The 111618-nt window shown below is 60.3% G+C and carries 113 protein-coding genes, 2 tRNA genes and 2 pseudogenes (1 of these 117 only partly in view); 57 read left to right on the top strand and 60 right to left on the bottom strand.

Features of this window, described 5'->3' with window-relative positions; genetic code table 11:
• Positions 1-81 carry the final stretch of a DMT family transporter gene (locus FJD34_RS23510; RefSeq protein ID WP_090292990.1) on the top strand. 960 nt of this gene lie to the left of the window's left edge, so only the last 81 of its 1041 coding nucleotides appear in the window; its start codon lies beyond the left edge, outside the window; its stop codon occupies positions 79-81.
• A 202-nt stretch (positions 82-283) separates the two neighbouring features.
• On the opposite strand, the gene FJD34_RS23505 is transcribed toward FJD34_RS23510, so the two are convergent.
• A tRNA-Met gene (locus tag FJD34_RS23505) sits at positions 284-360 on the bottom strand.
• 270 nt (positions 361-630) lie between these two features.
• Positions 631-951, bottom strand: coding sequence for a DUF6124 family protein (locus FJD34_RS23495; protein WP_090292992.1), 321 nt, complete (start codon positions 949-951; stop codon positions 631-633).
• Between the two features lie 427 nt (positions 952-1378).
• Here FJD34_RS23495 and FJD34_RS23490 point away from each other — a divergent pair, with 427 nt between their 5' ends.
• Positions 1379-2596 (top strand): MFS transporter, encoded by a 1218-nt coding sequence (locus tag FJD34_RS23490; RefSeq protein ID WP_032857819.1) that lies wholly within the window; start codon positions 1379-1381, stop codon positions 2594-2596.
• Positions 2597-2633: 37 nt separating this feature from the next.
• Here FJD34_RS23490 and FJD34_RS23485 read toward each other — a convergent pair whose 3' ends face one another.
• The gene (locus tag FJD34_RS23485) at positions 2634-3185 is read right to left on the bottom strand and encodes an RNA polymerase sigma factor (RefSeq protein ID WP_032857816.1); all 552 of its coding nucleotides are present in this window, start codon (positions 3183-3185) and stop codon (positions 2634-2636) included.
• 261 nt (positions 3186-3446) lie between these two features.
• On the opposite strand from FJD34_RS23485, the gene sctW reads away from it, so the two are divergent.
• The 11 genes from sctW (at position 3447) to sctU (ending at position 13661) form a co-directional block, all read left to right on the top strand.
• Positions 3447-4538 carry a type III secretion system gatekeeper subunit SctW gene (gene sctW / locus FJD34_RS23480; protein ID WP_065944319.1) on the top strand — a complete coding sequence of 364 codons (1092 nt, stop codon included), beginning with the start codon at positions 3447-3449 and terminating at the stop codon, positions 4536-4538.
• The gene (gene sctV / locus FJD34_RS23475; protein WP_032857813.1) at positions 4535-6631 is read left to right on the top strand and encodes a type III secretion system export apparatus subunit SctV; all 2097 of its coding nucleotides are present in this window, start codon (positions 4535-4537) and stop codon (positions 6629-6631) included. Before sctW ends, sctV begins: the two co-directional genes overlap by 4 nt.
• Before the next feature lie 69 nt (positions 6632-6700).
• The gene (locus FJD34_RS23470) at positions 6701-7606 is read left to right on the top strand and encodes an FHA domain-containing protein (RefSeq protein WP_032857811.1); all 906 of its coding nucleotides are present in this window, start codon (positions 6701-6703) and stop codon (positions 7604-7606) included.
• A complete protein-coding gene (locus tag FJD34_RS23465) occupies positions 7603-8961 on the top strand; it encodes a FliI/YscN family ATPase (RefSeq protein WP_032857809.1) in 1359 nt (452 codons plus the stop codon). The genes FJD34_RS23470 and FJD34_RS23465 overlap by 4 nt, the downstream gene beginning before the upstream one ends.
• Positions 8948-9373, top strand: coding sequence for a type III secretion system stalk subunit SctO (gene sctO / locus FJD34_RS23460; protein ID WP_032857808.1), 426 nt, complete (start codon positions 8948-8950; stop codon positions 9371-9373). The genes FJD34_RS23465 and sctO overlap by 14 nt, the downstream gene beginning before the upstream one ends.
• On the top strand, positions 9370-9828 hold the full coding sequence (locus FJD34_RS23455) for a type III secretion system HrpP C-terminal domain-containing protein (protein ID WP_065944317.1): 459 nt from the start codon (positions 9370-9372) through the stop codon (positions 9826-9828). Before sctO ends, FJD34_RS23455 begins: the two co-directional genes overlap by 4 nt.
• Positions 9825-10847: a FliM/FliN family flagellar motor switch protein gene (locus FJD34_RS23450; RefSeq protein ID WP_065944316.1), complete on the top strand. Its 1023-nt coding sequence runs from the start codon at positions 9825-9827 to the stop codon at positions 10845-10847. The genes FJD34_RS23455 and FJD34_RS23450 overlap by 4 nt, the downstream gene beginning before the upstream one ends.
• Positions 10844-11497, top strand: coding sequence for a type III secretion system export apparatus subunit SctR (gene sctR, locus FJD34_RS23445; protein ID WP_090292994.1), 654 nt, complete (start codon positions 10844-10846; stop codon positions 11495-11497). Before FJD34_RS23450 ends, sctR begins: the two co-directional genes overlap by 4 nt.
• A gap of 7 nt (positions 11498-11504) precedes the next feature.
• Positions 11505-11768, top strand: coding sequence for a type III secretion system export apparatus subunit SctS (gene sctS / locus FJD34_RS23440; protein WP_032857802.1), 264 nt, complete (start codon positions 11505-11507; stop codon positions 11766-11768).
• 10 nt (positions 11769-11778) lie between these two features.
• Positions 11779-12567, top strand: coding sequence for a type III secretion system export apparatus subunit SctT (gene sctT / locus FJD34_RS23435; protein ID WP_065944315.1), 789 nt, complete (start codon positions 11779-11781; stop codon positions 12565-12567).
• Positions 12564-13661, top strand: coding sequence for a type III secretion system export apparatus subunit SctU (gene sctU / locus FJD34_RS23430; protein ID WP_065944314.1), 1098 nt, complete (start codon positions 12564-12566; stop codon positions 13659-13661). The genes sctT and sctU overlap by 4 nt, the downstream gene beginning before the upstream one ends.
• On the opposite strand, the gene FJD34_RS23425 is transcribed toward sctU, so the two are convergent.
• The 19 genes from FJD34_RS23425 to FJD34_RS23335 all read right to left on the bottom strand — a co-directional run bounded on the left by FJD34_RS23425 (position 13658) and on the right by FJD34_RS23335 (position 28155).
• On the bottom strand, positions 13658-14020 hold the full coding sequence (locus tag FJD34_RS23425) for a hypothetical protein (protein ID WP_032857798.1): 363 nt from the start codon (positions 14018-14020) through the stop codon (positions 13658-13660). The two genes, sctU and FJD34_RS23425, sit on opposite strands and share 4 nt — an antisense overlap.
• A 5-nt stretch (positions 14021-14025) precedes the next feature.
• Positions 14026-14229: an HrpT family type III secretion system protein gene (gene hrpT, locus FJD34_RS23420; protein ID WP_083204915.1), complete on the bottom strand. Its 204-nt coding sequence runs from the start codon at positions 14227-14229 to the stop codon at positions 14026-14028.
• Positions 14226-16367 (bottom strand): type III secretion system outer membrane ring subunit SctC, encoded by a 2142-nt coding sequence (sctC, locus tag FJD34_RS23415; RefSeq protein WP_090292995.1) that lies wholly within the window; start codon positions 16365-16367, stop codon positions 14226-14228. The genes hrpT and sctC overlap by 4 nt, the downstream gene beginning before the upstream one ends.
• Before the next feature lie 14 nt (positions 16368-16381).
• Positions 16382-16774, bottom strand: coding sequence for a hypothetical protein (locus FJD34_RS23410; RefSeq protein ID WP_032857795.1), 393 nt, complete (start codon positions 16772-16774; stop codon positions 16382-16384).
• Position 16775: 1 nt separating this feature from the next.
• Entirely contained in the window at positions 16776-16994 is a 219-nt protein-coding gene (locus FJD34_RS23405; protein ID WP_032857794.1) for a hypothetical protein, read from the bottom strand.
• A gap of 96 nt (positions 16995-17090) precedes the next feature.
• Positions 17091-17696, bottom strand: a complete 606-nt coding sequence (gene sctL, locus FJD34_RS23400; protein WP_308426012.1) for a type III secretion system stator protein SctL — start codon at positions 17694-17696, stop codon at positions 17091-17093.
• A complete protein-coding gene (locus tag FJD34_RS23395; protein WP_032857791.1) occupies positions 17686-18264 on the bottom strand; it encodes a hypothetical protein in 579 nt (192 codons plus the stop codon). The genes sctL and FJD34_RS23395 overlap by 11 nt, the downstream gene beginning before the upstream one ends.
• Positions 18236-19045, bottom strand: a complete 810-nt coding sequence (gene sctJ, locus FJD34_RS23390) for a type III secretion system inner membrane ring lipoprotein SctJ (protein ID WP_090292997.1) — start codon at positions 19043-19045, stop codon at positions 18236-18238. Before sctJ ends, FJD34_RS23395 begins: the two co-directional genes overlap by 29 nt.
• Positions 19046-19051: 6 nt before the next feature.
• Positions 19052-19417 (bottom strand): hypothetical protein, encoded by a 366-nt coding sequence (locus FJD34_RS28540; protein ID WP_223232753.1) that lies wholly within the window; start codon positions 19415-19417, stop codon positions 19052-19054.
• A gap of 114 nt (positions 19418-19531) precedes the next feature.
• Positions 19532-19732: a type III secretion protein gene (locus FJD34_RS23380; protein ID WP_139115738.1), complete on the bottom strand. Its 201-nt coding sequence runs from the start codon at positions 19730-19732 to the stop codon at positions 19532-19534.
• 190 nt (positions 19733-19922) lie between these two features.
• Positions 19923-20846: a sigma-54-dependent Fis family transcriptional regulator gene (locus tag FJD34_RS23375; protein WP_032857785.1), complete on the bottom strand. Its 924-nt coding sequence runs from the start codon at positions 20844-20846 to the stop codon at positions 19923-19925.
• 402 nt (positions 20847-21248) lie between these two features.
• A complete protein-coding gene (gene ychF, locus FJD34_RS23370) occupies positions 21249-22349 on the bottom strand; it encodes a redox-regulated ATPase YchF (RefSeq protein ID WP_032857783.1) in 1101 nt (366 codons plus the stop codon).
• 22 nt (positions 22350-22371) lie between these two features.
• Positions 22372-22956, bottom strand: coding sequence for an aminoacyl-tRNA hydrolase (gene pth / locus FJD34_RS23365; protein ID WP_032857782.1), 585 nt, complete (start codon positions 22954-22956; stop codon positions 22372-22374).
• A gap of 168 nt (positions 22957-23124) precedes the next feature.
• Positions 23125-23721, bottom strand: coding sequence for a 50S ribosomal protein L25/general stress protein Ctc (locus FJD34_RS23360; protein ID WP_065944311.1), 597 nt, complete (start codon positions 23719-23721; stop codon positions 23125-23127).
• Between the two features lie 138 nt (positions 23722-23859).
• Positions 23860-24801 carry a ribose-phosphate pyrophosphokinase gene (locus FJD34_RS23355; RefSeq protein ID WP_003208392.1) on the bottom strand — a complete coding sequence of 314 codons (942 nt, stop codon included), beginning with the start codon at positions 24799-24801 and terminating at the stop codon, positions 23860-23862.
• 45 nt (positions 24802-24846) lie between these two features.
• A tRNA-Gln gene (locus FJD34_RS23350) sits at positions 24847-24921 on the bottom strand.
• A gap of 37 nt (positions 24922-24958) precedes the next feature.
• Positions 24959-25807: a 4-(cytidine 5'-diphospho)-2-C-methyl-D-erythritol kinase gene (gene ispE / locus FJD34_RS23345; protein ID WP_032857779.1), complete on the bottom strand. Its 849-nt coding sequence runs from the start codon at positions 25805-25807 to the stop codon at positions 24959-24961.
• A gap of 1 nt (position 25808) precedes the next feature.
• Entirely contained in the window at positions 25809-26426 is a 618-nt protein-coding gene (gene lolB / locus FJD34_RS23340; RefSeq protein ID WP_032857778.1) for a lipoprotein insertase outer membrane protein LolB, read from the bottom strand.
• 4 nt (positions 26427-26430) lie between these two features.
• Entirely contained in the window at positions 26431-28155 is a 1725-nt protein-coding gene (locus FJD34_RS23335) for a tetratricopeptide repeat protein (protein ID WP_090292999.1), read from the bottom strand.
• Between the two features lie 305 nt (positions 28156-28460).
• Here FJD34_RS23335 and hemA point away from each other — a divergent pair, with 305 nt between their 5' ends.
• From hemA to FJD34_RS23305, 6 genes are all read left to right on the top strand, one after another.
• On the top strand, positions 28461-29750 hold the full coding sequence (gene hemA / locus FJD34_RS23330; protein WP_032857774.1) for a glutamyl-tRNA reductase: 1290 nt from the start codon (positions 28461-28463) through the stop codon (positions 29748-29750).
• A complete protein-coding gene (prfA, locus tag FJD34_RS23325) occupies positions 29747-30829 on the top strand; it encodes a peptide chain release factor 1 (RefSeq protein ID WP_029295658.1) in 1083 nt (360 codons plus the stop codon). The genes hemA and prfA overlap by 4 nt, the downstream gene beginning before the upstream one ends.
• Positions 30830-31660: a peptide chain release factor N(5)-glutamine methyltransferase gene (gene prmC / locus FJD34_RS23320; protein WP_032857772.1), complete on the top strand. Its 831-nt coding sequence runs from the start codon at positions 30830-30832 to the stop codon at positions 31658-31660. It abuts the gene before it with no gap.
• Complete coding sequence (locus tag FJD34_RS23315; RefSeq protein WP_090293001.1) at positions 31654-32409, top strand: molybdopterin-synthase adenylyltransferase MoeB; 756 nt, start codon at positions 31654-31656, stop codon at positions 32407-32409. Before prmC ends, FJD34_RS23315 begins: the two co-directional genes overlap by 7 nt.
• Positions 32402-33196 carry a glutamate racemase gene (gene murI / locus FJD34_RS23310; protein WP_065944308.1) on the top strand — a complete coding sequence of 265 codons (795 nt, stop codon included), beginning with the start codon at positions 32402-32404 and terminating at the stop codon, positions 33194-33196. Before FJD34_RS23315 ends, murI begins: the two co-directional genes overlap by 8 nt.
• 112 nt (positions 33197-33308) lie before the next feature.
• On the top strand, positions 33309-33827 hold the full coding sequence (locus FJD34_RS23305) for an acyloxyacyl hydrolase (RefSeq protein ID WP_032857767.1): 519 nt from the start codon (positions 33309-33311) through the stop codon (positions 33825-33827).
• Between the two features lie 74 nt (positions 33828-33901).
• Here the strand turns inward: FJD34_RS23305 and FJD34_RS23300 are convergent, their stop codons facing one another.
• Positions 33902-34207 (bottom strand): YkgJ family cysteine cluster protein, encoded by a 306-nt coding sequence (locus FJD34_RS23300; protein WP_032857765.1) that lies wholly within the window; start codon positions 34205-34207, stop codon positions 33902-33904.
• A gap of 62 nt (positions 34208-34269) precedes the next feature.
• On the opposite strand from FJD34_RS23300, the pseudogene FJD34_RS28535 reads away from it, so the two are divergent.
• Positions 34270-34398 (top strand): annotated as a pseudogene (locus FJD34_RS28535) (outer membrane lipoprotein carrier protein LolA); the annotation flags it as partial.
• Here the strand turns inward: FJD34_RS28535 and FJD34_RS23295 are convergent.
• The 9 genes and pseudogenes from FJD34_RS23295 to FJD34_RS23255 all read right to left on the bottom strand — a co-directional run.
• Positions 34398-34595 (bottom strand): annotated as a pseudogene (locus FJD34_RS23295) (SAM-dependent methyltransferase); the annotation flags it as partial. The pseudogenes FJD34_RS28535 and FJD34_RS23295 sit on opposite strands and share 1 nt — an antisense overlap.
• 24 nt (positions 34596-34619) lie before the next feature.
• Positions 34620-35867 carry an NAD(P)/FAD-dependent oxidoreductase gene (locus FJD34_RS23290; RefSeq protein WP_065944307.1) on the bottom strand — a complete coding sequence of 416 codons (1248 nt, stop codon included), beginning with the start codon at positions 35865-35867 and terminating at the stop codon, positions 34620-34622.
• Complete coding sequence (locus tag FJD34_RS23285; RefSeq protein ID WP_090293002.1) at positions 35864-36646, bottom strand: SDR family NAD(P)-dependent oxidoreductase; 783 nt, start codon at positions 36644-36646, stop codon at positions 35864-35866. Before FJD34_RS23285 ends, FJD34_RS23290 begins: the two co-directional genes overlap by 4 nt.
• Entirely contained in the window at positions 36643-37065 is a 423-nt protein-coding gene (locus FJD34_RS23280; RefSeq protein WP_032857760.1) for a nuclear transport factor 2 family protein, read from the bottom strand. The genes FJD34_RS23285 and FJD34_RS23280 overlap by 4 nt, the downstream gene beginning before the upstream one ends.
• Entirely contained in the window at positions 37058-38500 is a 1443-nt protein-coding gene (phrB, locus tag FJD34_RS23275; RefSeq protein ID WP_090293004.1) for a deoxyribodipyrimidine photo-lyase, read from the bottom strand. Before phrB ends, FJD34_RS23280 begins: the two co-directional genes overlap by 8 nt.
• The gene (locus FJD34_RS23270; RefSeq protein WP_090293005.1) at positions 38501-39427 is read right to left on the bottom strand and encodes a MerR family transcriptional regulator; all 927 of its coding nucleotides are present in this window, start codon (positions 39425-39427) and stop codon (positions 38501-38503) included. It lies immediately after the preceding gene.
• Positions 39428-39430: 3 nt separating this feature from the next.
• Positions 39431-40402 carry a YbgA family protein gene (locus tag FJD34_RS23265; protein WP_065944302.1) on the bottom strand — a complete coding sequence of 324 codons (972 nt, stop codon included), beginning with the start codon at positions 40400-40402 and terminating at the stop codon, positions 39431-39433.
• Between the two features lie 110 nt (positions 40403-40512).
• Positions 40513-40728, bottom strand: coding sequence for a TIGR02450 family Trp-rich protein (locus FJD34_RS23260; protein WP_032857750.1), 216 nt, complete (start codon positions 40726-40728; stop codon positions 40513-40515).
• Positions 40725-41711, bottom strand: a complete 987-nt coding sequence (locus FJD34_RS23255) for an NAD(P)/FAD-dependent oxidoreductase (protein WP_032857748.1) — start codon at positions 41709-41711, stop codon at positions 40725-40727. The genes FJD34_RS23260 and FJD34_RS23255 overlap by 4 nt, the downstream gene beginning before the upstream one ends.
• Before the next feature lie 196 nt (positions 41712-41907).
• On the opposite strand from FJD34_RS23255, the gene FJD34_RS23250 reads away from it, so the two are divergent.
• Complete coding sequence (locus FJD34_RS23250) at positions 41908-42807, top strand: TIGR01777 family oxidoreductase (protein ID WP_090293007.1); 900 nt, start codon at positions 41908-41910, stop codon at positions 42805-42807.
• Positions 42808-42821: 14 nt separating this feature from the next.
• On the top strand, positions 42822-43844 hold the full coding sequence (gene hemH, locus FJD34_RS23245) for a ferrochelatase (protein ID WP_090293008.1): 1023 nt from the start codon (positions 42822-42824) through the stop codon (positions 43842-43844).
• A 133-nt stretch (positions 43845-43977) separates the two neighbouring features.
• Here hemH and FJD34_RS23240 read toward each other — a convergent pair whose 3' ends face one another.
• From FJD34_RS23240 to algW, 3 genes are all read right to left on the bottom strand, one after another.
• Positions 43978-44697, bottom strand: coding sequence for a DUF4198 domain-containing protein (locus tag FJD34_RS23240; protein WP_032857743.1), 720 nt, complete (start codon positions 44695-44697; stop codon positions 43978-43980).
• 12 nt (positions 44698-44709) lie between these two features.
• Positions 44710-46815, bottom strand: a complete 2106-nt coding sequence (locus tag FJD34_RS23235) for a TonB-dependent siderophore receptor (protein ID WP_090293010.1) — start codon at positions 46813-46815, stop codon at positions 44710-44712.
• Between the two features lie 75 nt (positions 46816-46890).
• On the bottom strand, positions 46891-48045 hold the full coding sequence (gene algW / locus FJD34_RS23230; RefSeq protein WP_032857740.1) for a Do family serine endopeptidase AlgW: 1155 nt from the start codon (positions 48043-48045) through the stop codon (positions 46891-46893).
• Positions 48046-48147: 102 nt separating this feature from the next.
• Here algW and FJD34_RS23225 point away from each other — a divergent pair, with 102 nt between their 5' ends.
• The 3 genes from FJD34_RS23225 to cysN all read left to right on the top strand — a co-directional run bounded on the left by FJD34_RS23225 (position 48148) and on the right by cysN (position 51992).
• A complete protein-coding gene (locus tag FJD34_RS23225; RefSeq protein ID WP_032857738.1) occupies positions 48148-48906 on the top strand; it encodes a Nif3-like dinuclear metal center hexameric protein in 759 nt (252 codons plus the stop codon).
• A gap of 260 nt (positions 48907-49166) precedes the next feature.
• Entirely contained in the window at positions 49167-50084 is a 918-nt protein-coding gene (cysD, locus tag FJD34_RS23215; RefSeq protein ID WP_032857736.1) for a sulfate adenylyltransferase subunit CysD, read from the top strand.
• Positions 50085-50093: 9 nt separating this feature from the next.
• A complete protein-coding gene (gene cysN, locus FJD34_RS23210) occupies positions 50094-51992 on the top strand; it encodes a sulfate adenylyltransferase subunit CysN (RefSeq protein ID WP_032857734.1) in 1899 nt (632 codons plus the stop codon).
• An 88-nt stretch (positions 51993-52080) separates the two neighbouring features.
• On the opposite strand, the gene FJD34_RS23205 is transcribed toward cysN, so the two are convergent.
• The 3 genes from FJD34_RS23205 to FJD34_RS23195 are packed head-to-tail and all read right to left on the bottom strand — an operon-like array spanning position 52081 to position 55479.
• On the bottom strand, positions 52081-52980 hold the full coding sequence (locus FJD34_RS23205) for an acyltransferase (protein WP_032857732.1): 900 nt from the start codon (positions 52978-52980) through the stop codon (positions 52081-52083).
• Entirely contained in the window at positions 52981-55080 is a 2100-nt protein-coding gene (gene pta / locus FJD34_RS23200; protein ID WP_090293011.1) for a phosphate acetyltransferase, read from the bottom strand.
• A gap of 60 nt (positions 55081-55140) precedes the next feature.
• Positions 55141-55479: a DUF3565 domain-containing protein gene (locus FJD34_RS23195; RefSeq protein ID WP_082445526.1), complete on the bottom strand. Its 339-nt coding sequence runs from the start codon at positions 55477-55479 to the stop codon at positions 55141-55143.
• Between FJD34_RS23195 and FJD34_RS23190 the strand changes: the two genes are divergently transcribed.
• The 3 genes from FJD34_RS23190 (at position 55448) to FJD34_RS23180 (ending at position 57879) form a co-directional block, all read left to right on the top strand.
• Positions 55448-55933 carry an FKBP-type peptidyl-prolyl cis-trans isomerase gene (locus FJD34_RS23190; RefSeq protein ID WP_003188398.1) on the top strand — a complete coding sequence of 162 codons (486 nt, stop codon included), beginning with the start codon at positions 55448-55450 and terminating at the stop codon, positions 55931-55933. The genes FJD34_RS23195 and FJD34_RS23190 overlap by 32 nt on opposite strands.
• Before the next feature lie 135 nt (positions 55934-56068).
• On the top strand, positions 56069-56551 hold the full coding sequence (locus FJD34_RS23185) for a glutathione peroxidase (protein ID WP_032857725.1): 483 nt from the start codon (positions 56069-56071) through the stop codon (positions 56549-56551).
• A gap of 224 nt (positions 56552-56775) precedes the next feature.
• The gene (locus FJD34_RS23180) at positions 56776-57879 is read left to right on the top strand and encodes an NADH:flavin oxidoreductase (protein ID WP_090293013.1); all 1104 of its coding nucleotides are present in this window, start codon (positions 56776-56778) and stop codon (positions 57877-57879) included.
• A gap of 464 nt (positions 57880-58343) precedes the next feature.
• Here the strand turns inward: FJD34_RS23180 and FJD34_RS23175 are convergent, their stop codons facing one another.
• The 3 genes from FJD34_RS23175 to cysZ form a co-directional block, all read right to left on the bottom strand.
• Positions 58344-59522 carry a glycosyltransferase family 4 protein gene (locus FJD34_RS23175; protein ID WP_032857832.1) on the bottom strand — a complete coding sequence of 393 codons (1179 nt, stop codon included), beginning with the start codon at positions 59520-59522 and terminating at the stop codon, positions 58344-58346.
• Positions 59523-59601: 79 nt separating this feature from the next.
• A complete protein-coding gene (locus tag FJD34_RS23170; protein ID WP_032857720.1) occupies positions 59602-60594 on the bottom strand; it encodes a cytochrome-c peroxidase in 993 nt (330 codons plus the stop codon).
• Between the two features lie 83 nt (positions 60595-60677).
• Positions 60678-61433, bottom strand: a complete 756-nt coding sequence (gene cysZ / locus FJD34_RS23165) for a sulfate transporter CysZ (protein ID WP_032857719.1) — start codon at positions 61431-61433, stop codon at positions 60678-60680.
• 294 nt (positions 61434-61727) lie between these two features.
• On the opposite strand from cysZ, the gene trxB reads away from it, so the two are divergent.
• Positions 61728-62690, top strand: a complete 963-nt coding sequence (gene trxB / locus FJD34_RS23155) for a thioredoxin-disulfide reductase (protein WP_032857717.1) — start codon at positions 61728-61730, stop codon at positions 62688-62690.
• Positions 62691-62875: 185 nt separating this feature from the next.
• Here the strand turns inward: trxB and FJD34_RS23150 are convergent, their stop codons facing one another.
• The 5 genes from FJD34_RS23150 to FJD34_RS23130 form a co-directional block, all read right to left on the bottom strand.
• Entirely contained in the window at positions 62876-63214 is a 339-nt protein-coding gene (locus tag FJD34_RS23150) for a HopJ type III effector protein (protein ID WP_032857715.1), read from the bottom strand.
• Positions 63207-63503, bottom strand: a complete 297-nt coding sequence (locus FJD34_RS23145) for a DUF1244 domain-containing protein (protein WP_032857713.1) — start codon at positions 63501-63503, stop codon at positions 63207-63209. The genes FJD34_RS23150 and FJD34_RS23145 overlap by 8 nt, the downstream gene beginning before the upstream one ends.
• Positions 63504-63526: 23 nt before the next feature.
• Complete coding sequence (gene folX / locus FJD34_RS23140; RefSeq protein ID WP_032857710.1) at positions 63527-63898, bottom strand: dihydroneopterin triphosphate 2'-epimerase; 372 nt, start codon at positions 63896-63898, stop codon at positions 63527-63529.
• Between the two features lie 55 nt (positions 63899-63953).
• The gene (gene folM, locus FJD34_RS23135) at positions 63954-64664 is read right to left on the bottom strand and encodes a dihydromonapterin reductase (protein WP_090293016.1); all 711 of its coding nucleotides are present in this window, start codon (positions 64662-64664) and stop codon (positions 63954-63956) included.
• 61 nt (positions 64665-64725) lie between these two features.
• A complete protein-coding gene (locus tag FJD34_RS23130) occupies positions 64726-65286 on the bottom strand; it encodes an antibiotic biosynthesis monooxygenase (RefSeq protein ID WP_065944292.1) in 561 nt (186 codons plus the stop codon).
• Positions 65287-65500: 214 nt separating this feature from the next.
• Between FJD34_RS23130 and FJD34_RS23125 the strand changes: the two genes are divergently transcribed.
• On the top strand, positions 65501-66460 hold the full coding sequence (locus tag FJD34_RS23125; protein WP_090293018.1) for a MerR family transcriptional regulator: 960 nt from the start codon (positions 65501-65503) through the stop codon (positions 66458-66460).
• 2 nt (positions 66461-66462) lie between these two features.
• Here FJD34_RS23125 and FJD34_RS23120 read toward each other — a convergent pair whose 3' ends face one another.
• Both FJD34_RS23120 and FJD34_RS23115 read right to left on the bottom strand, forming a co-directional pair.
• On the bottom strand, positions 66463-67068 hold the full coding sequence (locus FJD34_RS23120) for a hypothetical protein (protein ID WP_032857702.1): 606 nt from the start codon (positions 67066-67068) through the stop codon (positions 66463-66465).
• A gap of 58 nt (positions 67069-67126) precedes the next feature.
• Positions 67127-67594, bottom strand: a complete 468-nt coding sequence (locus tag FJD34_RS23115; RefSeq protein ID WP_032857699.1) for a PAS domain-containing protein — start codon at positions 67592-67594, stop codon at positions 67127-67129.
• A gap of 128 nt (positions 67595-67722) precedes the next feature.
• On the opposite strand from FJD34_RS23115, the gene FJD34_RS23110 reads away from it, so the two are divergent.
• The 7 genes from FJD34_RS23110 (at position 67723) to FJD34_RS23080 (ending at position 77751) form a co-directional block, all read left to right on the top strand.
• Positions 67723-68178 carry a flavodoxin gene (locus tag FJD34_RS23110; RefSeq protein WP_032857698.1) on the top strand — a complete coding sequence of 152 codons (456 nt, stop codon included), beginning with the start codon at positions 67723-67725 and terminating at the stop codon, positions 68176-68178.
• Positions 68179-68422: 244 nt separating this feature from the next.
• Complete coding sequence (locus tag FJD34_RS23105; RefSeq protein WP_090293019.1) at positions 68423-69205, top strand: class II aldolase/adducin family protein; 783 nt, start codon at positions 68423-68425, stop codon at positions 69203-69205.
• Complete coding sequence (locus tag FJD34_RS23100) at positions 69205-70149, top strand: alpha/beta fold hydrolase (RefSeq protein WP_090293021.1); 945 nt, start codon at positions 69205-69207, stop codon at positions 70147-70149. The genes FJD34_RS23105 and FJD34_RS23100 overlap by 1 nt, the downstream gene beginning before the upstream one ends.
• Positions 70150-70330: 181 nt before the next feature.
• A complete protein-coding gene (locus FJD34_RS23095; protein WP_065944289.1) occupies positions 70331-71242 on the top strand; it encodes an SDR family oxidoreductase in 912 nt (303 codons plus the stop codon).
• 595 nt (positions 71243-71837) lie between these two features.
• Positions 71838-73628 (top strand): DUF1302 domain-containing protein, encoded by a 1791-nt coding sequence (locus FJD34_RS23090; RefSeq protein WP_032857692.1) that lies wholly within the window; start codon positions 71838-71840, stop codon positions 73626-73628.
• Between the two features lie 30 nt (positions 73629-73658).
• Positions 73659-75026 carry a DUF1329 domain-containing protein gene (locus FJD34_RS23085; protein WP_032857690.1) on the top strand — a complete coding sequence of 456 codons (1368 nt, stop codon included), beginning with the start codon at positions 73659-73661 and terminating at the stop codon, positions 75024-75026.
• A gap of 184 nt (positions 75027-75210) precedes the next feature.
• Positions 75211-77751: a LuxR C-terminal-related transcriptional regulator gene (locus tag FJD34_RS23080; protein ID WP_032857687.1), complete on the top strand. Its 2541-nt coding sequence runs from the start codon at positions 75211-75213 to the stop codon at positions 77749-77751.
• Positions 77752-77800: 49 nt separating this feature from the next.
• Here the strand turns inward: FJD34_RS23080 and FJD34_RS23075 are convergent, their stop codons facing one another.
• Entirely contained in the window at positions 77801-78589 is a 789-nt protein-coding gene (locus tag FJD34_RS23075; RefSeq protein ID WP_032857685.1) for an IclR family transcriptional regulator, read from the bottom strand.
• Positions 78590-78753: 164 nt separating this feature from the next.
• Here FJD34_RS23075 and hmgA point away from each other — a divergent pair, with 164 nt between their 5' ends.
• The 4 genes from hmgA (at position 78754) to FJD34_RS23055 (ending at position 83423) form a co-directional block, all read left to right on the top strand.
• Positions 78754-80046 (top strand): homogentisate 1,2-dioxygenase, encoded by a 1293-nt coding sequence (gene hmgA, locus FJD34_RS23070; protein WP_090293022.1) that lies wholly within the window; start codon positions 78754-78756, stop codon positions 80044-80046.
• A 3-nt stretch (positions 80047-80049) separates the two neighbouring features.
• On the top strand, positions 80050-81348 hold the full coding sequence (gene fahA, locus FJD34_RS23065) for a fumarylacetoacetase (RefSeq protein WP_065944284.1): 1299 nt from the start codon (positions 80050-80052) through the stop codon (positions 81346-81348).
• Between the two features lie 12 nt (positions 81349-81360).
• Entirely contained in the window at positions 81361-81996 is a 636-nt protein-coding gene (gene maiA, locus FJD34_RS23060) for a maleylacetoacetate isomerase (protein ID WP_032857679.1), read from the top strand.
• Positions 81997-82064: 68 nt separating this feature from the next.
• Entirely contained in the window at positions 82065-83423 is a 1359-nt protein-coding gene (locus FJD34_RS23055) for an MFS transporter (RefSeq protein WP_032857677.1), read from the top strand.
• A gap of 82 nt (positions 83424-83505) precedes the next feature.
• On the opposite strand, the gene FJD34_RS23050 is transcribed toward FJD34_RS23055, so the two are convergent.
• Positions 83506-84309, bottom strand: coding sequence for a SirB1 family protein (locus FJD34_RS23050; protein WP_090293024.1), 804 nt, complete (start codon positions 84307-84309; stop codon positions 83506-83508).
• A gap of 188 nt (positions 84310-84497) precedes the next feature.
• Between FJD34_RS23050 and FJD34_RS23045 the strand changes: the two genes are divergently transcribed.
• Entirely contained in the window at positions 84498-85517 is a 1020-nt protein-coding gene (locus tag FJD34_RS23045) for a Leu/Phe/Val dehydrogenase (protein ID WP_032857674.1), read from the top strand.
• A gap of 81 nt (positions 85518-85598) precedes the next feature.
• Here FJD34_RS23045 and FJD34_RS23040 read toward each other — a convergent pair whose 3' ends face one another.
• Complete coding sequence (locus tag FJD34_RS23040) at positions 85599-86534, bottom strand: hypothetical protein (protein ID WP_139115737.1); 936 nt, start codon at positions 86532-86534, stop codon at positions 85599-85601.
• A 201-nt stretch (positions 86535-86735) separates the two neighbouring features.
• Positions 86736-86996, bottom strand: a complete 261-nt coding sequence (locus FJD34_RS23035) for a YebG family protein (protein WP_010564043.1) — start codon at positions 86994-86996, stop codon at positions 86736-86738.
• 429 nt (positions 86997-87425) lie between these two features.
• Between FJD34_RS23035 and FJD34_RS23030 the strand changes: the two genes are divergently transcribed.
• The 3 genes from FJD34_RS23030 (at position 87426) to FJD34_RS23020 (ending at position 88691) form a co-directional block, all read left to right on the top strand.
• Positions 87426-87755, top strand: coding sequence for a DUF6124 family protein (locus FJD34_RS23030; protein WP_032857671.1), 330 nt, complete (start codon positions 87426-87428; stop codon positions 87753-87755).
• 138 nt (positions 87756-87893) lie between these two features.
• Positions 87894-88082, top strand: coding sequence for a type II toxin-antitoxin system RelB family antitoxin (gene relB / locus FJD34_RS23025; RefSeq protein WP_032857669.1), 189 nt, complete (start codon positions 87894-87896; stop codon positions 88080-88082).
• A 159-nt stretch (positions 88083-88241) separates the two neighbouring features.
• Complete coding sequence (locus tag FJD34_RS23020; RefSeq protein ID WP_032857668.1) at positions 88242-88691, top strand: phosphate-starvation-inducible protein PsiE; 450 nt, start codon at positions 88242-88244, stop codon at positions 88689-88691.
• Between the two features lies 1 nt (position 88692).
• Here FJD34_RS23020 and FJD34_RS23015 read toward each other — a convergent pair whose 3' ends face one another.
• The 3 genes from FJD34_RS23015 to FJD34_RS23005 form a co-directional block, all read right to left on the bottom strand.
• Entirely contained in the window at positions 88693-89010 is a 318-nt protein-coding gene (locus tag FJD34_RS23015) for a DUF3509 domain-containing protein (protein ID WP_029295538.1), read from the bottom strand.
• A gap of 257 nt (positions 89011-89267) precedes the next feature.
• Complete coding sequence (locus FJD34_RS23010) at positions 89268-90557, bottom strand: serine/threonine transporter (protein WP_032857667.1); 1290 nt, start codon at positions 90555-90557, stop codon at positions 89268-89270.
• A gap of 60 nt (positions 90558-90617) precedes the next feature.
• Positions 90618-91994, bottom strand: a complete 1377-nt coding sequence (locus FJD34_RS23005; RefSeq protein WP_065944281.1) for an L-serine ammonia-lyase — start codon at positions 91992-91994, stop codon at positions 90618-90620.
• 137 nt (positions 91995-92131) lie between these two features.
• Here FJD34_RS23005 and FJD34_RS23000 point away from each other — a divergent pair, with 137 nt between their 5' ends.
• Both FJD34_RS23000 and FJD34_RS22995 read left to right on the top strand, forming a co-directional pair.
• Complete coding sequence (locus FJD34_RS23000; RefSeq protein WP_032857665.1) at positions 92132-93079, top strand: LysR substrate-binding domain-containing protein; 948 nt, start codon at positions 92132-92134, stop codon at positions 93077-93079.
• A 212-nt stretch (positions 93080-93291) separates the two neighbouring features.
• Positions 93292-93699, top strand: coding sequence for an HPF/RaiA family ribosome-associated protein (locus tag FJD34_RS22995; RefSeq protein WP_032857663.1), 408 nt, complete (start codon positions 93292-93294; stop codon positions 93697-93699).
• A gap of 198 nt (positions 93700-93897) precedes the next feature.
• Here FJD34_RS22995 and fecA read toward each other — a convergent pair whose 3' ends face one another.
• The 3 genes from fecA to FJD34_RS22975 form a co-directional block, all read right to left on the bottom strand.
• The gene (fecA, locus tag FJD34_RS22985; RefSeq protein ID WP_090293026.1) at positions 93898-96243 is read right to left on the bottom strand and encodes a TonB-dependent Fe(3+) dicitrate receptor FecA; all 2346 of its coding nucleotides are present in this window, start codon (positions 96241-96243) and stop codon (positions 93898-93900) included.
• Between the two features lie 90 nt (positions 96244-96333).
• Positions 96334-97278 (bottom strand): FecR domain-containing protein, encoded by a 945-nt coding sequence (locus FJD34_RS22980; protein WP_032857660.1) that lies wholly within the window; start codon positions 97276-97278, stop codon positions 96334-96336.
• Positions 97275-97763, bottom strand: coding sequence for a sigma-70 family RNA polymerase sigma factor (locus FJD34_RS22975; protein WP_032857658.1), 489 nt, complete (start codon positions 97761-97763; stop codon positions 97275-97277). Before FJD34_RS22975 ends, FJD34_RS22980 begins: the two co-directional genes overlap by 4 nt.
• A gap of 245 nt (positions 97764-98008) precedes the next feature.
• Between FJD34_RS22975 and FJD34_RS22970 the strand changes: the two genes are divergently transcribed.
• From FJD34_RS22970 to dacB, 8 genes are all read left to right on the top strand, one after another.
• The gene (locus tag FJD34_RS22970; protein ID WP_032857655.1) at positions 98009-98311 is read left to right on the top strand and encodes a DUF3649 domain-containing protein; all 303 of its coding nucleotides are present in this window, start codon (positions 98009-98011) and stop codon (positions 98309-98311) included.
• Complete coding sequence (locus FJD34_RS22965; protein ID WP_090293028.1) at positions 98308-99882, top strand: PepSY-associated TM helix domain-containing protein; 1575 nt, start codon at positions 98308-98310, stop codon at positions 99880-99882. Before FJD34_RS22970 ends, FJD34_RS22965 begins: the two co-directional genes overlap by 4 nt.
• On the top strand, positions 99882-100208 hold the full coding sequence (locus FJD34_RS22960) for a DUF3325 domain-containing protein (RefSeq protein WP_032857652.1): 327 nt from the start codon (positions 99882-99884) through the stop codon (positions 100206-100208). Before FJD34_RS22965 ends, FJD34_RS22960 begins: the two co-directional genes overlap by 1 nt.
• A 6-nt stretch (positions 100209-100214) precedes the next feature.
• The gene (locus FJD34_RS22955) at positions 100215-100793 is read left to right on the top strand and encodes an RNA polymerase sigma factor (RefSeq protein ID WP_032857649.1); all 579 of its coding nucleotides are present in this window, start codon (positions 100215-100217) and stop codon (positions 100791-100793) included.
• Entirely contained in the window at positions 100790-101767 is a 978-nt protein-coding gene (locus tag FJD34_RS22950; protein ID WP_065944276.1) for a FecR family protein, read from the top strand. The genes FJD34_RS22955 and FJD34_RS22950 overlap by 4 nt, the downstream gene beginning before the upstream one ends.
• Before the next feature lie 108 nt (positions 101768-101875).
• Positions 101876-102025 (top strand): type B 50S ribosomal protein L36, encoded by a 150-nt coding sequence (gene ykgO / locus FJD34_RS22945; RefSeq protein WP_020297337.1) that lies wholly within the window; start codon positions 101876-101878, stop codon positions 102023-102025.
• Positions 102026-102135: 110 nt separating this feature from the next.
• Entirely contained in the window at positions 102136-104565 is a 2430-nt protein-coding gene (locus tag FJD34_RS22940; RefSeq protein ID WP_090293033.1) for a TonB-dependent siderophore receptor, read from the top strand.
• A gap of 69 nt (positions 104566-104634) precedes the next feature.
• A complete protein-coding gene (gene dacB / locus FJD34_RS22935; RefSeq protein ID WP_065944274.1) occupies positions 104635-106104 on the top strand; it encodes a D-alanyl-D-alanine carboxypeptidase/D-alanyl-D-alanine endopeptidase in 1470 nt (489 codons plus the stop codon).
• Between the two features lie 477 nt (positions 106105-106581).
• Here dacB and FJD34_RS22925 read toward each other — a convergent pair whose 3' ends face one another.
• A complete protein-coding gene (locus FJD34_RS22925; protein WP_090293036.1) occupies positions 106582-107463 on the bottom strand; it encodes a helix-turn-helix domain-containing protein in 882 nt (293 codons plus the stop codon).
• A 138-nt stretch (positions 107464-107601) separates the two neighbouring features.
• Here FJD34_RS22925 and FJD34_RS22920 point away from each other — a divergent pair, with 138 nt between their 5' ends.
• Entirely contained in the window at positions 107602-108513 is a 912-nt protein-coding gene (locus FJD34_RS22920; RefSeq protein WP_090293038.1) for a DMT family transporter, read from the top strand.
• Between the two features lie 39 nt (positions 108514-108552).
• Here the strand turns inward: FJD34_RS22920 and norR are convergent, their stop codons facing one another.
• Positions 108553-110094, bottom strand: a complete 1542-nt coding sequence (gene norR / locus FJD34_RS22915) for a nitric oxide reductase transcriptional regulator NorR (protein WP_032857637.1) — start codon at positions 110092-110094, stop codon at positions 108553-108555.
• 155 nt (positions 110095-110249) lie between these two features.
• Between norR and hmpA the strand changes: the two genes are divergently transcribed.
• A complete protein-coding gene (gene hmpA, locus FJD34_RS22910; protein ID WP_032857635.1) occupies positions 110250-111431 on the top strand; it encodes an NO-inducible flavohemoprotein in 1182 nt (393 codons plus the stop codon).
• Positions 111432-111618: the final 187 nt, after the last annotated feature.

Here is a 111618-nt window from a genome sequence, read left to right as displayed (position 1 = left end):
CATAGTCATCCGCATGAGCACGCACCGATCCAGCATAGCCATGCTCATTTCCCCGATATACATCACCGGCACAAACACTGATCTGGCTTTAGTGGGTCACTGATCCCGCAGACTGCAGGCGACGGTCAGTTCAGTATCGGAAAGGGGGCGGCGTTTTATCTCGGATCGCTTCATTTGGGCTTAGGGGGATGCAAGGAGAGATAGCCAGAAACAAGAAAGCCCGCACGAGGCGGGCTTCTTGAGGTGATTCATAGACTGCTGTAGACATCTATGGATCGGTACTTGGTGGCTACACAGGGACTTGAACCCCGGACCCCAGCATTATGAATGCTATGCTCTAACCAACTGAGCTATGTAGCCAAGTGGCGCGCATTATTCGCTCAGAACGAAGAAGCGTCAAGCGCTTTTTTTGAAAATTTATCTACGCTATCAACTGTTTAAGCAAAAATACCGGGTGAGGCGACCAGTGGCTGGGGGTTTGCCCAGTTCCCCGGGCCGCGAAGATCTGAGTGTGGGAGCGGGCTTGCTCGCGAAGGCGGTGGGTCAGTCAACTCATGTATTGGCTGATCCACCGCCTTCGCGAGCAAGCCCGCTCCCACATTTGATCTGTGGTGTTCTACCGTCGGCGTACTAGGTTGCGCGCGGGTGCAGGCAGGTGATCGAGCGGTCGACCATGGCCTTGGCGATTTCCAGCAGGTGCCACACGACGAGGACTTTGGCGCGTTCGGTGCTTTGCAGGTGCTCGCCACAGTCCATGGCGGTGGCCGAGGCGCTGTGCAGCAGGTCGGCGGTGTAGAGCAAGGCGTCTTCGAAGCTGATGTCGTCGCTGACGGTGTAGACGTGAGGTGACGGTTGCGGTGGGTCGGTGGGTAAGTAGTGGTCGAGCGCGCGGTTGAAGGCGGCGCGGTCTTTGGCTTGGTCACGGGGTGGGTCGGGGACAATCTTGAACATGGCATGGCTCCTGATTAATTTGGAGCCGACGCCCTTCGCGACTAAACGAATGGGTGGCGGCTGTACGCAGGTTAGTCGACCGGTTAATCAGGAACCCGGCGCACCCGGAGGTGCCCTGCGCACAGCCACCATGAAACCTCATGAGACCATGCGCCTGATATAAGTCCGGGCGACTAAACCCGATCACTGAAAACCAGTGACGGACCGAAGACTAGCCACCGACCCCACCAGGCACAAGGCCGAAAGATTCTCTAGGAAACGTCCCTCAAATTAAAGGGATTCATCTTGCTGGCCCTTTACAAGGCATGACCGCTGCATCGATTCATCTACTCGTTAGCCTCCTAACGGGATAGCCTTCCTGCCCCATTAAGTGGCACATTGTCACACCTGCACCTGTGCATCCATCTGCTGTACGGAAACGTTCCTCATGGCTCTTACCAATTCCCAGCCTTCAGTGGCTACGACACCGGCCGCCGGGCAATCGAGCCCCTTGGTCATGTCGATCATCGGCGCCGTGGCGCTGGCGCACTTGATCAATGACCTGATCCAGGCGGTGTTGCCCTCGATCTATCCGATGCTCAAGGAAAGTTATGGCCTGACCTTTACCCAGGTCGGCCTGATTACCCTGACGTTCCAGCTCACGGCCTCGTTGCTCCAGCCGTGGGTGGGGTATTACACCGATCGCCATCCCAAGCCATTCCTGCTGCCCTGCGGGATGATCTGTACGCTGATCGGCATTCTGATGATGTCCCAGGTCGGCAGTTTCCCGCTGATTCTGCTGGCGGCGGCGCTGATCGGCATTGGCTCCTCGACCTTCCACCCGGAGGCGTCCCGCGTGGCGCGCCTGGCGTCTGGTGGGCGCTATGGCCTGGCGCAGTCGACCTTCCAGGTGGGCGGCAACGCAGGTTCGGCATTTGGCCCGTTGCTGGCGGCGGCGATCATCATTCCGTTTGGCCAGGGCAATGTCGCCTGGTTCGGTTTGTTCGCGGTGTTTGCCTTGGGGGTGCTGTATGCAATCAGCCGCTGGTACCGCAACCATTTGAACCTGTTCAAGCTCAAGCAGGGCCAGGCCGCCACCCATGGCCTGTCGAAAAACCGCGTACTGGGGGCGCTGGTGGTGCTGGGGCTGTTGGTGTTTTCCAAATATTTCTACATGGCCAGCTTCACCAGTTACTTCACCTTTTACCTGATCGAGAAGTTCGACCTGTCGGTGGCCAGTTCCCAGTTGCATCTGTTCCTGTTCCTTGGGGCGGTGGCGGCGGGGACGTTCTTTGGTGGGCCGATTGGCGACAAAATCGGCCGTAAGGCGGTGATCTGGTTCTCGATCCTCGGCGTTGCGCCGTTCACTCTGCTGCTGCCCCATGTCGATCTGTTCTGGACCAGTGTGCTCAGTGTGGTGATCGGTTTTATCCTGGCCTCGGCGTTCTCGGCGATTGTGGTGTACGCGCAGGAATTGGTGCCAGGCAACGTAGGGATGATCGCCGGGGTGTTCTTCGGCCTGATGTTCGGTTTTGGCGGTATTGGCGCGGCGTTGCTGGGCTATCTGGCAGATATCCACGGCATTGAGTACGTGTATACGCTGTGCTCGTTCCTGCCGCTGCTCGGGGTGCTGGCGATTCTGTTGCCACGTTCGAAAAAAGCCTGAAGCCGGGAGGGTAGCCCTATCCCTGGGCGATCCTCTCCTACTGGAACGGGTGAGATTTTGTCGCGCGTTTCAACTGCTCCCGTGCCCGTGACAGGCGGGAGCGGACGGTGCCAATCGGGATTGCCAGGGCATCGGCGGTGTCCTGGTAGCTGCCGTCGGTTTCCAGTGAGGCATACAAGGTGTTGCGCATTTCCAGCGGCAGGTGCTGGATCGCATTGAGGGTGTTTTCCAGTCGGCGGCTGATCTCGAATTGGCGCGCCAGGTCCTGCTCTTCGTTCTGTCCATGGGACAGTGATTCGTCGAATTCGCAATGCACCGGCTTGGCATAGAGACGGCGAAAGTGATTGCGGATCAGATTTAGTGCGATCCCGCACATCCAGGTGCTCAGTGACGCTTGTGCGCTGAAGTGATGCCGGTTGCGCCACGCCTCCAGGTACGTCAGTTGCAGGATATCGTCCGCATCCTCTGGGTTCAGTACGCGTTTATGAATGAACCTGCGCAGGCGTTTGTGGTGGTCGTCGGACAGATCTTGGATGGATTGGCTAGGGTCACGTGGAAGGTTAACTAAAACACTGATAGGGATATCCATGATTTTTCCTCAGGGTATAAGCAGTCGAAATGGTTTCGACGAGAACCCTGTTAGCACCGCTTGTGCCAAACGGAAATTATCGATATCTATTTGAAAAATATAAGGAAATATCTTGTTTTAGGTGTTTTTTTTGCAATGACTTGCACAAAGCACCATGGGTTTGTGCCGTTATTTTCATCATTCATACGAAGAGGATGAAGATGGAACCGTATCGAGCGTTCCAGCCACACAAGGATACGAATCTCTTGTTATGGCATTCCCATGAAAGTCGATCCCAACCTTGATGTGCAAACCCCCGCGCCGCTGAATCAACCGGCACCTGCCCGGATTGAAAGTGGGCCGGCAACTCAGATAAGCCCCCCCGTAGCTGATGACCTCAGTGCGCTGTTCACCCAAGAAGTCGAACTCAACACCAGGGCGCTGGGTCAGCGGCAACTGGGTTTGCGCACACCACCGGCCGAGCAGTTGACTCAACTCTATGAGCAGTTGGGGCATCCAGCCCAGGCGAAAATGGCGACCATCGCCCGTAATGTCAGGGTGCAACTGCTGCTCGGCGCCGGCGTCGGCAAGATGATGGATATCACCGGCAATGACCCTGCACGGGCTTATGTGGTGCTCAAGCACGTGGCGCTTCAGTCGGATGCTGAGGGGCGTACCGCAGAGGCGACCCTGGCACGCAGTTCCCTGGCTGACCTGGAGGCCCATTACAAGCCGCAGATCCAGGCAGGCCTGAACACCGCGTTGGCGCTGCAGGCGGGCAGTGATGATCCGCATCTGCGCCAGGCTGTGCGCAGCATGTATTACACCAGCGTGGTCACGACCCAATCGCTGGCGACCCTGATGCAGTCATTGCTGGGGCTGTTCGGTGAAGGAGACTTCGCGTCCGGGTTGAAGTTGATCCGCCGGGCCCTGGCCGATGATATTGCCGCGCAGACCTCGTCAGTCGACCGGGGCCAGTTGCGTACCTTGCTGTTGGGCCTCAACGACTGCAGTCGATTGAGTGGCGTGCTCTCGCGTTGTAAGGAACTGATCGGGCAGTCCCTTCTTTTGTACCCCGAACTGCACCTGGATCCGGTGGGCTTGTTGCAGCGCTTGCTGGGGTATGCGGCCAGCGGTCTTACGCCCCATGAAGTCAAGCACCTGGCCAGGGACTTGGGGGGAGATGAGCAGGCTCACCAGTTGAGCTCCCTCAGCGCTTTTTTCCCGGAGCTCAAGGCCCTGCCCCTGGCCTGGTGGAGTGATGCAAGACGGCGCGAAGAGGCGCTGAACAGCTACAAGCAGGTGTTGTTTGAATACGCTACGCAGGAGCGAGGCTCGCGGCACACCCACACTTGGCCGGGAATCAAGGCATGAGTGCCTTGCGGGCAATCAACGCGGTGCTGTTGAAAGTTGCACAACGCGCCGAGGTGCTGGGCGCGGTGGTGGTCATGGCCATTGTGTTTATCTTTATCGTGCCGTTGCCCACCTGGCTGGTGGATATCCTGATTGCTCTCAATATTTGTATCTCGTGCCTGTTGATCGTGCTGGCGTTGTACTTGCCGGGACCTTTGGCTTTTTCCTCGTTCCCGTCGATTCTGCTGCTGACCACGATGTTTCGCCTGGCGTTGTCGATTGCAACAACGCGCCTGATCCTGCTGGAGCAGGACGCCGGTGACATAGTCGAGGCGTTCGGCAACTTTGTGGTGGGTGGCAATCTGGCAGTGGGTTTGGTGATTTTCATGATCCTGACCCTGGTCAACTTCCTGGTGATCACCAAGGGTTCGGAGCGGGTCGCGGAAGTGGCGGCGCGCTTTAGCCTGGACGCGATGCCCGGCAAGCAAATGTCCATCGACAGCGACCTGCGCGCCGGCCTGATCGATGGTAACCAGGCCCGGGACAAGCGTGAGCAACTGTCGCGCGAAAGCCAGTTGTTCGGGGCAATGGACGGGGCGATGAAGTTCGTCAAGGGTGACGCCATCGCAGGGCTGATCATTGTGGTGATCAACTTGCTCGGTGGTTTTGCCACCGGCATGTTCCAGCATGGCATGAGTGCAGGCGACTCGATGGCGTTGTACTCGGTGCTGACCATCGGTGATGGCCTGATCGCGCAGATTCCGGCCCTGCTGATCTCGCTGACGGCCGGCATGATCATCACCCGTGTGGCCCCGTCCGGCCGCAATAAAGGCAGCAACAATATGGGCGCCGAGATTGCCCGGCAGATGACCAGCGAACCCAAGAGCTGGATGATTGCGTCGGTGGGCATGCTCGCTTTCGCGGCGCTGCCGGGGATGCCCACGGTGGTGTTTATCCTTATTTCGCTGATGACCGGCAGCCTGGGTTACTACCTGATGCGCCAGCGTCAGCGTGAGGAAAAAACGCAGGAGCCTGTCGCCGATAGCGTCCCGCCAGAGCAGAACGGGGTGGAGGACCTGCGTGGTTTTGACCCGTCGCGGCCGTACCTGATGCAGTTCCCAGTAGCCCTGCAGGATAGCCCGCTGGTGTCGGAAGTCATCCACGGGGTACGCCAGAGCCGCAATAGCCTGGTCACCCAGATTGGCTTGACGCTACCGCCGTTTGAAGTCGAGTTCGCGCCTGCGTTGGCCGACGATGAGTTTCGCTTCTGTGTGCATGAAGTACCCATGTTGAAGGCCACGCTCGGCCATTGGGTGGGCGTGGAGCTTGCGGCACTGCCGGACGAGCCTGAAGGCGGGAGCAGGGGCCTGGCTGAGCGCGACGAACAGGACTGGGTGTGGTTTATGCCCGAAGACCCCGTGCTTGCCGATGAACACCTGGCGCGCTCGACGGCGTACAGCTTGCTTTTGGAGCGGATGACGCGGGCGATGTTGCTCAGCGGCCCGCAGTTCCTCGGGATCCAGGAGAGCAAGGCGATTCTCAGTTGGCTGGAATTCAACCAGCCGGAGTTGGTGCAGGAACTGCAACGGATCATGCCGCTTTCGCGGTTTTCGTCGGTGTTGCAGCGCCTGGCTGGTGAAGGCGTACCACTACGGGCCGTGCGGCTGATTGTCGAGGCACTGATCGAGCACGGCCAGCATGAGCGTGAACCGGATGCCCTGGCCGACTATGCGCGCATTGCCCTCAAGTCGCAGATCCTTTACCAGTACAGCGAAGCCGACGGTCTGCATGCCTGGCTGTTGTCTCCGCATACCGAAAACGTGTTGCGCGATGCCCTGCGCCAGACCCAGACGGGGGTGTTTTTTTCCCTGGATAACGAAAGCAGTGCAGCGCTGATCAGCCTGCTCAAGCAAGCCTTTGCCGTGCGCCCCAAGAGCAAAAGCGTGTTGCTGGTGGCGCAGGATTTGCGTAGCCCCCTGCGCACTTTGCTGTTGGAGGAATTCAACCATGTGCCGGTCCTGTCGTTCGCCGAGTTGAGTGCTTCGTCCAAGGTCAAGGTGATGGGGCGCTTTGATCTTGCCCAGGACAATCTGTTGCGTGAGGAGGTGGCATGAGGCGGTTATGGGGGCTGGCACAGAGTCCTGAGCGGGGCGTTTTCGTTGTAGCGGTAATGAGGCCAGGCGATGTTTGAGCTACGAGTGCTGGATGGTTCGCGCCAGGGGGCGGCGTTGCCGTTGTTTGGCGGGCAATGGAGTATTGGTGCGCATCCGGATGCCGACCTTTCGCTGTATGACGAGGGGATTGCCGAGCGCCACGTGGTGTTGCGGTGTATCGAGCAGCGCTGGTCGGTGCAGGCTCAAGAGGGGTTGGTGCGGGCCAATGACGGTCAGCTCCTGGCACAGATTGCCGACCTGGCACTGGACGTGCCTTTTTCGATTGGCAGTATTCGACTGTGCGTCACCCTGGCCGACCAGCCTTGGCCGCAAGCCCCGGTTGTCGCGCCCATTGCTCCACCGGTCAGGCCGGTCAATGAAGCGGTACCGACGCTGATGTTGTCCTCGATATCCGGGACGCAACAGAAACGGTTGATCAGCCTGGTGGTGGTCATCGCGGTCATCATCATGGCGGTGGGCCTGGCCACGACGGGAGAGCACGAGGCCCAGGCGTCGTTGATGCCGGTGCCAAGTCAGAAAAACGAGCTGGACTCACCCTACGAAGTCCGCCAACAGTTGCTGAAAATGCTCAACGAGCGTGAGTTGGGGAATCGGATTCGCCTGCAGGTGATCAATGGCCAGGTGACGCTCGACGGGGATGTTGCCCAAGAGGAGGTGGGACTGGTGTCGCGCATGCTCAGTCGTTTTGGCGAGCAGTTCGATACTCCCGTGCCGGTGATCAGCCGGGTCAAGGAACGTAGCGCTGTGTTCCCTTTCAAGATTCTGCAGATCGTCGGTGGGCCCAATGGCCATGTCGTCCTGGATGAAGGCAGCCGGCTGTTTGTCGGGGATGAAGTGGATGGCTTGCGACTGGTCCTGATTGATAACAGCAAAGTGGTGTTCGACGGTGTACAGCGCTATGAGGTGCGCTGGTGAGTGCCGACCTGCAGGCACGCCTGGAGGCCTGGCAGCAGGACCGATCACAGGCGCTGGCCAGTTTTGCGCCGGTCTCGGTGCGTGGACGTATCCAGCGTGTCAACGGCATGTTGCTGCAATGCCGTTTGCCTCACGCGCGTATCGGCGATTTGTGCCAGGTTGAAAAGTCCACCGGCGATTACATGCTGGCCGAGATCATCGGTTTCGATCAGCAGGACGCGGTGCTCAGTGCCTTGGGCAATCTTGAAGGCGTGCGGGTGGGTGCCAGTGTCGAGCAGTTGGGCGTATCACACCGGGTGCGTGTCAGTGATGACCTGTTGGGCCAGGTGCTGGACGGCTTTGGTCGCCCGATAACGGGAGAGGGGGCCAGCGCCTTTGTCGAGGCGCACGCCGAGGATACCAGCCTGGTGTTGTGCGAGGCGCCCTTGCCCACCGAGCGGCCCCGGATCCACCGGGCACTGGCCACCGGGGTACGTTCGATCGATGGTCTGCTGACCTTGGGCGAAGGCCAGCGTGTTGGCCTGTTTGCGGGCGCCGGTTGCGGCAAGACCACCTTGCTCGCGGAGATCGCCCGTAACGTTGACTGTGATGTGATTGTGTTCGGCCTGATTGGTGAGCGAGGCCGCGAGTTGCGCGAGTTTCTCGATCACGAATTGGATGAGCAACTGCGGGCCAAGGCGGTGCTGGTGTGTGCGACGTCCGACCGCTCAAGCATGGAGCGCGCCCGTGCAGCCTTCACCGCGACGGCATTGGCCGAAGGTTACCGTCGCAAGGGCAAGCGGGTCCTGCTGTTGATCGACTCCCTGACCCGTTTTGCCCGGGCCCAGCGTGAGATCGGCCTGGCGGCCGGCGAACCACTGGGGCGCGGCGGTCTGCCGCCTTCGGTGTACAGCTTGCTGCCGCGCCTGGTGGAGCGTGCCGGGTTGACCCGCGAGGGGGTGATCACGGCGATCTATACCGTGCTTATCGAGCAGGACTCCATGAGTGATCCCGTGGCCGATGAAGTGCGCTCGTTGCTCGATGGACATATCGTTTTGTCGCGCAAGTTGGCTGAGCGCGGCCACTACCCGGCGGTGGATGTACTGGCCAGCCTTTCACGGATTCTGAGCAACGTCGCCGAGCCTGTGCATATCCAGGCCGGCACAGCACTGCGCCGCTTGTTATCGGCGTACCAGCAGATTGAATTGATGCTCAAGCTGGGGGAATACCAGCCCGGCAGCGATGCCCTGACTGACCTGGCGGTGGACAGTCGCCAGGCGGTGGATGGGTTTCTGCGCCAGGACTTGCGCGAGCCCGCGCCGATGTCCATGACCCTCGACCAACTGATGAGCCTGACCACCCATGTCCCTTTCTGAAATCGACACCTTGCGGCGCCTGCGTCGGCATCGGGCGGACCGTGCCGAGCGTACGTTGCGTGAGGCCAAGCGGCACCAGCAAGCCTTGTTGGCAAAAATCCAGCAGGCTCAGGAAGAGCTTGAGCAAACCCGCCTGCAGGAAATCCAGAAAACCGCAGAGCTGTTGGAGAAGCACCAGGGGCAGGTGCTCTCGTTGTCCCAGCTCAAGGCCTGGGGGACCCAGGAGCGCAGCTTGTCCGCCGGGACCCGGCGCGAAGAAGGGCAGTTGCATGAACTGCATGGCCAGCGGGAGAAACAGGTGGTGCATATCGCCAGTGCGCAGAAACAAGTGAGCCAATGCCTGCGGGAGGTCGAGAAACTACAGGAGTTGTCCGTTTTATTGGCGCAGGAAGAGACACAGGAAGACATATGACGCAAGTCCAAGCAAGCAAGCCCGAACGCCCGCGTCCGCGTGAGCCGCGAGCGGAACAGGAACCTGCACTGTCGGGTGTCGTGCCCTGGGAGCAGGGGCGGTTATTTGCTCAACTGCTGGACAGTGATGCCGAGGGTGCAGGCTACGGCACTTCTGCGTCGGGAGCCGGGGGGGCAGCCGATACCTTGATGATCGAGGCGATGACGGCGCAATTGGTACCCCGGATCCACGGGAGTGCGCAATGGCCTCTGCAGGCGATGCTTTATCTGCCGCGCCTGGGGCGGATCAACGCCAGTGTGCGACGTGAGCAGGGTATGTGGCACATCGAGCTGGCGGCGGAGCAAGAGCTTGCCGCGCGTTGGTTGGGGGGCGTGCGGCAAGGCTGCCAGGACCGTTTGGCCGAGGCTCTGGGCCAGCCTGTCGAGCTGCATCTGGTCCATGTGGGCGCGGCATGATCATGCCTGCTCTCGCTATACCTTTGGTCAAAAGTGCCACGGTTGCGGCACGCCTGCGTCTGGGGCGAGGCTTGCGCATGCCGTTTCAGGTGGCAGACCAGCACGGTGAGCTGCTGCTTGAGCCTGGGCGTGCGCCCAGGAGCGCCGCCCCTCTGTACTTCGAAAGCGCCTGTGGGCTGTTGGCCTTCAGCGAGCCAGGGCCCATGTTCAGCCTGCTGGGGGAGTGCCCGGTGACGCTGGCAGATACAGGTAATGATCCGGACTCTTGGTTCTGGGAGCTGTTTCAACATCATTTGAGCCCTCAGGTTCGAGCACTGTTTGGCTACCTGCGGCTAAGGGCATCCCCTGGAAAGCTGAATTTCGGTTGTCGGCTCACGGTGACGTTGGGAGCCTCCAGGGTGGTGGGGTACCTGTTACTGGCGCCCGAGAGTTTGTTGGGACTGTGTGATGCGGGGCGCTGGCAACCGACAGCCTTGCCATTGCCGTCCTCGTTTCAACTGACGGTTGCCGTGACGTTGGGACGCTTGCAGCTAGCCCTGAGCCAGGTTCGCAGCCTGCGCGCCGGTGACGTAGTGATGCTGGAGCAGGCCTTTTTTGACGTGCAGGGCAGCGGTCGGTTGCGGATAGGAAAGCATCGCCTGCATGGGCGCATTGACGATGAATCGGGGCCGGTGCTCCTGACACTTATATCTATCGAGGAAACGTCTGTGGACGAGGATCTTTCAGCACAACACTACTCGGGGTATGAAGAGCATGACCTTGATGAGCCTGTAGTAGATGTTTTTGGCCATGAGCCTTTCGATGAGTTGAGCATGGCCTTGAATGTGCGCTGTGGAACGCTGAACCTGACCCTCGGGGAACTGCGCAATCTTGCCCCCGGCGCGGTGTTGAGCATCTCGGGCTACGCCCCCGGCATGGCAGGGCTCTACTATGGTGATCGGCCGATTGGCCAGGGCCAGTTGGTCGAGATGGATGGACGCCTGGGCTTGCAGTTGTCCCGTGTGATTTTCGCACGATGACATTCCAGGGGGTTGAACCTCTTATTCTGGCGCTTTTCATCGCCGCATTGGCATTGATGCCGATGTTGTTGATCGTGTGTACGGCCTTTTTGAAAATCATCATTGTGCTGATGATCACCCGTAACGCCATTGGCGTGCAGCAAGTGCCACCCAGTATGGCGCTGAACGGCATCGCGCTGGCGGCGACCCTGTTTATCATGGCGCCGGTGGGGTATGCCATCGCCCAGAATATCGAGCAAGCACCGGTGGACCTGAGTAGCGTGCAACGCCTCCAGGAGACGGGGCTTGTGGCCATACAGCCGTTGCGCCTGTTCATGACCCGCAACACCGACCCGGACATCCTCACCCATCTCGTGGAAAACACGGCGCGCATGTGGCCGCCGGAGACGGCGCAGAACGCCCACCGCGACGATCTCATGCTGCTGATTCCGGCTTATGTGATTTCGCAATTGCAGGCCGGGTTCGAGATCGGCTTCCTGATCTATATCCCGTTCATCGTCATCGACCTGATTGTCTCCAACCTGCTGCTGGCCCTGGGCATGCAGATGGTCTCGCCGATGACCATTTCCCTGCCGCTCAAGTTGCTGCTGTTTGTATTGGTTTCCGGGTGGTCGCGGCTGCTCGACAGTCTGTTCCTTTCCTATCTGTGAGTGGCTTATGGAACCGATCGTACTGTTCAAGCAAGGCATGCTGCTGGTGGTGGTGCTCTCGGCGCCACCGTTGATCGTCGCGGTGATCGTTGGGGTGATGACATCCCTGGTGCAGGCCCTGATGCAGATACAGGACCAGACGTTGCCCTTCGGGATCAAGCTGGTGGCCGTTGGTATCACCCTGATTCTGACTGGGCGCTGGATTGGCGTGGAGTTGATCCAGCTGATCAATATGACATTCGACATGATTGCCCGCTCGGCACTGAACTGAGGAACGACGCGTGCTTCTTTACCTTGAGTTTTTGCCCAGCTTGTTGATCAGCATGGCGCGTATCTATCCGTGCATGTTCCTGGTGCCGGCGTTTTGTTTCCAGCATGTGCGCGGGATGACCCGGCACACGGTCGTGATGGTCGTGGCCTTGTTCCCCACGCCCGGCATTCATGCTGCATTGATGGGCAAGGATTACTCTGCGCTGATGCTCGGCGGGCTGGTTTTCAAGGAGATGGCCCTGGGGTTCTTGTTGGGGGTTTTGCTGTTCATGCCGTTCTGGATGGTCGAGTCGGTAGGCGCGTTGCTCGATAATCAGCGTGGAGCCTTGGCGGGCGGGCAACTCAACCCCTCGCTGGGGCCGGATGCGACACCGGTCGGGCATTTGTTCAAGCAGTTGGCGATTTTTCTATTGATAACAACCTTCGGGCTGGGCGCGTTGACGCAGGTTATCTGGGACAGCTATCTGATCTGGCCACCCACCGCTTGGGTGCCACTGCCAGCGGTCAACGGCTTCAGTGTGTTCCTGGGCCTGCTTGGCGATACCTTCGTGCACATGATGCTCTACGCGGCACCGTTTATTGCGGTGTTGTTGCTGCTGGAATTCGGCTTTGCCTTGCTCGGGCTCTACAGCCCGCAGTTGCAGGTTTCTACCCTGGCAATGCCGGCCAAGAGCCTGGCTGGGTTGGCTTTTCTGCTGCTGTATTTCCCGCTGTTGGAGGATTTGATCGCTGGGCGCATGGGTTTGCTGATGGACCTTAAACATTTCCTTGGCCTGATGTTTCGGGGCCCGGGGCAATGAGTGATTCGGGCGAGAAAAAACACGCGGCGACCCCCAAGAAACTCAAGGACCAACGCAAGAAAGGCCAGGTTGCGCAAAGCCAGGACGTGGCCAAACTGCTGGTGCTCACTGCGATCAGCGAGATCGCCTTGTTCACCGCCGAAACCAGTATGCAACGCTTCCAACAATTGATGGCGCTGCCTTTTTCGCGCATGGGCCAGCCGTTTATCCGCGCCCTGGAAGAAGTGCTGATGGACGGCCTGATCGTGTTTTTCTCGTTCGGCCTGCTGATGTGTGGGGTGGCGATCGTGGTAAAGCTGATGAGCAGTTGGATGCAGTTCGGCTTGCTGTTTGCCCCGGAAAGCCTGAAGCCGGATTTCAACCGCCTCAACCCGCTCAACCAACTCAAGCAGATGTTTTCCGCCCAGTCTGTGATCAACCTGCTGATGGGGCTGGGCAAGGCATTGCTGCTCTCGCTGATCCTGTATGTGGTCATCACCCCTTCATTGCAGGTGCTGATCAACCTGGCCACCAGCGATCTGCAGAGCTATATCGTGGCGCTGATCGCCTTGTTCCGCCACTTGCTGCATGCCTGCCTGGGGTTGCTGCTGGTGCTCGCGCTGATCGATTTGTCCATGCAGAAGTATTTCTTTGCCAAGCGCATGCGCATGACCCAGGTGGAGGTGGTCAAGGAGTACAAGGACATGGAGGGCGACCCTCACGTCAAGGGCCAGCGCCGCTCCCTGGCCTACCAACTCGCCCAGGAAGAGCCGAAGGTCAAACTGCCCAAGCTGGAAGAGTCCGACATGCTGGTGGTCAACCCGACGCACTTTGCCGTGGCGCTGTACTACAGGCCTGGCAAAACGCCTTTGCCGATGCTGGTGGACAAAGGCACGGACACCCAGGCCCGCAAATTGATTGGCCGGGCCAAGGCCGCCGACGTACCGGTGATCCAGTGTGTGTGGTTGGCGCGCATGTTGTATGAGCGAAAGTTGGGTGCGCCGATTCCGCGGGAGAGCTTGCAGGCGGTGGCGCTGATTTATCGCACCCTGCGTGAACTGGATGATGAGGCCAAGCGCCAGACCCTGGAGTTACCGGAGCTTGCGCGCCGCTAGGACACGCGATGTACATCCAGTGCATCGAGCATGGCCAGCGAGAGCATGCGACTGATGATGTCATCGAGCGCATGGACGTTTGGCGTCAATGCATGCCAGATCACCAGGCTACCCTTGGCATCCAGATAGACAAAACACCCATCGAACCCCCTTGCGTGGGCAAAGCGCCGTTCCAGCACTCGTTCCAACTGGCCGGCTTGCAATGCCTCTGGCGCAATCTGCAAGGCCAGGCCAAGCTTCTGGCCTGCATTCAAGCGGCACAGGCCAATCCCTGGGCACAGAGGCTGGTAAGCGACGTTGCCGCTCACCAGGTTGTCCAGAAATACCTGGCGACGCGAATCATCGTCGGGTAATCCCATGGCCGTCATTGCTCCAGCGAGATCGTCTGATAGTCCGCCCTTTCGCCCGATGGGCCGGGTTCGACACGCATTTGCGGTGGCCACCAGACCACCAGCTTGCCAGTACTCGATTGCGGGCGTGAGCAGGAGTCACCCTTGCACGTCGGTGTACACCCAGCCATAAGCAGCGCCAGGCCAAGGAGTGTGATGCAGGAGAGTCGCTGTTTCATGGCGCGGTCTTCCGTGTTGGGGTGAGCAGGGAGGGGCGGGACACACCGATATGTTCATCCTTGACCACCGGGCGCATGGCGATGAACACCTCCGCCTCTTCACCTGGCTTGAGCCAGGCCCGTGGCCAGACGCTGACGGCCAGGGTCTGGGAGTTGCTGCATTCGTTCTCATCGATACGTACGTTGCGATTGAACTGGTTACGCATCACGACCACTGCCACGTTGAACTGTGGGCCTGCATACCATTGGCTGCGTTCGCTATTGAGCGCCAGCAGGTTGCGTGGGTTGCACAAGGTGTTCAGGCCCAGGGGCATGGGCGCGGCCTTGAAGGTGTCAGGTACTTGTCCGGTCACGAGGTGGGCGAGGGCGCTGGTGATATCGCTGCGCTTGATCACTGGTTGGTGCCCGGCATAGCGCCTGGCCAGGGGTTTGAGGGCTGCCTGGAGTTCCACCTGGTCGTCCTGGGGTAAATAGCGTGACGGGTCGGCCTGGTCGCCGATCACCCGGGGGGTCAGGATAAACAGGCGTTCGCGACGGTTGTTCTTGCGCTCCGTGGAAGAGAACAGCGTCTTGCCCAGTAACGGGATGTCGCCCAGTACCGGCACCTTGTTGCGTCTATCGGCGCTTTCAGTGACATGGAACCCGCCGACCACCAGCGAGCGTTTTTCCGCCATCACCGCTTGGGTACTGACTTTGCCTCGGCGTACATCGGGGCCGACGCGTTCGGGGTTGGTTTCGTCGAAGTTGCCATCTTCAATATCCACCGCCAAATGGACCTGGTGATGACCACGCGTGGTGATGACCCGCGGCACCACCTGGAAACTGGTGCCGACGGTAATGGGCAGGATGGTCGCGTTTTCGACACCGGCGGTCAGGTATTGAGTACGGTTGAAGTCAATGACGGCGGGTTGGTTTTCCAGGGTCAGCACCGAAGGGTTGGACACCATGGTCGCCAGGCCCTTGGCCTCCAGGGCCCGGATATCGGCATAGAAACGGTCGCGGTTTTCAATCGATATTTGCGCGGAGGTGCCCGGCGCCATATTTACACCGCCACGAAAGCGGCTGTTCTGAAAGCCCCAGTTAACACCGAACTCGCGTAATTGCGTGCGCTCGATATCGAGGATGATGGCGTCGATCTCCACCAGCTTGCGTGCCACATCGAGCTGGGCGATCAGCTCGCGGTACATTGCCTGGCGCTCTGGCAGGTCGTAGATCAGCACGGCGTTATTGCGCACATCCGCTTCGACACGGATCTTGCCTCTTGCAACGGGTGCCCTGGCGGTGAGCGACATGCTTGGATTCATCGGCCCGAGGGGCGCCTGTGAGCCGAGCATCTGGTCCAGCATCGGATTGCCCAGGCGGGGCAGGATCGGGGTGACAGGCGAGGGCTGCGATGATGAGGCAGGGCGCGGGCTCATCGACGACAGCCCTGAGTTGTCCCGAGGTTCCAATAACCCTCGCAGCATGCTGGCAACCCCTGCAATGACCAGCTTTTCGCCACGGTAATCAATCGGGCGGTCCACTGCGTTGGCGAACTTCAGCGGGAACGTCAGCACACTTTGTTTCTCATCGGGAGATTTACGCTGGCTGCTGAACTGCTTGATCTGGTCGATATAGCGCTTGGGGCCTGACACCAGTACCACGCCATCATCGGGCAGTTCCCCCCAGCCGAAACGGCTATCGAGCAGTCCAATGTCCGTCAATGCCTGTTTCAAGTCGGCAACGGTTTCGGATGAGACCTCCAGGCGTGCGGACTCCTGTTGATCCAGGGTGCTGATGTACAGCGTGTTGTTGTACATGTACCACTGGAAGCGATGCTCTACTCCCAGCCGGTCGAGTAACGACTGCGGGGTATTGGCGCGTATCTTGCCATTGACGTTGCCTTCCAGGAGGCCGTCGATCTGCAATTGCGTGCCAAAGGTCTGGGCGAAATCCTCCAGCACATCACGCACTTGCTTATGTTCGGCTTCATAGGCATAGGCGGTATTTTTCCATTCGGCGGGAATAGCGGCGAGCGGGCTTTGCAAGGGCAAAAGCAACCAAGGCAGCACCAGCAGGTAGCGCCAATGGGCGCCTTTTTGGAGAGCAGTAGGCGAGACGGCGCGCAAGCGAGTGCGCTTGTGTTTCTTGTTATACATTGGGCGTTCTCTGATTAGTGCGGCAGCGAGCGGAGTGACGTGGGTTGGAACCGTTGGGCCGGTTTTGCAAGGCGTGTGATCATTGCGCGCCAGGTATCGCGCTGGTTGAGCAGGGCTTCGAGACTGTCCAGCAGATGCTTCTCGCCGGCGTTTTCCTGTAGACACTGAGTCAACCAGAGCGCACCTGTTGCAGGCGCCTGGGCGAGTGCGCCCTGAAAGTGACTCAGACTTGCGTTACCCAGGCGCATCCAGGTTCTGAGGTGTGATTTATCAGGTCGGTCTGGAGTCAGTTGGACCTGCAATAACAAGGTGTTAGAACAATGACGCAAGATTATTTCGTCATTGTTTTCGATGAGTGTTAGTTCTTCGGTGCGGTTATTCAACCAGTTGCTAAGTAGTGCCTTCAATTTATTGTCCGCTGTCCAGGCCAGACTTCAGTAGCATATGCCTTGCTCTGATATGTTCAGTGAAAACATATTCGGACTTACGATTAGTCATCAAGAGTTCATAGAACAAAGCCATATCCTCCTCAGATCCAGAGTTTTCTTCCATCAAGTCGTAGACATCGCGTTTGCTGCGCTTCGCATCGCTTAGAAGCCGCTCTCTGTAACCTTCGTAGTAGCTCATGGCTTTGCTCCTTTTGTGTTTCCTCTCTGTGGTTTGTATTTCGAATTGGTTCCATGTGTAGCAGTTTATTTGAGGGGGCATGTGCGTGTTTAAAAATCAGTCGTCCACCCGCTTTTTGCTTTGGTCTAGAAAGGTGCCATGCATAGCGGCCCAATCAATACAGAAGTCCCCCTCTTCGGTCTGTAATAGCAGTGTCTGGGGTTTGATTGTGTCGTCGGCGCGTAGTACCCAGAGCGTATTATTGTGGACGGCGAGATACTGTCGGGCGGCCTCCTGCTCAAGTGGATGGCACAGCAATGTCGCCTTGACCACTGGCATCTGGCTGGCCATCAGTTGTTTGAGCAGGGCTTCCATGCGTTGTGGCGGGGGAGTCTCTTCCAGCAGGAGATGAATCGCCTGGTTGGCGATTGAGGAGGCATAGCGCTCAAGGTTGTCGTACATTGCCTGGCGTTCGACTTCCCAGCGCTTGAACTGGGCATCGGCACGTCGCCAGATTTCAAGGCCGGCGTTTTCCAGAAGTTTTTCACGCTGCTTTTCTGCCAGCTTCAGCAATTGTCTGGCCTGGGCCTTTGCGTGCTCCAAAGCATGATTGGCCTGTGTGTAACCTGCCAGTGTTTCGCGGGGGATCAGGGTTTCGGGAAAGGGACCGGTGCCTTTGGGCAAGTCGATTTTATGTCGGCAAAACATCGTTTCAGTCTCCATGGTCCTTGGCGTAAGGCGCTTTACCGTCGCTGTTGATCGTCGCAATACGCCAGACTACGGCGTGCCATAGGGTATCGAGGCGGCTATACGAGTCTCCGAGCGCAAGGCTTTTTTTCTCCAGGTCCAGAACGCGCCGTCGAGGGAATCTCAATCTGATGCGTTGCCAGGTGGCAGGGTTGACCCAGGTACGTAGCAACTGCAAGGGGTCGTCATCGGGCAGCAGCATATCCGGGGGCAATGCCTTGGAGAGTCTGTTGCACCACTGCTGGAGGTTTTCATTTAATGCACTGGCATAGGTCGGGCGACACGTGCTGTCGATCAATGCAAGTACCAGGTCAAGTTGGTCTGGCGATGCGAGAGCCAGTTGAAGCAGTGTGGGCTGAGGCGTTGGAGGCAGGCAGGGGGCGACGCCGTAGATTTTGCCCACCCGTAAGTGTCGACTGTGATAAAGCATACTCAGCGCAGCGTGTTCATCAACCGTTCGCCAGTCTTCGCTCGAATACAGCCAGGGTGTTGCCCACCACTGGACCCATGCCAGGTTACTCATCGTACGGGTGGATTGGCGCATCAGGGGATGGGCCGGCCGATTGGGCATGCGGCAGCGCTCGCTGTCCTCTGATCCGCCAGAACGTTACGGCTATAATGAGCAGCACTAAAATGATCATTGTGAAACTGACACTGGCCCGCCAAAAACCAATGTCATCTCCCGGCACCAGGAACGGACCGAAATAGGCCAGGCGTTGCTGCTCCAGATAGGCTGTCGCCGGGACGAATACCACCGTTAATTTTTGCGGGTTTTCGACGGCGTTGGTCATCCCTGGAATGCTGCTGGCGACCATCCGGCGAACACGGGCCTGGATGTTGTCGGGGTCAAGCCGAGGATCGTGCTTGATGAACACGGAGGCGGAGGCGGATTGTACCGGTTCGCCCGGTGCCACACGCTCGGGCAGCACGACGTGGACTCGGGCGACGATCACGCCGTCGATGTTCGATAACGTTGTTTCCAGTTCCTGGGACAAGGCATAGATGTAGCGCGCTCGCTCCTCAAGCGGGGTCGAGATGACGCCTTCCTTGCGAAAGGTGTCGCCCAGGGTGGCGCGGGCTGCCTTGGGCAGTCCGACGGCGTCCAGGGTGCGTACGGCACGCCCGATATCGGATGCGTTGACCACAACCACAACACCGTCTTTGGCCGGAACTTTGCTGGCGCGTATGTGTTTGTCTGCCAACTCGGCGATGACCTCATTGGCCTCCTGCTCGGAAAGTTGACGATGAAGTTCGACACGCTCACTACAGGCATGCAGCATGAATGACAACGATAGAGTTAATATAATACGCAGAAAGCGAGTCATTGTTATCTACTGAAGGTTGCTGATTTTATCGATGCATTGTGCGGTCTTACCGACACTCTTAACGAGAATGTGCGTCAGCAATAACGTATCGGAAAGTTGGTCCGGATATTTTCGCGCTTCGTCAAACTTATTGTCGCCGCTCAAGGCGCGCAGGCTTTTGGTCATGCGCTGGGTCACGGAAGCCAATTTGCCTGATGCGTCGGAAAGCATGCTCTGTGGCGTAGTGTAACTTGGCGCCGCACTGGCAAATGCCGACGGGTCCATGAGTGAGGCAAAATAGTTGACGTCGGTGCGAGAGATTGATGATTCCTGTGCGCTAGAGGAGCCATTGAGATCATCATGTTCGACAGAACGTACTCTTCCTATAAACATATGGCGCCTTTTACATAAATACTTAGGGTTGGGGACGTGCTTCTTATTATTGATGAGGCGGTGAAGTGACCTTCCCGCTACTGAATTCCGGGAAGGTCGGGGTGCTAGACTTGATTACAAACGGAGTGCATCAGAGGCTGTTTTTATACCCGTGGTATTTTGGTTTTCCGCAGTTTTCCATGCGTTTTTTACACCATCCGCCCTCTTTTTTGCTTCTGCCGCTTCAATGCCTGCGTCCGCCTGTTCTGCACTCATGCCACCAGCGCCGCTACCGAAAGGGCTAGAACCGGAAGAGCCAATTGAACCAATACTCATATTTTTTACTCCGTACTTGACGTTAATCTCACCGGACTTAAGCGATACTGAGATATGGGTGTGTCACATCCAATTTCGCTGTTCCACAATTTATGTGGCTCAGGAAATGTATGCGTTCCAAATGCACCTGAGGGGTATGTTTCAAAAAGTGTAATTATTTCAGAGCGTTGCTGGTGGGGGTGGAATGTACTCAGGTCAGTGATATTGCCAATTGCTTCATCCGGTAATAGAGCGTGCGCTTGGCAACACCTAACTCAACGGCTACGACGTCTACGTTGTGGGCATGACGGTTCAGCGACGCTTCAATCAGCGATTTCTCGATTTGCTGTAGTCGTTCCTTGAGAGGTATTTCCATCTCTTGGCGCTCTGTTACAGGTACAGAGAGAGGAGGGAGCCCCAGGACGAAACGCTTGGCTGTCGAACGCAGTTCGCGCACGTTCCCCGGCCAGGGATGACACAGCAGTTGCGAAAGCAGGGCGCTGGCAGGGATGGGCACAGGGCATTTGAAGTAGTCGGCCTCCTGGCGGATCATTTTCAAGAACAGAGGGATGATGCGCTCTCGTTGCTCGCGCAGTGGCGGGAGGTTGATATTGACGACGTTCAGGCGAAAGTACAGATCGCGCCTGAAGGCGCCTTGCTCGACCATCTCATGCAAGGATTGCTGGGCAGACGCGATCACTCGCATGTCTACGGGGATAAACCGCGTCGAGCCCAAGCGTTCGACCCCTCGGGACTCCAGTACCCGCAGCAACTTGGCTTGCAGAGGGAGCGGCATGCTGTCTATTTCGTCCAGATACAAGGTGCCCAGGTGCGCAGCTTCGACAGAACCTGCACGTGACTGCATGGCCCCGGTGTAGGCGCCGCTGTTGACGCCGAACAGTTGGCTCTCGGCAAGGCTCTCCGGTATCGCGGCACAGTTGACCGCGACGAAATTGCCTCGTCGCCTTGATAGGCAATGAACACGTTGCGCCAAGGTGTCCTTGCCGGTACCTGTTTCCCCGAGTAACAGAATGTCGATGTTGAGCGGGGCGGTGTTAATGATGGTTGTTTCTATGTCTGGGCATTCGTTGAACGGTGTATCTGTTTCAATTTCATTCTGATAGGAGGCCGACATGTTGCTATTACTCCAATAGAGTTGTCGCTCGCTATTATTTGAATTAGCTAGTGATATCGGCCAGTAGACCGGAAATTATCCAGGTTGTCATCGCGAAAGGATGCTGGGGCTGGTCCTTGTTTTACTTGAGATGTTTGAGAAGCTTAAACTTGAACTATATTCAAGTTTCTGTAGGAGTGGTATTTACACTTCCGTGTAGGATGAGTCCTAAAAACTTTGTGAATATTATTAATGATGCGGGACGTAGGCTTGTAGTGTTTGTTTTATAGTTTCTTGCCTGTGTTTTTTTAAAAACTTAACGGTTTCTTAATGTTTCATCGAGTGTTCTAACCGTTGGAACACCCACAAAAAAGCCGATGCAGGGCATCGGCTTTTTGGGCGACAGACGTCGCGAGTTGAACTTTACACGTTGAAACGGAAGTGCATCACATCGCCATCCTTGACGATATATTCCTTGCCTTCCAAACGCCACTTACCGGCTTCCTTGGCCCCAGCTTCACCCTTGAACTGGATAAAGTCGTTGTAGGCGATCACTTCGGCCCGGATAAAGCCTTTTTCGAAGTCGGTGTGGATCACGCCGGCAGCCTGTGGCGCGGTGGCGCCGACCTTGACGGTCCAGGCACGCACTTCTTCGACACCCGCGGTGAAGTAGGTCTGCAGGTGCAGCATTTCGTAACCCGCACGGATCACACGGTTCAGGCCGGGTTCTTCCAGGCCCAGGGCCTCAAGGAACATGTCCTTCTCTTCGCCGTCATCGAGCTCAGCGATTTCCGCTTCGATCTTGTTGCACACCGGTACAACCATCGCGCCTTCTTCTTCGGCAATGGCCATGACCACGTCGAGCAGCGGGTTGTTCTCGAAACCGTCTTCAGCCACGTTGGCGATGTACATCACAGGCTTGGTGGTCAGCAGGTGGAAGCCCTTGATCACGGCTTTTTCGTCGATGCTCATGTTCTTCATCAGGCTGCGTGCAGGCTTGCCCAGGGTGAAGTGCGCGATCAACTGCTCCAGCAGGGCCTTCTGGACCACTGCGTCCTTGTCGCCGCCCTTGGCGTTGCGCGTGACCTTTTGCAGTTGCTTCTCGCAGCTGTCGAGGTCGGCGAAGATCAGTTCCAGGTCGATGATTTCGATGTCGCGCTTTGGGTCGACGCTGTTGGAGACGTGAATCACGTTCTCGTCTTCAAAGCAGCGGACTACATGAGCGATGGCATCGGTCTCACGGATGTTGGCGAGGAACTTGTTGCCCAGGCCTTCACCTTTCGACGCACCGGCTACCAGGCCTGCGATGTCGACGAATTCCATGGTGGTCGGCAGGATGCGCTTGGGATTGACGATGGCCGCCAGTGCGTCCAGGCGCGGATCGGGCATCGGCACGATACCGGTGTTGGGCTCGATGGTGCAGAAGGGGAAGTTCTCCGCCGCAATACCGGACTTGGTCAGGGCGTTGAACAGGGTGGACTTGCCGACGTTAGGTAGGCCGACGATGCCGCAATTGAATCCCATGGTGTTTCCCCTCGGAAAAAAGTCAGGCCTTCTGGCTGTGCAGGTTTTTCATCGCGCGGTTCCATTCACCGGCGAAGATATCCGGCAGCACGCCGAGGGCAAAATCGATGCTTGCATCGAGTTTTTCCTGTTCGGCGCGTGGCGCACGACCCAGGACGAAATTTGAAACCATACTGGCAACGCCTGGGTGGCCAATGCCGAGCCGCAGGCGGTAAAAGGTATTCTGATTGCCCAACTGCGCGATGATGTCGCGCAGGCCATTATGACCGCCATGGCCGCCGCCTTGCTTGAGCTTGGCAACGCCGGGTGGTAGGTCCAGTTCGTCATGGGCCACCAGGATTTCTTCGGGTTTGATCCGGAAGAAGCCCGCAAGCGCCGCGACAGCCTGGCCGCTGCGGTTCATGTAGGTGGTGGGAATCAATAGACGAACATCCTGACCCTGATGCGAGAAGCGTCCGGTCAGGCCAAAATATTTGCGATCGGCCACAAGATTGATGCCTTGGGCGTGGGCGATGCGCTCAACAAAAAGGGCCCCCGCGTTATGCCGGGTCTGTTCGTATTCGGCGCCTGGATTTCCCAGGCCAACGATCAGTTTGATGGCAGTCACGACAGGGGCCCTTCCTTTGGAGTTGTGGATAACATCGCCGCAACCTCGTTGCGGCGAAAGTGGACGGCAGGAGCTCACTTATCCAGAGATAAACTTCGCGTTATCGCCCGCTTTCTCGCTACGTTTCGGTCCGCGATGTTTCCTCAAGCTCCGACATTACAGAGTGAATTACTCTGCAGCGTCTTCTGCTTCTGGTGCAACGCGTGGAGCGTGTACGTTTGCAACAGCTTTGTCATCACCGTGAGCCAGTGCAACAAACTCAACGCCTTTAGGGGCCTTGAGGTCGGACAGGTGGATGATCGCGCCGATTTCAGCGTTGGTCAGGTCGACTTCGATGAACTCAGGCAGGTCCTTCGGCAGGCAGGAAACTTCGATTTCCGAAGTCACGTGCGAGATCTCGCCGCCTTTCTTGATCGGAGCCGCTTCGCCAACGAAGTGGACTGGAACGATAGCGGTCAGTTTCTGACCAGCGATTACGCGTACAAAGTCAGCGTGCAGTACGTGACCCTTGGACGGGTGGCGCTGCAGGGCCTTGATGATAACGTTCTGCTTTTTGCCGCCAACGTTCAGTTCGATAACGTGGCTGTAGGCCGCTTCGTTTTCGAGCAGTTTGGCAACTTCTTTAGCCAGCATGCTGATGGATTCAGGGGCTTTTTCGCCACCGTAAACTACAGCTGGAACCAGGCTTGCGAGACGACGCAGGCGGCGGCTCGCACCTTTCCCCAGGTCGGAACGCACTTCAGCATTCAGAGTAAAATCGTTCATGTTGTATCTCCAAAATAACCACATTCGCCCCAGCGTTTGCGACCAGCGCTAAAGGCGATATGGGCAAAAAAGCCCCGCCCCAACAATATGCTGGGGCGGGGCGCTTTTCGTCAGGTTGATGCCGCGAAGGTTTGACCCTTAGCGGAACATCGCGCTGATCGATTCTTCATTGCTGATGCGGCGAACCGCTTCGGCAACAACCGGTGCGATATCCAGTTGACGGATACGCGAACAGGCTTGAGCAGCTGCGGACAACGGGATGGTGTTAGTCACCACCAGTTCGTCCAGCATTGAGTTCTCGATGTTCTCGATCGCTCGGCCCGACAGCACAGGGTGTGTGCAGTAGGCGAAGACTTTTGCTGCACCGTGCTCTTTCAAGGCTTTTGCCGCATGGCACAAGGTGCCGGCGGTATCAACCATGTCATCGACCAGAATACAGGTACGCCCTTCGACATCACCGATGATATGCATCACTTCAGAGTGATTGGCTTTCTCACGGCGTTTGTCGATGATCCCGAGGTCCACGCCCAGGGACTTGGCAACAGCCCGTGCACGCACGACGCCACCAATGTCCGGGGACACGATCATCAGGTTTTCAAAGCGCTGGTCTTCGATGTCATCCACCAGGACGGGGGAGCCGTAGATGTTATCTACCGGAATATCGAAGAACCCCTGGATTTGGTCAGCGTGCAGGTCAACCGTGAGAACACGGTCGATACCTACCACGGTCAGCATGTCAGCGACGACTTTCGCGCTGATAGCCACACGCGCGGAACGCGGACGGCGATCCTGACGGGCATAACCAAAGTAAGGGATTACAGCTGTGATTCGAGTCGCTGAGGAGCGGCGGAAGGCATCAGCCATCACGACGAGTTCCATCAGGTTATCGTTGGTCGGAGCGCAAGTCGGCTGAATAATGAAAACATCTTTACCGCGGACATTTTCATTGATCTCGGCTGTAATTTCGCCGTCGGAAAACTTACCGACAGAGATGTCACCGAGAGGGATATGCAGCTGACGTACAACACGCCGAGCCAGATCGGGGTTAGCATTCCCCGTAAAGACCATCATCTTGGACACGCGCAGTACCTAGAGGCTGAGGGTAACCTGGATGAGTATAGAAAATGGCAGGGGCGGCTGGATTCGAACCAACGCATGGCAGGATCAAAACCTGCTGCCTTACCGCTTGGCGACGCCCCTGTATCTGTTGCAACGAGTACCCAGTACTCGATTCCTTTTAGAGCAGACTTTGCAGCTTGCGATGCAACATCGAAACGTTGCTTCCCTTTGCTACAAACCCTGTAAGGGTCTCTGTAAGAAGGGCCGAGACTTTATCAGCTTCAGCTTTGTTTGGGAAGCCCCCAAACACACAACTTCCAGTTCCGGTGAGTTTTGCTTCGGTAAATTTACCTAACAAATTCAATGCGTTACGTACATCTGGATAACGCCTTGCTACCACCGGTAAGCAGTCATTTCGACTGTTTCCCTTGGGAACGGGGCGCACTTTAATGGGAGAAGAGTTACGTGTCAACAACGGATCTGAAAAAATTTCTGCTGTACTTACAGATACTTGCGGAACAAGCACGACATACCACGGCTCTTCGGGGTCTACAGGGGTGAGTTTTTCCCCGACACCCTCAGCAAATGCGGCGTGTCCACGCACAAAAACCGGGACGTCGGCGCCCAGCGTCAGGCCCAGCGCGGCCAGGCGATCTTCATCCCAGCCCAGTTGCCACAAGTGATTGAGACCGAGCAGGGTGGTCGCGGCATTCGAGCTGCCGCCGCCGATGCCGCCGCCCATGGGCAGGATTTTATCGATCCAGATATCAATGCCGAGGGGGCACGCGGATTGTTCCTGAAGTTTTTTGGCTGCCTTCACGATCAGATTGCTGTCGTGAGGCACACCTTCGAATTCGGTGTGCAGGCGAATCACGCCATCGTCGCGCACGGCGAAGGTCAGTTCATCGCCGTAGTCGAGGAATTGAAACAGCGTCTGCAACTCGTGATAGCCGTCTTCACGGCGACCGAGGATATGCAGCATCAAATTGAGTTTGGCCGGGGAGGGCAGGGTCAGGCGTTCGCTCATGTCACTGCCCCAGCTTGCGTGGTTGCCAGTCCTTGATCACCAGCGTGACGTCAAGGTTGCTGCCGTGCAGTTTGATGCGCTCGGGTAGCCAGTAGCCGCTTTGTTCCACGTAGCTCAGGTATTCGACCTGCCAGCCATCCTGTTCCAGAGTGGCCAGGCGGCTGTCGCCATTGAGGCTCAGGCGGCTCTTGCTGTCAGGCGCGGGCAGGCCGCGAACCCACCAGACCAGATGCGAGACCGGCAGCTTCCAGCCGACCTGCTCTTCGAGCAAGGCTTCCGGTGATGGCGCTTCATAGCGGCCCTGGTTGGCCACTTCGAGGCTCACTTGCCCCGGGCGCCCGGTCAGGCGTGCAGCGCCACGGCCCAGGGGGCCAGAGAGGCGGATATCGTAATAGTCCTGGCGTTGCAGCCAGAACAAGGTGCCGCTGCCCGAATCCTTCGGTGCACGCACCCCGATCTTGCCTTCGATCTGCCAGCCATCAATGCTGCTGAGCTGATCCTTGTGTTGGCGCCACTGCGCCGGGTTGCCCTGGCCTTCGACGGACTCACGGGCGCCGAAGCCCGCACAACCGGCGAGCAAGGCGATAAGACTAAAAACGATGGCGTGGCGCAAAAACATAGAATTAAAGAGTCTCGGATCCGGTCAGGCGCTTGATGGTGCTGCGCAGGATAGGGCTGTCGGGTTGTTCCTTGAGGAACTTGCCCCAGATTTGTCGGGCTTCGCGTTGTTTGCCCTGGGCCCATAGCACTTCGCCCAGGTGAGCGGCGACTTCCTGGTCGGGAAACCGCTCCAGGGCCAGGCGCAACAGGCGTTCGGCTTCATCGAGGTTGCCCAGGCGGTAATTCACCCAGCCCAGGCTGTCGAGTACTGCCGGGTCTTCCGGGTTGAGCTGGTGGGCCTGTTCGATCAGGGTCTTGGCCTCGGCATAACGCGTCGTACGGTCTGACAAGGTGTAGCCCAGGGCGTTCAGTGCCATGGCATTGTCCGGATCGCGCTTGATGATCAGGCGCAGGTCCTTTTCCATCTGGGCCAGGTCATTGCGTTTTTCGGCCTGCATGGCGCGGGTGTACAGCAGGTTCAGGTCGTCGGGGTATTGCAGCAGGGCCTGGGCGAGGATTTTCCAGGCGCGCTCCCCCTGATTGTTGGCCGACAAGGTTTCGGCCTGAATCAGATACAGCTGGATGGCGTAGTCCGGCTCGGCATCGCGGGCAGCGGCCAGTCGTTTTTCGGCTTCGTCGGTGCGGCCGTTGTTCATCAGGATATCGGCCTGGCGCAGTTGGGCTGGCAGATAGTCGTTGCCGGGGCCGACCTGGGCGTATTCGATCAGCGCGCCTTGCGGGTCGTTGCGTTCTTCGGCGATGCGTCCCAGGTTCAGGTGGGCCGAATCGACATGGCTTTCGCGGGCGATCAGGTCTTCCAGATAACCCTTGGCCTCTTCCCAGGCCTTGGCTTCCAGGCACACTAGCGCCAGGGAGTAGCGCAGTTCGTCGTCATCCGGGTATTGCTGGACCAGGCTGGCAAACTCCACCTTGGCGTCTTCCATGCGGTCCTGTTCCACCAGCATGCGCGCGTAGGTCAGGCGCAGACGCTTATCGTCCGGATACTTCTTGATGCTTTTTTGCAGCAGCGGCAAGGCTTCCTTGCCGCGGTTGAGACTTTGCAGCAGTCGCGCACGCAGCAGCAGCGGGGCGATCTCACCTTCTTCCGGCGGGTTTTGCTCCAATAGTTTCAGGGCGGCCTGTGGTTCGTCATCCTGTTGCAGCAGCAATGCCTTGCCAAACACCAGTTGGCTATTGCTCGGGTGCTTTTGCAGCAGGCGGTCGAAACTCTTCATCAGGCCGTCGCGGGTGTCCTGGTCGGTATCGGCGGCCGACAGGGCGAGGAAGTCGAAATGGGTATCGCCCTTGCCCTGCAAGACTTTCTCCATATAGACCATGGAGTCGTCGTAGCGCCCGGCGCGTGCCAACTGGATGGCTGCGGCGCGCTGGGCTTCCAGGTCATCCGGCGCGTTCTTCGCCCAGATCATCGCCGTATCCAGCGCAGCTTGATCGGCGCCAAGGTATTCGGCGATGCGAAATGCGCGCTCGGAAATCCCCGGATCCTGGGTGTTGATGGCCTGGGTTACGTAGTTATCCAGGGCAATGTCGAAACGATTGCGCTGGCCGGCGAGCTCCGCGCTCAGCAGGCTGAAGATCGTTTCTTCACTGAACGAGGAATAAACCTTGGGTTTTTCAGGGGCGGGGGTGCTGTCTTCCACCGGCGCAGGACTCTGCGACGATACGGGGGCCATGGACTGGCAGCCGCCGAGGAAGGCAAGGGCAAGGAGCAACGCGGAAGATCTATTCATATAGGAAGAGGACGACACTAACCTGCGGTCGGATCATCATGACACAAGCCCTCGGCCAAACATAACCGGGGCACTCCGATTGCCTTAAATGCTCCCCCTGTAGGAGCGAGCTTGCTCGCGAAAAACGCAAAGGCGCCGCGTTTGCCCGGGGTGGCAGCGTTATCGTTGACGATTTTCGCGAGCAAGCTCGCTCCTACAACGGGCCTTTATAGGCATAAGGCATTAGGACAATAGACGACGGTGGTTGTTCTGAGTCAGTCGAAGTAGGACAATTGTCGGCTTCTCGACATCATCAGCGATATTGAATGGCCTTCCTTGCTCTGGGTATCAACCACAAGACTGCTTCTGTAGACGTCCGCGAGCGCGTGGCGTTTACCCCGGAGCAGTTGGTTGAGGCTTTGCAGCAGCTGTGCCGGCTCACCGACAGCCGCGAAGCTGCGATCCTTTCCACCTGCAATCGCAGTGAGCTCTATATAGAGCAGGAACATCTTTGTGCGGATGTCGTGCTGCGCTGGCTGGCTGACTATCATCATTTGAGCCTGGATGACCTGCGCTCCAGTGCTTATGTGCACGAAGATGATGCGGCAGTTCGTCACATGATGCGCGTTGCGTCGGGGCTTGATTCGCTGGTGTTGGGTGAACCGCAGATCCTCGGCCAGATGAAGTCGGCCTACGCCGTGGCCCGCGAAGCCGGGACCGTGGGGCCGCTGCTGGGGCGTTTGTTCCAGGCCACCTTCAATTCGGCCAAGCAGGTACGCACCGATACGGCGATTGGTGAAAACCCGGTCTCCGTGGCATTTGCCGCCGTCAGCCTGGCCAAGCAGATCTTCAGCGACCTGCAGCGCAGCCAGGCCCTGCTGATCGGCGCGGGTGAGACCATCACCCTGGTCGCCCGGCACCTGCATGACCTGGGCGTCAAGCGTATCGTGGTGGCCAACCGAACCCTGGAGCGCGCCAGCATCCTGGCCGAAGAATTCGGCGCCCATGCAGTATTACTGGCCGATATCCCGGCCGAACTGGTGCGCAGCGATATCGTGATCAGCTCCACTGCCAGCCAGTTGCCGATCCTCGGCAAGGGCGCGGTGGAAAGTGCCTTGAAGCTGCGCAAGCACAAACCGATTTTCATGGTGGATATCGCCGTCCCCCGGGACATCGAGCCCGAAGTCGGTGAATTGGACGACGTTTATCTATATAGCGTCGACGATCTGCACGAAGTGGTCGCCGAAAACCTCAAGAGCCGCCAGGGCGCTGCCCAGGCTGCCGAGGAAATGGTCGCGGTCGGTGCCGATGAATTCATGGTGCGCCTGCGCGAACTGGCCGCCGTGGATGTGCTCAAGGCCTATCGCCAACAGGGCGAGCGTTTGCGCGACGAGGAATTGATCAAGGCCCAGCGGCTGCTGGCCAATGGCGCCAGTGCTGAAGATGTTTTGATGCAATTGGCCCGTGGCCTGACCAACAAGCTGTTGCATGCTCCCAGCGTACAGCTTAAAAAACTGACTGCCGAAGGCCGCCTCGATGCGCTGGCCATGGCCCAGGAACTCTTTGCCCTCGGTGAGGGCGCGCCAGACAGCTCTTCGGATAAAAAACCGCAATGAAAGCGTCACTGCTCAATAAACTGGACGTGCTCCAGGACCGTTTCGAAGAACTGACCGCCTTGCTCGGCGACGGCGAGGTCATTTCCGATCAAACCAAGTTCCGTGCCTATTCCAAGGAATACGCCGAAGTTGAACCGATCGTGACCACCTATTCGCAACTGCTCAAAGTGCAGGCCGACCTCGAAGGTGCCCAGGCACTGCTCAAGGACAGCGACCCGGACATGCGTGAAATGGCCGTGGAAGAAGTCCGTGAGGCCAAGGAAAAGCTCGTCGAGCTGGAAGGCGACCTGCAACGCATGCTGCTGCCCAAAGACCCTAACGATGGGCGCAACGTGTTCCTCGAAATCCGCGCCGGTACCGGTGGCGACGAGGCGGCGATCTTCTCCGGCGACCTGTTCCGCATGTACTCGCGGTATGCCGAGCGTCGCGGCTGGCGCGTGGAAATCCTCTCCGAGAACGAAGGCGAGCACGGCGGCTATAAGGAAATCATTGCCCGGGTCGAAGGCGAGAACGTCTACGGCAAGTTGAAATTCGAATCCGGCGCCCACCGCGTACAGCGCGTCCCAGCCACCGAATCCCAGGGCCGCATCCACACCTCGGCCTGCACCGTGGCGGTATTGCCCGAGCCGGACGAGCAGGAAACCATCGAAATCAACCCGGCAGACTTGCGCGTCGACACTTATCGTTCGTCGGGCGCGGGTGGCCAGCACGTCAACAAGACCGATTCGGCGATCCGCATCACTCACTTGCCGTCCGGCATTGTGGTGGAGTGCCAGGAAGAACGTTCCCAGCACAAGAACCGCGCGCGAGCCATGTCCTGGCTGTCGGCCAAGCTCAACGACCAGCAGACCAGCGCCGCCGCCAACGCGATTGCCAGCGAGCGCAAGTTGCTGGTGGGGTCGGGCGACCGCTCCGAACGTATCCGCACCTACAACTATGCCCAGGGCCGGGTCACCGACCACCGGGTCAACTTGACCCTGTACTCCCTGGACGAAATCCTTGCCGGTGGCGTGGACGCCGTGATCGAGCCGTTGCTGGCCGAATACCAGGCCGACCAACTGGCGGCGATAGGTGAATAAATGACCATTATTGCCAGCTTGTTGCGCGCCGCCGACCTGCCCGACTCGCCGACCGCGCGCCTGGATGTGGAGTTGCTGCTGGCGGCTGCCCTGGGCAAGTCCCGCAGCTACTTGCACACCTGGCCAGAAAAAATCGTCAGCAGCGAGGACGCCCTGGTGTTTGCCGACTACCTGCAACGGCGCCGCAGCGGCGAGCCGGTGGCCTATATCCTCGGCCAGCAAGGCTTCTGGAAACTTGACCTGGAAGTCGCGCCGCACACGCTGATCCCGCGCCCGGACACTGAGTTGCTGGTGGAAGCGGCCCTGGAACTGTTGCCCGCCACCCCGGCGACTGTCCTCGACCTGGGCACCGGTAGCGGCGCTATTGCCCTGGCCTTGGCCAGTGAGCGCCCGGCCTGGAGCGTGACCGCTGTTGATCGCGTGCTGGAGGCCGTGGCGCTGGCCGAACGCAATCGCCAGCGCCTGCACCTGGACAACGTCACGGTGCTCAACAGTCACTGGTTCAGTGCCCTGAAAGATCACACCTACCACCTGATCATCAGCAACCCACCTTATATAGCCGACAACGATCCACACCTGGTGGCCGGCGATGTGCGCTTCGAACCGGCCAGTGCGCTGGTTGCAGGCCAGGATGGGTTGGACGACCTGCGCTTGATCATCGCCCAGGCGCCCGCGCACCTAGAGGCCGGCGGCTGGTTGTTGCTCGAACACGGTTACGACCAGGCTCCCGCCGTGCGCGACCTGCTGCTGGCGCAAGGTTTTGACGAAGTCCACAGCCGTATCGACCTCGGTGGCCATGAGCGCATCAGCCTGGGACGCCGGCCGTGCTGACCGATCAGGAGCTGTTGCGCTATAGCCGACAGATTCTGTTGCAACAGGTCGACATCGAGGGCCAGTTGCGCCTGAAAAACAGCCGTGTGTTGATCGTCGGTCTTGGTGGCCTCGGTGCTCCGGTGGCCCTGTACCTGGCGGCGGCCGGTGTCGGCGAGTTGCATCTGGCAGACTTTGATACCGTCGACCTGACCAATCTGCAACGCCAGATCATCCACGACACCGACAGCGTCGGCCTGAGCAAGGTCGATTCAGCTATCAAGCGGTTGAGTGCGATCAACCCGGAGATTCAACTGATTGCCCACCGCACGGCGCTGGACGCTGATTCGTTAGCCGCCGCCGTGGCCGCTGTGGACCTGGTGCTCGATTGCTCCGATAACTTTTCCACCCGTGAGGCAGTGAATGCGGCGTGCGTGGTGGCTGGCAAGCCACTGGTCAGCGGCGCGGCGATTCGCCTGGAAGGCCAGCTCTCGGTGTTCGACCCGCGGCGCCCGGAAAGCCCGTGTTACCACTGTTTATATGGGCATGGCAGCGACACCGAACTGACCTGTAGCGAAGCCGGCGTCGTTGGCCCGCTGGTAGGGCTGGTTGGCAGCCTGCAAGCCCTGGAAGCCCTGAAGCTGCTGGCCGGCTTTGGCACACCGCTGGTCGGGCGCCTGCTGTTGATCGATGCCCTGGGCACACGTTTTCGCGAGCTGCGGGTCAAGCGTGATCCAGGCTGCAGCGTTTGCGGTAGCCAGCATGGTTAAGGATGCACCGATTGGTGTGTTCGACTCCGGCGTCGGCGGCTTGTCGGTGCTGGATGAAATTCATCGTTTGTTGCCCCATGAGTCGCTGCTGTACGTGGCGGATTGCGGGCATATCCCCTACGGCGAGAAAACCCCGGCATTCATTCGTGAGCGTTCGCGGGTGGTCGCAGAGTTTTTTCGCGAGCAGGGCGCCAAGGCCTTTGTGATTGCCTGTAATACGGCGACCGTGGCGGCGGTCGCTGACCTGCGCAGTGATTATCCGGATTGGCCGCTGGTGGGCATGGAGCCGGCGGTCAAGCCCGCGGCGGCCGCGACCCGCAGCGGTGTGGTCGGGGTGCTCGCCACCACGGGCACCCTGCAAAGCGCCAAGTTCGCCGCGTTGCTGGATCGCTTTGCTACCGATGTGCGGGTGATTACCCAACCTTGCCCAGGGCTGGTGGAGCTGATCGAAGCCGGCGACCTGAACAGCCCGGCGCTGCGCCAGATGCTGCAAGGGTATGTCGCACCATTGGTCGAGGCCGGCTGCGACACCATCATCCTGGGCTGCACCCACTATCCCTTCCTCAAGCCATTGCTGGCGACGCTGCTGCCACCGACGATCATCCTGATCGACACTGGGGCGGCGGTCGCGCGTCAGTTGCAGCGCCTGCTGGACGAGCGCCAACTGCTGGCCGAGGGCCCGCCTCGGATTGCACAGTTCTGGACTAGCGGTGATCCGCAGCACCTCAGAAATATCCTACCCACACTATGGAGATTCACTGGCGTTGTGCGAAGCTTCGATCGGTAAAAAATCGTGAAATAGTCGGTTTTTTAGCTGAACTTCTGCGTAATCCAGGATTTCTATAGCTGTTGATACGTATCAAAAAACATACAACTTCGTTTGGTAAAGGATGTTTCTTATGAAGCGCTTGTTCTGTGTGGCTGCGATTGCAGCCGTAGTGGTGGGACACTCGGTTTCGGCCCAGGCTGCCGGCCTGGAATTTGGGGTGGGGCATACCAGTGATTCGACCATGACCTATCGTCTGGGCCTGCAATCGGACTGGGACAAGAGCTGGTGGCAGAGCGATGTCGGTCGCCTGACCGGCTACTGGAGCGGCGCTTATACCTTCTGGGATGGTGACAAACGCGCCAGTGTCAGCAGCCTGTCCTTTTCGCCGGTGTTTGTGTACGAGTTCGCCGGCGAGTCTGTCAAACCCTACATCGAAGCGGGGATTGGCGTGGCGCTGTTTTCACGCACCCGTGTCGAAGACAGCAACATTGGCCAGGCTTTCCAGTTTGAAGATCGCCTGGGCTTTGGCCTGCGCTTTGCCGGTGGGCATCAGGTGGGGATCCGTGCCACGCACTATTCCAACGCGGGCATCAGCAGCCATAACGATGGTATCGAGAGCTACTCGTTGAACTACACAATGGCGCTCTGATATTCCCCAGGCACATGCACAACCTATGTGGGAGCCGGGCTTGCTCCCACATTTGATCTTCACCGTTTGCAGAGTCAGCGGTAGACCGTCGCAATCCCCTGGCGCTCTTCAATGCACTCCGGCGCGCCCATCTCGAACTCCCGGCAAATCAACGGTCGCTTTTCATAGATGGTGCACATCATCGTGTCGCGATCCAGCGCCGCGCACCAGCCATCGTCCAGGCGCAGCATGACTTCGCCACCCCAGTCGTCGGTATCGATAAAGCGATCAGGCACGCCGGTGTCGGTGATCAGCATGACTTCCAGCTGGCAGCAGCAGGCTGCGCACGTGGCACAGGTGACGGCGGGTTCGGTGATTTGGGTGTGGGGGATGGTGGTCATGGGGCGCAGCTTCAAGCTTCAAGCGCCCAGCTGCAAGCTAAAGCCGACCGGTTTCAGTTTTTTTGCTGTTGCGTGGCTTGCCAACCCCTGTAGGAGCGAGCTTGCTCGCGAAGGGCGCCAACGATAACGCAGGTTTTCTGGTTAAACGCGGTGCTCTCAAGTTTTTCGCGAGCAAGCTCGCTCCTACGGTTTAAGCACTGAAACGCCCCAGCAGCAATTGCGCGGTGCCGATAGTGCGTTCCATAAAGCCACCTTCGCAATAGCACAGGTAGAACTCCCACAAGCGCAGGGTTCGCGCGTAATACAGGCCGAAGTCTTCCATGTGCAGCAGGTTCATATCGGTGTCGCGGCTGACGATCTGCAACTTGGCAGCACATAGTGATAGCGCTCGCGCCACGGGGTGTTGGTCACTTCACAGGGTTTCCCCAAAGGCCTGGGCCACGCGCAGGGCGCTGACCACACCGTCCTCATGAAAGCCGCTGGCCCAGTAGGCCCCGCAGTAATAGGTGTGCCGGGCGCCATGCAACTCTTCCCAGCGCGCTTGTGCCGCTACCGCCGCCAGGCTGTATTGCGGATGGGCGTAGGTGTAGCGGGCGAGGATTTTCAGCGGGTTGATAATCGCGGTCTGGTTAAGGCTGACGCAAAAGGTGGTGGCGCTGTCGATGCCTTGCAGGATGTTCATGGCGTAGGTGACGGCTGCCGGTTTGTGCGTGCTGGCGTCCAGCCGATAGTTCCAACTGGCCCAGGCCAGCGGGCGGTCGGGCAGCAAACGGGTGTCGGTGTGCAGGGCCACGTCGTTGTCGGCGTAGGTCATCGCCCCAAGGATCTGTTGCTCGGCCAGGCTCGGGTCCTCCAGCAGGGCCAGGGCCTGGTCGCTGTGGCAGGCGAAGATCACCTTGTCGAAATGTTCACGGCCATCGGCACTGTGGATCACGACCCCCTCAAGCGTACGCTCGACCTTGTGCACCGGGCAGTTGAGGCGGATCTGCTGGCGAAACGAGCGGGTCAGCGGCTCGATATAGCGGCTGGAACCTCCTTCAATCACGCACCATTGCGGCCGATTATTCACCGATAGCAAACCGTGGTTCTTGAAGAAGCGCACGAAGAACTGCAGCGGAAACTCCAGCACGTCCGCCAGCGGCATCGACCAGATCGCTGCGCCCATGGGCACGATGTAGTGGCGGATGAAACGCGGGCCATAGTTGCCCGCCTGTAAGTATTCGCCCAGGGTCATCTGCGCGCTGATGCGTTGTTCCTGCAAATCCAGGGGCGCCTGGCGATTGAAGCGCAGGATGTCGCGCAACATGCCCCAGAAACCCGGGGACAGGATATTGCTGCGCTGGGCGAACAGGCTGTTGAGGTTGTTGCCGTTGTACTCGACATTTTCCTCGGGAGCGCACACCGAAAAACTCATCTCGGTCGGCTTGAACGGCACGCCGATCTGCCCCAGCAGGCGGATGAAGTTGGGGTAGGTCCAGTCGTTGAACACAATAAAGCCGGTGTCCACCGCATACCGTTGGCCCTCGACCGTCACGTCGATCGTGTGGGTGTGGCCGCCAATCCGGCCGCCGGCTTCGAACACGGTGATGTCATGGCGGCGGCTGAGCAGATAGGCACTGGTCAGCCCGGAAATTCCGCTGCCGACAATGGCGATCTTCACAGGTTGTCCTTGTGCGGCGGCGGGCTGCGCAGCATGCGCTTGCCGATGATCAACTGCGCGCGGTTCGGCAGTTTCGACAGCGGCCACAGGGTGGCGATAAACAGCGCCGGGAAGGCGATCTCCAGTGGGCGCTTTTGCAGTTTGTCGAAAATATGCCGCGCGGCCTTATCGGCCGGCCAGCTCAAGGGCATCGGGAAATCATTGCGCTCGGTCAAAGGCGTATCGACGAAACCGGGGCTGACCACGGTCACATCTATGCCTTCGGGAGACAGTTCGATGCGCAGGGATTCGAACAAGTAGCGCAGGCAGGCCTTGGATGTGCCGTAGGCTTCTGCGCGGGGCATCGGCAGGTACGTGACGGCACTGGCGACGCCGACCAGGTGCGGGGTTTGCCCGGCACGCAGCAGCGGCAAGGCGGCCTCGATGCAATAACTGCTGGCCAGCAGGTTGGTGCGCACCACGTGTTCGATAATCGAGGCATCGAATTGCCTGGCATCCACGTATTCGCAGGTACCGGCATTCAAAATCACCGTGTCCAGGGCGCCCCAGGCTTGCGTGATGTGCTCGCCGATTTCGCGTACCACCTGGCTGTTGGTCAAGTCGCCGGCTACCACCAGCACTTGCCCCGGATAACGTTGGGCAAGCTGCTCCAGCGGTGCCTTGGCGCGCGCGCTCAGCGCCACCTGTGCGCCGCTGCCGAGCAACTCTTCGGCCAGTGCGGCGCCAATACCACTGCTTGCCCCCGTCAGCCAGTAACGGCGTGGCGATATCAGGCTCATGCCATTTTCCCTTTTAACCAACGAACAATTGGGCCCAGTACCGGCAGGTGTTCGTAAAGCAGCGCTCCGGCATCAAAATAGTCGCGGTGCCGGTAAACCTTGTCGTGCCATAACAGGTGGGAGCAGCCCTCGACCTGAATCTGCTGGCCGCCCGCCAGTCGCGGGTGGCAAAAGCTCATGGTCCAGCGCAAATAACCCTCGCCTTCGGTCACGTGGTCGAAGCCGTGGAAGTCAAAATGCAGTTGGCTGATCTTGATGTAAAGCTCGGCGAAGTACGCTTTCAGCGCGCTGATGCCGTGGATCTGGTGCAGTGGATCAGTGAAGTTGATGTCCTGGCTGTACAAACGGTCAAGCAGGTGCAGGTTGTGTTTGTCCAGAGTAGCGAAGGAATTGGCAAACTGACGCAGGAAATCACTCATACACGCCTCCCGCCTGGCGCGAGGGCAGGGCGCGAAAGGCGGCCAACGCGCGCTCACGGGAACGCTTCAGATCGACGATGGGCCGTGGGTAGTCGGCCACGCCAAACAGGCCGGCGGCGGCGTCGGGGTTGTGCACGTCCTTCTTGTTCAGACCCGACAGTTGCGGCAGCCACTGCTTGATGAAACGCCCTTCGCCATCGAACTTCTCGGACTGACTCAGCGGGCTGAAAATCCGGAAGTATGGCGCCGAGTCGGTGCCGGTGGACGAACTCCATTGCCAGCCGCCGTTGTTGGCTGCCAGGTCGCCGTCGATCAGGTGACGCATAAAGAAGCGCTCGCCTTCGCGCCAGTCGATCAGCAGGTTTTTGGTCAGGAACATCGCCACCACCATGCGCAGGCGGTTATGCATCCAGCCGGTTTCCAGCAACTGGCGCATCGCAGCATCAATGATCGGCAGACCGGTACGCGCCTCCTGCCAGGCGGCGAGGTCCTCGGGCGCGTGACGCCAGGCCACGGCTTCGGTTTCCGGGCGAAAGGCACGATGGCGCGACACCCGTGGGTAGCCCACCAGGATGTGTTTGTAGAACTCACGCCACAGCAGCTCGTTGATCCAGGTGACGGCACCGGTGTCGCCACTTTCGAATTCACCCTGGTTGCTTTGCAATGCGGCATGCAGACACTGGCGCGGCGAAACCACGCCAGCCGCGAGGTACGCAGACAACTGGCTGGTACCGGGCTTGGCCGGGAAGTCGCGCTCGTCCTTGTAGTAGCTGATCTGCGCGTCGGCAAATTGCCCAAGGCGTCGGTGCGCCTCGTCTTCTCCCGCCGGCCAGAGTGCGCGTAGGGTGTTGCTGGGTGGGGCAAATCCCTTGACCTGCTCGGGAACGGCATCGCTGGCCAATGACAGTGTGGCCTGGGCCTTGGGTGTCGGTATCCGGCGTGGCAGGGTGCTGTGCAGGCGGTTGTAGCAGACCTTGCGAAACTGGCTGAACACCTGGAAGTAGGTGCCGGTCTTGGTCAGCACACTGCCGGGTTGGAACAGCAGTTGGTCCAGGTAGCGGTGAAAGCTCACGCCTTGTGTTTCCAGGGCCTGGGCCACGGCGGCATCGCGTCGGCTTTCGTGGATTCCGTATTCGTCGTTGACGTGAACCGTCTCGACCGACAAGGCCTGGCATAACTCGACCAGCACCTGTGGCACCTGATCCCAGGTGTCGGCATGGCGGATCAGCAGGGGAATATTCAGTTGGCCCAGGGCTTGGCTCAGCGTCTTGAGGTTGCGCAGCCAGAAGTCCACCTTGCACGGCGCATCGTCATGGGCCAGCCACTGCTCGGCAGTGATCAGGTACACCGCCGCCGTCGGGCCGCGCTGGCAGGCGGCCGCGAGGGCGGTGTTGTCATGCAGGCGCAGGTCGCTGCGCAGCCAGATCAGATGCATTTAGAGAAGCCCGCGCTGGGTCAAGAGCTGGTGGGCCGACAACGGGTCTTCGGCCAACAACAGTTCTGGGATGTCCTGGGTTAATACCGCCAACTCGGCCTGATGGATGCACACCGTTGGTCCGGCGATGAGGATTGGGCAACGGGTGCCGCTCAAGAGTTTCGGCAGGACCGCCAGATTGATGGCCTTGCTTGAGTACAGCAACACGGCCCGCGGTTGCAGGTGTTCGACCGCCAGGGCCAGTTCGCCGGTGGGCAGCGGCCAGTCGAAGACCTCCACCGGACAATCGGCGCTGCTGGCCAGCCAGGCGCTCAACCACAGGTGGGGCTCAAGTGGCAGGTCGGAATGATTGATCAGCAATAAAGGGCGGCCATTAAGCTGGCGATTGTTGTGATACATCCGCGCGCCGAATTTGCTGCGCAGCCAGGAATGGAAAAACACCCGCTCCATTTGCGCGCCGAATTGGCCCTGCCAGCGCTGCTCCAACTCCTTGAGCAGCGGCAACAACAGGTGTTCGCACAGGGTGCGCGGTGGGTAGAGGGCCATGGCCTGGTTGAACACATCATCCACCCGGCGCTCGGCCAGTTGGCTGATCGCGTGTACCAGAGTCTGGCGCAGGTCCTGCCATTCGTTTTCGGCGCTGTTGTCCACCGGCTGGGCGTTGTCGATCAACTGCTTGACCTGGCTGACCGGCACGCCGCGGTTGAGCCACGTCAGGATGGTCTGGATGCGCTGCACATGCTCGGCGCTGAACAGCCGATGGCCCTTGGGCGTGCGCTGCGGCACGATCAGGCCATAGCGACGCTCCCAGGCACGCAGGGTCACCGCGTTGACCCCAGTCTGGCGGGCCACTTCGCGGATCGGCAGCCAGCCTTGCTCCAGGGCCAGGGCCAAGTCTTCGGCGGGGTGTTGCGTAGAAACGTTCATGGGTTAAATCGCATTGCGCAGGCTGAGGTTTTCCGGATGCGGTTGCAGGTACGCCTGCTGCGCGATGTAGCGGTCCGGGTGTTGGCGAAAGTGATGCTTGAGCAGGGTCAGCGGTACCACCAGTGGCACGATGCCGTGACGGTATTGGCCGATCAGGGTCTGCATTTCCTGTTTGTCTTCAGCGCTGATGACCTGCTTGAGGTAACCGCTGATGTGTTGCAGCACGTTGGAGTGGGTGCCGCGGGTGGCGCACTTTTTCAGTGCGCTCATTAGCTTGCTGAAATAGTCAGCGGCAAGGGCTTGCAGGTCGCAGCCCTTGCCCATGCTGCCCAACAGGTTGCCCAGGCTTTTGTAGTGGGCCGGGCTGTGGGCCATCAACAGGTATTTGTAGCGCGAGTGGAAGGCCAGCAGACGGTGACGGGTCAGCCCTTCAACAAGCAATTGCTGCCATGTGGCGTAGACAAACACCCGGGTCAGGAAATTTTCCCGCAACACCGGGTCGTGCAGGCGGCCATCTTCTTCCACCGGCAGGTTGGGGTGACGGGCGCAGAATGCCTGGGCATAGATCCCACGCCCGCCACCATCGACCGGGGTGCCGTTGTCGCGGTAGACCTTGACCCGCTCCAGGCCACAGGACGGTGACTTCTGCATGAAAATGTAGCCGCACAGGTCGGTATGCTCGGCGGCCATGTCCTGGCCATAGGCGTCCAGTGCGCCGGTCACGTTCAAGTCGCGGTGGACGGTACCCACGGCTTGCGGTTGTTGCGGGTCGCCCACCAGGCGAATCGGCTCGCGGGGGACGCCCAGGCCGATGGCGACTTCGGGGCACAGAGGCACAAAGTCGAAGTAGTCGGCGAGTGCCTGGCTGCACAGGGGCGATTGCTTGTGCCCGCCATTGAAACGCACGTTCTCGCCGAGCAGGCAGGCGCTGATGGCGATCCTGGGTTTGCCGGTGGTGGGCGCGGGGCTGGGCATGGCAAACCTCTGCAAAATTCCTGTACAGGGATTATTTCCTGTACAACTAATCTCATCATAGGTTTTGATGTGTACAAGTCAAATATTTTGTACAGGTTTTTCGGTCGAGGTTACTTCCAACCCATTTTCCAGTGCTCGGCATCTTGCAGGTTGTGCCAGGCCAGGCGTTCTGCCCGTCGGGTCAGCACGGCCTGTAGTTCAATCTCCAGTACCGTGCCTTGTTCATCGCGGAACAGCTCGGTGACCAGGAAATGCTTTTCCTTGTGCCGAGGGCGGGTTGCTGTCCATTTTGATAACAGCAACTTCGCCGGATTGATGCGGTTCATTGCAGGTGTTCAAGCAGGCGCCGCGCCGCTTCCTGGCCGCTGAGCCAGGCACCTTCGACCCGGCCCGACAGGCACCAGTCGCCACAGACATACAGGCCCAGGTCGGCATCGGCCAATACTCCCCATTCATGGCCGCCAGCAGGCCGGGCATACAGCCAGCGGTGGGCAAGGCTGAAGGAGGGTGCCGGCATGCTGCAGTGCAGCAGTTCGGCAAAGGCGCCGTGCAACAACTCGATGATGGCTTCCTTGGGCAAGTCCAGGTGCTGTTTGCTCCAGGCACTGGTGGCGTGCAGGATCCAGGTGTCCGGCGTGGCGTCACGCCCTGGTTTGCTACGGTTGCGGGCCAACCAGTCGAGGGGGCTGTCTTGTACGAAACAGCCTTCCATCGGGGTATCCAATGGCGTTTCGAAGGCCAGGGCGACGGCCCAGGTCGGGTCCATTTTCACCCCGGCCGCCGTGCTCGCCAGTTTGGGCGCCGCAGCCAGCAGGGCTGTGGCCTGGTGCGCCGGTGTGGCAATAATCACATGGCTGAAGGGGCCATGATTGTCGCCGTCGGCGTCCAGCAGGTTCCAGTGCTGCTGGCCCTGGAACACTTCGGTGATACGGCAGCCAAACTCCACTGGCAGGTCATCGAGCAGTGCGCGGGTGATAGCGCTCATGCGCGGGGTGCCGACCCAGCGGGTCTGTTCGTCAGGGGAGGGGCTCAGTTGTCCGGATTGGCAGTTGTAGAGCTGCGGCTCCCACTCGGCAGCCCAACCATTGGCTTGCCAGCGTTGCACTTCATTGACGAAGCGTCGGTCGCGCGCGGTGAAATACTGTGCGCCCAGGTCCAGTGCGCCGGCCTCGGTGCGCTTGCTGGACATGCGCCCGCCACTGCCGTGGCTTTTATCGAAGAGTTGTACAACGTGCCCGGCATCGTTTAACGCTCGGGCGGCCGAAAGTCCGGCGATGCCGGTACCGATGATCGCGATGGGAACAGTCATGGGAGGCCTCGTTTTACCTTTGGGTACAGACTACGCCGACACCAATAGCTGTACAATATTGTTTTTTGGTATAAGTTTCGGCATGCCTTAACGTGTGGCGTGACCTATGGTTAAGCCTAGGTCTGGCCAATTAAAAAGATCCCTGCATATAAAATAGACCAGCGATGCCCGGCCAACGCTACAGGAGGAAGATCTCATGCATATTTTGCTGACCGGCGGTACGGGTCTGATCGGCCGCCAGCTCTGCCAGCACTGGAGCGCCCAGGGGCATCGGTTGACGGTCTGGAGCCGCAACCCCGCGCAAGTCGCCAGGTTGTGCGGTGAGCAGGTGCAGGGTGTCGCCCGTTTGCAGGACATAACGCAGCCGGTGGACGCGGTTATCAACCTGGCGGGTGCGCCGATTGCCGATCGTCTCTGGACGCACAAGCGCAAGGCGTTGCTGTGGAGCAGTCGGATCAGTCTGACGGAAACCTTGCTGGCCTGGCTTGAGGGCCTGGCGGTGAAACCTGCGGTCTTGATTAGCGGTTCGGCGGTGGGCTGGTACGGCGATGGCGGTGAGCGCGAGTTGACCGAAGCCAACGGCCCGGTGCAGGACGATTTCCCCAGCCAGTTGTGCATCGCCTGGGAAGAAACCGCCCAGCGCGCCGAGGCATTGGGCTTGCGGGTGGTTTTGGTGCGTACTGGCCTGGTGCTAGCGGCTGAGGGCGGCTTTTTGTCGCGGCTGGTGCTGGCGTTCAAACTGGCCCTGGGCGGGCCTATTGGCAGCGGTCGGCAGTGGATGCCGTGGGTGCATATCAAGGATCAAATCGCCCTGATTGATTTTCTTCTGCACAAACCTGATGCCAGCGGTCCTTATAATGCCTGCGCGCCGCATCCGGTACGCAATCGCGAGTTCGCCAAGACCCTGGGCCAGGTCCTGCACCGCCCGGCGTTCATGCCCATGCCGGCGTTTGTCTTGCGGGTAGGGTTGGGAGAGTTGTCCGGTCTGTTGCTGGGCGGGCAGAAGGCGCTACCCGAGCGGTTGTTGGCTGACGGTTTCACTTTTCAGTTCACTGAGTTGCACGCGGCCCTGGACGACTTGTCCAGCCGCCTCTAGAGATAGGATGTTGCATGACGGATCACGCGTTGTTACTGGTCAACCTGGGTTCACCGGCGTCCACTTCGGTGGCCGATGTGCGCAGCTACCTCAATCAGTTTTTGATGGACCCGTATGTGATTGACCTGCCGTGGCCGGTCCGGCGCTTGCTGGTGTCGCTGATTCTGATCAAGCGTCCCGAACAGTCGGCCCATGCCTACGCCTCGATCTGGTGGGACGAGGGCTCGCCGCTGGTCGTGCTCAGCCGGCGCCTGCAACAGCAGATGACCACCCAGTGGACCCAGGGGCCGGTGGAGCTGGCGATGCGTTATGGCGAGCCCTCGATCGAGAGCGTGCTGAGCCGTCTGGCCGGGCAGGGCATCCACAAGGTCACGCTGGCGCCGTTGTACCCACAGTTCGCCGACAGCACCGTGACGACCGTGATTGAAGAAGCACGGCGAGTGGTGCGGGACAAGCAGCTCGACCTGCAGTTCTCGATCCTGCAACCGTTCTACGACCAGCCGGAATACCTCGACGCCCTGGTGGCCAGTGCCAAGCCACATCTGCAGCAGGATTATGATCACCTGCTGTTCAGCTTCCACGGCCTGCCGGAGCGGCACCTGAACAAACTCAACCCCGGGCATTCGCTCGAAGGCGCGGGTGACTGCTGCGCCAATGCCTCGCCTGAAGTGCGCACCACCTGTTATCGCGGGCAATGCTTCAGCGTCGCCCGCGACTTTGCTGCGCGCATGGGCCTGCCGGACGATAAATGGTCGGTGGCGTTCCAGTCGCGCCTGGGCCGGGCGAAATGGATCGAACCCTATACCGAAGCCCGCCTGGAAGCGCTGGCCCGGCAGGGTGTGAAGAAATTGCTGGTGATGTGCCCGGCGTTTGTCGCCGATTGCATCGAGACCCTGGAAGAGATTGGTGATCGCGGGCTGGAGCAATTTCGCGAAGCCGGGGGCGAGGAGTTGGTATTGGTACCGTGCCTCAATGATGATCCGCAGTGGGCGGTGGCGCTCAATACCTTGTGTGAAAGAGCCCCCGTCAGCCTCTAACGTGGCAGCGGGCTTGTGTGGGAGCTGGCTTGCCTGCGATAGCATCACCGAGGTGTGACTGACACACTGAGGTGCCTGCATCGCAGGCAAGCCAGCTCCCACACAAGCCCGCTCCCACAGGGTTCAGTAGTGTTTATTCATGGTGCGGTTGGCCAAGGAAGGTCAGTGAGCTGAACAGCGCGCGGGTCTGAATCTCGCTATCGCCTTTGACCGGTACCTCCACCTGCGCCGCAATCACATTCAACGCCTCGTTGCGCACCAGTACCTGGGCCCGGCCATCCTGGTCGGTCTCGGTGCTCAAGGTGTTCGGCGCGCTGCGGTAGTCGCCAATCAATTTGATCCCGGCCGCCGGCTTGCCATCGATCAGCACGCGCACGGGCAGCAGCTTGCCTGGGCCGACAGTCAGTGGGTCGACCTCGGGTACGATCACCATTTTCAACTGATCCAGGCTGGGCAGTTTTGCCCCGGCCTGATAGATCGCCAGGCTGTACTTCAGGGCCTGGGTGGTTTCGATGGCGCCGGGGACCTGGCTGCGGCCCTGGTTCACCCATTTCTTGTCCGGGGTTTGCGACCACAAGCCATTATCAAACGCCACGGCCAGCACGGCAGGGGACTTGAGCGGCTGCAGGCGCGCCTGGTCGTTGAGGCGCTGCACGGTCACCGGGATCATCCGCCCACTCGCGTCATAGGCCCAGGCACCGCTGACCTTATTCGCCTTGAAGGCTTCGTCCTCGGCACCGTGGCCGTAGACCACTTCGATATGCCCACGGCGTTGCTCGGTCCACAAGCCATGGGCCGATACCTGGGTGGCGAACAGCAGGCCGAGCACGGCCAATGATTTGAGCGCTTGCATGGTGAGGTCCTTTTACAGGTTGAGGGTCAGGCTGACGGTGAAGTTGCGCGGCTCTCCGGGGGTGACCCAGTAGTTGCTGTAGGAGCGCTCGAAGTACTTCTCGTCGAACAGATTGTTGAGGTTCAGGCCAACGGTTACGTTATCGCTGGCCTTGTAATGGGCCAGCAGGTCGACGGTGTGGTAGGCCGGCAATTCAAAGCTTTTGCCGGCTTCGCCGGAGCGGTCGCCGACATAGGTAAAGGCGGCGCCAAGGTCAGAACCGCGCAGGGCGCCATCCTGGAATTCATACACGCCCAACAGGCTGCCACTGCGCTTGGCCACGCCGAGAATGCGGCTGCCGGTGGGGATATCTTTGTCACCCTTGGTCACTTCGGCGTCGATATAGGCAAAGGCGCCAATCACTCGCACGGCGTCAGTCAGTTGCCCGGTCAATTGCAGGTCGAAACCCTGGCTGCGGGCCTTGCCGATGGCGCGTTTGGTGTCGGTGGCCGGGTCCGTGGCCAGGGTGTTTTCCTTGTCGATATGGAAGGCGGCGAGGGTGGTGCTCAAGCGGTCGTCGAACAGCTCGCTCTTGATCCCCACTTCATAACCGACGCCCTCCTCGGGCTTGAGGAAATCCCCGGCCGCGTCCAGCTCGCTTTGCGGTTTGAATGAGGTGGAGGCGTTGGCGAACACCCCCACTTGCGGCGTCAGTTGGTACAGCAAGCCGGCGCGCTGGGTTATGACGTCGTGGGTTTTCTGGCTTTTTTTACCGTTGGTGAAGTTATCCGAGCTTTGTTCAACGTGCTCCAGGCGCGCACCGAGCATGCCGCGCAAGCGGTCGGTAAAGATGATCTGATCCTGCAGGTTCAGCGCCTGGCTTTTGGTCTGGGCAAGGAAGTCACTGCCCGAGCGCTGGCCATTGGGCTTGGCCAGGCCGTAGATCGGCTTGTAGATGTCGATGGGATAGCTGCCGGCGATGGCGGTGACGCGCTCTTTCTTGCGGTAGTCCTCGTACTCGGTGCCGATCAGCAACTCATGCTGCCAACTGCCGATATCGAACCGGCCACGCAGTTCCAGTTGGGTGATGCTGTCATGCCAACCCATGGAGCGCTCGCGGTAGCGGCGGTTGATGGTATGCCCGTCGGCATTCAGTGCGCGGTTTTCCGAGGCGTAGCCCCACAGGCTGCCTTGTTTGTAATGGCTGGCCAGGCGCAGTTGCCAGGCATCGTTCAGGTGATGTTCGAGGGTGGCTTGCAGGCGGTTGTTGTGGTTGTCGATATCACCGTCGTTGGGCTCGCCGAGGAAGGTCGAGCGGGACATGCCGCTCCAACGGTTATTCGGCGCGACGATGCCACGGTCGAAGGTCGAGCTGTGGCGCACGAATTCGCTTTCCACCAGCAGGCTAGTGTCCGGGTCCAGTTGCCAGCTGAAAGACGGCGCGACAAACACTCGCTTGCTCTGCACGTGGTCGCGGAAGCTGTGGTTGTCTTCCACCGCCAGGTTGACCCGCGACAACACGGTGCCTTCGCTGTCCAGCGGGGTGTTGATATCGAGGGCGGTACGGTAGCGGTCCCAACTGCCAGCGCTGGTCTGCACAGTGGTGAAGGCTTCGGGCTGGGGTTTCTTGGTGACGATATTCACGGTGCCGCCGGGGTCGCCACGGCCATACAAACTGGCGGCAGGGCCCTTGAGCACTTCGATGCGTTCGATATTGGCCGTGTCCGGGGTGCTGGGGTAACCACGGGCGGCGCTGAAAGCGTCCTGGTAGAACTCCGAGGTGGTGAAGCCGCGCACGCTGTATTCGTAGAGCGTCAGGCCACCAAAGTTGTTCTGCTTGGACACGCCGCCAGCAAATTCCAGGGCGCGTTCGACGTTGTTGCTGCCCAGGTCCTTGAGCACTTTGGCGGGGATCACACTGATCGATTGTGGAATATCCCGCAGGGCGGTGTCGGTCTTGGTCGCGCTGGCCGAACGGGTTGCGCGATAGCCCTTGACCGGGCCGGTGGCGGATTCATACGCCTCGCCGGTGATGCTGGTGGTGCCCAGTTCAAGGGTGTTGGTGTCTTCTGCAAACACCGGGTCCACCAGCAACCCCAAGGCGAGACCGGCCAGGGGGGCAAACTTTCGAGACGTCATGGTCTAACATTCCAATATCAGTATTGAAATAATATAACATGACCATTGAGAATATATCTCTTTAAGGTGAGGCCTTTATTCTTGCTCTTTCACCGGTGCAGGCGGTGGACGCAGGCCCACTTCGGCCAGCAACTTGATTTCCTTGCCGTTGCGCATCACCTGGATCGCGACCTTTTCCGTCGGCTTGATCCGCGCCACCTGGTTCATCGAGCGTCGACCATCGCCAGCCGGTTCGCCGTCGATGCTGAGGATCACGTCGCCGACCTGCATCCCGGCCTTTTCCGCCGGGCCGCCGCGCAGGATGCCGGCGATCACGATGCCTGGGCGCCCGGTCAGTCCAAAGGACTCCGACAACTCCTTGGTCAGCGGTTGCACTTCAATCCCCAGCCAGCCACGGATTACCTGGCCGTGCTCGATGATCGACTTCATCACTTCCATCGCCAGCTTCACCGGGATCGCAAAACCGATGCCCTGTGAGCCGCCAGACTTGGAGAAAATCGCGGTGTTGATGCCCGTCAGGTTGCCACTGGCATCCACCAGCGCGCCGCCGGAGTTACCTGGGTTGATCGCCGCGTCGGTCTGGATGAAGTCTTCGTAACTGTTGAGGCCCAACTGATTGCGCCCGGTGGCGCTGATGATGCCCATGGTCACGGTCTGGCCGACGCCAAACGGGTTGCCGATCGCCAGGGCCACATCACCGACCCGCAGGCCTTCGGAGCGGCCGATGGTGATGGATGGCAGGTTCTTCAGGTCGATTTTCAGCACCGCAAGATCGGTTTCCGGATCGCTGCCCACCACCCGCGCCAGGGTTTCGCGGCCATCACGCAGGGCCACCACAATCTGGTCGGCGCCGGTGCTCACGTGGTTATTGGTCAGGATGTAACCTTGCGGGCTCATGATCACCCCGGAGCCGAGGCTTGACTCCATGCGCCGCTGCTTGGGCGAGTTGTCGCCGAAAAAACGCCGGAACTGCGGGTCTTCGAACAGCGGATGCGCCGGTTTGTTGATGACCTTGGTGGTGTACAGGTTGACCACGGCGGGCGCCGCGACCACCACCGCATCGGCATAGGTCACCGGGCCTTGTTGCACCGCGCTGGTTTGCGGTGCCTGTTGCAGGTTGACGTCCAGGCTTGGCAAGCCGACCCATTGCGGATAACGCTGAATGATCAGCATCGCGATCAGCACGCCGGCCAACAATGGCCATCCAAAAAAACGCAGCGCCTTGAGCATCAAGTAAGTCCTGACAGGTTGCAGGGGGCGTGGGAGCGCCCATAATGTCGCGCATTATACGAGGCCGCGAGCGCCTCTGAACGGGATATTTAGGAGTCTTTTATGGCCGTCGCCCTGAGCACCCTGGTTGAAGAAGCGGATCGCTACTTGAACAGCGCGAAAATTGCCGACTACTGCCCCAACGGCCTGCAGGTCGAGGGCCGGCCGCAAGTGTTGCGCATTGTCAGTGGCGTGACCGCCAGCCAGGCGTTGCTGGATGCCGCGGTGGAAGCCGAGGCGGACCTGGTGCTGGTGCACCATGGCTATTTCTGGAAGGGCGAAAACCCCTGCATCACCGGCATGAAACAGCGCCGGCTCAAGACCCTGCTCAAGCATGACATCAGCCTGCTGGCCTATCACCTGCCGTTGGACCTGCACCCGGACGTGGGCAACAACGTGCAGTTGGCCCGTCAGTTGGACATCACCGTCGAAGGCCCGCTGGACCCGGACAACCTCAAGGTCGTCGGCCTCGTAGGCTCCCTGGCGGAACCGCTGTCGGCGCGGGATTTCGCCCGCCGCGTGCAGGAAACCATGGGCCGCGAGCCGCTGCTGATCGAAGGCAGCGCCATGATCCGCCGCGTCGGCTGGTGCACGGGCGGCGGCCAGGGTTATATCGACCAGGCTGTGGCGGCCGGGGTCGATTTATACTTGAGCGGCGAAGCGTCGGAGCAGACTTTCCACAGCGCGCGGGAAAACGACATCAGCTTCATCGCTGCCGGCCATCACGCCACCGAGCGTTATGGCGTGCAGGCCCTGGGGGATTACCTGGCCCGACGCTTTGCCCTGGAACATCTGTTCATCGACTGCCCCAACCCGATCTGACAGATACCACCGAACAAATGTGGGAGGGGGCTTGCTCCCGATTACGGTGGTTCAGTCAACCAATCTGTTGAATGACACACTGCAATCGGGAGCAAGCCCCCTCCCACATTTGTCCGCGTTCCACGCCAAACTCGGCGGCATATTCATATACCGTTTCGATCTATCCAGCTCCCTGAATAGAAGAAGGTGCTGTGCTAGCATGCCTCGCTCGAACACGGCCCGCAGGCCGTCCAAAAAGAATCGTTTTCCCGTGAGTAGCCATGGTCGACAAACTGACGCATCTGAAACAGCTGGAGGCGGAGAGCATCCACATCATCCGTGAGGTTGCCGCTGAGTTCGACAACCCGGTAATGCTCTACTCCATCGGCAAAGACTCCGCCGTGATGCTGCATCTGGCGCGCAAGGCATTCTTCCCGGGCAAGCTGCCGTTCCCGGTGATGCATGTGGATACCCAGTGGAAATTCCAGGAAATGTACAAGTTCCGCGACCGCATGGTCGAGGAACTGGGCCTGGACCTGATCACTCACGTCAACCCGGACGGTGTGGCGCAGGGCATCAACCCGTTCACCCACGGCAGCGCCAAGCACACCGACATCATGAAGACCGAAGGCCTCAAACAGGCCTTGGACCAGCATGGTTTTGACGCAGCCTTCGGCGGCGCCCGTCGCGATGAAGAGAAATCCCGTGCCAAAGAGCGCGTGTACTCGTTCCGCGACAGCAAGCACCGCTGGGACCCGAAAAACCAGCGCCCGGAGCTGTGGAACGTCTACAACGGCAACGTCAACAAGGGCGAGTCGATCCGTGTGTTCCCGTTGTCCAACTGGACCGAACTGGACATCTGGCAGTACATCTATCTGGAAGGCATCCCGATCGTGCCGCTGTACTTCGCCGCCGAGCGTGATGTGATCGAGAAGAACGGCACGTTGATCATGATCGACGATGACCGCATCCTCGAACACCTGTCCGACGAAGACAAAGCCCGCATCGTCAAAAAGAAAGTACGTTTCCGTACGCTTGGCTGCTACCCGTTGACGGGCGCGGTGGAGTCCGAAGCCGAGACGCTGACGGACATCATCCAGGAAATGCTCCTGACGCGAACTTCCGAGCGCCAGGGCCGGGTCATCGACCACGATGGCGCAGGCTCCATGGAAGATAAAAAACGTCAAGGCTATTTCTAAGGGGCTGTCATGTCGCATCAATCTGATTTGATCAGCGAGGACATCCTCGCCTACCTGGGCCAGCACGAACGCAAGGAAATGCTGCGCTTCCTGACCTGTGGCAACGTCGACGACGGCAAGAGCACCTTGATCGGGCGCCTGTTGCACGACTCCAAGATGATCTACGAAGATCACCTGGAAGCCATCACCCGTGATTCGAAGAAAGTCGGCACCACCGGTGACGACATCGACCTGGCGTTGCTGGTCGACGGCCTGCAGGCCGAGCGTGAGCAGGGCATCACCATCGATGTGGCCTACCGCTATTTCTCCACCGCCAAGCGCAAGTTCATCATTGCCGACACTCCAGGCCATGAGCAGTACACGCGCAACATGGCCACCGGTGCGTCCACCTGTGACCTGGCGATCATCCTGATCGACGCGCGCTACGGCGTGCAGACCCAGACCCGGCGCCATAGCTTTATCGCCTCGTTGCTGGGCATCAAACACATTGTGGTGGCCGTCAACAAGATGGACATCAATGGCTTTGACCAAAGCGTGTTCGAGTCGATCAAGGCCGATTACCTGAAGTTTGCCGACGGCATCGCGTTCAAGCCGAGCACCCTGGCCTTCGTGCCGATGTCGGCGCTCAAGGGCGACAACGTGGTGAACAAGAGCGAGCGTTCGCCCTGGTACACCGGCCAGTCGCTGATGGAGATCCTCGAAACCGTCGAGATCGCCAACGACCGCAACTACACCGACCTGCGATTCCCGGTGCAGTACGTCAACCGTCCGAACCTGAACTTCCGTGGCTTTGCCGGCACCCTGGCCAGCGGCGTGGTGCACAAGGGCGACGAGGTTGTGGTGTTGCCGTCGGGCAAGAGCAGTCGCGTCAAGTCCATCGTCACCTTCGAAGGTGAACTGGAACACGCAGGTCCCGGCCAGGCCGTGACCTTGACCATGGAAGACGAGATCGACATCTCCCGTGGCGACCTGCTGGTGCATGCCGACAACGTGCCGCAAGTGACCGACGCCTTCGACGCCATGCTGGTGTGGATGGCCGAGGAACCGATGCTGCCGGGCAAGAAATACGACATCAAGCGTGCGACCAGCTACGTGCCGGGCTCGATCACCAGCATTGTTCATCGCGTGGACGTGAACACCCTGGAAGAAGGTCCGGCCAGTGCCTTGCAGTTGAACGAGATCGGCCGGGTCAAGGTCAGCCTCGACGCGGCCATCGCCCTGGACGGTTACGCCAGCAACCGCACCACTGGCGCCTTTATCGTCATCGACCGTTTGACCAACGGCACCGTCGCGGCGGGCATGATTATCGCGCCACCGGTCGGCCATGGCGGCGCGGCGCAACATGGCAAGTTGGCCCACGTGGCCACCGAAGAGCGTGCGCAACGTTTCGGCCAGCAGCCGGCCACCGTGTTGTTCAGTGGCCTGTCGGGCGCAGGCAAGAGCACCCTGGCCTACGCAGTCGAGCGCAAGCTGTTCGACATGGGTCGTGCGGTGTTTGTACTGGATGGGCAGAACCTGCGGCATGACCTGAACAAAGGCCTGCCACAGGATCGTGCCGGGCGTACCGAGAACTGGCGTCGTGCCGCCCACGTGGCGCGTCAGTTCAACGAAGCCGGCCTGCTGACCCTGGCCGCGTTTGTTGCGCCGGATGCCGAAGGCCGTGAACAGGCCAAGGCGTTGATCGGCAGTGATCGCTTGCTCACCGTGTATGTGCAGGCATCGCCGCTGGTGTGTGCCGAGCGTGACCCGCAAGGTTTGTACGCAGCCGGTGGGGATAACATCCCCGGCGAGTCGTTCCCGTACGACGTGCCGTTGAATGCCGACCTGGTGATCGACACCCAGGCCCTGTCGGTGGACGACAGCGTCAAGCAGGTGTTGGAACTGCTGCGCCAGCGCGGCGCGATCTAAACCTTGCTGTCACAAAAAGCCCGCCACCGATTACTCGGTGGCGGGCTTTTTGTGGGATCTTGAAAACAACCCGCTCCCACATTTTTGCTCAGCGACAGGCAGGATAATCCGTGTGAAGCTGGTCTAAAAGGGCATCCTTTTCAGTCCACAGGTTATTGATCCAGCCCTGGAACGCCGCCCGATACTCCCCATCCTGCTCATAATTCTTGCCAATGAACTCGGCCGGGATCTGCACCTCTTCAAACTGCACCACCACCTCCCGCACATTGCCGCACAGCAGGTCCCAATAACCAGGACGCCCGCCAGGGTAGTGAATGGTCACGTTCACCAGCGACTTCAACTGCTCGCCCATGGCATCCAGTACAAAGGCAATCCCGCCGGCCTTGGGTTTGAGCAGGTAGCGCAACGGCGACTGCTGCTGCGCATGCTTGCCCTCGGTAAATCGCGTGCCTTCGGCAAAGTTGAAAATGCCGACCGGGTTGTCACGAAACTTCGCACAGGTCTTGCGGGTGGTTTCCAGGTCCTTGCCTTTCTTCTCCGGGTGTTTTTCCAGATAGGCCTTGGTGTAGCGCTTCATGAACGGGAAGCCCAAAGCCCACCACGCCAGGCCAATCACCGGCACCCAGATCAGTTCCTGCTTGAGGAAAAACTTCAGCGGGCGGATGCGACGATTGAGCACGTACTGCAACACCATGATGTCGACCCAGCTCTGATGGTTGCTGGTCACCAGGTACGAGTGCTGGTAATCCAGCCCCTCAAGGCCCTTGAGGTGCCAGCGTGTACGGCGCACCAGGTTCATCCAGGCCTTGTTATTGCTGATCCAGGCCTCGTGGGTGTGGTTCATCAGCCACTCGCTCAAGCGCTTGGCAAACGGCAGCAGCTTGCACAGCGCGACGATAAACAGGAACGAGCACAACAGGATCGTGTTCAACGCCAGCAGCAGCGAGGCGATCACCCCGCGCACGGCGGCAGGCAGAAAATCCAGCATTTAGATATCCATAGGTCGGTTGGCGGCTTGAATCGCGGTCAGGGCGATGGTGTAGACAATGTCATCCACCTGGGCCCCACGGGGCAGATCGTTCACAGGTTTGCGCAGGCCTTGCAGCATCGGGCCGAGGCTGACGCAATCGGCACTGCGTTGCACCGCCTTGTAGGTGGTGTTGCCGGTGTTGAGGTCGGGGAACACAAACACCGTGGCCTTGCCTGCCACCTGGCTGTTGGGCGCCAGTTGTCGGGCGACGCTTTCGTTGGCGGCGGCATCGTACTGCAACGGGCCGTCGATCAGCAGCGAACTCTGTTGTTCGTGGGCCAGCAGGGTGGCTTCGCGGACCTTTTCCACCTCTTCGCCGCTGGCCGAGTCACCGCTGGAATAGCTGATCATCGCCACCCGCGGGGTGATGCCGAAGGCGGCGGCCGAGTCGGCGCTTTGCAGGGCGATTTCCGCCAGTTCCGCCGCGCTTGGGTGCGGGTTCATCACGCAGTCGCCGTACACCAGCACCTGCTCGGGGAACAGCATGAAAAACACCGACGACACCAGGGTGCAGCCCGGTGCGGTCTTGATCAGTTGCAAGGCCGGGCGGATGGTATTGGCGGTGGAGTGGATGACACCGGAGACCAGGCCGTCCACTTCATCGAGCGCCAACATCATCGTGGCGATGACCACGGTGTCTTCCAGTTGCTGTTCGGCCATCGGTGCGTTGAGGCTTTTGCTCTTGCGCAGCGCCACCATCGGTTCGACATAACGCTCGCGGATCAGGTCCGGGTCAAGAATCTCCAGGCCTTCGGGCAACTCGATGCCTTGGGCACGGGCCACGGCTTCGACGTCGGCCGGCTTGGCCAGCAACATGCAACGGGCAATGCCCCGGGCCTGGCAAATGGCGGCGGCTTGCACGGTCAACGGCTCGCTGCCTTCGGGCAACACAATGCGCTTGTTGGCCGCCTGGGCACGCTGGATCAACTGGTAGCGGAACACCGCCGGTGACAGGCGCATCTCCCGTGGCGTGCCGCAACGCTGGTGCAACCAGCGCGCGTCCAGATGGCTGGCGACGAAGTCGGTGATGATCTCCGCGCGCTCGCGGTCATCAATCGGAATTTCCTTGTTCAGGCTGTTGAGCTGGTTGGCGGTGTCGTAGGAGCCAGTGCTCACCGACAACACCGGCAACCCGGCCTGGAACGCGCCACGGCACAGATCCATGATGCGCGGGTCGGGCAGGGTGTCGCTGGTCAGCAACAGACCGGCCAGGGGCACGCCATTGATTGCGGCCAGACTGACGGCGAGGATGATGTCGTCACGGTCTCCCGGCGTCACCACCAAGACACCGGGCTTGAGCAGTTCCACGGTGTTGCGCATGGTGCGCGCGCAAATGATGATCTTGGTCATGCGCCGGGTTTCATAGTCACCGGCATTGAGCACTTGGGCGCCCATCAGGTCGGCCACGTCACGGGTGCGCGGCGCATTGAGCTCCGGTTGGAACGGAATACAGCCCAGCAGGCGGAAATCGCCACTGCGCAGCAACGGCGAATGCTCCTTGAGGCGGGCGGCGAAGGCTTCCATGCTTTCGTCGGTCTGCACCTTGTTGAGGATCACGCCGAGCACTTTCGGGTCTTTCGGGCCGCCGAACAGTTGCGCCTGTAATTCCACGCGACCGGACAGTTCGGTCAGTACTTCGTTTTCCGGCGCCGAGACGAGGATGACTTCGGCATCCAGGCTTTTGGCCAGGTGCAGGTTGACCCGGGCCGCATAGCTGGCGCTGCGGGTTGGCACCATGCCCTCGACAATCAGCACGTCCTTGCCCACGGCGGCCTGCTGGTAAAGGGTGATGATTTCTTCGAGCAGTTCATCGAGCTGGCCATCGCCGAGCATTCGCTCGACATGGGCCAGGCCCAGGGGTTGTGGCGGTTTCAGACCGTGGGTGCGCGCCACCAGCTCGGTGGAGCGTTCAGGCCCGGTGTCGCCAGGGTGCGGCTGGGCAATCGGCTTGAAGAAGCCGACTTTCAGCCCGGCCCGCTCAAGGGTACGCACCAGCCCAAGGCTGATGGAGGTCAGACCCACACCAAAATCGGTGGGCGCGATAAAAAAAGTCTGCATGCGAATTCTCTGGAGGTGCATGGCTTGGGTGGCGCTCTATGGTTGAGCGTCGACCGCGAATCAGGTGCCAAGGGTATCGTTATCCGGGCCCTGCGCACACCAGCCACAGGCAAAGGGCTGGCCTATTTTTGCCAGGCGTTGCGCCGGGTCAAGGACCCAGGCCCGGGATTGCCAGGGCGGCTGGTGGCGCAGGTGCTGCGTATGGCCGCAGGACAACGCGACAACCCAGTGTCCGTCTGCGTCCTGCTGAAATCCTGCGACCGTCGGGTCACTGGATCGACCCCGTCTGTCCGGGTTCTGTTCGCTTTCGGGCAAATCCTTGTTTAGACTTGTCCGTTCTTCATTCTTATGCAAAAGGTCTCGCCCCATGACGATCGCCGCTAACAAGGCTGTCTCCATCGACTATACCCTGACCAACGACGCTGGTGAGGTCATCGACAGCTCCGCCGGCGGCGCGCCGCTGGTCTACCTGCAAGGCGCAGGTAACATCATCCCAGGCCTGGAAAAGGCCCTGGAAGGCAAGAACGTTGGTGATGAGCTGACCGTTGCCGTAGAACCTGAAGATGCCTACGGCGAGTACTCGGCCGAACTGGTCAGCACCCTGAGCCGCAGCATGTTCGAAGGCGTCGATGAGCTGGAAGTGGGCATGCAGTTCCACGCTTCCGCGCCGGATGGCCAGATGCAGATCGTGACCATTCGCGACCTGGACGGCGACGACGTGACCGTTGACGGTAACCACCCGCTGGCAGGCCAGCGCCTGAACTTCCAGGTCAAGATCGTTGCCATCCGCGACGCTTCCCAGGAAGAAGTGGCTCACGGCCACGTGCACGGCGAAGGTGGTCACCACCATTAATTGACGGGCGATGCCAGTCAGTTGAAAAGAAAGGCGCCTTCGGGCGCCTTTTTTGATTGGCGGCTATTCTTGCCGACTTGACGGTTGTAATCTCGAATGGCCGTTACGAAGAATATGGGAAATCTGGAGTTTGTCATGAGTGCTTTCCACGACCTGAAACTCAAAGCCCTGGATGGTCAGGAGCTGCCTCTGGCGCCCTACAAGGGGCAAGTCGTGCTGGTGGTCAATGTCGCCTCCAAATGTGGGCTGACCCCGCAATACGCCGCGCTGGAAAACCTCTACCAGCAATACAAGGACCAGGGGTTTACCGTACTGGGCTTGCCGTGCAACCAGTTTGCGGGGCAGGAGCCGGGAACGGAGGAAGAAATCCGCGAATTTTGCAGCCTCAACTACGGCGTGACCTTTCCATTGGGCAGCAAGTTGGATGTGAACGGTCCTGATCGCCATCAGTTGTACCGTCTATTGGCGGGTGAGGGCGCCGAGTTTCCCGGGGATATCACCTGGAATTTCGAGAAGTTCCTGCTGGGCAAAGATGGGCGGGTTTTGGCGCGGTTCTCCCCGCGCACAGCGCCTGATGACCCCACGATCGTCCAAGCCATCGAAAAAGCCTTGGTCTGACCTACTTAGGAGCCGGCTTGCCGGCGATGGCGCCTGGAAGAACACCTCGGGGTGTCAGGTAGACAACATCACCGTTAACGACAATCGCCAGCAAGCTGGCTCCTACAGTGTTTGTGTAGCTCCCGGCTTTTGCACCTTAATCACCGCAATCAATAGTGCTATCCAGCCCTCCGCGTGCGCCATATTATCCGCATCATAAAATCCATCTGCCGCGGAGTGCTCCCATGCCTGTCCAAGCCTTGTTCAAACCTTTCCAGCTCGGCGCACTGCAATTGCCGACCCGCGTGGTCATGGCGCCGATGACCCGTTCGTTTTCTCCCGGTGGCGTGCCGAACGCCAAAGTGATCGAGTACTACCGTCGCCGTGCGGCGGCGGGTGTAGGGCTGATCATTACCGAAGGTACGGTGGTGGGCCATCAGGCTTCCAACGGGTACCCGAACGTTCCGCATTTCTACGGTGAAGCGGCATTGGCCGGCTGGAAGAAAGTCGTCGATGCGGTGCATGCCGAAGGTGGCAAGATTGTTCCGCAACTGTGGCACGTGGGTAGCGTGCGGCGCATCGGCACCGAGCCGGATGCCAGCGTGCCGGCCTATGGCCCGATGGAAAAACTCAAGGATGGCAACGTGGTGGTCCACGGTATGACCGTCCAGGATATCAAGGAGGTGATCGCGGCCTTCGCCCAGGCTGCCAAGGATGCCCAACGCATTGGCATGGACGGCGTGGAAATCCACGGTGCCCACGGTTATCTGGTGGACCAGTTCTTCTGGGAAGGCAGCAACCAGCGCACCGATGAATACGGTGGCAGCCAGGCCAATCGTTCGCGCTTTGCCATTGAGTTGATCCAGGCCGTTCGGGCCGCAACAGCTCCTGAGTTTCCGATCATTTTCCGCTTCTCCCAATGGAAGCAGCAGGATTACACCGCGCGTCTGGTGCAAACCCCTGAGGCGTTGGGGGAGTTTCTCAAGCCGTTGTCTGACGCCGGTGTGGATATTTTCCATTGCTCCACCCGCAGGTTCTGGGAGCCTGAGTTTGATGGCTCCGAGCTGAATCTGGCGGGCTGGACCCGCAAGCTCACGGGCAAACCGACAATCACCGTGGGCAGTGTCGGCCTGGACGGTGAGTTCCTGCAGTTCATGGTCAACACCGACAAAATCGCACAGCCGGCGAGCCTGGAAAAACTCTTGGAGCGCTTGAACAACGATGAGTTCGATCTGGTGGCTGTGGGCCGGGCGCTGCTGGTGGATCCGGAGTGGGCGTTGAAGGTGCGTGAAGGGCGTGAAGGCGATATTTTGCCGTTCAGTCGTGAGGCGTTGACGACCCTGCGATGACGGGTTGCATCGCGGTTGCCCGCCAGTGAGCCGACGATGGGGCGACTCACTGGCAGGCTGCTATTGGAGTCAGCCTGCTGGTGAGATGTTCGGCTTGGTCATATTATTGACGAAAGGTCGATCTGGAGCGCGTTGCGGGTCCCCGAGTTTAGTGCTTCCTGGATTACTCGGTTTATCATATGCGACTTGATTCTGCTGTATGTTTTTTTCCTGTGGGGTGTCTTCGGGAAAGGGGCGGGGCTTGGTATAGGAATCTAAATTCGCCAATGCAGGGGATTGAGTATTGATGTGCATAGATATGAACCTTTTGGCTATGGAGTTTGTTCAAGCTAACCTCGGTATGCACACACGGTGTTTGGCCAGCGCTACCTAGGTCAACGTTCAGTGGCAATAAACAAACTCAGCGTTCCTTGAGATCAGGTAACAAATTGCACGGGCTCAATGATCTGGCAAGTGGCGAGCATTCATGGGGGAAAAGGTAAGGATGGTGCAGTAAAGTGTGCTGCACAGACGCCCCGCAACTGCCTTTCAAACTGTTCGATAATCGCCGGCCAGCCCTGACGGCTGGCGTGTTGCCTAGCGTTGAGTCGTACCCTGCGAAGGAGCTCATGCTCTTCCAGCAACCAACTGGCCGCATCGCAAAAACCATCTTCGTCCCCTGGCATAGCCACCGCACCACTGTAGCCATGGCGGATGTGCTGGGTAGCGGCCGCCTGGTCATAGGCCACCACGCCCAGCCCCGATGCCATCGCTTCCAGCACCACATTGCCAAAGGTTTCGGTGAGGCTGGGGAACAGAAACAGATCCCCGGAGGCATAGTGTCGGGCCAATTCCTCACCGCGTTGCGCCCCGCAGAAAATCGCATTGGGAAGGGCCTTGGCCAGCGCTTCGCGTTGCGGCCCGTCGCCGACGACGATCAGCTTCAAACGACGTTGTGGATAAGTCGCCTGCAACCCGTCGAAGCAGCGTTTGAGCAGCCCCAGGTTTTTCTCCGGCGCCAGGCGCCCGACATGCACGATTGCAATATCTTCATTGCCCAGCCCCCATTGCCCACGCAGGGCATTGTCACGTCTGGCCGGGTGGAACAGTTGGCTGTCGACGCCGCGTGACAACAGGTCCAGGCGCTCGAAGTGGCGGCGCTCCAGCTCCAGGCGCTGGCTGACGCTGGGCACCAGGGTCAGGGTGGAACGGTTGTGGAACCAGCGCAGGTAATGGGTCAGTACCCGGCTGAGCATGCCCAGGCCGTACTGGCTGGAGTACTGCTGGAAGTTGGTATGAAAGCCGCTGACCACGCTGATCCCCAGGCGCCGTGCCGCACGCAGGGCCGACAAGCCCAGTGGGCCTTCGGTGGCGATATACAGCACATCGGGGCGCCGGCGCTTCCAGCGGCGCAGCAGTTTGTGCATTGAGGACTGGCCCCATTGCAGGCCGGGATACCCCGGCAAGGGCCAGCCGCGACACAGCAACAGGCCGTCGTCGCTGGGGCGACTCTGGTCGCCACCCTGGCGCGGGCGCACCAGTTCCACCTGATGCCCACGTGCGCGCAACCCGTCACACAGGCGACCAAGGGTATTGGCCACGCCGTTGATTTCCGGTGGGAAGGTTTCGGTAATCAGGGTGATATTCAGGAAAGCTGTCGTCATGCAGCCAGTGTCGGCGCAGGCCATGTCGTCATTGTGTCATCGCAATGACGGATTTATGACGACAGGACCCGCTACTGGTTTAGTTGAACGGCGTAGGACGCGGGGTCTTGGCCGAGGACGGCGGCAGGATCGGCAGTTTGAAGTCCGGCTGGTCGCCGGTCAGGGTGTCGAGGAACGCGACAATCTGGCTGACCTCATCGGTGCTCAACTTGCGCCCCAGCTGCAGGCGGGCCATGACGTCCACCGCTTCGGTCAGGTTCCAGTAGGCACCGTCGTGGAAGTAGGGGTAGGTCAGGGCGACGTTGCGCAAAGTCGGCACCTTGAACATCATCCGGTCCTGATCCTTGCCGGTCAGGCCCGCCACGCCCTGGGCCGGATTTTTGGTGGCGTAGGGTTCGACCATGCCCATTTTCTGGAAGGTGCTGCCACCGACCGCCTCGCCGTTATGACAGGCCACGCAGCCGATGCTCTTGAACAACTGGTAGCCCTGCGCTGCCGTGGCGCTGATGGCTGTTTTATCGCCCAGCAGCCAGCGGTCGAACGGGGCGTTGGGGGTGACCAGGGTCTCTTCGAAGGCCGCGATAGCGTTGGTTACATCGTCGAACTTGATGCCGCCATCGCCATACACGTTCTTGAACGCGGCCTGGTATTGGGGGATCGAGCGCAGCACGTCCACGGCCAGGTCATGGGTGAAGCCCATCTCGCCGGGGTTGGCAATCGGGCCGCCGGCCTGTTCTTGCAGGTTGGCCGCGCGGCCATCCCAGAACTGCGCGACGCTCATGCTGGAGTTGAGCACCGTCGGTGAGTTGATCGGCCCCTGGTGCCAGTTATGCCCGATGGAGGTGGGCAGATTGTCGCTGCCGCCCATGCTCAGGTTGTGGCATGAGTTGCAGGAAATAAAACCGGACTTGGACAGACGCGGGTCGAAGAACAGTTGCTTGCCCAACTCGACCTTGGCGGCGTCAGTGATTTTCGCCGGCTGCACCGGCAGGATCGGCTCGCTGGCGGCTGCGGCCCCCCAGGCCTCACCGCCCAACATCAACCCAAACATCAGCATCAACGGTCTGTACATGGCTCGCTCCCCACAGGCTTATCGTTTTAATAACCATGTGCTCTATGTGGGTAAATCGTCATGATCCAGGTCAATCGAACCGATCAGGGTTTTTCCGCCAGCAGGGTTTCGGCGCCGCGCTCGCGCACCCAGAACAATGTGGCGCCCGCCACCGCCGCCGGCATCATCAGCAGGTTGACCACCGGCACCAGCAGCACCAGGTAGACGATCCCGCCGAAACTCATGCTCTGCCAGCGCTTCTGGCGCAGCCAGGCGAGCATTTCGTTCCAGCCCAGTTTGTGGTTATCGGCTGGGTAGTCGATGTATTGGATCGCCATCATCCATACCCCGAACAGCAGCCACAGGGGGGCGGCGATCAGGTTGACCACGGGAATGAACGACAGGATAAACAGGCCGATGGCGCGTGGCAGGAAGTAACCGAGCTTGCGCATTTCCCGCGCCAGTGTGCGCGGGACCATGGCGAACAGTTCGGCCCAGCTGAAGGCCGGGAAGTCATCGGTACCGCGCACCACCACTTCGACCTTCTCCGCGAGAAAACCATTGAAGGGTGCCGCGATGATATTGGCGAGCATGGTGAAGCTGAAAAACACCATAAAGGCCACCAGCAGCACAAACAGCGGCCACAGGATGTAACTGAGGAAGCTCAGCCAACTGGGTAGCGTCGGCATCAAGGTGTCGACCCATAGACTGAACTGATGACCAGCAAAATAGATCAATCCGACGAACAGTATCAGGTTGATCGCCAGGGGCAGCAGGACAAACAGACGCAGGCCTGGGCTCAAGACCAGTTTCAGGCCTTCGCGCAGGTATTGTGGGCCTGACAGAACGGGGGCGGGCATGGGTAACTCCGGGTAAAAGGGCAAACGCGCCGACCTTACCGGCTTTGCGAAAGTGGTGAAAGCGCGGTCAGCGAGTCGACATTAACGGTAACAAACATGTCGATTAATAGGGGGTACAGAATAGAGACCACCTATGAGCTGGATTGTTATTCCGTATTTCCTTAATCTTGCCCCCCTCTATACGCTGCACCCATTATTTTTCAGGACCTCGCGAGTTCAAGCCTTCCCCAAGTGCTTCGCGGTCCTTTTTTATTCCAGCCGCTCTGTAGTCCGGGCGGTCGATAGGAGTGAGTCATGTCTGATAGCCGTCATTCGCGAGTGATTATTCTCGGTTCCGGCCCTGCCGGTTACAGCGCTGCGGTCTACGCGGCCCGGGCCAACCTCAAGCCGTTGCTGATCACCGGCATGCAGGCGGGTGGTCAGTTGACCACCACCACTGAAGTCGACAACTGGCCGGGCGATGTCCACGGCCTGACCGGCCCGGTGCTGATGGAACGCATGAAAGAGCACGCCGAGCGTTTCGAGACCGAAATCGTCTTCGACCATATCAATGCCGTGGATTTCTCGAAAAAGCCCTACAGCCTGACCGGCGACAGCGGCGTCTACACCTGTGACGCGCTGATCATTGCCACCGGCGCCAGCGCCCGTTACCTGGGCCTGCCTTCGGAAGAAGCGTTCATGGGCAAGGGTGTTTCGGCCTGTGCGACCTGCGACGGTTTCTTCTACCGCAACAAGCCAGTGGCTGTGGTCGGTGGCGGCAACACGGCGGTGGAAGAGGCGCTGTACCTGGCCAACATCGCCAGCACCGTGACCCTGGTTCACCGCCGCGAGACCTTCCGCGCCGAGAAGATCCTGATCGACAAGCTGCACGCGCGAGTTGCCGAAGGCAAGATCATCCTCAAGCTCAACGCTACCCTGGATGAAGTCCTGGGCGACAACATGGGCGTGACCGGTGCCCGCCTGAAAAACAACGATGGCAGCTTCGACGAGCTGAAAGTCGACGGCGTGTTCATCGCCATCGGCCACACCCCGAACACTTCGCTGTTCGAAGGTGTGCTGGAAGCCAAGGACGGTTACCTGGTGGTGAAGGGCGGCCGTGAAGGCAATGCCACCGCGACCAACCTGGAAGGCATCTTTGCTGCTGGCGATGTGGCTGACCACGTTTACCGCCAGGCCATCACCTCGGCCGGCGCCGGTTGCATGGCGGCCCTGGATGCCGAGCGTTACCTCGACGGGTTGAAAGACGTTTCTTGCTAAAACCGTTGAAATAAAAAAACCGGCCAAAAGGCCGGTTTTTTTGTGTGTAACTGGACGAACACCGCAATCTCAATCTGGCAATCCAATCAATGTGGGAGCTGGCTTGCCTGCGACGGCGGTGTGACAGCCACCACCGCCATCGCGGGCAAGCCCGGCTCCCACATTGACCGGGTTTGCAAGCGGGATCAGCGGCGGGTCAAAGGCGGCTGGACAAACTTCACACCCGCCAGGCCATGCTCGATCAATGCGCGGATATTGCCATGGTCATTGCCCTCAGGCGTGGCCAGTACCGAACGGTAATGCTCACCGAACGCCAGCAGCGCTTGCTGGTCGCTCAAGCCCTCCAGCAGCGCCAGGCCCAGGGTCTTGCACGAACCTTCGTTCTGCCCTGCGGCGTTTTCTACGCTGCCATTGGTGAAGGCCTGTGGCTGGTAGTCGTAGCCGGCGGCAATAAAGGCCAGGGTATCGGCAAAGAGGTGTTCGCCGCTGTCGAGGCTGTCGCGCAGGGTGTTCAGGTCAGTCATGGGTTTTTCCTTTGGCAAACGCCGCTTGTTGTTCGGCGCTGGCTTCTTGCTGGTATTGGGCTTTCCACTCGGCGTACGGCATGCCGTAGACCACTTCGCGGGCGTCATCAAGGCTGACCTCGATCTGGCGCTCATCGGCCTCGGCCTTGTACCACTTGGACAGGCAGTTGCGGCAGAACCCGGCAAGGTTCATCAGGTCGATGTTCTGCACATCCTTGCGGCTGTCCAGGTGCGCCACCAGTCGGCGGAAGGCAGCAGCTTCGAGTTCCAGGCGTTGTTGATCGGTCATAGGGTTCACGCAGATTCAGGGGGTTAACGGCTGGCCGCGAGCGTAATCGATACCGACTCGGCAAAGCGCAGCGCATGGGGCTTGTCGACTTCAACCTCGGCATACAGCACCGACTCATTGCTCATCACCAGGTCCAGCAGTTCCTGGGTCAGGCGTTCGAGCAGGGCAAAGCGATTGCCTTCGACGTGGGCGATGATGGCCTTGGTGATGGTGCGGTAGTTCAAGGCGTGGTCGATGTCGTTGTCGCGCACGGCGTCTTGTGCGGCATACAGGATGGTCAGGTTGATCAACACGTCCTGCTTGTTGAGGATCTCATCCTCGTTGATGCCGATAAAGGTGCGCAGACACAGGTCCTTGACCCGGATGCGCGCCATACCTGGTTGAAGTTGTGGCATTGCTACTTGCTCCGTCCAATCAGTTGCAGGAACCCCAGGCGGCTGGCGTTCGGGTTTACTTGACATGCCGCCCGCCGTTGACGGTCAGGGTGGTGCCGGTTACATAAGGGTTGTCCAGCAGGTAACGCACACTCTGGTAAATCACCTCGGGCCCGGGTTCGATACCCAGTGCCGACTTGGCCAGGACCTTGGCACGATAGGCCGCATCGTCGCTGTCGTTGAACATCACCATGGCCGGCGAGATGCCATTGACCTTGATCCGGGGCGCGTATTGGGCGGCGAAGGACAGGGTCAGGCTGTCGAGCCCGGCCTTGGTGGCGCAGTAGGCGATGTGCTGGCGACTGCCCTTGCGGGTGACATCGTCGCTGATGTGCACAATGTCGGCCAGTGTCGAGCGGCGCAACAAGTCTGCACAATGCAGGTTGATCAGGTACGGCGCAAGCATGTGTACGCTGAACATATCGATAAAGGCGTGGGCTTCGTCACCGGGTGTTTCTGCAGCCCAGGTCGAGGCATTGTGGACGATCGCCCGCAGGCTGTCGGTATGGGTCTTGAGTTCGCTGATGAACGCCAGGATACCGGCCTCGCACGAGAAATCGGCAAATACGCCAATCGCGCCACGCTCGCGCAAGGCCTGTACGCCAGGGCGTTCATTGCGATAGCTGAAGATCACCGGTTGGTTGTCGTCCAGCAGGCGCAGGGCGCAGTGCAGGCCGACACGTTGGCCGGCGCCGGTAATCAGGATCGGGGCGGGGGTGACGGTCATGGGAAGCTCGGGTCGCGGGCAAGCTAAAACTATACCAGCGACCGGCCTGTTGCGGATGGGCTCAAACGGTTGCTTCGGCAGGTTTGACCCGTGACGGTGCAGGATTGAGCCAGCCTGCCAGCAGATGGGTCGACAAGGGGATGAACAGATAGACCATCAATGGCGTCAGGGCCAGGGTGCTGACCAGCACGCGACTGAACATGCCCAGCTCGGCCAGCAAAGGCTCAAGGCCAAAGTTGAACAGCAGCGATACCGGGAAAAACGCCAGCCAGATGGCGACGGCCTGTTTCCAGCGCGGCGGGCGCTGGCCCACGGCACCAAACCAGCCTTCCATGCCGCTGACGCGATGCTCCATGGGGTCTGCGAACAACTCGCTGCCACGTCCGAGCCAGGCGCTGCGCGAGGCTGAGAACTCCCAGGCGTGCAGGGTTTTTTCGTCGGCGAAGCGGAAGATGATCTGGAATTCGCCGCCATCGGCCGGCGGTGCAAGCACGCCTGAGCCCAGGTAGCCGGGAAAGTCGGTAGCCAGTTGCTCGCCTTCACGCAGCCAGCTCATCATGTCCTGATAACGACCTTGGGCAGCGCGGCGCGCGACCATCAAGGTGACGGGTAGGGTAGACATTGTGTATCTCCGAATATGTGGGAGCGCTGCACCGGGTAGGTGGCGTCCCTGGCGAAACCGCGGGGTAGGGCGGCTACGCAAAAAAACAGGCAAGGATTATTCCTGATTTGACGAAATACGCCAGCAACATTGGACGGCTGGCCGGATCCCTTGAAAAAGACAGGTAGATAAGCGTTAAATGGGATCCAACTATGCATAAACTTTTGGTTCATTGATGTCTGTAATCACAGCACTCTCCCACGGTCTTGAACAAGGCGACCCGTCCGTTACCGATGAGTTGTTCCCGATTCGTGAAGTCGCAAAATTGACAGGTATCAACCCGGTCACCCTGCGAGCGTGGGAGCGGCGTTATGGTTTGATCCAGCCGGTGCGCACCGAAAGTGGGCACCGCCTGTACACGCAGAAGGACATCGAGACCGTTCATCGAGTTATGGATTGGATCGAGCGTGGTGTGGCGGTCAGCAAAGTTGGCAAGATTCTCGCGCGCGACGATGCTCAGGCTTCTTCCCAGCGCCAGTTGCAGGGCGGCAGCGGTGAACACGAATGGACGCAGTGGCAGCAGCAGTTGCAACTCGCCATTGGCGTTTTTGATGACTTGCAACTGGAACGCCTCTACGGCCAGATTTTTGCGGCGTACCCCGTTGCGGTGGTGTTCCAGGACATCCTGATGCCCCTTTGGCACCAGTTGTTGCGGCATCAGGGGCGTTTCGGCCAAGCCAGCGAATGGCTGTTTTTCGACAGCTTCCTGCGCGCGCGGGTTTCCCAGCGCCTGCAAGTGACCCGCGCAGGTCGCACACCGCAGGTATTGCTGGCGGCCATTGCCGGTGAATGCCGGGAGCTGGAATTGCTGGTCGCAGGGCTCATGTTCAGTGGTGATGAACTGGCTGTTCATGTGCTGAGCGTGGGCCAGCCCCTTGATGAGTTGACGCTGATCTGCGAGAAGACGCGCCCGCAGGCGCTGGTGCTGTTCTCTAACCGCTCACCGACCCAGGAACTGCCCAAGCGCCTGGAACGGTTGGCCCTGACCCTGGAATGCCCGCTGCTGCTGGCCGGTGATGCCGCGGACATGGCCGAGCAGCAACTGGCCGGCAGCGCAATCGGTTGCCTGGGCAATGAAGGACGGTTGATGCAGCGGCGCTTGCAACAGTTTCTTGGTGGAACCCTGGATACCTGAAATCAGGCATGCACTTCGGGGTGGGCCAGGCGATGCTGTTGCAGGATGAACTGGCGCAGGCGTTCGGTTTCATCCACATCGGTCTGGTTCAAGCGGTAGGCAAACAGGCCGCGAGCGGTCTCGCGCTCCAGTGTGCCACGCACCGCAATCCGCTCGTAGCCCGACGGGCTGAACCACATCGAGAACGTCCGTGGTGGTTTGCTGCGGCCCCGGGACTGCACCAGCAGGCCCTTGAATGACACTTCATGCACCCACAACGCACCCGGCTGGCCCCTGACGTTTTCCAGGGCGACCGGCTCTTCGAGCACCAGGCGCCAGGGCCGGATCATCGGCCCGTCCTCGAAAATGCTCGGGACCCCAAGACGCAAGTGCAAGGCATGGAACTCGTCTTCCACCAGTTGCAGTGGAAAGGTCATTTGCTGGTTATCGAATTGTGCCTGGATCGTCACCTGCTCATGGGCTGCAAGCCGCGTGAGCAGGTCACGGATCTGCGCGCCGCCGTTGACCGTCAGGCTCGACGATACATCCCGCACATTCAGTTGCGGGTTGTGGTGCATGCTCTGGATGAACTCCAGCTCGTCCTGCGTCAAAAGCGCGTCGCGTTGCATTGATCTGGCTCAAGGAAAGGCGTGGTAAAAGCGATTATCACTCTAAAGACCGCATTTTCTAAAGTTTGTTAGATCCGCTCGTCGCCCGGAGCGCTGCCAACTGGGCCGTAAGCTCGGCCACCTGGGCTTCCAACTGGGTTACACGCTGCTGGGCCTTGACCTGAGTCGTCACATCTTTTTGTACGCCGACGAAGTAGGTTTGCTTGTCGGCATTGTTGTAAACCGTCGAAAGTGACAGTTCATTCCAGAAGTGCGTGCCGTCCTTGCGGTAGTTGCGCAGGATTTCCCGGCACGCGCCGCCACTGTCCAGGGCTTCGCGAATAGCCATCAGGGCTGGCTGATCACGGTCGCCCGATTGCAGGAAGCGGCAATCCTGATAAAGGATGTCGTCCAGGGCGTAGCCAGTCAGGCGTTCGAAGGCCGGGTTCACGTAAATCAGTGGCTTGTCCTTGCCTTCCCTTTCTGCCACGACGATCCCGTCGTTGGAGGCGTTGACCACCATTTGCATCAGCTTGGCGTTAATCATCGAGCGATCCATTGCTTGTTTGTGGGCCTGGCAGTGTAAGACAACCCGCCAAGCTTTCCACTGGCTGCTGTTCAATAGTGTGAAGCTGTTAATATCCCAGGTTTTCACTCAACTACAGGATCAGATTGATGAAAGTCGCCATCCTTTCCGGCTCGGTCTATGGCACCGCAGAAGAAGTCGCCCGCCACGCCATGGAGATACTCAACGCCGCCGGTTTCGAGGCCTGGCATAACCCGCGGGCGACCCTGGCCGATGTGCAGGCCTTCGCCCCGGATGCCTTCCTGGCCGTCACCTCCACCACCGGCATGGGTGAGTTGCCGGACAATCTGATGCCGTTGTATTCGACCATCCGCGATCAATTGCCTGGCGCCTGGCGCGGATTGCCGGGGGCGGTGATTGGCCTGGGCGACGCCAGCTATGGCGACACCTTCTGCGGTGGCGGGGAGCAAATGCGTGAGCTGTTTGGCGAGCTGGGCGTACGCGAAGTACTGCCGATGCTGCGCCTGGATGCCAGCGAAAGCGTCACCCCCGAAGCGGACGCCGAGCCCTGGCTGGCAGACCTGGTCACGGCCCTACGCGGCTGATCGGGAACTCTCGCAGCAACGCCACGTCCTTGGTCATGCTCGGCGGGGTGTTGCTCCAGTGGTTGCCGCACCTTTATTGGCGTCGCTTCTCTGACGCCACATTGTACGAATCCGAACTATCCTCACGGTTGACCCGCTCGGTCATCAAGCTGGCTGCCAACGCAACTACGGCTTGCCCAAGGTCTGACTAGACTGGCCCTTCACCCCAAAATAATAAGAACACCACAGCGTCGAGGTCATTGCCGTGAGCCTAGCCCCTGTTCAATCGACACAGAGTGTAAAAGACCAGGTCAGCGCTGCCGAATGGCAGACCCGTGTCGACCTGGCAGCCTGCTATCGCCTGGTGGCCCTGCATGGCTGGGATGATCTGATTTTTACCCATATCTCGGCCAAGGTGCCGGGCACCGAAGACTTCCTGATCAATCCGTTCGGGCTGATGTTCCACGAAATCACCGCCTCCAGCCTGGTCAAGGTCGACCAGGCCGGCAACAAGTTGATGGCCAGCCCCTACGAAATCAACCCCGCGGGCTACACCATCCACAGTGCGGTACACGAAGTACGCCATGACGTGGTCTGCGTGCTGCACACCCATACCGCCGCCGGCGTGGCCGTGTCGGCGCAGAAGCAAGGTGTATTGCCCATCAGCCAGCAGTCGCTGTTTGTGCTGTCCAGCCTGGCCTATCACGCCTATGAAGGCGTGGCGTTGAACCACGAGGAAAAGGCCCGCCTGCAAGCCGACCTGGGACCGCACAATTTCCTGATGCTGCACAACCATGGCCTGTTGACCTGTGGCGCGAGCATCGCCGATACGTTCTTGATGATGTTCACCTTCCAGCGTGCCTGCGATATCCAGGTGCTGGCGCAAAACGGCGGAGCCGAATTGATCGCCATCGAGCCGCAGATTCTCGCGGGTGCCAAGGCGATGATTGCCGGCGTGACCAAGAGCGCCCAAGGCATGGGCGGCGCGCTGGCCTGGCCGGCGCTGTTGCGTAAGCTCGACCAACAAGACCCTGGATACCGACTCTGATGCCGCTGACAGAGATTCCCCTGAGTGCCTGGCGCAAGTGCGGGCAGAGTTTTGTCTTTCGCGGGCAGACCATCCGTTATTGGGTGGCCGGGCAGGGTGAGCCATTGCTGCTGATCCACGGTTTCCCCAGTGCCAGTTGGGATTGGCATTACCTCTGGCAACCCCTGGCCCAGCGCAACCAGGTGATCGCCTGCGACATGCTCGGCTTCGGCGACTCGGCCAAGCCCCTGGATCACACCTATTGCCTGCTGGAACAGGCTGACCTGCAACAGGCCCTGCTGGCCCATTTGCGGGTGCGGCAGCCGGTGCATGTCATGGCCCATGACTACGGCGACAGTGTGGCCCAGGAACTGCTCGCCCGGCACTACGAGGGCAGGTTCCAACTGGCCAGTTGTGTATTTCTCAATGGCGGGTTGTTCCCCGAGACCCATCGTGCGGCGCTGGTGCAAAAACTGTTGCTCAGCCCCTTGGGGTGGATGATCGGCCGCACCTTTGGGCGCAACGCCCTGGCCGACAGCTTCAAACAGATCTTTGGCCCGGCGACCCGCCCCAGTGAAAGTGCCCTGGATGATTTCTGGAGCCTGATCGAAAACAACGGTGGCCCGCGGATCTTGCACAAACTCATCGCCTACATCCCCCAGCGCCGTCAACAACGCGAGCGCTGGGTGGCGGCCATGCAACGCGGCGAGGTGCCGTTACGGGTGATCGATGGCGAGGTAGACCCGATTTCCGGTGCGCACATGGTCGCGCGTTATCGCGAGCTGATAGCGGATGCCGACACGGTATTGCTGCCCAATATCGGCCATTACCCGCAGGTCGAAGCGCCGGTGCAGGTGCTCAAGCATTACCTGGCATTTCGCGAGGGCATTGAAAACAACCAAGATCGCCTATGGGAACTGGCTTGTGTGGGAGCTGGCTTGCCTGCGATTCGGGCTCCTCGGTAAATCAGTTGCGCCGAGGTGATGCAATCGCAGGCAAGCCAGCTCCCACATAAGCCAGCTCCTACACGAGCCGATCATCCCCGTACCTTATTGCGCACCATTCACCCCCGCCCGTATTTATTGTGACCAGAAGCCCCGTGCCCGACACTCAGCCCATCGTCCACTGTCTTTGCTGGAGTTCCCTATGAGTGAGTCTGTGCAGTTCCAAGATAAAGTCGTGATCGTCACCGGTGCCGGTGGCGGTTTGGGTCGTGCCCATGCGCTGCTGTTCGCCAGGCACGGGGCCAAAGTATTGGTCAACGACCTTGGTGGCTCGACTCAGGGCGAAGGCGCCAATGCGTCGGCCGCCGACCGTGTGGTGGCCGAGATTCGCGAGGCCGGCGGGATTGCCGAGGCCAACCATGATTCGGTGACCGACGGCGAAAAGATCGTGCAACACGCCCTCGATGTGTTTGGCCGCATCGACGTGGTGGTGAACAACGCCGGGATCCTGCGCGACAAGACCTTCCATAAAATGGAAGACGGCGACTGGGACCTGGTTTACCGGGTGCACGTCGAAGGCGCCTACAAAGTGACCCGCGCCGCCTGGCCGCACATGCGCGAGCAAGGCTACGGCCGGGTGATCTTCACGGCGTCCACTTCCGGCATCTACGGCAACTTCGGCCAGTCCAACTACGGCATGGCCAAGCTTGGCCTGTATGGCCTGACCCGGACCCTGGCGCTGGAAGGGCGCAAGAACAACATCCTGGTCAATGCCATCGCGCCCACTGGCGGTACGCGCATGACCGAAGGCCTGATCCCGCCACAAGTGTTCGAACGCCTCAAGCCCGAGCTGGTCAGCCCGCTGGTGGTGTTCCTGGGCAGCGAGGCGTGCCAGGAAACTTCCGGGTTGTTTGAAGTGGGCGGCGGCTGGATCGGCAAGACCCGTTGGGAGCGCAGCCTGGGCGTAGGCTTTGACCCCGAGGCTGGCTTCTCGCCCGATGACGTGGCGGCGCACTGGCAGCAGATCTGCGACTTTGAAGGCGCGGCCCATCCCAAGGACAACATCGAAGCCTTGAAGGAGATGATGGACAACCTGCAGAAATACAGCCTGTGATCGTTACCTGAAAAACATTCAATCCTGCGGGGCGCTGATGGCGCCCCGTTTTATTTCAGGCATAAAAAAGGCCGCTGCATCAGCAGCGGCCGAAGTAAGACGTTGGATCAAGGAGCTACAAATCAACGTCAGTGAACACGGGTAACAGACTGAAAATACGTTTCAATCTGTTGAAGACTGGCTTCCAGGAAACACATGGTTTGTTCTGAAAGTTCGGTAAGAATAGTCCCTTGTAACGGAATGAAAAATACTGATTCAGGACAAGGACTGTTACCAAAACAACAACAGTGCCTGCCCCCTGTAGGAGCGAGCTTGCTCGCGAAAAACTTCAGGGCGCCGCGTTAAACCAGGCAAAACGCGTCATCGTTAACGTTCTTCGCGAGCAAGCTCGCTCCTACAGGGGGCGGGAGGGAGAGGGGGTTATCCATTCTCTTGATAGCGCTTCATCCACTGCGTCGATAGGCCCGCCAATACCCACGCTAGAGCCTGTGTTAATCCTTTCGAGCGACAAAACGAATACCTCCTTGGTGCGCTTATCGCTCCTGATGGCGGGCAGTAGGGTGGGGCCTTCTGTCACACCACCCTAGGAAGACGCATGACAAAAACAACAATGCGCGCCATCTTCAGGCCACAGGCGCTGGCCGCTGCGGTTGCTTTGGGTTGCTGCGTTCAGGCGCAGGCTGTTTCATTCAACATCGGCGAGATCGAAGGGCAATTCGACTCGTCGCTGTCGGTTGGTGCCAGCTGGGGCATGCGCGATGCCGATCGCAAGCTGGTGGGCACGGTCAATGGCGGCAGTGGCCAGGCTTCCACTGGGGATGATGGGCGCCAGAACTTCAAGAAGGGCGAGACGTTCTCGAAAATCTTCAAGGGCCTGCACGACCTGGAGCTCAAGTACGGCGACACCGGTGTGTTTGTGCGGGGCAAATACTGGTACGACTTCGAGCTCAAGGACGAAGACCGCGAGTTCAAGCCGATCAGCGACCACAACCGCAAGGAAGGCTCCAAATCCAGCGGTGCGCAGATCCTCGATGCCTTCGTCTATCACAACTATTCCCTGGGGGACCTGCCGGGCACCGTGCGCGCCGGTAAACAGGTGGTCAGTTGGGGCGAAAGTACCTTCATCGGCAACTCCATCAACAGCATCAACCCCATCGACGTCTCGGCCTTTCGTCGTCCGGGCGCCGAGATCAAGGAGGGCCTGATTCCAGTCAACATGCTGTTCGCGTCCCAGGGCCTGACCAACCAACTGACCGTGGAAGGTTTCTACCAGTTGGAATGGGACCAGACCGTGCTGGACAACTGCGGCACCTTCTTTGGGGGTGACGTGGCGGCCGATGGCTGCACCGACAACTACACCGTCGGCAGCCCGGCGATCCGTCCGCTGCAACCGGTGGCCGCCGCGTTCGGCCAGGGTTTTGGGGTGACCAATGAAGGGGTGATCGTGCGCCGCGCCGCCGACCGTGATGCACGGGATTCCGGGCAGTTCGGCATGGCCTTGCGCTGGCTTGGCGATGACACCGAGTACGGCCTGTACTTTATGAACTACCACAGCCGCACGCCGACCGTGGGCACCCTCACGGCCAACACTAACCTTGCGACCATCGGCAATATCATCAACGCGGCCAACGGCATTGCCCCCGGCAGCGGCGCCGGCCTGGCGCAGAGCGTGATGCTCGGACGCGGCCAGTACTACCTGGAGTACCCGGAAGACATTCGCCTGTACGGCGCCAGCTTCTCCACGACCCTGCCCACCGGCACGGCCTGGACCGGGGAAATCAGCTACCGCCCCAACGCCCCCGTGCAACTCAACACCACGGACCTGACCCTGGCCCTGGTCAACCCGATTGCCGGCAACGCCGCCTCGCCGATCAAAAGCTCATTCGGTGCCGACAATACGGGCTACCGGCGCAAGGAAATCACCCAGTTCCAGACCACCATGACCCAATTCTTCGACCAGGTACTGGGCGCCGAACGCCTGACCGTGGTGGGCGAGGCGGCCATCGTGCGGGTCGGCGGGCTGGAGAACAAAACCAAACTGCGCTACGGCCGCGATTCGGTCTACGGCCAATACGGCTTTGGTGGTGATACCGATGGCTTCGTCACGGCGACGTCCTGGGGTTATCGCGCCAGGGCGATCCTGGACTACAACAACGTGATCGCCGGGATCAACTTCAAGCCCAACCTGTCCTGGTCCCATGACGTCAAGGGCTACGGCCCCAACGGCCTGTTCAACGAAGGAGCCAAGGCGCTCAGCGTCGGGGTCGATGCGGACTACCGCAACACCTACACCGCGAGCCTGAGCTACACCGACTTTTTTGGCGGTGACTACAACACCCTGACCGACCGCGACTTCCTCGCCCTCAGCTTCGGCGTGAACTTCTGATTCGGCTTAAAAAGAACAAGGACAACAACCATGCGTAAGATGATTTTGCAGTGCGGTGTGCTGGCCCTCAGCCTGTTGGCCGCCAACGTGATGGCCGCCGTGTCACCGGAAGAAGCCGCCAAGCTGGGGAGCACCTTGACCCCGATGGGCGCGGAAAAGGCCGGTAATGCCGATGGCTCGATTCCAGCCTGGACCGGTGGCATCCCGAAAAACGCCGGCGCGGTGGACAGCAAGGGCTTTTTGGCCGACCCGTTTGCCAATGAAAAACCGCTGTTCGTGATCACTGCCGCCACCGTCGACAAGTACAAGGACAAGCTGTCGGATGGGCAGGTGGCGATGTTCAAACGTTACCCTGAGACCTACAAAATCCCGGTCTACACCACTCACCGTACGGTCAACCTGCCCGAGGATATCTACGAATCGATCAAGCGCAGCGCACTCAACGTCAAGTCGATCAACGACGGCAACGGCCTGGAGAACTTCACCGGCAACCGTTACTACGCCTTCCCGATCCCGAAGACTGGCGTCGAGGTGTTGTGGAACCACATCACCCGTTACCACGGTGGCAACCTGCGGCGCATCATCACCCAGGCCACCCCGCAGACCAACGGCAGCTACACGCCGATCCGCTTCGAGGAAGAGTTGGCGGTGCCGCAATTGATCCCGGACATGGACCCGGCCAAGGGTGCCAACGTGCTGACCTTCTTCAAGCAGTCGGTCACCGCACCCGCGCGCCTGGCGGGTAACGTACTGCTGGTGCACGAAACCCTTGACCAGGTGAAGGAGCCGCGCCTGGCCTGGATCTACAACGCCGGCCAGCGCCGCGTACGGCGTGCGCCGCAAGTGGCCTACGATGGGCCGGGCACCGCATCCGACGGCCTGCGTACCTCGGATAACTTCGACATGTTCTCCGGCGCGCCAGACCGCTACGACTGGAAGCTGGTGGGCAAGAAGGAAATGTACATTCCCTACAACGCCTACAAGCTCGACTCGCCGTCGCTCAAATACGACGACATCATCAAGGCCGGCCACATCAACCAGGACCTGACCCGCTACGAGTTGCACCGGGTGTGGGAAGTGATCGGCACGGTCAAGCCAAACGAACGGCATATCTACGCCAAGCGCCACATGTACATCGACGAAGACAGCTGGCAGGTGGCGCTGGCCGACCACTATGACGGTCGTGGCCAACTGTGGCGCGTGGCCGAAGGGCATGCGCAGTTCTACTACAACAACCAGATCCCGGCCTACACCGTCGAGACCCTGTACGACATCATCGCCGGGCGCTACATCGCCCTGGGCATGAAGAACGAGGAGAAGAGCAGCTTCGTGGTTGGCTTCAAAGCCAAGGCAGCGGACTACACCCCGGCAGCCTTGCGCGCCTCCGGCGTGCGCTGATTGTGGGAGCGGGCCCGCTCCCACATTTGGCCGTGTTTCAGTATTCAGATTTTGTGCCGGGGTTCATTTGAAACCCGGCTTTTTTATGTCCGGCAATCAGCCCGCTGAATACTTCTTCAACAACGCCCATTGACAGGACTACGGTAGACCGCACGCCGCATAACAATAAAAAAGGGACGCTGGAATGACCGCCATGACCCGTCGCCTGGATCGCCCTGGATTCATGCCGCGTTTGTCTTGCCACCATTTGCTGCGCCCACGCCTGGCCGAGCCGTTGCTCCATGCCGAGGCGCGGGTGAAATTGCTGTGTGCGCCGGCCGGCAGTGGCAAGAGCGCTTTGTTGGCCGAATGCGCTCTGCAGGCTCCGGCAAACTGCCTGGTGTATTGGTTGCCACTCAATGGCGCCGCCCTGGAACCGCTGGATTTGTGCCAGCGCCTGGCACAAAGCCTGGGCCTGGCGTTTGTCGACGAAGCCAGCCTGTTGCTGGACCTGAGCCGCTGGCAAGCGCCGGCCTGGCTGTTTCTCGATGACTATTGCCGGGTGGCGGCGCCGGCCCTGGATGCTTTGCTCGATCGCGTGTTGGCGGCCAGCAGCCCGGCCTTGATCTGGTGGCTGGGCGCGCGGCGTCGGCCTGCCTGCAATTGGCCGCGGCTGTTGCTCGATGATGAGCTGTGGGAGTGCGGTACTACGGAATTGGCGTTCGATCAGCAAGAGGTCCAGCAACTGATCGAGCATCACGCCGGTGCCGGGCAGACCGCCGACAAGGTCCTGCAGTTCAGCGCCGGCTGGTGCGCCGGCGTGCGTATCGCCCTGCTTGAAGGCGACAGCCATCCCGACAGCGGCGCCTGGCATGGTCGCTCGCAGACCTTGCTCGACTACCTGCAACACGAACTGTTCAGCACTTTGCCCAGCGAGCTGGAGGAAGCCTGGCGTGTCCTGGCGCACCTGCCGCGTTTCAACCCGGGGTTGTGCGAGCACTTGTTCGGGTTTGGCGATGGCGCCGACTACCTGCGTGATCTTCAGGCCCTGGGTGCGTTTATCGAGCCCTGGGAAGACTCGCCGGACTGGCTGCAAGTCTTCACCCCCCTGGCCCAACTGCTGCGCGACGAACCCTGGCCGGCCCGGCGCTCCTGGCACCGGCGTGCCTGCCAATGGTTCACCGCCGCGCAGGATTGGCAGGCGGCGTTTGAGCAGGCGCTGTTGGCTGAGGAATACGAAGTGGCGGTCAGCCTGTTGGAGCACTTCAGTTTCCAAGACCTGTTCCGCCAGCAGAATGCGGTGTTGTTGTTACGCCTGCATGAGCAACACGGCGATGAGTTGATGCTCGGCTCGGCGCAACTGGTGGGGCTGGTCACGGCTGCCTTGCTGTTTGCCGGGCGTTTCGACCAGGCTGCGCAATGCATTGATCAACTGGCGCGTTTCACCCCGCAACCCACGGCCGCCTTGCAACGGCATTTGCTGGCGCGCTGGCAGGCGCAGTGGGGTTGGCTGTTGCACCTGGGAGGCGAAGCGGCGCGGGCGCGGGCGCATTTTCTCGATGCCTTGAATGATCTGCCGGACAGCGCCTGGACATCGCGCCTGATGTGCCTGTCCGGGTTGACCCAGCAAGCGTTGTTGCGCGGCGAACTGGACGTGGCGCAGGCCCTGAACCGCGAGGCGCTGTGCCTGGCGCGGGCCCATGGTTCACTGCTGCTGGAGGCGGTGCTGGAACTTGACCATGCGCAATTGCTGGAGCAGCGGGGCGCCCCGTATCGGGCCCAAAGCCTGCTGGAAGGCGTGCAGGCGATGCTGGCCCAGCAGCGTCTAAAGGCCGGGCCGCTGATGGGCCGGATCGCCCTGCGGCGTGGACACCTGGCATTGCGCCAGGGGCACGACGCCCTGGCCACCGAGTGCCTCGAAGCCGGCCTGGGCATGTGCCTGCACAGCCAGGACAAACGCGTGCTCTATGGGTTTCTCGGGTTGGCGATGCTGGCGGCCAACCGCGGCGACTATGCCCAGGCATTTATCCAGTTGCGCGACGCCGAGCGCCTGATGCAGCGCCGGCATGTTCCCGACACGGTCTACCGGGCCGTGTTGCTGTTGCTCAGCGGGCATTTCTGGTTGCAGCAGGGGCGCGCCGAACTGACCCTGGAAGCCGTCAGCCGAGTGCTGCGCCACTTTCATGGCCCCCTGGCGAAACAGGCGCCGCCGGCGACCCTGGAGCTGATCCCCAGGCTGGAATACCTATTGGTGCTGGCTCAGGTGAAGCTGCGCCAGGCTGATCAACCGATCCCTCGGCTTATGGCCTTGCTGGACACCGCTCGCGAACGTGGCATGCAGTGCCTGGAAGTGGAGTTGCAGTTGGTGTTGGGCGAGGTGGCCTGGCAACTGGGGGAGCGTGCCTTGGCGGTGCGCTCGCTGCAAAACGGGCTGGCCCTGGCGGCGCGCTGCCAGGTGCAGCAGGCGGTGCGTGAACTGCGCCTGCGCCAACCTGGGCTGCTCAGTGAGCTGGGGCTTGAACCTCAGGAGACGGTGGCGGCACCTGGAGAAAACCCGCTGAGCCAACGGGAGTTGGAGGTGTTGCAACTGATTGCGCTGGGCAATTCCAACCTGGAAATTGCCGATCTGTTGTTTATCTCGCTGCACACCGTGAAGACCCATGCACGGCGGATCCACAGCAAGTTGGGGGTGGAGCGCCGTACCCAGGCAGTGGCCAAGGCCAAGGCCCTGGGCCTGATGGCCTGATTACTCCAGGCAATGCAGATCAAAATGTGGGAGCGGGCTCGCGTTTCTGTCAGGGCTGGTAGCCCATGCGCCAACTCACCGCCTGGCTCGCGGCAAGCAATTGCCTGGCCGCCGGCCCATCTTCATCGGCATGGAATAACGACGTCGGCCCCACCACGGTCATCACCGCCACCACCTGCCCCATCGCATTGAATACCGGCGCCGATAGCGCATCGACCCCCGGCATCAGCAAGCCATGGACAAAGTGCAGGCCGCGCTGGCGAATTTGCTCGCACGTTTGCGCATGCGCCTGATTGTCCGCCAGTGCATGGGCGGTGCCGGCCTGGATTTCCTGTTCGCGCAGGTCCACGGTTTCCCGCTCGGGCAAGAAGGCGCTGAACACCAGCCCCGTGGATGAGCTGAGCAGCGGCAGCACCGACCCCAGTTGCGTCACCACCGTGACCGCGCGCACCGCCGGTTCGATATGCACCACGGTCGCGCCATGGTTGCCCCACACCGCGAGAAAGCAGGTTTCATTCAACTCATCGCGCAACTGCGCCAGGGGCAGGGTGGCGACTTTCAGCACGTCCATGCTACCCAGCGCCGCCAGCCCCACGCGCAAGGCCTCGCGGCCCAGGCCGTAATGGTTGGTGGCGGTGTTCTGTTCGGCAAAACCCGAGGCAATCAGGGCCTGCAAGTAACGGTGGACCTTACTGGCCGGCATCTGCACATGTTCGGCCAGGCGCGACAGGGACGTGGCCGGCGACAGTTCAGCCAGGGCCTTGAGGATGTCGGTGCCGACCTCGGCCGAACGGACTTTCTGTTTACCGGTGTCGCGGGTAGCGAGCGGCTTTTCCATGGCAGGCGTGTATCCCAGAGACGAATGGCGGTCTTTATAGCTTGACGCTCCCTACCAATCAAATTACGTTATGCGTAATTGGATTACGATAAAAATAACGGCAGCGTGCGCAGGCTTCTTCAAGAGGGCGGCGTTGTGCTGTTCACTCCACTTGAGGAGGCATCATGTCCCCTGATTCCTTGGCCTACCAATCGGGCTTTGGCAATGAATTCGCCAGCGAAGCCTTGCCCGGCGCCCTGCCTGTCGGCCAGAACTCCCCGCAAAAAGCGCCCTACGGGCTGTACACCGAACTGTTCTCCGGCACCGCCTTCACCATGGTGCGCAGCGAAGCCCGGCGCACCTGGATGTACCGCATCCAGCCGTCGGCCAATCACCCTGCATTTATCAAGCTGGAACGGCAACTGGCCGGTGGCCCGCTGGGCGAGGTCACGCCCAACCGCCTGCGTTGGAACCCGCTGGAGATTCCCGCAGAACCTACCGACTTTATCGATGGGCTGGTGGGCATGGTGGCCAACGCCGGTGCTGAAAAGCCTTCCGGCATCAGCATCTACCACTACTGTGCCAACCGCTCCATGGAGCGGGTGTTCTTTAATGCCGACGGCGAACTGTTGATCGTTCCCGAGCAAGGTCGCCTGCGCATTGCCACCGAGCTGGGCGTGCTGGAAGTCGAGCCGCTGGAAATCGTCGTGCTGCCGCGAGGCCTGAAGTTCCGCATCGAGCTGCTGGATGCCCAGGCGCGCGGCTACGTCGCCGAAAACCACGGAGCACCGCTGCGCCTGCCCGACCTGGGGCCGATCGGCAGCAATGGCCTGGCCAACCCGCGGGACTTCCTGACCCCGGTCGCCCACTACGAAGACCTCTCGCAACCCACACCCCTGGTGCAGAAATTCCTCGGCGAGCTGTGGGGCTGCACCCTGGACCATTCGCCGCTGAACGTGGTGGCCTGGCACGGCAACAACGTGCCGTACAAATACGACCTGCGCCGCTTCAACACCATCGGTACGGTGAGTTTCGATCACCCGGACCCGTCGATCTTTACCGTGTTGACCTCGCCCACCAGCGTCCACGGCCTGGCCAACCTCGACTTCGTGATCTTCCCGCCGCGCTGGATGGTGGCCGAGAACACCTTCCGTCCACCGTGGTTCCACCGCAACCTGATGAACGAATACATGGGCCTGATCCAGGGCGCCTACGATGCCAAGGCCGAAGGCTTCCTGCCGGGTGGCGCGTCGCTGCACAGTTGCATGAGCGCCCACGGCCCGGATGGTGAGACCTGCACCAAGGCCATCGCCGCGGACCTGGCGCCGCACAAGATCGATAACACCATGGCCTTCATGTTCGAGACCAGCCAGGTGCTGCGCCCGACCCGCTTTGCCCTGGACTGCCCGCAACTGCAAAACACTTACGACGCTTGCTGGGCCACGTTGCCGGCAACCTTCAACCCGAATCGGAGATAAACCATGACTCAGTCCACTCTCACCCGTAGTTGGGTGGCCTCGGCCAACGGTCACACGGATTTCCCCCTGCAGAACCTGCCCCTGGGCATCTTCAGCCTCAACGGTTCGGCACCGCGCAGTGGTGTGGCGATTGGCGAACATATTTTTGATCTGCAAGCGGCCCGTGAGCTGTTTGACGGGGATGCCCGCCGCGCCGTCGACGCCATGGCGGACGGTCAATTGAACGCCTTCTTCGAACTGGGCCGTGCCCCACGGGTTGCCCTGCGGGCCCGCCTGCTGGAACTGCTCGCCGAGGGCAGCAACCAGCAAGCGCAACTGCAAGGCCTGGGCGCCCAGGTGCTGCCACTGGCTGCCGATTGCCAGATGCACCTGCCAGCGAAAATCAACGATTACACCGACTTCTACGTCGGCATCGAACACGCGCAAAACGTCGGCAAACTGTTCCGCCCCGACAACCCGTTGCTGCCTAACTACAAGTACGTGCCGATCGGTTATCACGGCCGGGCTTCGACGATTCGCCCGTCCGGCACCGACGTACGCCGGCCCAAGGGGCAAACCCTGCCAGCCGGCCAGACCGAACCGACCTTCGGCCCTTGCGCGCGTCTGGACTATGAGCTGGAACTGGGGATCTGGATCGGCCAGGGCAATGCCATGGGCGACTCGATTGCCATTGGTGATGCGGCCGATCACATCGCCGGTTTCTGCCTGCTCAACGACTGGTCGGCCCGGGACATCCAGGCCTGGGAATACCAGCCGCTGGGGCCGTTCCTGTCAAAAAGCTTTATCACCAGCATCTCGCCGTGGGTGGTCACCGCCGAAGCCCTGGAGCCGTTCCGCAAGGCCCAGCCCGCCCGCCCGGCCGGCGACCCACAACCGCTGCCGTACCTGCTGGACAAGCGCGATCAAGCCGGCGGCGGTTTTGACATCGAACTGGAAGTGCTGCTGACCACCGCCGCGATGCGCGAGCAGAACCTGCCAGCCCATCGCCTGACCCTGAGCAACACCCAGCACATGTACTGGACCGTGGCGCAAATGGTGGCGCACCACAGCGTCAACGGCTGCCAACTGCAGGCCGGCGACCTGTTTGGTTCGGGCACCTTGTCGGGCCCTGCGGCAGGCCAGTTCGGCAGCCTGCTGGAAATCACCGAAGGCGGGAAAAAGCCAATCGAACTGGCCTCCGGTGAGGTGCGCAAGTTTCTTGAAGACGGCGACGAAATCATCCTGCGTGCCCGCTGCCAGCGTGATGGATTTGCCTCCATCGGCTTTGGCGAATGCCGTGGCACTGTGGTCGCGGCGCGCTAAGAGGGCAGGGGCATGGAACTCTATACCTACTACCGTTCCACGGCGTCCTACCGGGTGCGGATTGCCCTGGCGCTCAAGGGCCTGGGTTTCACCGCGCTGCCGGTCAACCTGCTGGTGCCCAAGGGTGGCGCCAACCGCCAGCCCGAGTACCTGGCGATCAACCCGCAGGGCCGGGTGCCGGCCTTGCGTACCGACGAAGGCGAACTGTTGATCCAGTCGCCGGCGATCATCGAGTACCTGGACGAACGTTATCCACAGGTGCCGCTGCTCGCCAAGGACTTGGCGATGCGTGCCCATGAGCGCGCGGTGGCGTCGATCATCGGCTGTGACATTCACCCGCTGCACAACTCCAGTACCCAGAACCTGCTGCGCCAGTGGGGGCATGACGAGGCGCAGTTGCTGGAGTGGATCGGGCACTGGATCAGCCAGGGCCTGGGCGCGGTGGAGCAATTGATCGGCGATCAGGGTTACTGCTTCGGCGAGCAGCCGGGGATGGCGGATACATTCCTGATTCCGCAGCTGTATGCGGCAGAGCGCTTCAAGGTGGCACTGGATGGCTACCCACGAATCCTGCGGGTCGCTGCATTGGCCGCCAAACACCCCGCATTCATCCAGGCCCACCCCGCAAACCAACCTGACACCCCCTAAATCAATGTGGGAGCTGGCTTGCCTGCTCCCACAAGTGATACCCATAAAAACAATACAGGTACCTTGCGATGCACAATCAGATTGCCAGCTTTCGCGCGGCACTCGACGCCCGTCCGGTGTCGCGCTACCAGTGGTTGATTCTCCTGTTGTTGGCGTTGTTGCTGGTCACCGATGGCTACGACGCCCAGGTGCTGGGCTACGTGGTTCCGGCGCTGGCCCAGGACTGGGGCCTGGAAAAAGCCGCTTTTGGCCCGGTGTTCAGCGCCAACCTGCTGGGGTTGACCCTGGGTTCCCTGGCCGTGACACCCCTGGCCGACCGCTTCGGCGTGCGCCGCATCCTGCTCGCTTGCGTACTGATCTATGCCAGCCTCACGGTGTTGATGGTGTTCGCCAATTCCCTCGAAACGCTGATGGTCGCGCGGTTCATCTGTGGCATTGGCATGGGCGGGGCGATGCCCAGCGCCATGGCCCTGATGTCGGAGTATTCGCCACCGCGCATGCGCACCTTGATGGTGACGTTGGCGGCGTGTGGTTTCTCTTTCGGTGGTGCGGCGGGTGGTTTTGTCGCGGCGGGTTTTATCGACAGCTTCGGCTGGCAGGCCGTGTTCCTGGCGGGGGGCGTGACGCCGCTACTGCTGTTTCCGTTCCTGGCATGGCTACTGCCTGAATCCCTGCCGCGCCTGTTGCGCGATGCACCGCCTTATACGCGCCTGCAAAAAGTCACGGCGCGCATGCTGCCAGGTTGGCAGGCGCCAGCGGCGAGCGAGGAACAGAATCGCCAGGAGCAGGGCAGCAAACTGACGGTGGTGGAGTTGTTTCGCAACGGTTATGCACGGCCAACGCTGCTGATCTGGTCGACCTTTTTTGTCAGCCTGATCCTGCTGTATTTCATGATCAGTTGGTTACCGTCGCTGCTGCTGGAAAGTGGCATGACGTTGAACAAAGCCAACCTGGTGACCTCGATGTTCCTGTTCGCCGGCACCCTGGGCGCGATTGGCATGGCCTGGTTTGCCGACCGCCTGAAAAGCAAAGTGCGCCTGCTCTCGGGAGTGTTGGCCGGCGCTGCGGTGTGCACAATCCTGCTGGGGCTCAACCATGACAACCCGCGCTACCTGGTGGCGTTTGTGTTTGCCGCAGGCTTTTGCATCATTGGCGGCCAGTTGACCCTCAATGCGTTTGCCAGCAACTTCTACCCGGCCCATGTGCGGGCTACCGGCACCGGCTGGGCCCTGGGCGTGGGGCGCTTTGGTTCGATCCTGGGGCCACTGTTTGGCAGCATGCTGCTGGCGATGCAGGTGCCGGTGCAGCAGATTTTCTTCTTCTGTGCGATTCCGGCAGTGATTGCGGCGTTGCTGATCATTCAGGTGCGTTCGCCCGGGGCCACGACGCCAAAAGATTCGCTGCGTGGCGATATTCTCAAAACCTGAGGAGCACCCTGCTTACCTGTGGGAGCTGTCGAGCCCCGGCGAGGCAGCGATGGGGGCGACGCGGTTTAACGGTCGGCCCCTTTCAATGCACCACCGCGCCAGGTGGCAGGTGGCCCAGGCGTTCCGTCAGTCTCAGCCGCTGCACCGGGTCCTCGCTGAGCAACAGCGCATGCTCAAGGTCAAAACGCTCGGCATTCGGGCAGTCCAGATGTTTATACAGGCTGGCCCGTGCCAGATAGTCGGCAGCATTGGCGTTGCCCAGCTCCACCACCCGCTCAGCGTCAATCAACGCCGCCAGGTGATTGTCATGGGTAAGGTGCAACTGCCGCAGGTTGCGCGACAGCCGTTGCAGGATCAGTCGCGGTTCGGCGCTATGCAGGTGATTGGCTTGCAACTTGAGGTTGGGACCGTACTGGCGTTGCAGCAGTTCGCGGCAGTCGTTGGGGTACAGCCGTCGCCCGCCACAGGGGTCAAGCAAATGATCGGCACCGATCACCCGCAGCAAAAAGTGGCCTGGAAAGTTCACCCCCACCATGGGGATTTCCAGACGCCGCGCCAATTCCAGGGCAATCAGGCCCAGGGCCAGGGGCTGCCCGCGCTGGCGCTGCAAGACCTTGTCCACCCGCGCGGCGGCGGGGCGCAAGGGGGTAAAGTCATCCTGGGCGAACCCCAGTTCATTCATCATCCGCAGCAATGGCTGGCCCAATTCATCGGCGGGCAACAGCGGCATGCCGAGGCTGACCTGTTGTTGCAGCAGGTTGAAGTCAGCCAGGATCGTTTGTGGGACCACGGCCGGGTCGTGCTCGGCAGCGATCCATAACGCAGCTTCAAACAGCGCCGGAGGCGAGCGGTGTAGACATTCGAAAAAGGCTTGGCGGGGATTCATAACGTTCTCCGACGGATGTCCCGTTTTAGCCTTGCCGAGAACTTTCGTCCAGCTTCTTGAGAAACCACCTACCGGGTTATGTCACAAAGCCTGTAATTACCGCCTGCTTATTCCCGCGCATTCCAGCAACCTTTTGCCGTCGGCCTATACTTGGCGACAACTAGAAGTGATTCGGGAGCTCGACGACGATGTTTGCTCTCATGCACAGCACCCGCCTTGAATCCCTGCACCTGAGCGTTGACCCGGTGACCGGGTTGAAGGCGGTCATTGCCATCCATAGCAGTCGCCTGGGGCCGGCCCTGGGCGGCTGTCGTTACCTGTCCTACCCCGACGACGAAAGCGCCGTGGCCGACGCTGCACGCCTGGCCCAAGGCATGAGCTACAAGGCCGCGCTGGCGGGTCTGCCGGTGGGCGGTGGCAACGCGGTGATCGTCCGACCGGCCCATGTGCAAAGCCGTGCCGCGCTGTTCGAAGCCTTTGGCCGATGCATCGAGCAACTCGATGGCCGCTATATCACCGCCATCGACAGTGGCACCTCCGTGGCCGACATGGACTGCATTGCCCAGCACACCCGTTTCGTCACCAGTACCACCGCCTCCGGCGACCCTTCACCCCATGCGGCCATGGGCGTATTCGCCGGCATCCGCACCGCCGCCATGGCCCGCCTGGGCAGCGATAACCTGGAAGGCCTGCGCGTGGCAATCCAGGGGCTGGGCAACGTCGGCTACGCTTTGGCCGAACAACTGCACGCCGCCGGTGCCGAATTACTGGTCAGCGACATCGACCCTGGCAAAGTGCAACTGGCCATGGAGCAACTGGGCGCCCACCCGATTGCCAACGACGCCTTGCTCAGCACCCCGTGCGACATCCTCGCGCCCTGCGGCCTGGGCGGCGTCCTCAATCGCCAGAGCGTCGCCCAATTGCGCTGCGCCGCCGTCGCCGGCTCGGCCAGCGCCCAGTTGACCCACCTGCCCGTGGCCGACCAATTGGAGGCGCGCGGCATCCTCTACGCGCCGGACTACGTGATCAACTCCGGCGGCCTGATCTACGTCGCCCTCAAGCACGGCGGTGCAGACCTGGCGACCATCACCGCGCACCTGTCGAACATCGGCACACGCCTGACCGAAATCTTCGGCCATGCCCAGGCCGAAAAACGCTCGCCTGCACGGGTGGCGGACGCACTGGCCGAACGCCTGTTGTACTCTTGAACGCCTGTCAAAAGGTCCTTCAAGCGAGGACCTGTGCCGTGGACACCTATTGAAACAGGCTTAAGCGCCGCGAGGAGGGTGTCAGGTCAAGAGAAATACATCGCCATGGGTAACTAGCCCATTTCGCGTGCCCCACAACTCTTCAATACCATTCACAACTACCATCGAATGCCCACCGGTTTCTCCCTTGGGGTTAGTAACCTCCCTGTTCACTATGCCGATTGCGCCATTTTGCAAGTCACTGACGGAGCCCTGTTTTATATGATCTTTCAGGCCCAGGCGCATGAGGCCTTCGTTCCCATCTTCACCATCTTTAAGCGTTTCCAACGCCTTAGCAAAACTTTGTGCAGCCGTGCCATCGTTATTTTCCATCTGTGCCCGTTTGGCACTCACGGCATACATAAAGTTTGCATCTTTCATCATCTCGGGATCATCACCTTTGATCTTGGAGTTTGCCGTCGCCTGCTCCAATTCATCCTTGGACAAATGCACCTTCATGCCATCTCGCATCGTTACGTCATAACCGTCGCCAGCTTCTTTTACTTCCTTGAATACGTCAGCTGGTTTCTGGCCAAAACGCATCATTGCCGCCTTGATTCCCGAAATCGTAAGACAGTCCCCGTTTTCCCCTTGAGTAAATCCACCCCAGATATCCTTCGGTTTTGTGCCTGAACTGGAGTCGTAAGACCTGGAATCGTCAGAATATTCCGCCCGTGCGGATGAGGCCGTTGAGGGGGCGAAAAGCGACTGGGTACCACCGCGCCTCCAGGCAGACGGTATAAGGTGATCTTCCTTATAGGCCGGGGCCGCTGAAGACATGGCTGTAGATGGCGAAGCTGTATAGTTGCCCGGGCCAAAGTTGATCGACCGAGACTGGGCGGCAACATTGGCCCTTGACGGGGGATGATGAGCTGTTTGGTCAACCGGCTGCCCCTGTGCTCCCCACTGGAATGCAGCAGGTTTTCCCTCTGTGTAAAACGGCCTCCCACCACGGTCTGAGGCTGAAAAACTATCCATCCATCCTCCCCTTTCTGCGAGCACTGTCAGAGTGTCGGCGCACGTTCGCAGAGTATGCTTTCACCGAGTGAGCGAAATTGCCCACGACATATCCACTATGTGGCGGGCACGACATTCGGGTTCCAGCAAGGGGACTAGTTTGGACTACTGCACATAAAAATGGCCCTGAACCATCGGGTCAGGGCCTGTTAGATTCGGGCGTTATTCCGCCGGAGGGTTCAGCAATTCGGACAACGCGTCCGGCTGGCTCTTGAACGCCTTGGCAAACACATCGCGATTCTTCGCCATGTAGATCCCGGCTTCCTCCACCTGCTGCTCGCTCAGGGACGGCACGGCTTTTTGCAACACTTCTGCCAGCAACTCAGCGAGTTCAAGCATCTTGTCATGACGGTCAGCTTCGGCTTTATCCATGAACAAACGCTCCAGATCTCGGCTGCTGCGGTATACCACTTCGACGGCCATTCACCACCTCACATGCCTTCACGATAGTTGTCTATTGCGACTACTGTATTTATATACAGCTAAAAGAATAAGCCAATCCAGGGGGTTTGGGTAGCAGCTTTTTAATGTAGTCGGGAAATGGGGCTTTGCTACAGCGGAAATTTCTGACAACTTGCCGGGGTTGCGCTGGATTTGTCCGGTGGCTTACCTTCCTCGGGCGCTGCGTATGCAGCGAGTGGGCTTGGCGGCCCGGTAGAAGATAGCGCAATAACCCCCAATAAGACTGCTGGCGTTTTTACGCCTGCTTTCTTGTGTCATGGCGGGTTGCGCAGGGACCCTTCGGGGTGCTGGGTTTCTTCTTACCGGTCCGCCAACCTTGTGCAATCCGTCACCCAATCTGCTTGGCGGCAGACGGCGGTGGATATCCATTCGATTAAGAAGAGATACGCCATGAAAAAGAACTCCCCCAACCCCCCAGACAACTCACGCAATGACACTCGGCTGCAAGCAGCAGCTAATCGGGCCATTGATCACTACCTGCGGCCTGAATCGCCTCAACCTGCTCCGGAACCGCCCGCGACGCTTTTCAGCGTAACGCCTCGGGCTGATACGCAAACCTTACTGGTCAACGCCAGCGAAACCTTGAACAGTGCCCGTGAAATGGCAAGCACACTGGCATTCGACCTTGATGGCTCACAGCGCAGCTTGCTGCTGGCGGTTCACCAGTTGGTGGAGATGAGCGGTTTGCTGGTGGACCGAGCGCTGGAGCAGGTCGCATAAGTTAATGCCAATCTGTAGGAGCTGGCTTGCCAGCGAAAATCGTCAACGATAACGCAGGGTGCCTGATACCCCGCGCGGTTCTCAGGTTCTTCGCTGGCAAGCCAGCTCTTACAAAACTGGTATAGGCTTTGAGTTTTTATGGATACTTCCTTTTCCTCAGATTTCCCCGCAGATAGCCAAGAGCAAGTCGACAGCTACGACCGCTGGTTTCGCATTCAAGTTCAAGCAGCTCTGGATGACGGTCACCCAGGCATCCCTCATGATCAGGTCATGGCAGAAATGCGGGCCCTGATTGACGCCAAGGTCGCAAAGCATTCCGTTGATTGAAGTGCCTAATGTCAACTGGCTATCATCTCACTCTGCAATCCCTGGCCTTTTTTCTGCATGCCTAACTATCGTCACGCCGAACGGGCATTATCCGATCCGCCGTGAGGCACGAGGCAGGTGTTGGCCGGGTTGGCTATTTTTAAACAGTGGTGGTGAGCAATGACAGAAATGAAGTGGGCCGACAAAGTGCGCAAAAGCTTGCACGCGAACGCAGATTCCCTGGGCAATCTGGCGGTGGAGGCGTTTCACTATCTGGCGCTGTTTGGTATCGGTGCAATCACCGCCTATGCGGCAATAATGACCTTTATCGACATGTTGCAAAAAGGCGGCATCAGTGTGGATGACATCCTGCTGCTGTTTATCTACCTGGAGCTGGGCGCCATGGTGGGGATCTATTTCAAGACCAACCACATGCCCATCCGCTTCCTGCTCTACGTGGCAATTACCGCATTGACCCGTCTGCTGATCGGCGACGTGTCCCACCACAACGCCCCGGACCTGGGGATTATTTACCTGTGTGGCGGGATTTTGTTGTTGGCGTTTGCCATCCTGGTGGTGCGTTTTGCGTCGTCACGTTACCCATCGGTCAAGGAAAAGTCCGAGTCCTGAGTCAGAGTCCGGCCGTGATCGGCGGCCGGTTGCTCGGCGGGCGCTGCAGCAGTTTGTGGCTGTCGCCGTCGGTCATCACCGCCAGAATCTCCATGGCGCTGTGTCCCTGTTCAATCGCAATGCCGAATTGCACGCTTTGCACCAGGCGTTTGAGGCGTTGTGGGTCGTTGCGCTGTTCGGCGCTGATCATGCGTTTGGCAACCACGCCGCTGTCGTCGGAGAGGGTCAGCATGATGCTGCCGTCCAGGCGCTGGATGCTCAGGTTGACCCGGTATTTTGGGGTGAACGTGTCGGTGATCAGCTGAAAAGGATTGTCCATGGTGCGTTACCGCCTGATAAGAACATGCACTGATTGACGACCGGTATCGGGATTGGTTCGTGTTGCCTGACCACCGGTCACAAGCTCCGTTTTCCTTCAGAGGGTGTACAGCAAGGGGCGTGCCGTACAGGTATCTTTCAGACGATGAGTTACCCCTGTAGGAGCGGGCTTGCCCGCGATTGCGGTGGATCAGCCAACCATTCAGTGGCTGACATACCGCCATCGCGGGCAAGCCCGCTCCTACAGGGTGATCTGTTTCAGGGCACCAGCGAAAAAATGACCGCAGACAGCGCAATCAACCCGACCAGCACCACAAACACGTTGGACACCTGGCCCGAATACTGGCGCAAGGATGGCACGCGGCGGATCGCATACATCGGCATCAGGAACAGCAAGCACGCGATGATCGGCCCGCCCAGGGTTTCGATCATGCCCAGGATGCTTGGGTTGAAGGTGGCGACGGCCCAGCAACTGAGGATCATGAACACGGCGGTGCAACGTTCCAGCCAGCGCGCCGATAAGGTGCGGTTGCGTCCGCGCAGGGATTTGACGATCAGGCCCTGGAAGCCCTCGCTGGCGCCGATGTAGTGGCCGAGGAAGGATTTGGTGATGGCCACCAGCGCGATCAACGGCGCTGCATAGGCGATGACCGGGGTCTGGAAGTGGTTGGCCAGGTAGGACAGGATCGAGATGTTCTGTGCCTTGGCGGCGGCGAGATCTGCCGGCGACAGCGCCAGCACGCAGCTGAAGCAGAAGAACATCACCGTCAGCACCATCATGCCGTGGGCCATGGCCAGGATGCCGCTGCTCTTGCGTTCAGCTTGGGCGCCGTACACGCGCTTCTGGTCTACCGCGAAGGCCGAGATGATCGGCGAATGGTTGAACGAAAACACCATCACTGGAATCGCCAGCCACAGGGTCTTGAAGAATGCCGGCAGCGGCATGCCCTCGCTGGCCGAGGCGAAGAACGCGCCGTTCCAGTTGGGGATCAGGCTCAGTGCCAGCAACAGCAAGGCGGCGACAAACGGGTAGACCAGCACACTCATGGCCTTGACGATCACGCCCTGGCCGCAACGCACGATGGCCATCAGGCCGAGGATCAGCACCAGGGACAGGATCGCCCGTGGCGGCGGCGTCATGTGCAGTTGGTGTTCCATGAAACTGCTGAGGGTGTTGGTCAGGGCGACGCTGTAGACCAGCAGGATCGGGAAGATGGCGAAGAAGTAGAGCAGGGTGATCAGCTTGCCGGCACCGACGCCAAAATGTTCTTCCACCACGTCAGTGATGTCGCCGGATTTGCCCGACAGCACAAAACGCGTCAGCCCACGGTGGGCGAAGAAGGTCATGGGGAAGGCCAGCAGCGCCAGTATGATCAACGGCCAGAAGCCACCGACCCCGGCGTTGATCGGCAGGAACAGGGTGCCGGCACCGATGGCGGTGCCGTAGAGGCCGAGCATCCAGGTGGTGTCGTGCTTGCTCCAGCCGGTTGTTACGGTTTGCGTGACAGAAGCGGGATTTTCGGCAGCAGGTGTACGTACATCGGTCATCGTTATTGCCTCGTTATTATTTTTGCGCGGGCTCACGTTGGGGCGGTCAGGGAATGCTCCTCAGCATTCCACCCAGTTCACGGCCAGGCCGCCCCGTGAAGTTTCTTTGTATTTGTCATGCATATCGGCGCCGGTATCGCGCATGGTGCGGATTACCCGGTCGAGGGAGATAAAGTGCTTGCCGTCACCGCGCAGGGCCATTTGCGTGGCGTTGATGGCTTTGACGGCGGCAATCGCGTTGCGCTCGATGCACGGCACCTGGACCAGGCCGCCTACCGGGTCGCAGGTCAGGCCGAGGTTGTGCTCCAGGCCGATTTCAGCGGCGTTTTCCAGTTGCTCAGGGGTGGCGCCGAGAATATCCGCCAGGCCCGCAGCGGCCATGGCGCAAGCCGAGCCGACCTCGCCCTGGCAGCCGACTTCGGCGCCGGAGATCGAGGCGTTTTTCTTGCACAGGATGCCGACGGCGGCCGCCGCCAGGAAGAAATTGACCACATCATCATCAGACGCGTCGGCGTTGAATTTCATGTAGTAGTGCAACACCGCCGGGATGATCCCGGCTGCGCCGTTGGTGGGGGCGGTGACCATGCGCCCACCGGCGGCGTTTTCTTCGTTGACGGCGAGGGCGAACAGGTTGACCCATTCCATGGCCGACAAGGTTGAAGTGATCACATTCGGTTTACCGATTTCCAGCAAACTGCGGTGCAGCTTGGCGGCACGACGCGGCACATCCAGACCGCCGGGCAAGATGCCCTCGTCGCGCAGGCCTTGCTCGACGCATTCGCGCATCACCGACCAGATATGCAGCAGGCCGCTACGGATGTCTTCGTCACTGCGCCAGGCGCGCTCGTTGGCCATCATCAATTCGGAAACCCGCAGGCCGTGTTTGTTGCACAGGGCCAGCAGTTCAACGGCGCTGGAAAAATCGTAGGGAAGTTCGACTTCGCTTGTGGGAGCAATGCCCGACTCGGCCTCGGCTGCCTCGATGATGAAACCGCCACCCACCGAGTAGTAGGTTTGCTCGCTCAGCAGACCCTTTTCTCCATAGGCATGCAGGGACATGGCGTTGGGGTGGTAAGGCAGGCTCTCATCCAGCAGCAGGAGGTCGTGTTGCCAGTTGAAGGCAATGTCCTGTTTACCGGCAAGCAGCAAGCGGCCGGATTCGCGTAACTGTTGGATGCGTGGGGCAATGGAGGTGGGATCCACCCGGTCTGGCCATTCGCCCATCAACCCCATCACGCAGGCCCGGTCGGTGGCGTGGCCCACGCCAGTGGCGGACAGAGAACCGTACAGGCGTACTTCAACGCGCTGGGTTTGCTCCAGCAATTGCTGGTCTATCAGGGTCTGGGCGAAGGTGGCCGCTGCCCGCATGGGGCCCACGGTATGGGAACTGGACGGGCCGATGCCGACCTTGAATAGATCAAAAACGCTGATAGCCATGCTAAAGCCTTACAAGCAATGGAGTAGGAATCGCTGCCATGTTTTGTAGGACAAGCGGAATTGGCGCGATACTGAGCCTCTAGATCGGCACTGACCAACGAATTATCCTAAGACACCCTTTAGCAGGACTAAACTCTATGGCTCGCCCGCTTCATGCCCAGACCTATGTCTGGCTGCACGTCTTTGCCTGCGCTGCGCGGCATTTGTCGTTCACCCGTTGCGCCGAAGAACTGCACATCACGCCAGGGGCGGTCAGCCAGCAGATTCGCCAATTGGAAGAGCGTCTGGGCTTTCGCCTGTTTCATCGACGCGCGCGCGGCGTGGAATTGAGTGCCGAGGGGCAGCGCTTGGCGATCACGGTGAGCGAGGCCTACGGCAGCATCGATGCCGAGTTGCAGCGCCTGGATGCGGGGATGATCAGCGGTACCTTGCGCCTGCGCTCCATTCCGTCCTTCCTCGGTAAATGGCTGACACCGCGTTTGCCCCGTTTGCAGCAGCGCTTCCCGGATATCCAACTGCGCCTGGTGGCTGAAGACAGCAGCATTGCCCTGCACGAAGGCGACTTCGACCTGGCCATCGACCTTAACGACGGCAGTTATCCTGGTTTGTTATCCACAGCCTTGCTCGACGAACAGATATTCCCGGTATGTGCACCGAGCCTGTTGCGCGGGCGCCCGCCGCTGCACGGGCCGGCCGACCTGGCCCATTTCCCGCTGCTGCACGACATCACCGCCTGGCGTGGGAGTTATGAGTACGCTGAGTGGGAGTTTTACCTGAACGCTATCGGCTATCACGACGCTGATGTGCGGCGCGGTCACACCTTCAACCGTAATCACCTGACCATCGAAGCGGCCATTGCCGGCATGGGCGTGGCGATTGCCCGAAGAACCCTGCTCAATGACGAATTGGAGCGTGGCACCCTGATCGTGCCGTTCGGCCTCGCGGTGCCGAATCACAAACGTTATGTGCTGCTCTATGCCCCAGGCGCGCTGAATCATCCGGGCGTGCGTGCGGTGCATGACTGGCTGGTGGAAGAGGCGGGGATCTTTCGCGGATTGCACCCCTTGGGAGAGGGGCAATTGTGAGGATTTATTGAGGTAGGAGGATGTACCCAACTCCCGACGATAACAGCGCTTTGGGCGGTTGTCAGACTTAATTTGTAATGTGGGATTTATCTTTGCAAAGGGGTTGAATTGTTCCGTCAGGTGCTCAATTGTGTAATCAAGAGGTCATGGTTTCACCGCATCGGTGTTGCAGTTGTGACCTCTGGCGAGCTAGCTGAAATAAGGGAAACACTATGCAAATCCAAGTCAACAGCGACAACCATATTGAAAGCAGCATCCGACTGGAGGAGTGGGTACGTACTACCATTGAGAGCACGCTCGAACGTTATGAAGAAGACCTGACCCGCGTCGAGGTTTACCTGCGCGATGAGAACGGCGACAAGCCGGGCCCCCACGATTTGAGTTGCCGCCTGGAAGCGCGGCCAAAGGGTCATCAACCGATTTCGGTGCTTCAGAAAGCCGACACCCTGGAGCAGGCGATCGACGGGGCGGCCACCAAGCTGGAACACGCGCTGAGTAATCTGTTCGGCAGGCTGCAGGGCAAGCCGCGTGCAGAGAAAAGCACGCCAAACAACCAAGTCGATGATGCCGGGCTTGAAGAGGAATTCCTGGAAAACGAACAGGCTGCGCTTAACAGCTGATTGCTGAGTGTTTTTCAACCCCAAATAAACGGGCCTGCAGATGCAGGCCCGTTTTTTTGTATCTGATGAACGCTTCACTGTAGGAGCGAGCTTGCTCGCGAAGGGCGTCAACGATAACGCGCAGATCCTGCGGGCACGCGGTGTTCTTAAGCTTTTCGCGAGCAAGCTCGCTCCTACAAAAAGCCGGTAGTCCGGCCGTCAGAACGCGACCGACGTCTGTACGTACACCGTGCGCGGTTCGCCCACGTATTTGCCCTTGTTGTTATCGTCAAACGAGCGGGTGTAGTACTGGGTGTTGAAGATGTTCTTCACCCCCACCGCCACATTCAAATCTGATAACTGCGGGCCGAAATCATAGGCGGCGCGGCTGCTGAACAGCATGTAGTCGGGGATGCGCCCGGTGCTGCCATCAGCGCTTTCGGCCTGGGTGTTGGCGTTGTCGGCGAACTGGCTGCTCTGGTAGGTGCTGTCCAGGTTCAACTTCCATTGGCCTTCGGTATAACCCACGCCCAGGGTGCCTTTGTGCTTGGACGAGAACGGCACGCGGTTGCCTTTGTTCGGGCCGTCTTCGCGGATGGTTGCATCGACGTAGGCGTAGCTGGCGTACACATCAAAACCGGCCAGCGCCGGGCTCAAGCCGTCGAGGGCGTAGTTGAGGCTGGACTCGATGCCTTGGTGGCGGGTTTCGCCCCGGGCGATTACCGAGTCGTTGGTCTGGTTGCTTTCATACTGGTTGTCGAAGTTGATCAGGAAGGCGCCGATTTCCGCACGTAGCGCACCGTTGTCGTAGCGCGTGCCGACTTCCCAGGTGCGGGCCTTTTCTGGCTTGACCGCGCCGCTGCTCACACGGTTGGGCATCTGGCTGTACTGCACGCTGCCGAAGGAACCTTCGGTGTTGGCGTACAGGTTCCAGTCGTCGGTCAGGTGATAGAGCACGTTCAACGCTGGTAAGGCGGTGTTGTAGTCGCCCTTGTATTTGACGTTGGTCAGGTTGTTGGTCTGTTGCGACTTGATCATTTCGTAGCGGATGCCAGGGGTCACGGTCCACTTGCCGATATCAATCCGGTCGTCGACAAAGAACGCATTGGCTTCGGTGCCGCCCCGGGTATCGCGGTCGTTGCGGCTGTCGGTGTTGGGCAATTGCTGGTTGGCGCTGATCGGCGTGCGGTAGCGCAATTCGTGCCCGGCTTCGTTGATGTAGCGGTAGCCGACGCCCACTTCATGGCTGGTCGGGCCGAGGTCGAAGCCTTGCGCCAGGCGTGTTTCCAGGCCGCGTACCCAATACTCGCGCGGGGACAGCGAGAGGAAGCTGCCCTGGTCCAGATAACCGCTGCGCAAGGTCTTGGTGAAGAAATTGTTGACGGTGAATTCGCGGCGGTCTTCCTGGTAGCGATAGCCGACGTTGAACATCGTACGGCGACCCCAGAACTTGTCGTAGGGGCGGGTGGATTGATACGGGTCCGCCTTGTAGGCCGCAGTGCTCAAACCGCCGGGCATATCGGCCTGACCTTCGTAGTACTGGGCCATGGCATTGAAACTGTTGGCCTCATCCAGTTGGTAGTTGCCCTTGAGGATCAGGTCGTCGATTTGTGTATCGCTGTGTTCGCGCCAGTCACCGCCACGGGTGCCGGAATACAGAATCGCGCCGCCCAGGCCATTGTCGGCGGTGCCGCCCGCCAGCAGGTTGCCGGTGGTCTTGAAGCCATCATGGCTGGAGGACGGGCTGGTCTCGGTCTGCAGGCCACCCTTGACGGTCGGCGCATCGGGAATCGCCCGGGTCACGAAGTTGACCACGCCGCCGACGTTCTGCGGCCCGTAACGCACGGCGCCGCCGCCGCGCACCACGTCCACCGCATCCATGTTGCCCATGCTGATCGGCGCGAACGACAGTTGCGGTTGGCCATACGGTGCGAAGGGCACCGGGATCCCGTCCATCAACACGGTCGAACGTGACGCCAGGCGCGGGTTGAGTCCGCGAATGCCGAAGTTCAGCGCCATGTCGTGGCTGCCGGTGCCGTTGTTTTCCGGAGCATTGACCCCGGGAATGCGGTTGAGCACATCGCGGGCCTGGGTGGCGCCCTGGCGCTCGAACTCTTCGCGACGGATCACATCACGGGCGCCGGGGTGTTCGAAGACATTGGTTTGCGCGGCATCGCCCAGCCAGTCGCCGACCACATTGGAGGTACCCAACTCCAGGGTGGCCGGGGCGTTCAGCGGTTGCAGGCTGTAGGCATTGTTACCCTCGGCGCGGGCTTGCAGGCCGGTGCCCTTGAGCAGTGCATTCAAGCCTTCTTCAGTGGTGTAGTTGCCCGTCAGGCCCTGGCTTTGCGCCCCGGCCGTCACTTGCGAGCCAAAGGAAATCAGCACGCCGGCTTCACGGCCAAATTGATTCAGCGCCGCCTCCAGGGATGACGGGGCGATGTGATAAGGCTTGGCCTCGGCCGCCATGGCGTAGGGCAGGGCGCTGAAACTGAGGCTGGCGCCCAGCAACAAATGGCGCAGGGTACGGGCAAGTGGCGTCAGGCGAGTCGGTTGCTGGGGCATGAAGAACGTTCCTGAGAGAAGGGAATCCGGGTGGCTTTCCTTGTCTGTCACGCGAGATCGGGAAAACGGCTCACGTTTGCAGAAAATAATTCATGCACGGGCTTCGACGCTGACCCAGTAACGGGTAAAGCGCCGGACTTTGACCGGCAGGCTGATTTGCAGCAGGTCCAGAATGCGTTCGCTGTCGTCCAGCGGGTAGCTGCCGGAGATCAGCAGGTTGGCCACCAGCGGGTCACACTGCAATTGGCCGCGGCGATAACGGCTCAGTTCTTCGAGGAAATCGGCCAGGCGCATGTGCGACGCCACCAGCATGCCGTCGGCCCAGGCGCCAGTGTTGGCATCGGTCAGGCGCGGCGTATCCCAGCCTTTGCGGGTGAGGTTGGCCTGGCGGGATTTCTCCAGGGTCAGGGGCAGGCCGCTGTAGGACCTGGGTGCAATCTCCACCTGGCCGTCCAGCACTGCCACTTGGGTGTGATCGTTGAACTGGCGCACATTCACCTGTGCCGCCTGGGTGGTGACGATGCCCTGGCCGGTGATGATCTGCAACGGGGTGTTGGCGCGCAGTAATATCTCGCCTTCGAGCAGGCGGATCAGGCGTTGTGGGCCATCGAACTGCACGTCCACCGCACTGGCGGTATTGAGTTGCAATTGGCTGCCTTCGGCCAGTTGCACCTTGCGCCGCTGGCCGAGGGGGCTGCGGTAGTCGGCGCTCAGCGGCGGGATCAGGTGTTGCTGGCGCAGGCCCCAGGTCGCGGCGGAGCCGACACCGAGGATCAGCAGCAGTTTCAGCGCCTGGCGCCGGCTGCTGGATTTCGGTGCGTTCAACGCCGCATGGGCCAAGGGCGATGGCATCCCGCGCAGGCGCTGGTTGACCCGCTGGATATGCTCCCATGCCCGTTGATGTTCGCTGTGGGCGTCCAGCCAACGTTGCCAATTGGCCTGCTGGCGCGGGTTGAGCGGGCCTTGCTGCATTTGCATCAGCCACTGCACCGCCTGTTCGGCGACCTGGGTCGAGAAGTTCGCGGCGGGGTTCATAGGGCAAAGTAGCAGCGCATGGCGGCTTTATTCAGATGTCGTTTGACGGTGGCGATGGAGATCCCCAGTTCGGCAGCGATCTGTGGATAAGTCAGGCCGTCGAGTTGGGCCAGCAGGAAGGCGCGCTTGACCAGCACTGGCAAACCGTCGAGTAACTGGTCCAGCTCCATCAGGGTTTGCAGGATGATGGCCCGGTCTTCTTCCGAAGGCGCAACGTGCTCGGGCATCTGCGCCAGGGCGTCGAGGTAGGCGCGTTCCAGGTCCTGGCGGCGGTAATGGTTGAACAGCACGCGTTTGGCGATGGTCGTCAGGAAGGCACGCGGTTCGATCAGCGTCGGTGTGTCACGTGCCGTCAGTACACGGATGAACGTGTCCTGGGTCAGGTCGGCGGCGCTTTGCGGGCAGCCGAGCTTGCGTCGCAACCAGCCGGTCAGCCAGAGGTGATGGTCGTGATACAGGACTTCGACGGTATTGGACGGCCGCAACGCGAACACTCCGGCAGCATCTGCATGCTGTAGGTAACGAGAATTGTTCGCATTGTAGGGTTGCGAGGTGGCATTCGGCAATCAGCAGGAGACCGATGGGGGCTTTATAGCCGCAACAGAACCCTGTGGGAGCAGGCAAGCCAGCTCCCACATTTGATGTTCGTCGCTCTGTTAATCCGTTCTCTTTTGCTTATGAGAATATTTATCATTAAACTCGCAGCCCTGATGAACCAGGCGCCTTCGGCATGAAACGCAAAGCCTCACTTCCTCTTTCTTATCGTCTTGCTGTGACCTCGCGGCTGTTGGCCGCTGTCGTCGGCGGCTACATGCTGGCGTCCCTGGCCAGTGTCTGCCTGACCTTATGGCTGCCCATTTCCCGTGCCGATGCGGTGGTCAGCGGCATGCTCAGTTCCTTTGTGTTCTACCTGCTGGCGGTGATCTGGTGTTTTGCCTGCCGCACAGCCGCCCGTGCCTGGTTTGGTGTGCTGGTGCCCAGCGCGATATTGGCCACCCTGGCTGGCCTGGCTTATTGGATGGCGCACCCATGAAAGAGGGTTTCCGTCAGGCAATGGCCTGGTTACACACCTGGGCCGGGTTGATTTTCGGCTGGTTGCTGTTCGCGATTTTCCTCACCGGCACCCTCGCTTACTTCAAGGATGAAATCACCCACTGGATGCAGCCGGAAGTGCCGGCCCATGCGGTGGACGATGCCCGCAGCCTGGCCGTGGCGCAAAGCTATCTGGAACAGCACGCACCCACGGCCGCGCGTTGGTTTATCAACCTGCCCAACGGTCGCGAGCCTGGTTTATCGGTGATGTGGCAAGACAAGATCGACCCAGGCCGACGCGGTAACTTCATCGAAAAACTGCTCGACCCGGTTTCCGGCGAGCAACTCCAGGCCCGTGAAACCATGGGCGGCGAATTCTTCTATCGGTTCCATTTCCAGTTGCAGATGCCCCATCCCTGGGGCCGCTGGCTGTCGACCATCGCGGCGATGGTGATGTTTGTCGCGCTGATCACTGGGATCATCACCCACAAGAAAATCTTCAAGGACTTCTTCACCTTCCGCCCGCGCAAGGGCCAGCGCTCCTGGCTCGACGGGCACAACGCGGTCGGTGTGCTGGTGCTGCCGTTCCACCTGATGATCACCTACAGCAGCCTGGTGATTTTCATGACGATGGTCATGCCGGCCAGCATTCTTGCCTCTTATGACGGCAACACCCGTGCATTCTTCAATGAGCTGTTCCCGGCCACCAACAACGCGCCGGCTCTCGGCCAACCGGGCAAACTGCTGCCGTTGGCGCCGTTGGTGGAGCAGGCTCGGGCGCAGTGGGACGGTGGGCATGTAGGGCGCTTGGCGGTGAACAACCCAGGCGATGTGAATGTCTCGGTCAATGTTTCCCGCGCCGGCTCTGACCGGGTGGTGCATGAGTTCGGCAGCACCGTGTCCTTTAATGGCACCACCGGTGAGGTGCTGCGTGTCAGTGCCGAACAGTCGCTGCCGATGGCGATTGGTGGCAGTTTCTACGGCTTGCACATGGGCCACTTCGCCGGCCCGGTGCTGCGCTGGCTGTACTTTATCTGTGGCCTGGCGGGTACGGCGATGATCGGCACCGGCCTGGTGATCTGGCTGGGCAAGCGTCAGCTCAAGCACGCAAAAACCGGAGTGATGCCGTTTGAGCTGCGCCTGGTGGAGGTGCTGAACGTTGCCAGCATGTCCGGGCTGGTCATCGCCATCGCCGTGTTTTTCTGGGCCAATCGCTTGCTGCCTGCGAACTTCGCCGAACGTTCGGACTGGGAAGTGCAGGGCTTCTTTATTGCCTGGGGCCTGACCCTGCTGCACGCCATGCTGCGCCGTGGCCGCCGGGCTTGGGTCGAACAATTGGCGGTGGGTGCCTTGCTGTTTATCGGCGTGCCGCTGCTCAACGCGCTGACTACCTCCGAACACTTGGGTGTATCGCTGGCCAAAGGCGATTGGGCGATGGCCGGCTTTGACCTGACCTGCCTGGGCAGTGGCCTGTTCCTGGCTTGGGCGGCCTGGAAGATGCAACACCGCAGCGCCGCGCAGCCCAAGGCCGAGCGCGCCCGGCCGTTGACGCTCAAAGGCGAGGTGAACTGATGTTGTTGGCCTTGTTGTTGTGCTATGCGGGCTTCACCGCGCTGTGCCTGTCCCTGGATCGCCATCACGGCGAGTTGCTGCACAGCAAACCTTCGCCACGCCGGCGCCTGGGTTTGCGCCTGGGCGGTTGGCTGCTGTTGCTGGTGTCGATCTGGCCGGCAGTGCAGGCGGCTGGTTGGAGTCGCGGGCTGGTGGACTGGTGTGCGGTGCTGATGCTCAGTGCGCTGTTGCTGGTGTTGTTGATGCCCTATCGGCCAAGGCTGGCCCTGATCCTGGCGGGCGTCGGCCTGCTGGCCAGCCCCGTTGCGGCCTTCGCGACCCTCTGAGCCGCCTTGATGATCACCACGCCGCCCGAATCCCAGGATCACCCCCGCGCCGAATCGTCGGGCGGGCGCGCACATTTCCTGCAGGTGTTTTTGTCCCAGCGTTCACAGATGGAGGCCTTGGTCAGCCGCCGCGTAGGCTGCCGTGCGACGGCGGCGGACCTGGTGCAGGATTTGTTCCTGCGTTTCTGGCGCCGGCCCCTGGTGCAGGTTGAGGAACTGAGCACCTACCTGCTGCGCTGCGCCGGCAATATCGCCATCGACCACCTGCGCAGCGAAGGCGCGCGGGTGCGCGGCAATGAAGGCTGGCTGCCGGAACAGCAGGATCATTCTGGCTGCGAGCCCCAGGCCGCGCTGGAGGCCGGCAACGACCTGCGTCATGTCGAAGCGGCGCTGCGCCGTTTGCCGGAACGCACGCGGCAGATTTTTTTGCTCAACCGGATCCACGGGCGCAAGTACGCCGAAATCGCCAAGGCCATGGGCCTGTCCCAAAGCGCTGTGGAAAAACATATGATGCGCGCCCTCGAAGCCTGCAAAGCCAGCCTTCGGGAAGCCCATCCGCCACGTTCGCCAGGGAAAGCACCGTGACCACCACCCCGACACCCGCCCAGGAACAGGCCGCCCTGGCCTGGCTCAGCCTGCTGCACGATGCGCCCAGCAGTGGCGACCAGGCCACGTTCAGCCGCTGGCTGCGTGCCGACCCGGCCCACGTCGAGGCGTATGCCCAGGCGCAGGTGTTGTGGGAGTTGAGCGAAGTACCGGCGAGCACCCTGGCCGACGAAGACGCCTTGGCTTTGCAGCGTTACCTGAAGGCCATGGACGCCGCGAAGCGCTCCCGTGTGCGCCGCTGGTCGGGGGCCGTCGCCCTGGCGGCATGTCTGTTGTTGATGGTGTCGATGGGCGCGGGCTGGCAGCCGCAGCGCTGGGTCGATGACCTGGGCGCCGATTACGTCAGCTTGCCTGGGCAAGTCAAAACCGTGATCCTGGCCGATCAAAGCCAGGTCACCCTGGATGCCGACAGTGCGATTGCCGTGGATTTTCGCCACGGCGAGCGGCAGATCCAACTGCGCCGTGGCGCCGGTTTTTTCAGCGTCACCCACACCGGCCAGCCTTTTGTGGTGCACGCCGGCAGCGGCGAAGCGCGAGTGCTGGGCACGCAGTTTGAAGTGCGCCTGCAACCGGCGGGCGCCCAGGTGACCGTGTTGTCGGGGCGGGTGGGGGTCAAACCGTCGGCGCAGGGTACTCAGCAGATTCTGACGGCCGACCAGCAAGTGGCCTACAGCGAGGGTGTGGCCGACGAGATGCATGCGGTGAACAGCGAAGCGCGCATGGCCTGGCGTGATGGCTGGCTCAATTACTACAAGACCCCTTTGGCCGATGTGGTCAAAGACCTTTCCCGCTATTACCCCGGCCGTATCCTGCTGCTCAACGACGCACTCGGCGCCCGCCGGGTCAGCGGCAGCTTCCCGAGCAACAACCCCGAGGCGGTGCTCAAGGCCTTGCAGGCGGTGCTGGGTTTTGAGCAGCACAGCGTGCTGGGCCGGCTGATCGTCGTCCGCTAACAAAAACACCGCCTCCCACAGGAATAGCGGATGACTGAAAGAAAGTTGATAACGGTTCTTATTTGTATTTATGATATGTTATTACATTCATATCCAGGAGCCTCCCCCATGAAAGTGCTGTCCTCACTCAAAGAAGCCAAGAACCGTCATCGCGACTGCCAGATCGTCAAGCGTCGGGGGCGGATCTATGTGATCTGCAAGTCCAACCCGCGCTTCAAGGCCCGTCAGGGCGGGGCGAAAAACAAGAACAAAGGCTGACGGTGAAATTATTTTCAATTTCACCTGAGGTAAAACCCCGCGCCATCCGTGTAGTGCTTGAAACTGCGATCAATTCGCATTAACAGCGTTTTCTACACGGGTGCTCAAGCATGAAGTCCAGGGCAAAGTCGGCGGCAGGCGGTTCGGTTAAACAGTGGCTGGGAGCCTCCCTTCTGGTCGCTTCAAGTCTGGCAGTACTGCCCTTGAGCCTGGCGCAGGCGGCAGATGCGCAGCAGCAAAGCACGCTCTTCAACTTCGCGCTCCAGGCCAAACCGTTGCCCCAGGCCCTGAGCGATTTCAGCCGCGTGACCGGCATCAGTGTGGTTTATACCGACGAAGCCCCCTACACCCTCAACGCCCCGGCTGTCAGCGGGCGGATGAGTGCGGCCCAGGCCCTGCAGCGCTTGCTGGGCAATACCGGCTTGACCTTGCGCCAGATCGACGCGCGCACCCTGGCGCTGGAGCCGGCACCCACCGAAGGCGCATTGAACCTGGGGGCCACCACCATCAGTGGCGTCAACCCGCAGCAAACCAACAGCTACCAGCCGCCGCCCACCAGTTCGGTGATGCGTTCCCAGGGATTGCTGTTGGAAACCCCGCAAACCGTGAACATGGTGCCGGCCCAGGTGATGCGCGACCAGGTGCCGCGCAACCTCGATGATGCCTTGGGCAATATCAGTGGCATCACCCAGGCCAACACCTTGGGCAGTACCCAGGATGCGGTGATGTTGCGCGGTTTTGGCGACAACCGTAACGGTTCGGTCATGCGCGACGGTATGCCCGTGGTGCAGGGCCGGGCGCTGAACGAAACCGCCGAGCGTGTCGAAGTGCTCAAGGGCCCGGCGTCGTTGCTGTATGGCATCCAGGACCCGGGCGGCGTGATCAACATTGTCAGCAAGAAACCCGAGTTGACCCCATCCACCGCGCTGACCGTGCGTGGCTCGACCTATGGCAGCGGCAAGAACGGCAGCGGCGGCACCCTCGACACCACCGGCCCGATTGGCGACAGCGGCCTGGCTTACCGGTTGATCGTCGACCATCAGGACGAAGATTACTGGCGCAACTTCGGCACCTACCGTGAAAGCGTGATCGCCCCCTCCCTGGCCTGGTACGGCGACAGCACCAAGGTATTGCTGGCCTACGAGCACCGTGAATTCCTCTCGCCGTTCGACCGTGGTACGGCCATCGACCCCAAGACCAATCACCCGCTGGACATCCCGGCCACGCGTCGCCTGGACGAGCCGTTCAACAATATGGAAGGCCGTTCCGACCTGTATCGCTTCGAGGTCGACCACGATCTGAACGACGACTGGAAGGCCCATTTCGGCTACAGCTGGAACCGCGAAACCTACGACGCCAGCCAGGTGCGTGTGAGCAAGGTCAACGCCAATGGCACCTTGAATCGCAATATGGACGGCACCCAGGGCGCGCTGACCACCGACCGCTTCACCACCGTCAGCCTCGAAGGCAAGGTGGACGTGGCCGGCATGCGCCATGACCTGGTGTTCGGCCTGGATGACGAGTACCGCAAGATCTACCGCGCCGACCTGATCCGCCAGGCCAGCCGCAGCGTGTTCAATTACAACGACCCGGTGTATGGCCGCGAAGTGGCGGGCACTACCGTCAGTGCGCCGGACAGCAACCAGACCGACCTGCTGCGCAGCGACTCCGTGTTTTTTCAGGACGCGATCCACCTGACCGACCAGTGGATCTTGGTCGGTGGCGCACGCTTCCAGGCGTACGACCAGTACGCCGGCAAGGGCCGCCCGTTTACCGCCAACACCGACAGCAACGGCCAGAAGTGGGTGCCCCGCGCCGGCCTGGTGTACCGCTACACCGATGAGTTGTCGTTCTATGGCAGCTACACCGAATCGTTCAAGCCCAACTCCACCATCGCGCCGTTGGATAATAAGATGGTGATTGACGGCAGCATCGCCCCGGAACAGTCCAAGTCCTGGGAACTGGGAGCCAAGCTCGATATACCGGGGTGCATCACCGCCAACGTCGCGTTGTTTGATATCCACAAGCGCAACGTGCTGGTGTCGATCACCGAGGGTGCGACCTCGATCTACAGCGTCGCCGGCAAAGTGCGCTCCCGTGGCCTGGAGATGGACCTGAGCGGGCAATTGACTGACCAGTGGAGCCTCATCGGCAGTTATGCCTACACCGACGCAGAAGTCACCGAAGACCCGACCTACAAGGGCAATAACCTGCAAAACGTGGCGAAAAATACGGCGGCTTTATCCGCCGTGTATGACTTCGGCACGATCGTGGGTGGCGATCAACTGCGCGTCGGTGCGGGTGCCCGTTACGTGGGCGAACGTGCCGGTGATGCCCTCAACAGCTTCGACCTGCCGGGCTACACCGTGGCCGATGCATTTGCCACCTACGACACCCGGGTCGACGGGCAGAAGGTCAAGTTCCAGCTCAACGTGAAGAACCTGTTTGACCGTACCTACTACACCTCGGCCGTCAGCCGTTTGTTTGTGTCCATGGGCGATGCGCGCCAGGTGTCGTTGTCCAGCACCCTGGAGTTCTGACCATCGGCGATGACGCTGGCGGCCTGAGCTGCTAGCGTTGCGCTCTTTGTTGATCGCCAGGACGTGTTGATGCAGTTGGGACGATGGATACACACCCGCGCCATGCTGGTGGGCATGAGCCTGTTGTTGGGGGGCTGTGCCACGCCTTCGACAACCCGCGAGCAGGCGCTGGACCGGTTACTGGCCGATCCGGCCCTGGCGGGCGCCAGCGTTTCATTGATGGTGCGCGATGCCCGCAGTGGCAGCACGCTGTACCAGCACAACCCACGGACACGGCTGGTGCCGGCCTCCAGCCTGAAGCTGCTGACCACGGCGGCGGCCATGGATGTACTGGGCCCGCAGTATCGGTTTTCCACGCAGTTGCTGAGTAATGGCCGCCAACAAGGCGCGCGCCTGATGGGCAATCTGTACCTGCGTGGCCTGGGCGACCCGACGATCCAGTGGGCGGACTACCAGGCGCTGGCGGCGAAGCTGGCCGGGCAGGGCATCCGGCAGGTGACGGGGGATCTGGTGTTCGATGACAGCTGGTTCGACGCCGAGCGCCTGGGCGTCGATTGGGCCCATGACGATGAAGACAAATATTACGGCGCGCAGATCTCCGCGTTGACGGTGTCGCCCAATGCCGATTTTGATGCGGGCACCTTGATCGTCACGGCCAGGGCGCCCGCGGCAATCGGCCAAGCAGTGAGTGTCAGCCTTAGTCCGGCCACTGATTATGTGCAACTGAGCAACCTGGCGGTCAGCGGCCCGGGTAACAGCTATGGGCTCAATCGCCAGCACGGCAGCAACCTGCTGCGTTTGAGCGGCGCCTTGCAGCCGGGGACGCAAAGCCGTCAATGGGTCAGCGTCTGGGAGCCGACGCAACTGGTGGCCAATCTGTTTGAGCGGGCCTTGGCGGAGCAGGGGATCACTGTGCAGGGCCGGCGGGTGATCGGCGGCGTGAGTCCAGAGGTGGCAACCGTGTTGGCGGTACATGAGTCGGCGCCGTTGCAGGAACTGATCAGGCCCTTGCTCAAACTGTCCAACAACAGCATGGCCGAAGCGCTGCTCAAGGCCATGGGGCGCAAACAGGCGAATGCCGGCACGGCGGCGGCGGGTGTGGTGGCGGTTGCGGATTTTCTGCGCCGCCAGGGCATGGATCCGGCGACGTTGAATCAGGTGGACGGCTCGGGTTTGTCGCGACGTAACCTGGTGTCGGCGCAGAACTTCACCGACCTGCTGCTGGCCATGGGCAAACAGCCGTGGTTCAACGCCTGGTACGACGCGCTGCCGATTGCCGGCAACCCGGATCGCCTGAATGGCGGCAGCCTGCGTTACCGCCTGCGCGGGACAGCGGCGCAAGACAACCTGCAGGCCAAGACGGGCTCGATGGGTGGGGTGTCTTCGTTGACGGGCTACATCACCGATGCGGGTGGGCGGCGGTTGGTGTTTTCGATGCTGACCAATAACTATGTGGTGGAGGGCAGTCGGATCAAGGCTCTGGAGGATCGACTGGCGACGATCCTTTGTAGGAGCGAGCTTGCTCGCGAAGGTCGTTAACGATAACGCGGGGAACCTGACTCCCCGCATTGCCCTCAGGTTTTTCGCGAGCAAGCTCGCTCCTACAGGGATGCGTGTATGTTCAGGGGCGGGGCAGGAACGCCTGCCGATACTCCCCCGGAACGGCAGTGACCCGCTGCGCAACATCACCTGCGTGCCCCCCCCTGTAGGAGCGAGCTTGCTCGCGAAGGTCGTTAACGATAACGCGGGGAACCTGACTCCCCGCATTGCCCTCAGGTTTTTCGCGAGCAAGCTCGCTCCTACAGGGATGCGTGTATGTTCAGGGTCAGGGTTGGAACGCCTGCCGATACTCCCCCGGAACGGCAGTGACCCGCTGCGCAACATCACCTGCGCGCCCCCCCTGTAGGAGCGAGCTTGCTCGCGAAGGTCGTTAACGATAACGCGGGGAACCTGACTCCCCGCATTGCCCTCAGGTTTTTCGCGAGCAAGCTCGCTCCTACAGGGATGTGTGTATGTTCAGGGGCGGGGCAGGAACGCCTGCCGATACTCCCCCGGTGTCGCCCCCATCGCCTGGCGAAACCGGTTGGTAAAGTGGCTGGCACTGGAAAACCCGCACGCCAGGGCGATCTCCCCCAACGGCAGTAACCCGCTGCGCAACATCACCTGCGCCCGAGCCAGGCGGCGGGCCAGTACATATTGGTGAGGCGGCAAGCCGAAGCTTTCGCGAAACATCCGCGCAAAGTGGTACTCCGACAACGCGCACAATCCGGCCAGTTGCCCCAGGCTGATCGGCTCGGCCAGTTGCTGCTCAATGTAGTCCACCAACTGCCGGCGTTGGTGCGCGGCCAATCCACCCTTGAGGCGCAAGCCTTCACGCAGGCCGACCTGGCTGAGCAGGGTGTGGCTGAGCATTTCATGGGCCAGGCTACTGGTCAGCAGGCGTTCGGCAGGTTCCTGCCAGTTCAGGCCAATCAACTGGTGAAAGCGCCGGGCTTGCTGCGGGTCTTCCAGGAACGTACTTTCGCGCAGTTGCAGCGCCCGGGGCTCGCGGTCCAGCAGGGTGACGCAACCCAGGGCAAATTGCTCCGCGCTGAAATACACATGGGCCAGGCGGATCTCGCCGTTGATCACCCAGGCCGACTGATGCTCGGCGGGCAGGATGCACAATTTGTCAGGGCCACCCTTGGTGCCGGGCTGGCCGCGCCGAAATGTCTCGGTGCCACCGCCCACGTAGCAGGACAGGGTGTGATGGCTGGGCGCCTCGTAGTCCTGGGCATCATGGTGGTTGCTCCACAAAGCCGCAGACAAGCCGTCCCCAAGCTCGGCGCTGAGCTCAAGGCGAGCGTTGGGCGAGCGGTTGAGGGCTTGAAAGACTTGCAGGGTTTCCAGGGTAGGCATAATTCGTTCTCTGGGACGCCTTGCATCCTACTCCCGGCAGTTGGTGCTGTGATCCCTCGGCCTGACAAAAGCGCAAGAATCTGCAAGTGCGCAGCATCAGGGCAGGGCGACACTGTGGCTCAACCACCGGAGTGCGCCATGAACCTTTCCCTGTATTTACTGACTGTGCTGATCTGGGGCACCACCTGGATCGCCCTCAAGTGGCAATTGGGTGTGGTGGAAATTCCGGTTTCCATCGTCTATCGCTTCGGCCTGGCAGCGCTGGTGCTGTTTGTGTTGCTGCTGCTCAGTCGCAAATTGCAGGTGATGAACCGGCGCGGGCACTTGATCTGCCTGGCCCAGGGTTTGTGTCTGTTTTGCGTGAACTTCATGTGCTTCCTCACGGCCAGCCAGTGGATCCCCAGTGGCCTGGTGGCGGTGGTGTTCTCCACCGCGACGCTGTGGAATGCGTTGAATGCCCGAGTGTTCTTCGGCCAGAAAGTCGCGCGCAATGTGTTGCTGGGCGGCGGCCTTGGGTTGCTCGGCCTGGGCTTGTTGTTCTGGCCGGAACTGGCCGGGCATACCGCCAGCCCCGAGACGCTATTGGGCTTGGGCCTGGCGTTGCTGGGGACGATGTGTTTCTCGGCGGGCAACATGCTGTCGAGCCTGCAACAGAAAGCCGGGCTCAAGCCGTTGACCACCAACGCCTGGGGCATGGCTTACGGCGCGTCGATGCTGGCGCTGTACTGCGTGATCCAGGGCATTCCTTTTGAAATGGAATGGAACACCCGCTATATCGGTTCGTTGCTGTACCTGGTGATCCCGGGCTCGGTGATCGGCTTTACCGCCTACCTGACCTTGGTCGGCCGTATGGGCCCGGAGCGGGCGGCGTATTGCACGGTGTTGTTCCCGGTGGTGGCGCTGAACGTCTCGGCGCTGGTCGAGGGCTACCAGTGGACGGCCCCGGCACTGGTGGGGTTGGTGCTGGTGATGCTGGGGAATGTGTTGGTGTTTCGTAAGTCCAAACCCGCCCGTGTCATGAGCCCGGTCTATAAAACAAAGCAGATCTAAAAATGTGGGAGCGGGCTTGCTCCCACATTTTAGACCCGGTTACTTCAGGCCCAGGCGCTTGGCCATGCGCCCCAGGTTGGCGCGGTCCAGCCCCAGCTCTCGTGCGGCGCTGGCCCAGTTGTGCTGGTGGCGTTCCAGGCAGGCGCCGATGACTTGCCTTTGGTAGTGCTCGGTGGCCTGGCGCAAGTCACCGGTTACCACGGGTAGCTCGGCCTGTTCCTCAATCAGCGGCGCCGATTCACTGGGCAAGTCCAGGTCCTTGGCGCTGAGGCTGAGAATTTTCGGCCGCTCCCGGTGGTTGCCCAAGGCTTTCAGGGCACTGCGACCAATCAGGTGTTCCAGCTCCCGCACATTGCCGGGCCAGCCATAAGCCAGCAACGCCGCCTGGGCATCGCTGGTCAGGCGCAGGCTACCCAGGCCCATGCGCGAACGGTTCTGCTCAAGGAAGAAACCCGCCAGCAGCAACACGTCGCGCCCGCGTTCACGCAAGGCCGGGACTTGCAGCGGGTATACGCTCAGGCGGTGATAGAAGTCGGCACGGTAACGGCCATTGCGCACCTCTTCGGCCAGGTCGCGGTTGGTGGCGGCGATCAGGCGCACGTCCACTTGATGCTCCTTGTCCGAGCCCAACCGTTGCAACTGCCCGCTTTGCAGGACCCGCAGCAGCTTGGCCTGCACGGTCAGCGACAATTCGCCCACCTCATCAAGGAACAACGTGCCGCCATTGGCCAGCTCGAACTTGCCCCGCCGTTCATTTAGCGCGCCGGTAAACGCGCCGCGAACGTGGCCAAACAGTTCGCTCTCCACCAGGGTTTCCGGGAGGGCGGCGCAGTTGAGGCTGATCAGCGGTTTTTCGCTGCGCGATGAGGCCGCGTGGATGGCCTGGGCCACCAGTTCCTTGCCGACCCCGGTTTCGCCGGTGATCAGCACGGTCAGGTCGCTGCCGCCCACCAGCTTGATTTCCTCTACCAGGCGCTTGTGGGTCTTGCTCTGGCCGATCATTTCCTTGTGCTGCTGGCCGCTGGCCTGGCGATAGATTTCCGCGCGCTGGTGTTCATCCTCGGCGCGCAATGCCAGGTGCTCGATACGTTCGGCGACATTGACCGTGGCGGCGGCGAGGCTGGCAAAGGCTTGCAAGGCGTCCAGTTCGACGCGCTCGAAGCGCTCGGTGTCCAGGGCATCCAGGGTCAGCAGGCCCCAGGGGCGGTCGTCGACAAACAGCGGGCAGCCCATGCAGTCGTGGACTTCCAGATGACCGTGCAGGCCATCGACCAAGCCGTCATAGGGGTCGGGCAGTTCGCTGTCGCTGTCGAAGCGGGTCGGGCCGGGGCTGCTCAATAGCACTTCGAAGCGCGGGTGTTCGCTGATCTTGAAGCGTCGGCCCAAGGTGTCCGGGCTCAAGCCGTCCACCGCCAGTGGCACCAGCCATTCACCGTCCAGGCGCAGCAGCGCGGCGGCATCGCAGGGCAGCAGGGTGCGCATGGCTTGCAGCAGGCGTCGGTAGCGCTCGCCTTCGGGCAGTTCGCGGGAGAGGTCGGCGACCAATGGCAACAGGGTGGTGAGCAGGGAGTGTGCAGTCATAATGACTCCTTGTAGTCCTAATGACTATAAGGTGTAGGAAGTCATATTGACTATATTTAAATTAAGCTATTGATAAATAACGAATTATTAGTTGGCACGAATACTGAGTATCACAAGGTAATCATTCAGAAGCCTAAAAGCTCAGGAGTCTCCCCATGCTTAGCGTTCAAGACCGTGCCATCGTCAAGTCCACTGTGCCACTGCTCGAAAGCGGTGGTGAAGCCCTGATCACCCACTTCTACCGGATGATGTTGTCCGAATACCCCGAAGTGCGCCCGCTGTTTAACCAGGCCCACCAGGCCAGCGGCGACCAGCCTCGCGCCTTGGCCAATGGTGTGCTGATGTATGCGCGGCATATCGACCAGTTGGATCAGTTGGGCGACCTGGTGGCCAAGATCATCAATAAGCACGTGGCCCTGCAAATTCTGCCGGAGCATTACCCGATTGTCGGCAACTGCCTGCTGCGGGCGATTAGCGAGGTGCTGGGTGATGAAATCGCCACCCCTGAAGTGATGGGTGCGTGGGGCGCCGCCTATGGGCAACTGGCCGATATCCTGATCGGTGCCGAAAGTGCGATCTACGACGAAAAAGCCCAGGCCGTTGGTGGCTGGCGTGGTGCCCGGCCGTTTCTGCTGGTCAAGCGTGTGGAGGAGAGCAGCGAAATCATTTCCCTGTACTTTGCCCCGGTGGATGACGGCCCGATCCTCGCGGCTGAGCCTGGCCAGTACATCGGCCTGAAACTGCTGCTCGATGGCGAAGAAGTGCGCCGCAACTATTCGTTGTCGGCACGCACCGATTCGGGCCTGTACCGCATCAGCGTCAAACGCGAAGCGGGCGGGCGGGTCTCCAACTACCTGCATGACCAGATGCACGTGGGTGCGACCCTCGACCTGTTCCCGCCATCGGGAGAATTCACCCTGGTGCCCAGCGACAAACCCCTGGTGCTGATCAGTGGCGGGGTGGGCATCACGCCAACCCTGCCGATGCTGGAAGCGGCTTTGGCGACCGAGCGCCCGGTGCACTTTATCCACTGTGCGCGTAATGGTGGTGTGCATGCGTTCCGTGACTGGGTCGATGCGTTGGCCGTGCAGCATCCGCAACTGCAACGCTTCTATTGCTATGCCGAGGATGATGGCATCAGCCCGGCGGCGGACAAGCTGGGGATGTTGACTCAGGAGCAACTGGCGGCGTGGTTGCCTGAGGAGCGTGATGTGGATGCCTACTTCCTGGGGCCAAAGGGCTTTATGAGTGCGATCAAGCGTCACCTCAAGGCACTGGGTGTGCCTGAGAAGCAGAGCCGGTATGAGTTCTTTGGGCCGGCGGCGGCGCTGGAATAAGCGGCCGCTCTTCAACACCGCACCGCCGCTCCCACATTTGATCTGTGAATACATTCAAAATGGACTGCCCCCAAGAAGTTGGACACAAATCCAATTTCTTGGGGTGTTCACATGAGCAAGTATTCAGATCAATTCAAGCTCACCGCTGTTCAGGCCTACCTGGAGGATGGCAAAGGGTTCAGAACAG

The organism is Pseudomonas brenneri (assembly GCF_007858285.1).
Classification (GTDB): Bacteria; Pseudomonadota; Gammaproteobacteria; order Pseudomonadales; family Pseudomonadaceae; genus Aquipseudomonas; species Aquipseudomonas brenneri.
Note: the sequence above shows the minus strand (reverse complement) of the source record. Positions and strands in the feature narration are given on the sequence as shown.

Excerpts from the sequence above, each read along its gene's own strand:
- FJD34_RS23240 (WP_032857743.1), bottom strand. The coding sequence starts at position 44,697 with ATGCAAGCGCTCAAATCATTGGCCGTGCTCGGCCTGCTGTTCGCCACC.
- FJD34_RS23190 (WP_003188398.1), top strand. The coding sequence starts at position 55,448 with ATGACGATCGCCGCTAACAAGGCTGTCTCCATCGACTATACCCTGACC.
- FJD34_RS23490 (WP_032857819.1), top strand. The coding sequence starts at position 1,379 with ATGGCTCTTACCAATTCCCAGCCTTCAGTGGCTACGACACCGGCCGCC.
- FJD34_RS23100 (WP_090293021.1), top strand. The coding sequence starts at position 69,205 with ATGCCGCTGACAGAGATTCCCCTGAGTGCCTGGCGCAAGTGCGGGCAG.
- cysZ (WP_032857719.1), bottom strand. The coding sequence starts at position 61,433 with ATGCCCGCCCCCGTTCTGTCAGGCCCACAATACCTGCGCGAAGGCCTG.
- lolB (WP_032857778.1), bottom strand. The coding sequence starts at position 26,426 with ATGTTTTTGCGCCACGCCATCGTTTTTAGTCTTATCGCCTTGCTCGCC.
- FJD34_RS22970 (WP_032857655.1), top strand. The coding sequence starts at position 98,009 with ATGAAACGCAAAGCCTCACTTCCTCTTTCTTATCGTCTTGCTGTGACC.
- fecA (WP_090293026.1), bottom strand. The coding sequence starts at position 96,243 with ATGCCCCAGCAACCGACTCGCCTGACGCCACTTGCCCGTACCCTGCGC.
- cysN (WP_032857734.1), top strand. The coding sequence starts at position 50,094 with ATGTCGCATCAATCTGATTTGATCAGCGAGGACATCCTCGCCTACCTG.
- FJD34_RS23180 (WP_090293013.1), top strand. The coding sequence starts at position 56,776 with ATGCCTGTCCAAGCCTTGTTCAAACCTTTCCAGCTCGGCGCACTGCAA.
- FJD34_RS23175 (WP_032857832.1), bottom strand. The coding sequence starts at position 59,522 with ATGACGACAGCTTTCCTGAATATCACCCTGATTACCGAAACCTTCCCA.
- murI (WP_065944308.1), top strand. The coding sequence starts at position 32,402 with ATGGTTAAGGATGCACCGATTGGTGTGTTCGACTCCGGCGTCGGCGGC.
- pta (WP_090293011.1), bottom strand. The coding sequence starts at position 55,080 with ATGCAGACTTTTTTTATCGCGCCCACCGATTTTGGTGTGGGTCTGACC.
- cysD (WP_032857736.1), top strand. The coding sequence starts at position 49,167 with ATGGTCGACAAACTGACGCATCTGAAACAGCTGGAGGCGGAGAGCATC.
- FJD34_RS23375 (WP_032857785.1), bottom strand. The coding sequence starts at position 20,846 with ATGTCGGCCTCCTATCAGAATGAAATTGAAACAGATACACCGTTCAAC.
- prmC (WP_032857772.1), top strand. The coding sequence starts at position 30,830 with ATGACCATTATTGCCAGCTTGTTGCGCGCCGCCGACCTGCCCGACTCG.
- FJD34_RS23055 (WP_032857677.1), top strand. The coding sequence starts at position 82,065 with ATGCACAATCAGATTGCCAGCTTTCGCGCGGCACTCGACGCCCGTCCG.
- FJD34_RS22965 (WP_090293028.1), top strand. The coding sequence starts at position 98,308 with ATGAAAGAGGGTTTCCGTCAGGCAATGGCCTGGTTACACACCTGGGCC.
- FJD34_RS22995 (WP_032857663.1), top strand. The coding sequence starts at position 93,292 with ATGCAAATCCAAGTCAACAGCGACAACCATATTGAAAGCAGCATCCGA.
- FJD34_RS23495 (WP_090292992.1), bottom strand. The coding sequence starts at position 951 with ATGTTCAAGATTGTCCCCGACCCACCCCGTGACCAAGCCAAAGACCGC.
- FJD34_RS23035 (WP_010564043.1), bottom strand. The coding sequence starts at position 86,996 with ATGGCCGTCGAAGTGGTATACCGCAGCAGCCGAGATCTGGAGCGTTTG.
- algW (WP_032857740.1), bottom strand. The coding sequence starts at position 48,045 with ATGCTCAAGGCGCTGCGTTTTTTTGGATGGCCATTGTTGGCCGGCGTG.
- FJD34_RS23150 (WP_032857715.1), bottom strand. The coding sequence starts at position 63,214 with ATGACTGACCTGAACACCCTGCGCGACAGCCTCGACAGCGGCGAACAC.
- ychF (WP_032857783.1), bottom strand. The coding sequence starts at position 22,349 with ATGGGATTCAATTGCGGCATCGTCGGCCTACCTAACGTCGGCAAGTCC.
- ispE (WP_032857779.1), bottom strand. The coding sequence starts at position 25,807 with ATGAGCGAACGCCTGACCCTGCCCTCCCCGGCCAAACTCAATTTGATG.
- FJD34_RS23145 (WP_032857713.1), bottom strand. The coding sequence starts at position 63,503 with ATGACCGATCAACAACGCCTGGAACTCGAAGCTGCTGCCTTCCGCCGA.
- sctC (WP_090292995.1), bottom strand. The coding sequence starts at position 16,367 with ATGTATAACAAGAAACACAAGCGCACTCGCTTGCGCGCCGTCTCGCCT.
- FJD34_RS23010 (WP_032857667.1), bottom strand. The coding sequence starts at position 90,557 with ATGACCGATGTACGTACACCTGCTGCCGAAAATCCCGCTTCTGTCACG.
- FJD34_RS28540 (WP_223232753.1), bottom strand. The coding sequence starts at position 19,417 with ATGTTTATAGGAAGAGTACGTTCTGTCGAACATGATGATCTCAATGGC.
- FJD34_RS23005 (WP_065944281.1), bottom strand. The coding sequence starts at position 91,994 with ATGGCTATCAGCGTTTTTGATCTATTCAAGGTCGGCATCGGCCCGTCC.
- FJD34_RS23260 (WP_032857750.1), bottom strand. The coding sequence starts at position 40,728 with ATGAACCGCATCAATCCGGCGAAGTTGCTGTTATCAAAATGGACAGCA.
- FJD34_RS23225 (WP_032857738.1), top strand. The coding sequence starts at position 48,148 with ATGGCCGTCGCCCTGAGCACCCTGGTTGAAGAAGCGGATCGCTACTTG.
- FJD34_RS23120 (WP_032857702.1), bottom strand. The coding sequence starts at position 67,068 with ATGCAACGCGACGCGCTTTTGACGCAGGACGAGCTGGAGTTCATCCAG.
- FJD34_RS22920 (WP_090293038.1), top strand. The coding sequence starts at position 107,602 with ATGAACCTTTCCCTGTATTTACTGACTGTGCTGATCTGGGGCACCACC.
- FJD34_RS23085 (WP_032857690.1), top strand. The coding sequence starts at position 73,659 with ATGCGTAAGATGATTTTGCAGTGCGGTGTGCTGGCCCTCAGCCTGTTG.
- FJD34_RS22980 (WP_032857660.1), bottom strand. The coding sequence starts at position 97,278 with ATGAACCCCGCCGCGAACTTCTCGACCCAGGTCGCCGAACAGGCGGTG.
- FJD34_RS23380 (WP_139115738.1), bottom strand. The coding sequence starts at position 19,732 with ATGAGTATTGGTTCAATTGGCTCTTCCGGTTCTAGCCCTTTCGGTAGC.
- FJD34_RS23030 (WP_032857671.1), top strand. The coding sequence starts at position 87,426 with ATGAAAAAGAACTCCCCCAACCCCCCAGACAACTCACGCAATGACACT.
- FJD34_RS23090 (WP_032857692.1), top strand. The coding sequence starts at position 71,838 with ATGACAAAAACAACAATGCGCGCCATCTTCAGGCCACAGGCGCTGGCC.
- maiA (WP_032857679.1), top strand. The coding sequence starts at position 81,361 with ATGGAACTCTATACCTACTACCGTTCCACGGCGTCCTACCGGGTGCGG.
- FJD34_RS23080 (WP_032857687.1), top strand. The coding sequence starts at position 75,211 with ATGACCGCCATGACCCGTCGCCTGGATCGCCCTGGATTCATGCCGCGT.
- FJD34_RS23045 (WP_032857674.1), top strand. The coding sequence starts at position 84,498 with ATGTTTGCTCTCATGCACAGCACCCGCCTTGAATCCCTGCACCTGAGC.
- FJD34_RS23255 (WP_032857748.1), bottom strand. The coding sequence starts at position 41,711 with ATGACTGTTCCCATCGCGATCATCGGTACCGGCATCGCCGGACTTTCG.
- fahA (WP_065944284.1), top strand. The coding sequence starts at position 80,050 with ATGACTCAGTCCACTCTCACCCGTAGTTGGGTGGCCTCGGCCAACGGT.
- sctW (WP_065944319.1), top strand. The coding sequence starts at position 3,447 with ATGAAAGTCGATCCCAACCTTGATGTGCAAACCCCCGCGCCGCTGAAT.
- FJD34_RS23425 (WP_032857798.1), bottom strand. The coding sequence starts at position 14,020 with ATGGGATTACCCGACGATGATTCGCGTCGCCAGGTATTTCTGGACAAC.
- FJD34_RS23265 (WP_065944302.1), bottom strand. The coding sequence starts at position 40,402 with ATGCCCAGCCCCGCGCCCACCACCGGCAAACCCAGGATCGCCATCAGC.
- FJD34_RS23185 (WP_032857725.1), top strand. The coding sequence starts at position 56,069 with ATGAGTGCTTTCCACGACCTGAAACTCAAAGCCCTGGATGGTCAGGAG.
- FJD34_RS23205 (WP_032857732.1), bottom strand. The coding sequence starts at position 52,980 with ATGCTGGATTTTCTGCCTGCCGCCGTGCGCGGGGTGATCGCCTCGCTG.
- sctO (WP_032857808.1), top strand. The coding sequence starts at position 8,948 with ATGTCCCTTTCTGAAATCGACACCTTGCGGCGCCTGCGTCGGCATCGG.
- FJD34_RS22925 (WP_090293036.1), bottom strand. The coding sequence starts at position 107,463 with ATGCCTACCCTGGAAACCCTGCAAGTCTTTCAAGCCCTCAACCGCTCG.
- FJD34_RS23450 (WP_065944316.1), top strand. The coding sequence starts at position 9,825 with ATGATCATGCCTGCTCTCGCTATACCTTTGGTCAAAAGTGCCACGGTT.
- sctS (WP_032857802.1), top strand. The coding sequence starts at position 11,505 with ATGGAACCGATCGTACTGTTCAAGCAAGGCATGCTGCTGGTGGTGGTG.
- FJD34_RS23110 (WP_032857698.1), top strand. The coding sequence starts at position 67,723 with ATGAAAGTCGCCATCCTTTCCGGCTCGGTCTATGGCACCGCAGAAGAA.
- sctJ (WP_090292997.1), bottom strand. The coding sequence starts at position 19,045 with ATGACTCGCTTTCTGCGTATTATATTAACTCTATCGTTGTCATTCATG.
- FJD34_RS23040 (WP_139115737.1), bottom strand. The coding sequence starts at position 86,534 with ATGGATAGTTTTTCAGCCTCAGACCGTGGTGGGAGGCCGTTTTACACA.
- FJD34_RS23360 (WP_065944311.1), bottom strand. The coding sequence starts at position 23,721 with ATGAACGATTTTACTCTGAATGCTGAAGTGCGTTCCGACCTGGGGAAA.
- FJD34_RS23015 (WP_029295538.1), bottom strand. The coding sequence starts at position 89,010 with ATGGACAATCCTTTTCAGCTGATCACCGACACGTTCACCCCAAAATAC.
- FJD34_RS23115 (WP_032857699.1), bottom strand. The coding sequence starts at position 67,594 with ATGATTAACGCCAAGCTGATGCAAATGGTGGTCAACGCCTCCAACGAC.
- FJD34_RS23170 (WP_032857720.1), bottom strand. The coding sequence starts at position 60,594 with ATGTACAGACCGTTGATGCTGATGTTTGGGTTGATGTTGGGCGGTGAG.
- sctV (WP_032857813.1), top strand. The coding sequence starts at position 4,535 with ATGAGTGCCTTGCGGGCAATCAACGCGGTGCTGTTGAAAGTTGCACAA.
- hmgA (WP_090293022.1), top strand. The coding sequence starts at position 78,754 with ATGTCCCCTGATTCCTTGGCCTACCAATCGGGCTTTGGCAATGAATTC.
- prfA (WP_029295658.1), top strand. The coding sequence starts at position 29,747 with ATGAAAGCGTCACTGCTCAATAAACTGGACGTGCTCCAGGACCGTTTC.
- FJD34_RS23455 (WP_065944317.1), top strand. The coding sequence starts at position 9,370 with ATGACGCAAGTCCAAGCAAGCAAGCCCGAACGCCCGCGTCCGCGTGAG.
- FJD34_RS23280 (WP_032857760.1), bottom strand. The coding sequence starts at position 37,065 with ATGAGTGATTTCCTGCGTCAGTTTGCCAATTCCTTCGCTACTCTGGAC.
- dacB (WP_065944274.1), top strand. The coding sequence starts at position 104,635 with ATGCAGTTGGGACGATGGATACACACCCGCGCCATGCTGGTGGGCATG.
- hemH (WP_090293008.1), top strand. The coding sequence starts at position 42,822 with ATGACGGATCACGCGTTGTTACTGGTCAACCTGGGTTCACCGGCGTCC.
- FJD34_RS23095 (WP_065944289.1), top strand. The coding sequence starts at position 70,331 with ATGAGTGAGTCTGTGCAGTTCCAAGATAAAGTCGTGATCGTCACCGGT.
- trxB (WP_032857717.1), top strand. The coding sequence starts at position 61,728 with ATGTCTGATAGCCGTCATTCGCGAGTGATTATTCTCGGTTCCGGCCCT.
- hmpA (WP_032857635.1), top strand. The coding sequence starts at position 110,250 with ATGCTTAGCGTTCAAGACCGTGCCATCGTCAAGTCCACTGTGCCACTG.
- FJD34_RS22940 (WP_090293033.1), top strand. The coding sequence starts at position 102,136 with ATGAAGTCCAGGGCAAAGTCGGCGGCAGGCGGTTCGGTTAAACAGTGG.
- FJD34_RS23285 (WP_090293002.1), bottom strand. The coding sequence starts at position 36,646 with ATGAGCCTGATATCGCCACGCCGTTACTGGCTGACGGGGGCAAGCAGT.
- FJD34_RS23300 (WP_032857765.1), bottom strand. The coding sequence starts at position 34,207 with ATGACCACCATCCCCCACACCCAAATCACCGAACCCGCCGTCACCTGT.
- FJD34_RS23335 (WP_090292999.1), bottom strand. The coding sequence starts at position 28,155 with ATGAATAGATCTTCCGCGTTGCTCCTTGCCCTTGCCTTCCTCGGCGGC.
- FJD34_RS23130 (WP_065944292.1), bottom strand. The coding sequence starts at position 65,286 with ATGTCTACCCTACCCGTCACCTTGATGGTCGCGCGCCGCGCTGCCCAA.
- sctR (WP_090292994.1), top strand. The coding sequence starts at position 10,844 with ATGACATTCCAGGGGGTTGAACCTCTTATTCTGGCGCTTTTCATCGCC.
- FJD34_RS23125 (WP_090293018.1), top strand. The coding sequence starts at position 65,501 with ATGTCTGTAATCACAGCACTCTCCCACGGTCTTGAACAAGGCGACCCG.
- FJD34_RS23305 (WP_032857767.1), top strand. The coding sequence starts at position 33,309 with ATGAAGCGCTTGTTCTGTGTGGCTGCGATTGCAGCCGTAGTGGTGGGA.
- FJD34_RS23270 (WP_090293005.1), bottom strand. The coding sequence starts at position 39,427 with ATGAACGTTTCTACGCAACACCCCGCCGAAGACTTGGCCCTGGCCCTG.
- hrpT (WP_083204915.1), bottom strand. The coding sequence starts at position 14,229 with ATGAAACAGCGACTCTCCTGCATCACACTCCTTGGCCTGGCGCTGCTT.
- FJD34_RS23470 (WP_032857811.1), top strand. The coding sequence starts at position 6,701 with ATGTTTGAGCTACGAGTGCTGGATGGTTCGCGCCAGGGGGCGGCGTTG.
- norR (WP_032857637.1), bottom strand. The coding sequence starts at position 110,094 with ATGACTGCACACTCCCTGCTCACCACCCTGTTGCCATTGGTCGCCGAC.
- FJD34_RS23235 (WP_090293010.1), bottom strand. The coding sequence starts at position 46,815 with ATGACGTCTCGAAAGTTTGCCCCCCTGGCCGGTCTCGCCTTGGGGTTG.
- ykgO (WP_020297337.1), top strand. The coding sequence starts at position 101,876 with ATGAAAGTGCTGTCCTCACTCAAAGAAGCCAAGAACCGTCATCGCGAC.
- phrB (WP_090293004.1), bottom strand. The coding sequence starts at position 38,500 with ATGCATCTGATCTGGCTGCGCAGCGACCTGCGCCTGCATGACAACACC.
- hemA (WP_032857774.1), top strand. The coding sequence starts at position 28,461 with ATGGCCTTCCTTGCTCTGGGTATCAACCACAAGACTGCTTCTGTAGAC.
- folX (WP_032857710.1), bottom strand. The coding sequence starts at position 63,898 with ATGCCACAACTTCAACCAGGTATGGCGCGCATCCGGGTCAAGGACCTG.
- FJD34_RS23050 (WP_090293024.1), bottom strand. The coding sequence starts at position 84,309 with ATGAATCCCCGCCAAGCCTTTTTCGAATGTCTACACCGCTCGCCTCCG.
- FJD34_RS23195 (WP_082445526.1), bottom strand. The coding sequence starts at position 55,479 with ATGGAGACAGCCTTGTTAGCGGCGATCGTCATGGGGCGAGACCTTTTG.
- FJD34_RS23250 (WP_090293007.1), top strand. The coding sequence starts at position 41,908 with ATGCATATTTTGCTGACCGGCGGTACGGGTCTGATCGGCCGCCAGCTC.
- relB (WP_032857669.1), top strand. The coding sequence starts at position 87,894 with ATGGATACTTCCTTTTCCTCAGATTTCCCCGCAGATAGCCAAGAGCAA.
- FJD34_RS23405 (WP_032857794.1), bottom strand. The coding sequence starts at position 16,994 with ATGAGCTACTACGAAGGTTACAGAGAGCGGCTTCTAAGCGATGCGAAG.
- FJD34_RS23075 (WP_032857685.1), bottom strand. The coding sequence starts at position 78,589 with ATGGAAAAGCCGCTCGCTACCCGCGACACCGGTAAACAGAAAGTCCGT.
- sctU (WP_065944314.1), top strand. The coding sequence starts at position 12,564 with ATGAGTGATTCGGGCGAGAAAAAACACGCGGCGACCCCCAAGAAACTC.
- sctL (WP_308426012.1), bottom strand. The coding sequence starts at position 17,696 with ATGGAGACTGAAACGATGTTTTGCCGACATAAAATCGACTTGCCCAAA.
- folM (WP_090293016.1), bottom strand. The coding sequence starts at position 64,664 with ATGACCGTCACCCCCGCCCCGATCCTGATTACCGGCGCCGGCCAACGT.
- FJD34_RS23395 (WP_032857791.1), bottom strand. The coding sequence starts at position 18,264 with ATGCGCCAATCCACCCGTACGATGAGTAACCTGGCATGGGTCCAGTGG.
- FJD34_RS23485 (WP_032857816.1), bottom strand. The coding sequence starts at position 3,185 with ATGGATATCCCTATCAGTGTTTTAGTTAACCTTCCACGTGACCCTAGC.
- FJD34_RS22960 (WP_032857652.1), top strand. The coding sequence starts at position 99,882 with ATGTTGTTGGCCTTGTTGTTGTGCTATGCGGGCTTCACCGCGCTGTGC.
- FJD34_RS23020 (WP_032857668.1), top strand. The coding sequence starts at position 88,242 with ATGACAGAAATGAAGTGGGCCGACAAAGTGCGCAAAAGCTTGCACGCG.
- FJD34_RS23000 (WP_032857665.1), top strand. The coding sequence starts at position 92,132 with ATGGCTCGCCCGCTTCATGCCCAGACCTATGTCTGGCTGCACGTCTTT.